General features: G+C 32.7%; 101 protein-coding genes and 2 pseudogenes (2 of these 103 only partly in view). 54 read left to right on the top strand and 49 right to left on the bottom strand.

Annotated features, from left to right (window positions below; genetic code table 11):
• Nucleotides 1-961: the 3' portion of a tetratricopeptide repeat protein gene (locus OLM54_RS01975; protein WP_264536936.1), read on the top strand. Its footprint begins 104 nt before the window's first position; 961 of the gene's 1,065 nt are visible here — the last part of the coding sequence; its start codon lies off the left edge, out of view; its stop codon occupies nt 959-961.
• A gap of 21 nt (nt 962-982) precedes the next feature.
• Here OLM54_RS01975 and OLM54_RS01980 read toward each other — a convergent pair whose 3' ends face one another.
• Entirely contained in the window at nt 983-1,639 is a 657-nt protein-coding gene (locus OLM54_RS01980; protein WP_264536937.1) for an endonuclease III domain-containing protein, read from the bottom strand.
• A 152-nt stretch (nt 1,640-1,791) separates the two neighbouring features.
• On the opposite strand from OLM54_RS01980, the gene bcp reads away from it, so the two are divergent.
• On the top strand, nt 1,792-2,244 hold the full coding sequence (gene bcp, locus OLM54_RS01985; protein WP_264536938.1) for a thioredoxin-dependent thiol peroxidase: 453 nt from the start codon (nt 1,792-1,794) through the stop codon (nt 2,242-2,244).
• Between the two features lie 123 nt (nt 2,245-2,367).
• Here the strand turns inward: bcp and OLM54_RS01990 are convergent, their stop codons facing one another.
• A complete protein-coding gene (locus OLM54_RS01990) occupies nt 2,368-3,828 on the bottom strand; it encodes a TonB-dependent receptor (protein ID WP_264536939.1) in 1,461 nt (486 codons plus the stop codon).
• Between the two features lie 91 nt (nt 3,829-3,919).
• Between OLM54_RS01990 and OLM54_RS01995 the strand changes: the two genes are divergently transcribed.
• Genes OLM54_RS01995 through OLM54_RS02005 form a run of 3 tightly spaced genes read left to right on the top strand, consistent with a single transcriptional unit; the run spans nt 3,920 to nt 5,667 of the window.
• Entirely contained in the window at nt 3,920-4,684 is a 765-nt protein-coding gene (locus OLM54_RS01995) for an MBL fold metallo-hydrolase (RefSeq protein WP_264536940.1), read from the top strand.
• A gap of 12 nt (nt 4,685-4,696) precedes the next feature.
• Nucleotides 4,697-5,200 (top strand): hypothetical protein, encoded by a 504-nt coding sequence (locus tag OLM54_RS02000; protein WP_264536941.1) that lies wholly within the window; start codon nt 4,697-4,699, stop codon nt 5,198-5,200.
• A 44-nt stretch (nt 5,201-5,244) separates the two neighbouring features.
• A complete protein-coding gene (locus OLM54_RS02005) occupies nt 5,245-5,667 on the top strand; it encodes a hypothetical protein (RefSeq protein WP_264536942.1) in 423 nt (140 codons plus the stop codon).
• 49 nt (nt 5,668-5,716) lie between these two features.
• Here OLM54_RS02005 and OLM54_RS02010 read toward each other — a convergent pair whose 3' ends face one another.
• From OLM54_RS02010 to OLM54_RS02025, 4 genes are all read right to left on the bottom strand, one after another.
• Nucleotides 5,717-6,361, bottom strand: a complete 645-nt coding sequence (locus OLM54_RS02010) for an alpha/beta hydrolase (RefSeq protein ID WP_264536943.1) — start codon at nt 6,359-6,361, stop codon at nt 5,717-5,719.
• Between the two features lie 263 nt (nt 6,362-6,624).
• Nucleotides 6,625-6,951, bottom strand: coding sequence for a hypothetical protein (locus OLM54_RS02015; RefSeq protein WP_264536944.1), 327 nt, complete (start codon nt 6,949-6,951; stop codon nt 6,625-6,627).
• Nucleotides 6,952-6,956: 5 nt separating this feature from the next.
• A complete protein-coding gene (locus OLM54_RS02020) occupies nt 6,957-8,213 on the bottom strand; it encodes a dihydroorotase (protein ID WP_264536945.1) in 1,257 nt (418 codons plus the stop codon).
• A 122-nt stretch (nt 8,214-8,335) separates the two neighbouring features.
• Nucleotides 8,336-10,264, bottom strand: a complete 1,929-nt coding sequence (locus OLM54_RS02025; protein WP_264536946.1) for a BatA domain-containing protein — start codon at nt 10,262-10,264, stop codon at nt 8,336-8,338.
• A 296-nt stretch (nt 10,265-10,560) separates the two neighbouring features.
• Here OLM54_RS02025 and OLM54_RS02030 point away from each other — a divergent pair, with 296 nt between their 5' ends.
• The gene (locus OLM54_RS02030) at nt 10,561-11,673 is read left to right on the top strand and encodes a lactonase family protein (RefSeq protein WP_264536947.1); all 1,113 of its coding nucleotides are present in this window, start codon (nt 10,561-10,563) and stop codon (nt 11,671-11,673) included.
• A 216-nt stretch (nt 11,674-11,889) separates the two neighbouring features.
• Here OLM54_RS02030 and OLM54_RS02035 read toward each other — a convergent pair whose 3' ends face one another.
• The 4 genes and pseudogenes from OLM54_RS02035 to OLM54_RS21600 form a co-directional block, all read right to left on the bottom strand.
• Entirely contained in the window at nt 11,890-13,242 is a 1,353-nt protein-coding gene (locus tag OLM54_RS02035) for a DEAD/DEAH box helicase (protein WP_264536948.1), read from the bottom strand.
• A 102-nt stretch (nt 13,243-13,344) separates the two neighbouring features.
• Nucleotides 13,345-14,109: a TIGR02757 family protein gene (locus OLM54_RS02040; protein ID WP_264536949.1), complete on the bottom strand. Its 765-nt coding sequence runs from the start codon at nt 14,107-14,109 to the stop codon at nt 13,345-13,347.
• A 3-nt stretch (nt 14,110-14,112) separates the two neighbouring features.
• A pseudogene (locus tag OLM54_RS21595) lies at nt 14,113-14,562 on the bottom strand (ABC transporter ATP-binding protein); the annotation flags it as partial.
• Nucleotides 14,563-14,775: 213 nt separating this feature from the next.
• Nucleotides 14,776-14,991 (bottom strand): annotated as a pseudogene (locus OLM54_RS21600) (ATP-binding cassette domain-containing protein); the annotation flags it as partial.
• 257 nt (nt 14,992-15,248) lie between these two features.
• Here OLM54_RS21600 and OLM54_RS02050 point away from each other — a divergent pair.
• Nucleotides 15,249-15,557, top strand: a complete 309-nt coding sequence (locus tag OLM54_RS02050; RefSeq protein WP_264536951.1) for a hypothetical protein — start codon at nt 15,249-15,251, stop codon at nt 15,555-15,557.
• Nucleotides 15,558-15,619: 62 nt separating this feature from the next.
• Here the strand turns inward: OLM54_RS02050 and OLM54_RS02055 are convergent, their stop codons facing one another.
• From OLM54_RS02055 to OLM54_RS02085, 7 genes are all read right to left on the bottom strand, one after another.
• Entirely contained in the window at nt 15,620-18,394 is a 2,775-nt protein-coding gene (locus tag OLM54_RS02055) for a T9SS type A sorting domain-containing protein (RefSeq protein ID WP_264536952.1), read from the bottom strand.
• Between the two features lie 416 nt (nt 18,395-18,810).
• Nucleotides 18,811-19,113, bottom strand: a complete 303-nt coding sequence (locus OLM54_RS02060; RefSeq protein ID WP_264536953.1) for a DUF6787 family protein — start codon at nt 19,111-19,113, stop codon at nt 18,811-18,813.
• Between the two features lie 32 nt (nt 19,114-19,145).
• Nucleotides 19,146-19,577, bottom strand: coding sequence for a DUF6146 family protein (locus OLM54_RS02065; protein WP_264536954.1), 432 nt, complete (start codon nt 19,575-19,577; stop codon nt 19,146-19,148).
• Between the two features lie 249 nt (nt 19,578-19,826).
• The gene (locus OLM54_RS02070) at nt 19,827-20,390 is read right to left on the bottom strand and encodes a hypothetical protein (protein WP_264536955.1); all 564 of its coding nucleotides are present in this window, start codon (nt 20,388-20,390) and stop codon (nt 19,827-19,829) included.
• A gap of 103 nt (nt 20,391-20,493) precedes the next feature.
• Nucleotides 20,494-21,444, bottom strand: coding sequence for a D-2-hydroxyacid dehydrogenase (locus OLM54_RS02075; protein WP_264536956.1), 951 nt, complete (start codon nt 21,442-21,444; stop codon nt 20,494-20,496).
• 139 nt (nt 21,445-21,583) lie between these two features.
• Nucleotides 21,584-22,654 (bottom strand): 3-phosphoserine/phosphohydroxythreonine transaminase, encoded by a 1,071-nt coding sequence (serC, locus tag OLM54_RS02080; protein ID WP_264536957.1) that lies wholly within the window; start codon nt 22,652-22,654, stop codon nt 21,584-21,586.
• A 93-nt stretch (nt 22,655-22,747) separates the two neighbouring features.
• Nucleotides 22,748-23,821, bottom strand: a complete 1,074-nt coding sequence (locus OLM54_RS02085) for an acyl-CoA reductase (protein ID WP_264536958.1) — start codon at nt 23,819-23,821, stop codon at nt 22,748-22,750.
• Nucleotides 23,822-23,977: 156 nt separating this feature from the next.
• Here OLM54_RS02085 and OLM54_RS02090 point away from each other — a divergent pair, with 156 nt between their 5' ends.
• Nucleotides 23,978-24,328 (top strand): 4Fe-4S dicluster domain-containing protein, encoded by a 351-nt coding sequence (locus OLM54_RS02090; protein WP_264536959.1) that lies wholly within the window; start codon nt 23,978-23,980, stop codon nt 24,326-24,328.
• 165 nt (nt 24,329-24,493) lie between these two features.
• Nucleotides 24,494-25,660: a hypothetical protein gene (locus tag OLM54_RS02095; RefSeq protein WP_264536960.1), complete on the top strand. Its 1,167-nt coding sequence runs from the start codon at nt 24,494-24,496 to the stop codon at nt 25,658-25,660.
• Nucleotides 25,661-25,711: 51 nt separating this feature from the next.
• Here the strand turns inward: OLM54_RS02095 and OLM54_RS02100 are convergent, their stop codons facing one another.
• Nucleotides 25,712-26,458, bottom strand: coding sequence for a class I SAM-dependent DNA methyltransferase (locus tag OLM54_RS02100; RefSeq protein ID WP_264536961.1), 747 nt, complete (start codon nt 26,456-26,458; stop codon nt 25,712-25,714).
• An 83-nt stretch (nt 26,459-26,541) separates the two neighbouring features.
• Nucleotides 26,542-29,259 (bottom strand): TonB-dependent receptor, encoded by a 2,718-nt coding sequence (locus OLM54_RS02105; RefSeq protein ID WP_264536962.1) that lies wholly within the window; start codon nt 29,257-29,259, stop codon nt 26,542-26,544.
• A gap of 320 nt (nt 29,260-29,579) precedes the next feature.
• Here OLM54_RS02105 and ychF point away from each other — a divergent pair, with 320 nt between their 5' ends.
• From ychF to OLM54_RS02205, 20 genes are all read left to right on the top strand, one after another.
• Nucleotides 29,580-30,674 (top strand): redox-regulated ATPase YchF, encoded by a 1,095-nt coding sequence (gene ychF / locus OLM54_RS02110; protein WP_264536963.1) that lies wholly within the window; start codon nt 29,580-29,582, stop codon nt 30,672-30,674.
• 383 nt (nt 30,675-31,057) lie between these two features.
• The gene (locus OLM54_RS02115; protein WP_264536964.1) at nt 31,058-31,735 is read left to right on the top strand and encodes a TIGR02117 family protein; all 678 of its coding nucleotides are present in this window, start codon (nt 31,058-31,060) and stop codon (nt 31,733-31,735) included.
• Nucleotides 31,736-32,029: 294 nt separating this feature from the next.
• Entirely contained in the window at nt 32,030-32,989 is a 960-nt protein-coding gene (locus OLM54_RS02120) for a YihY/virulence factor BrkB family protein (RefSeq protein ID WP_264536965.1), read from the top strand.
• Nucleotides 32,986-33,510 (top strand): NADPH-dependent FMN reductase, encoded by a 525-nt coding sequence (locus tag OLM54_RS02125; protein ID WP_264536966.1) that lies wholly within the window; start codon nt 32,986-32,988, stop codon nt 33,508-33,510. The genes OLM54_RS02120 and OLM54_RS02125 overlap by 4 nt, the downstream gene beginning before the upstream one ends.
• Nucleotides 33,511-33,514: 4 nt before the next feature.
• Nucleotides 33,515-34,492: a transglutaminase domain-containing protein gene (locus OLM54_RS02130; RefSeq protein ID WP_264536967.1), complete on the top strand. Its 978-nt coding sequence runs from the start codon at nt 33,515-33,517 to the stop codon at nt 34,490-34,492.
• A 99-nt stretch (nt 34,493-34,591) separates the two neighbouring features.
• Nucleotides 34,592-35,767 (top strand): nicotinate phosphoribosyltransferase, encoded by a 1,176-nt coding sequence (gene pncB, locus OLM54_RS02135; RefSeq protein ID WP_264536968.1) that lies wholly within the window; start codon nt 34,592-34,594, stop codon nt 35,765-35,767.
• Between the two features lie 161 nt (nt 35,768-35,928).
• Nucleotides 35,929-37,800 carry a DNA topoisomerase IV subunit B gene (locus tag OLM54_RS02140; protein WP_264536969.1) on the top strand — a complete coding sequence of 624 codons (1,872 nt, stop codon included), beginning with the start codon at nt 35,929-35,931 and terminating at the stop codon, nt 37,798-37,800.
• Between the two features lie 32 nt (nt 37,801-37,832).
• Complete coding sequence (locus OLM54_RS02145; RefSeq protein ID WP_264536970.1) at nt 37,833-40,550, top strand: DNA gyrase/topoisomerase IV subunit A; 2,718 nt, start codon at nt 37,833-37,835, stop codon at nt 40,548-40,550.
• Nucleotides 40,551-40,715: 165 nt separating this feature from the next.
• Complete coding sequence (locus OLM54_RS02150) at nt 40,716-41,480, top strand: hypothetical protein (protein ID WP_264536971.1); 765 nt, start codon at nt 40,716-40,718, stop codon at nt 41,478-41,480.
• Between the two features lie 205 nt (nt 41,481-41,685).
• Nucleotides 41,686-43,752 carry a fibronectin type III domain-containing protein gene (locus OLM54_RS02155; RefSeq protein WP_264536972.1) on the top strand — a complete coding sequence of 689 codons (2,067 nt, stop codon included), beginning with the start codon at nt 41,686-41,688 and terminating at the stop codon, nt 43,750-43,752.
• Between the two features lie 4 nt (nt 43,753-43,756).
• Nucleotides 43,757-48,835 carry a T9SS type A sorting domain-containing protein gene (locus OLM54_RS02160; RefSeq protein ID WP_264536973.1) on the top strand — a complete coding sequence of 1,693 codons (5,079 nt, stop codon included), beginning with the start codon at nt 43,757-43,759 and terminating at the stop codon, nt 48,833-48,835.
• 4 nt (nt 48,836-48,839) lie between these two features.
• Nucleotides 48,840-53,954 carry a fibronectin type III domain-containing protein gene (locus OLM54_RS02165; protein WP_264536974.1) on the top strand — a complete coding sequence of 1,705 codons (5,115 nt, stop codon included), beginning with the start codon at nt 48,840-48,842 and terminating at the stop codon, nt 53,952-53,954.
• On the top strand, nt 53,938-54,432 hold the full coding sequence (locus OLM54_RS02170; protein ID WP_264536975.1) for a hypothetical protein: 495 nt from the start codon (nt 53,938-53,940) through the stop codon (nt 54,430-54,432). The genes OLM54_RS02165 and OLM54_RS02170 overlap by 17 nt, the downstream gene beginning before the upstream one ends.
• Before the next feature lie 188 nt (nt 54,433-54,620).
• Nucleotides 54,621-55,097 (top strand): hypothetical protein, encoded by a 477-nt coding sequence (locus tag OLM54_RS02175; RefSeq protein ID WP_264536976.1) that lies wholly within the window; start codon nt 54,621-54,623, stop codon nt 55,095-55,097.
• A 374-nt stretch (nt 55,098-55,471) separates the two neighbouring features.
• Nucleotides 55,472-56,299, top strand: coding sequence for a hypothetical protein (locus OLM54_RS02180; RefSeq protein ID WP_264536977.1), 828 nt, complete (start codon nt 55,472-55,474; stop codon nt 56,297-56,299).
• A gap of 44 nt (nt 56,300-56,343) precedes the next feature.
• Nucleotides 56,344-57,384 carry a hypothetical protein gene (locus tag OLM54_RS02185; protein ID WP_264536978.1) on the top strand — a complete coding sequence of 347 codons (1,041 nt, stop codon included), beginning with the start codon at nt 56,344-56,346 and terminating at the stop codon, nt 57,382-57,384.
• 57 nt (nt 57,385-57,441) lie between these two features.
• The gene (locus OLM54_RS02190) at nt 57,442-58,785 is read left to right on the top strand and encodes a PKD domain-containing protein (RefSeq protein WP_264536979.1); all 1,344 of its coding nucleotides are present in this window, start codon (nt 57,442-57,444) and stop codon (nt 58,783-58,785) included.
• Nucleotides 58,786-58,800: 15 nt separating this feature from the next.
• Nucleotides 58,801-60,507 (top strand): hypothetical protein, encoded by a 1,707-nt coding sequence (locus OLM54_RS02195; protein ID WP_264536980.1) that lies wholly within the window; start codon nt 58,801-58,803, stop codon nt 60,505-60,507.
• Between the two features lie 68 nt (nt 60,508-60,575).
• Nucleotides 60,576-65,255 (top strand): hypothetical protein, encoded by a 4,680-nt coding sequence (locus OLM54_RS02200; protein ID WP_264536981.1) that lies wholly within the window; start codon nt 60,576-60,578, stop codon nt 65,253-65,255.
• A 42-nt stretch (nt 65,256-65,297) separates the two neighbouring features.
• Nucleotides 65,298-65,639 (top strand): hypothetical protein, encoded by a 342-nt coding sequence (locus tag OLM54_RS02205; RefSeq protein ID WP_264536982.1) that lies wholly within the window; start codon nt 65,298-65,300, stop codon nt 65,637-65,639.
• Between the two features lie 75 nt (nt 65,640-65,714).
• On the opposite strand, the gene OLM54_RS02210 is transcribed toward OLM54_RS02205, so the two are convergent.
• The 9 genes from OLM54_RS02210 to murQ all read right to left on the bottom strand — a co-directional run bounded on the left by OLM54_RS02210 (nt 65,715) and on the right by murQ (nt 71,956).
• Complete coding sequence (locus OLM54_RS02210) at nt 65,715-66,341, bottom strand: PolC-type DNA polymerase III (protein ID WP_264536983.1); 627 nt, start codon at nt 66,339-66,341, stop codon at nt 65,715-65,717.
• A 2-nt stretch (nt 66,342-66,343) separates the two neighbouring features.
• A complete protein-coding gene (locus OLM54_RS02215) occupies nt 66,344-68,263 on the bottom strand; it encodes a DUF294 nucleotidyltransferase-like domain-containing protein (protein WP_264536984.1) in 1,920 nt (639 codons plus the stop codon).
• A gap of 265 nt (nt 68,264-68,528) precedes the next feature.
• Complete coding sequence (locus OLM54_RS02220) at nt 68,529-68,900, bottom strand: DNA topoisomerase IV (protein WP_264536985.1); 372 nt, start codon at nt 68,898-68,900, stop codon at nt 68,529-68,531.
• A 115-nt stretch (nt 68,901-69,015) separates the two neighbouring features.
• Nucleotides 69,016-69,591, bottom strand: coding sequence for a DUF1572 domain-containing protein (locus OLM54_RS02225; protein ID WP_264536986.1), 576 nt, complete (start codon nt 69,589-69,591; stop codon nt 69,016-69,018).
• Nucleotides 69,592-69,627: 36 nt separating this feature from the next.
• Nucleotides 69,628-70,200: a pentapeptide repeat-containing protein gene (locus OLM54_RS02230; RefSeq protein ID WP_264536987.1), complete on the bottom strand. Its 573-nt coding sequence runs from the start codon at nt 70,198-70,200 to the stop codon at nt 69,628-69,630.
• Nucleotides 70,188-70,505 carry a type II toxin-antitoxin system RelE/ParE family toxin gene (locus OLM54_RS02235; protein WP_264536988.1) on the bottom strand — a complete coding sequence of 106 codons (318 nt, stop codon included), beginning with the start codon at nt 70,503-70,505 and terminating at the stop codon, nt 70,188-70,190. Before OLM54_RS02235 ends, OLM54_RS02230 begins: the two co-directional genes overlap by 13 nt.
• Complete coding sequence (locus OLM54_RS02240) at nt 70,490-70,720, bottom strand: hypothetical protein (RefSeq protein ID WP_264536989.1); 231 nt, start codon at nt 70,718-70,720, stop codon at nt 70,490-70,492. Before OLM54_RS02240 ends, OLM54_RS02235 begins: the two co-directional genes overlap by 16 nt.
• Nucleotides 70,721-70,747: 27 nt before the next feature.
• The gene (locus tag OLM54_RS02245; protein ID WP_073393518.1) at nt 70,748-70,969 is read right to left on the bottom strand and encodes a DUF6095 family protein; all 222 of its coding nucleotides are present in this window, start codon (nt 70,967-70,969) and stop codon (nt 70,748-70,750) included.
• Between the two features lie 174 nt (nt 70,970-71,143).
• Nucleotides 71,144-71,956, bottom strand: a complete 813-nt coding sequence (murQ, locus tag OLM54_RS02250) for an N-acetylmuramic acid 6-phosphate etherase (protein ID WP_264536990.1) — start codon at nt 71,954-71,956, stop codon at nt 71,144-71,146.
• Nucleotides 71,957-72,060: 104 nt separating this feature from the next.
• Between murQ and OLM54_RS02255 the strand changes: the two genes are divergently transcribed.
• Nucleotides 72,061-73,203, top strand: coding sequence for a helix-turn-helix domain-containing protein (locus tag OLM54_RS02255; RefSeq protein ID WP_264536991.1), 1,143 nt, complete (start codon nt 72,061-72,063; stop codon nt 73,201-73,203).
• A 154-nt stretch (nt 73,204-73,357) separates the two neighbouring features.
• Nucleotides 73,358-75,520, top strand: a complete 2,163-nt coding sequence (locus OLM54_RS02260) for an outer membrane beta-barrel family protein (protein WP_264536992.1) — start codon at nt 73,358-73,360, stop codon at nt 75,518-75,520.
• 223 nt (nt 75,521-75,743) lie between these two features.
• Here OLM54_RS02260 and OLM54_RS02265 read toward each other — a convergent pair whose 3' ends face one another.
• The gene (locus OLM54_RS02265; protein WP_264536993.1) at nt 75,744-76,412 is read right to left on the bottom strand and encodes a ZIP family metal transporter; all 669 of its coding nucleotides are present in this window, start codon (nt 76,410-76,412) and stop codon (nt 75,744-75,746) included.
• Between the two features lie 100 nt (nt 76,413-76,512).
• Nucleotides 76,513-77,277: a class I SAM-dependent methyltransferase gene (locus tag OLM54_RS02270; RefSeq protein WP_264536994.1), complete on the bottom strand. Its 765-nt coding sequence runs from the start codon at nt 77,275-77,277 to the stop codon at nt 76,513-76,515.
• 132 nt (nt 77,278-77,409) lie between these two features.
• Here OLM54_RS02270 and OLM54_RS02275 point away from each other — a divergent pair, with 132 nt between their 5' ends.
• The 3 genes from OLM54_RS02275 to OLM54_RS02285 all read left to right on the top strand — a co-directional run bounded on the left by OLM54_RS02275 (nt 77,410) and on the right by OLM54_RS02285 (nt 79,885).
• Nucleotides 77,410-78,573 carry a THUMP domain-containing class I SAM-dependent RNA methyltransferase gene (locus OLM54_RS02275; protein WP_264536995.1) on the top strand — a complete coding sequence of 388 codons (1,164 nt, stop codon included), beginning with the start codon at nt 77,410-77,412 and terminating at the stop codon, nt 78,571-78,573.
• 185 nt (nt 78,574-78,758) lie between these two features.
• Nucleotides 78,759-78,995 (top strand): hypothetical protein, encoded by a 237-nt coding sequence (locus OLM54_RS02280; RefSeq protein ID WP_264536996.1) that lies wholly within the window; start codon nt 78,759-78,761, stop codon nt 78,993-78,995.
• Between the two features lie 197 nt (nt 78,996-79,192).
• Nucleotides 79,193-79,885, top strand: coding sequence for an aspartate/glutamate racemase family protein (locus OLM54_RS02285; protein ID WP_264536997.1), 693 nt, complete (start codon nt 79,193-79,195; stop codon nt 79,883-79,885).
• Between the two features lie 82 nt (nt 79,886-79,967).
• Here the strand turns inward: OLM54_RS02285 and OLM54_RS02290 are convergent, their stop codons facing one another.
• The 3 genes from OLM54_RS02290 to rlmD are packed head-to-tail and all read right to left on the bottom strand — an operon-like array spanning nt 79,968 to nt 82,717.
• Nucleotides 79,968-80,777 (bottom strand): DUF6048 family protein, encoded by an 810-nt coding sequence (locus OLM54_RS02290; RefSeq protein WP_264536998.1) that lies wholly within the window; start codon nt 80,775-80,777, stop codon nt 79,968-79,970.
• Nucleotides 80,749-81,291, bottom strand: a complete 543-nt coding sequence (locus OLM54_RS02295) for a DUF6452 family protein (RefSeq protein ID WP_264536999.1) — start codon at nt 81,289-81,291, stop codon at nt 80,749-80,751. Before OLM54_RS02295 ends, OLM54_RS02290 begins: the two co-directional genes overlap by 29 nt.
• A gap of 13 nt (nt 81,292-81,304) precedes the next feature.
• Nucleotides 81,305-82,717, bottom strand: a complete 1,413-nt coding sequence (gene rlmD, locus OLM54_RS02300; protein WP_264537000.1) for a 23S rRNA (uracil(1939)-C(5))-methyltransferase RlmD — start codon at nt 82,715-82,717, stop codon at nt 81,305-81,307.
• Nucleotides 82,718-83,092: 375 nt separating this feature from the next.
• Between rlmD and OLM54_RS02305 the strand changes: the two genes are divergently transcribed.
• Entirely contained in the window at nt 83,093-83,923 is an 831-nt protein-coding gene (locus tag OLM54_RS02305; RefSeq protein ID WP_264537001.1) for a sensor histidine kinase, read from the top strand.
• Here the strand turns inward: OLM54_RS02305 and OLM54_RS02310 are convergent.
• From OLM54_RS02310 to epsC, 5 genes are all read right to left on the bottom strand, one after another.
• Nucleotides 83,920-84,366 (bottom strand): hypothetical protein, encoded by a 447-nt coding sequence (locus OLM54_RS02310; protein WP_264537002.1) that lies wholly within the window; start codon nt 84,364-84,366, stop codon nt 83,920-83,922. The two genes, OLM54_RS02305 and OLM54_RS02310, sit on opposite strands and share 4 nt — an antisense overlap.
• A gap of 183 nt (nt 84,367-84,549) precedes the next feature.
• Nucleotides 84,550-84,963 (bottom strand): hypothetical protein, encoded by a 414-nt coding sequence (locus OLM54_RS02315; protein WP_264537003.1) that lies wholly within the window; start codon nt 84,961-84,963, stop codon nt 84,550-84,552.
• Nucleotides 84,964-85,082: 119 nt separating this feature from the next.
• Nucleotides 85,083-86,069 carry an aldo/keto reductase gene (locus OLM54_RS02320; protein ID WP_264537004.1) on the bottom strand — a complete coding sequence of 329 codons (987 nt, stop codon included), beginning with the start codon at nt 86,067-86,069 and terminating at the stop codon, nt 85,083-85,085.
• 210 nt (nt 86,070-86,279) lie between these two features.
• Nucleotides 86,280-87,167: a cysteine synthase CysM gene (gene cysM, locus OLM54_RS02325; protein ID WP_264537005.1), complete on the bottom strand. Its 888-nt coding sequence runs from the start codon at nt 87,165-87,167 to the stop codon at nt 86,280-86,282.
• Complete coding sequence (epsC, locus tag OLM54_RS02330; RefSeq protein ID WP_264538602.1) at nt 87,167-87,958, bottom strand: serine O-acetyltransferase EpsC; 792 nt, start codon at nt 87,956-87,958, stop codon at nt 87,167-87,169. Before epsC ends, cysM begins: the two co-directional genes overlap by 1 nt.
• Before the next feature lie 192 nt (nt 87,959-88,150).
• On the opposite strand from epsC, the gene OLM54_RS02335 reads away from it, so the two are divergent.
• Nucleotides 88,151-88,852, top strand: a complete 702-nt coding sequence (locus OLM54_RS02335; RefSeq protein WP_264537006.1) for a DUF1003 domain-containing protein — start codon at nt 88,151-88,153, stop codon at nt 88,850-88,852.
• Between the two features lie 14 nt (nt 88,853-88,866).
• Here OLM54_RS02335 and OLM54_RS02340 read toward each other — a convergent pair whose 3' ends face one another.
• Nucleotides 88,867-89,151: a DUF2752 domain-containing protein gene (locus OLM54_RS02340; protein WP_264537007.1), complete on the bottom strand. Its 285-nt coding sequence runs from the start codon at nt 89,149-89,151 to the stop codon at nt 88,867-88,869.
• A gap of 105 nt (nt 89,152-89,256) precedes the next feature.
• Between OLM54_RS02340 and OLM54_RS02345 the strand changes: the two genes are divergently transcribed.
• Nucleotides 89,257-89,442: a hypothetical protein gene (locus OLM54_RS02345; RefSeq protein ID WP_055098145.1), complete on the top strand. Its 186-nt coding sequence runs from the start codon at nt 89,257-89,259 to the stop codon at nt 89,440-89,442.
• A complete protein-coding gene (locus tag OLM54_RS02350) occupies nt 89,432-89,983 on the top strand; it encodes a Smr/MutS family protein (protein ID WP_264537008.1) in 552 nt (183 codons plus the stop codon). Before OLM54_RS02345 ends, OLM54_RS02350 begins: the two co-directional genes overlap by 11 nt.
• A gap of 151 nt (nt 89,984-90,134) precedes the next feature.
• Here the strand turns inward: OLM54_RS02350 and OLM54_RS02355 are convergent, their stop codons facing one another.
• Nucleotides 90,135-91,127 (bottom strand): hypothetical protein, encoded by a 993-nt coding sequence (locus tag OLM54_RS02355; protein WP_264537009.1) that lies wholly within the window; start codon nt 91,125-91,127, stop codon nt 90,135-90,137.
• Between the two features lie 83 nt (nt 91,128-91,210).
• Between OLM54_RS02355 and OLM54_RS02360 the strand changes: the two genes are divergently transcribed.
• On the top strand, nt 91,211-92,335 hold the full coding sequence (locus OLM54_RS02360) for a cysteine desulfurase family protein (protein WP_264537010.1): 1,125 nt from the start codon (nt 91,211-91,213) through the stop codon (nt 92,333-92,335).
• Nucleotides 92,336-92,392: 57 nt separating this feature from the next.
• Here OLM54_RS02360 and OLM54_RS02365 read toward each other — a convergent pair whose 3' ends face one another.
• Both OLM54_RS02365 and OLM54_RS02370 read right to left on the bottom strand, forming a co-directional pair.
• The gene (locus tag OLM54_RS02365) at nt 92,393-92,953 is read right to left on the bottom strand and encodes an L-threonylcarbamoyladenylate synthase (RefSeq protein ID WP_264537011.1); all 561 of its coding nucleotides are present in this window, start codon (nt 92,951-92,953) and stop codon (nt 92,393-92,395) included.
• 33 nt (nt 92,954-92,986) lie between these two features.
• The gene (locus tag OLM54_RS02370) at nt 92,987-93,874 is read right to left on the bottom strand and encodes a hypothetical protein (RefSeq protein WP_264537012.1); all 888 of its coding nucleotides are present in this window, start codon (nt 93,872-93,874) and stop codon (nt 92,987-92,989) included.
• Nucleotides 93,875-93,943: 69 nt separating this feature from the next.
• On the opposite strand from OLM54_RS02370, the gene OLM54_RS02375 reads away from it, so the two are divergent.
• Together OLM54_RS02375 and OLM54_RS02380 are read left to right on the top strand one after the other, a co-directional pair.
• Entirely contained in the window at nt 93,944-95,089 is a 1,146-nt protein-coding gene (locus OLM54_RS02375; protein WP_264537013.1) for a glycosyltransferase, read from the top strand.
• Nucleotides 95,090-95,114: 25 nt separating this feature from the next.
• A complete protein-coding gene (locus OLM54_RS02380; RefSeq protein ID WP_264537014.1) occupies nt 95,115-96,329 on the top strand; it encodes a glycosyltransferase in 1,215 nt (404 codons plus the stop codon).
• A gap of 1 nt (nt 96,330) precedes the next feature.
• Here the strand turns inward: OLM54_RS02380 and OLM54_RS02385 are convergent, their stop codons facing one another.
• Entirely contained in the window at nt 96,331-97,284 is a 954-nt protein-coding gene (locus OLM54_RS02385; RefSeq protein WP_264537015.1) for a hypothetical protein, read from the bottom strand.
• 172 nt (nt 97,285-97,456) lie between these two features.
• Here OLM54_RS02385 and OLM54_RS02390 point away from each other — a divergent pair, with 172 nt between their 5' ends.
• Nucleotides 97,457-98,335: a hypothetical protein gene (locus OLM54_RS02390; RefSeq protein ID WP_264537016.1), complete on the top strand. Its 879-nt coding sequence runs from the start codon at nt 97,457-97,459 to the stop codon at nt 98,333-98,335.
• Here the strand turns inward: OLM54_RS02390 and OLM54_RS02395 are convergent.
• A complete protein-coding gene (locus OLM54_RS02395) occupies nt 98,327-99,403 on the bottom strand; it encodes a glycosyltransferase family 4 protein (RefSeq protein WP_264537017.1) in 1,077 nt (358 codons plus the stop codon). The two genes, OLM54_RS02390 and OLM54_RS02395, sit on opposite strands and share 9 nt — an antisense overlap.
• A gap of 85 nt (nt 99,404-99,488) precedes the next feature.
• Here OLM54_RS02395 and OLM54_RS02400 point away from each other — a divergent pair, with 85 nt between their 5' ends.
• The gene (locus OLM54_RS02400; RefSeq protein WP_264537018.1) at nt 99,489-100,253 is read left to right on the top strand and encodes a PhoP regulatory network YrbL family protein; all 765 of its coding nucleotides are present in this window, start codon (nt 99,489-99,491) and stop codon (nt 100,251-100,253) included.
• Here OLM54_RS02400 and OLM54_RS02405 read toward each other — a convergent pair.
• Both OLM54_RS02405 and OLM54_RS02410 read right to left on the bottom strand, forming a co-directional pair.
• Entirely contained in the window at nt 100,234-101,004 is a 771-nt protein-coding gene (locus OLM54_RS02405; RefSeq protein WP_264537019.1) for a glycosyltransferase family 2 protein, read from the bottom strand. The genes OLM54_RS02400 and OLM54_RS02405 overlap by 20 nt on opposite strands.
• A gap of 18 nt (nt 101,005-101,022) precedes the next feature.
• On the bottom strand, nt 101,023-102,090 hold the full coding sequence (locus OLM54_RS02410) for a glycosyltransferase family 9 protein (RefSeq protein WP_264537020.1): 1,068 nt from the start codon (nt 102,088-102,090) through the stop codon (nt 101,023-101,025).
• A gap of 129 nt (nt 102,091-102,219) precedes the next feature.
• On the opposite strand from OLM54_RS02410, the gene OLM54_RS02415 reads away from it, so the two are divergent.
• The gene (locus OLM54_RS02415; RefSeq protein WP_264538603.1) at nt 102,220-102,966 is read left to right on the top strand and encodes a glycosyltransferase family 2 protein; all 747 of its coding nucleotides are present in this window, start codon (nt 102,220-102,222) and stop codon (nt 102,964-102,966) included.
• A gap of 92 nt (nt 102,967-103,058) precedes the next feature.
• On the opposite strand, the gene OLM54_RS02420 is transcribed toward OLM54_RS02415, so the two are convergent.
• Entirely contained in the window at nt 103,059-103,874 is an 816-nt protein-coding gene (locus OLM54_RS02420) for a 2,3,4,5-tetrahydropyridine-2,6-dicarboxylate N-succinyltransferase (RefSeq protein ID WP_035683702.1), read from the bottom strand.
• Between the two features lie 327 nt (nt 103,875-104,201).
• On the opposite strand from OLM54_RS02420, the gene OLM54_RS02425 reads away from it, so the two are divergent.
• From OLM54_RS02425 to OLM54_RS02440, 4 genes are all read left to right on the top strand, one after another.
• Nucleotides 104,202-104,435 (top strand): hypothetical protein, encoded by a 234-nt coding sequence (locus tag OLM54_RS02425; protein WP_264537021.1) that lies wholly within the window; start codon nt 104,202-104,204, stop codon nt 104,433-104,435.
• The gene (locus OLM54_RS02430) at nt 104,425-104,706 is read left to right on the top strand and encodes a type II toxin-antitoxin system RelE/ParE family toxin (RefSeq protein ID WP_264537022.1); all 282 of its coding nucleotides are present in this window, start codon (nt 104,425-104,427) and stop codon (nt 104,704-104,706) included. Before OLM54_RS02425 ends, OLM54_RS02430 begins: the two co-directional genes overlap by 11 nt.
• 41 nt (nt 104,707-104,747) lie before the next feature.
• Nucleotides 104,748-105,164, top strand: coding sequence for a Holliday junction resolvase RuvX (gene ruvX, locus OLM54_RS02435; protein ID WP_264537023.1), 417 nt, complete (start codon nt 104,748-104,750; stop codon nt 105,162-105,164).
• A gap of 125 nt (nt 105,165-105,289) precedes the next feature.
• A complete protein-coding gene (locus tag OLM54_RS02440) occupies nt 105,290-106,786 on the top strand; it encodes a malate:quinone oxidoreductase (RefSeq protein ID WP_264537024.1) in 1,497 nt (498 codons plus the stop codon).
• Nucleotides 106,787-106,823: 37 nt separating this feature from the next.
• Here the strand turns inward: OLM54_RS02440 and OLM54_RS02445 are convergent, their stop codons facing one another.
• Complete coding sequence (locus tag OLM54_RS02445) at nt 106,824-109,046, bottom strand: FUSC family protein (RefSeq protein ID WP_264537025.1); 2,223 nt, start codon at nt 109,044-109,046, stop codon at nt 106,824-106,826.
• A gap of 197 nt (nt 109,047-109,243) precedes the next feature.
• Here OLM54_RS02445 and def point away from each other — a divergent pair, with 197 nt between their 5' ends.
• The 3 genes from def to mazG all read left to right on the top strand — a co-directional run bounded on the left by def (nt 109,244) and on the right by mazG (nt 111,248).
• Nucleotides 109,244-109,834, top strand: a complete 591-nt coding sequence (def, locus tag OLM54_RS02450) for a peptide deformylase (protein ID WP_264537026.1) — start codon at nt 109,244-109,246, stop codon at nt 109,832-109,834.
• A 58-nt stretch (nt 109,835-109,892) separates the two neighbouring features.
• Nucleotides 109,893-110,378: a DUF5606 domain-containing protein gene (locus OLM54_RS02455; RefSeq protein WP_264537027.1), complete on the top strand. Its 486-nt coding sequence runs from the start codon at nt 109,893-109,895 to the stop codon at nt 110,376-110,378.
• A gap of 99 nt (nt 110,379-110,477) precedes the next feature.
• Entirely contained in the window at nt 110,478-111,248 is a 771-nt protein-coding gene (gene mazG / locus OLM54_RS02460; protein WP_264537028.1) for a nucleoside triphosphate pyrophosphohydrolase, read from the top strand.
• On the opposite strand, the gene OLM54_RS02465 is transcribed toward mazG, so the two are convergent.
• Complete coding sequence (locus tag OLM54_RS02465; RefSeq protein ID WP_264537029.1) at nt 111,249-111,929, bottom strand: Crp/Fnr family transcriptional regulator; 681 nt, start codon at nt 111,927-111,929, stop codon at nt 111,249-111,251.
• A 201-nt stretch (nt 111,930-112,130) separates the two neighbouring features.
• Here OLM54_RS02465 and OLM54_RS02470 point away from each other — a divergent pair, with 201 nt between their 5' ends.
• The 3 genes from OLM54_RS02470 to ccoN form a co-directional block, all read left to right on the top strand.
• Nucleotides 112,131-114,524 (top strand): heavy metal translocating P-type ATPase, encoded by a 2,394-nt coding sequence (locus OLM54_RS02470; protein WP_264537030.1) that lies wholly within the window; start codon nt 112,131-112,133, stop codon nt 114,522-114,524.
• 108 nt (nt 114,525-114,632) lie between these two features.
• Nucleotides 114,633-114,824, top strand: coding sequence for a cbb3-type cytochrome oxidase assembly protein CcoS (gene ccoS, locus OLM54_RS02475; RefSeq protein WP_264537031.1), 192 nt, complete (start codon nt 114,633-114,635; stop codon nt 114,822-114,824).
• A 2-nt stretch (nt 114,825-114,826) separates the two neighbouring features.
• Nucleotides 114,827-115,343, top strand: the start of a protein-coding gene (gene ccoN, locus OLM54_RS02480) for a cytochrome-c oxidase, cbb3-type subunit I (RefSeq protein ID WP_264537032.1). It continues 1,673 nt past the right edge of the window; the window shows 517 of its 2,190 coding nt (coding positions 1-517); the start codon lies at nt 114,827-114,829; the stop codon falls past the right edge of the window.

A 115,343-nucleotide genomic window follows, 5' to 3' on the forward strand; every position in this document is an offset into this window, starting at 1 on the left:
AAAAACCGAAGAAGCTTGTGCAATTCTAAAAAAAGTAGAATATCTCGTTATAAATGCTCCTGATGAAATAAAATCGGATTTCTTTTTTACAAAAGGAAATGTCTATAAAGATTTGGCAACCAAAAATATAGATGCTGCAGCAAATTTTGCTATAGCTTCCGGTGCCTATCAGGATGTACTTTTGTATGAAAACGATTCCCGCAATTACAAATATGCATTTAAGGCAAACTTAGCGTTAAAAGAAATGAAATCTAAGCTTGTAGATGGCGCTTACAGTGATTTCAAGGCAGGGAAATTTAAAGAAAGCGCAGATAAGAGCTACGAAGTGTACCAGTTTGATAAAAAAGACACCTTAAACTTACTCAATGCTGCATCAGCCTCCTTAACAGGAAAAGATTACCCATCGGCAATAAAATATTATGAAAGGCTAAAGAAAATAAACTATAGCGGAAAAGGAATTGTTTTTTATGCTACAAACAAAAAAACAAAAGAAGAAGAAGCTTTTATTAACAGAAGTGCAAGAGAATCAAATATTATAGCCGGTTTATATGAAAAACCAAGAGATGCATCGCCACCTTCTAAAAAAGAAGAAATATTAAATTCACTGGCTTTCTCGTATATGGAAACCAAAGATTATCCTAATGCCGAAAAATATTATGATGAAGGAATACAGCTCAATCAAAATTGTATTGATTGTTACATCAACCTGGCTTATGTAAAAGTGCAATTAAAAAAAGTGTTAGTGGATCAAATGGCTTTATTAGGAAACTCTCCGGCAGAAATGAAAGAATACGATAAACTGGACGCTCAAAAAGACGAAATTGTAAAAAGTGCAATTCCTTATCTGAAAAAAGCATTGATTATCGAACCCAAAAACGAAGACGCATATAAATCACTTTTGGGAATATACAGATCGCTGGATATGACAAATGAATACAATGCGTTAAAAAGCAGTCAATAAATAGAAATATCAAAAAAGCCGCTAAACTTTCTTTTTAGCGGCTTCTTCGATTATTGATTTTTTGCCAATCGTTCTCGTAATAATATCCTTCTCTAAACTCCAGCCTCTTGCAGGCGAATATTCACGTCCGTACCAAATAATCTGCAAATGTAAATCGTTCCAGATTTCTCTGGGAAATAATCTTTTCGCATCTTTTTCAGTCTGCACCACATTTTTACCGTTCGAGAGATTCCATCTGTACATCAATCTGTGAATGTGTGTATCAACCGGAAAAGCAGGAACGCCAAAAGCCTGTGACATTACAACACTTGCCGTTTTATGACCAACAGCAGGCAGCGATTCAAGCGCCTCAAAACTCTGCGGAACTTCACCATTATATTTGTCAATCAAAATCTCAGATAAACCATGAATTCCTTTTGATTTCATTGGCGACAATCCACACGGGCGAATAATTTCCTTAATTTCTTCCACCGACATTTTCACCATATCATACGGATTATCAGCTTTTGCAAAAAGCAAAGGCGTAATCTGATTTACACGAACATCTGTACATTGCGCCGAAAGCAAAACAGCAATTAATAATGTATAAGGATCCTTATGATCTAAAGGGACAGGTATAGTAGGGTAGAGTTCTTTTAACGTATTTATAACAAATTGTACGCGGGCTTCTTTATTCATTTCCGTATTTTTATTGATGTAAAAATAGCACTATTTTGATTGTGAATTGTAAATTGTAAATGGTTAATTATTTTTAAATTATTTTCTAAAATCTAAGTAGCCCTAAAATCTAAACTAGTCTAAAAATCCAATAATCTAAAAAATATAAATAAATGATAACATTACAAAAAGGTGATAAAGCACCAAACTTTTCAGGAGTAGACCAAGACGGAAAAACACATAAACTGGCTGATTATACCGGAAAAAAATTAGTAGTTTTCTTTTATCCAAAAGCAAGTACGCCGGGTTGTACCGCCGAAGCTTGTGACTTACGAGATAATTTTGAACGTTTTAAAGCTAATAATTACGAACTATTAGGCGTAAGTGCCGATAGTCAGAAAGCACAATTAAAATTCAAAGACAAATACGAATTTCCTTTTCCATTATTAGCAGATGAAGACAAATCTGTAATCAACGCGTTTGGCGTTTGGGGACCAAAGAAATTCATGGGAAAAGAATACGATGGAATTCACAGAACAACTTTCGTAATCGATGAAAACGGAATTATCGATGAGGTAATTTCACAAGTAAAAACCAAAGAACACGCCGCACAGATTTTGAAGTAGTTTTCAGTTTTCAGTCACAGTTTTTAGTTGTCAGCCTGACAAACTGCGACTTAAAACTGTGACTGAAAACTGAAAACTAAAAAAAAATCCCCAAAAAGAAAACCTTTCTTTTTGGGGATTTTTTTATGCATTTTGCTCCAATTCCTTTTCCGGATGATAACCAAAAAGGTGGTGTTCTTTTATAATTTCCGGAATACCGGTAGGAAGCATATGTTCCCAACCCGTTTTTCCCTGATTGATCATTTTTAAAACTTCGCGAGAGAAAACCTCCAGATTATGCGGATCATAATCAGCAATATCAACCACTTTTCCGTTGAATTTAAAGAATTTGTACAATTCTTTCATTCTAGGATGTACTTTTAAGTTGCTTGAATTCATTAATACACCATTTTCATCAAGCATTGGATATAAGAAAACTTTCATATCGCGGTAAAATAGTTTTCCAAAAGCTTCCAGAATTCCGCCACTTAAATGACGGTAATATTTCTCATCAAAAATATCTACTAAATTGTTAACTCCCATTGCCAATCCCATTCTGGCTTTGGTATAATTAGCAAAATATTCAACAACCTTATAATATTCCTGAAAATTTGAAATCATAACAGTTTGTCCCAGAGAACAAAGCAATTCAGCCCTGTCCATAAAGTCGCGTTCATCAATTTCACCATCCGAACGCAAATTCGAAAGTGTAATCTCAAAAACAACAAGAGTATTGTCTTTTTCAACCTTGTTTTCTTCAAGAAACATCTTTAATGATTTCTCGTACATGTCCATATTTACTTTCGTAACCGGACGGAAACTTCCTCTTAAAGCAAGAAGATTCTTTTTGTATAAAATAGCAGCAGGCAGAATATTTTTTCCTTCAGGATTAAACATTACCGCATCCGTCATTCCGTTTTTAACCAATTGTAAACTCATCAAACGATTATCAACATCAGCAAAACGGGGTCCTGAGAAGTTAATAGTATCAATTTCAAGCTGGTCTTTGTCTAAGTGATCGTATAAATAACGAAGTAATCGTTTAGGATCGTTGTATTTGTAAAAAGCACCGTAAATTAAGTTTACACCTAAAATTCCCAGTGTTTCTTGTTGAAGTCTTGCGTCAGTTTCTTTAAAACGAATGTGCAGAATAATTTCGTTATAAGCCTCGTCAGGTTCAATTTGGTATCTGATTCCAACCCAGCCGTGACCTTTAAATTGTTTGGCAAAATCTATTGTGGCAACCGTATTGGCGTAACTAAAAAAAAGTTTATTTGGATGTTTTTCACGGCTCAAACGTTCTTCGATAAGCTCACCTTCAAAAGTCAGCATTTTTTTCAAACGGTTTTCTGTCACGTATCGGCCGTCACCTTCAATACCGTAAACGGCGTCACTAAAATCTTTATCATAGGCAGACATTGCTTTTGCAATAGTTCCCGATGAACCTCCGGATCTGAAAAAATGCCTAACTGTCTCTTGTCCAGCACCAATTTCAGCAAATGTTCCGTAAATATTCTCGTTTAAATTAATGCGTAACGCTTTGTCTTTTATAGAAGGAATCTGTTCGATGACCTTGTCACCCTTGAGTTTTATTTCTGTACCCATTTTATTTTAAATAGATTTGTTACAAAGTTAGCAAATTCGGCTTCTAATGAAAGAGAAATAATCCCTATTTTTGTAAAAAAATCAAGTTCAATTGAAGATCTATTTTTTAGGTACTGGTACTTCTCAAGGTATCCCAATTATTGGGGTCGATCATCCCGTTTGTAAAAGCACTGATGCTAAGGACAAAAGGCTCCGCGTATCCATTTGGATTACGTGGGATAATCACTCGTATGTCATAGATTGCGGACCCGATTTCAGGCAGCAAATGCTGTCTTGCGGCTGCAGGCATCTTGACGCTATTTTGTTTACACACGAGCATGCAGATCATACAGCAGGTTTAGACGATATTCGCCCGTTTAATTTCAGGCAAGGCGAAATTCCTGTTTATGCACATCAGCGTGTAATTGATAATCTAAAACGCCGTTTTGATTATGTTTTTGAAACTGTAAATAAATATCCCGGCGCACCAAGTGTAAAAACCATCGAAGTTGTAAATGACAAACCTTTTGCTGTTGGCGATAAAACAGCGATTCCTGTAAATGTTATGCATGGCGAATTACAGGTTTTTGGCTACCGAATTGATGATTTTGCATATCTCACAGATGTAAAAACCATTGAAGAAGCCGAGATTAAAAAACTGCAGAATTTGAAAGTTTTAGTCGTAAATGCATTGCGTGTAGAACCTCACGATACCCATTTTAATTTGCAGGAAGCACTCGATTTTATAAATCTAGTTAAACCGGAAGTAGCTTATTTAACCCATATTAGCCACGTTTTAGGATTTCATGAAGAAGTGCAGAAACAATTGCCGGAAAATGTCTTTCTGGCTTATGACAATTTAGAAATTACAATTTAATTATATTACAAAATGAAAAAATCCTTAATGCTTTACCTTTTTATCCTTGCGATATTAATGAATATTTTTACTTATATGTTTTACAGCCGCGAAGTAAAGTTTGGTGAAGACAGATATGAGAAAACTACAAAAAAGCTTAGAGATAGTATTAATTTGGTTTCAAACCAATTAGTCGAAGCCGATTATTTTTCTTTAGCACACAATGAAAATGCTCAAAACTACTTTGATAATAGTGCAACAGGAGGAAAAATAATTCAATATGAAAAATTGATTCCCGTTGTAACCGAAAAATTATTAGACTTAAATTCCAATCCAAACGGAAATCCTTATACAGGACAAGATAAAATTGATGACAAGAAGTTTATAATCAACAAAGTCAAAATCCTGAACCACAGATGGATTATTGTTGATTTCAGTAACGGAGAATTATGGGGTGAAGCCCTGTTAAAATACTTTGTAAATGATGATGAAAGTATCTCTTTCGAAATAAATCAATCCTTGTTATATCAAAAATAAGAAAGATTTTTCCTAGATTTGTATTTAATAAATAAATAGGAAAAATGAAAAAAATATTTTTGCTTTCAGTTATAATTGGTCTTACATTTTCATGTGCTAAAAAAGTTTCTCAGGAAAACAATATAGAAACAAAACCCGCAAAAGTTGTAGTAGGCAGCGATGTTGATACTCACGGCTGCAAAGGTTCTGCAGGTTACACTTGGTCAGCTCTTAAAAATAAATGTGTTAGATTATTTGAAGCTGGTACAAAACTGGAACATGCTAAAGACGGAAAAACGTATACCAGTGTTGCCTATGTAATTTTTGAAGGAAATAAAGCCGAGCTTTTTCTTGATACTCAAAAAGAACCAATTCTTCTCGAAAGAAAATCAGAAGGTGATTCCTGGACAAAAGGCAATTTACAATTAATTCCCTGGAAAGGTTATGTATTGAAGAAAGACGGGAAGATTATTTATACAGGAGAGTAAAGTTTACAGTCGCAGTTTTTAGTTTTGAACTGCGACTTAATACTAAATACTACTCAGCCAGCCAATTCTTAAAATCAAAGAAATTCTGCGGAGCAACTCCATGACCAACAGGATATTCTTTATAAGTAACAGGAATGTTTAATTTTTCAAGAATAGCAGGAGTTTTTCTAGCCCAATCAATTGGAATAACCTGATCTACAGTTCCGTGAGAAGCGAAGATTTTTAAGTTTTTAAAGTCGTTTTTCTCAAAACCTTCTTTAATTATTTCCTCATTAAAATAACCGCTCATTGCCACAACTCTCTGAACTTTTTCAGGATAAGTAAGTGCAACCGAATAACTTAAAATAGAACCCTGGCTAAAACCAACTAAAGTTACATTGTTGGCATCAATAGGATAATTAGAAACTAATTCATCAATGAATTTTGCAATTAGATCACGAGAAGTTTTTGCTTGTTCATTATCTGAAAATTTATTCTGATCAGCATCAAAATTAATGGCGTACCAAGCGTAAGCTCCATATTGTAAATCATAAGGCGCTCTTGCTGAAATGATATAATAATTATCAGGAAGTTCTGTTGCAAACGAAAACAAATCAGCTTCGTTACTGCCGTAACCGTGTAATAAAAGCAAAACAGGATTTTTGTCTAGTATAACTTTTGGTTCTTGTATTTTATATTCTAAAGATAGATTCATTTTTGATTGTGAATTGTAAGTTGTGAATTGTGAATTGTGCAAAGTTTCAAATTTTGATAAAGCTTGTTTAGATTATTTATTAAAAATCTGTTTTTATCTGCGTTTTTGCTTGCAAATCAGCGTCATCCGTGTTCTAAATTGATACGCTGATCAACAGATTAGCTAAAGCGAAAACGTATATTTTAACGGATTTCTTTTTTATAGTTTCGAAGTTGAAATTTTACTTCAATTGGAATTTGGAATTTCAAAAATTGGAATTAAATTTATCCAATAGATTTAAACCACTTTTGAAATAGATTTCCAACTAACGGAATTGGTCTTGTTTGCCCCTGAATAGCACTAAAAATCCCATAAGTCCATAAAATTGAAATACAAATCCACATTGGGAAAGTGATAAAAAAGCTGTCGAAATTACTAATTATGGCTCCAAAAGAAATAAAAGTCAGCGATAAACCTAAAGCCTGACGAATATGAAAAGAAGCAAAACTATTTTTGTTTTCAGAGTTCATCGACATTGCAATTAAAACCCCAATTATTAAAATATAACTGGTAATGGCAATTGATTTTCCCTCTTCGATTGTATTATTCATTGTAATTATTTTGTGATAACAAGTTGATTTTGATTTAAAATTCCGTAAACAGAACCTTTAATTTCAGTTCCTAAAAAAGCAGAATTTTTAGATTTTGAAAGAATATTTTCTTTTGTAAAAGTTGATGTTCCTTCCGGAGTAAAGAAAGTAAAGCTGGCTTTTGAACCTTCTGTAATTGTATTATTTTCAATTCCGAAAATCGCTTTTCCCAAAGTCAATTTTTCGATTACAGTTTCTAAAGGCAAAACAGTCAATAACGCTCCAAAAGCACTTTCTAAACCAATAGTTCCGTTTTTTGCAGTATCAAATTCCATTTTTTTGAATTCAATATCAATCGGATTATGATCAGAAGTAATCATGTCAATTGTTCCGTCAAGAACAGCATTTATAAGCGCTTTTCTGTCGGTTTCAGTTCTCAATGGCGGCGTAACTTTAAAACGGGTATCAAAACCTTCCAGTTTTTCATCGGTAAGAACCAAATGATGTACAGCAACGCTGCAAGTTACCTGTAAACCTTTTGCTTTTGCTTCTTTAATTAATCCTACTGATTTTGCTGTAGAAATGGTCGGAATGTGAAGTTTTCCTCCCGTATATTCTAATAAAAATAAATTTCTCGAGATTTGCAGTTCTTCGGCAAGATTCGGAATTCCTTTCAAACCTAAACTTGTAGAAACAATTCCTTCATTAGCAACACCGTTTCCTTTTATGTTTGGATCCTGAGAATACGTGATTACCAAACCATCAAAATCCTGCACATATTGCAAAGCGATTTTTAGTAAATTGGCATTGTCGATACTTTTATTATAATCTCCAAAAGCGATAGCGCCGGATTTTTTCATATCAAATAATTCTGCCATATCTTTTCCTTCGCTTGCTTTTGTCAAAGCACCAATTGGAAAAAGTTCCGTAGCAAAACCATTGGCTTTATTTTTTACAAAATTTACCTGAGATTGATTGTCGATAACAGGGAAGGAGTTGGGTTGTAATGCAACGCCTGTAAAACCGCTTTTTGCCGCAACATTAAGTCCGTTTGCAATAGTTTCTCTGTCTTCGTACCCTGGTTCTCCAAACGAAACACTGCTGTCAAACCAACCTTGAGAAAGATGTAAATTATCAAATTTTACTTCGGTTGTATCCTCAATATCAAGAATTGAAGTTCCTATTTTTTCTATTAAACCATCTGCAATTAAAAGATCAACAGTCTGGTTATGAAACGGACTTTTTGAATCGATAATTTTGGCGCTTCTGATGATTATTTTCATATGTAGATTTTTTTATTCAAACATTAAATTTTTCTTACCATTAAGAGATTAAGTCAAATTAAGCTAAAGCAAAATTTAATAAACTTAATCTCTTAATGATTCAAAAAAAGAAAACTTTAAGTTTATTTTACGAATTTGATAATCGCCATTTCTAATGCTAAAAATAACAGTGCAAAGATAACAAACCATTTCCAAATTTGGCTGTCAGTTCGCTCAGTTTGTAAAGTGTTAAAAATGGTCGAAATCGTATCGGCAGTTTTAAAATCAGAAACCACATTTGTATTGACCTGACTTAAATCGCTTTCGCTTCGTTTATAATTAAAACTTAAATTTTCGACTGATTCTTTTTTATCAAAAACGCTATAATTTCCGGCAGTATCCGGGAAATCATTGAATGTTAGTTTTACCTTATTATTTAATATCTGCTGAATCGGAATAAACGAATCATCATTTCCTTTTACTTCTAAAATGGCATCTTTGCTTAATAAAACGTCAACAAAATAAGGCTGGTTATTGCCAATTGTTAAGGCGTTTACGCCCGTTTTTTGATTGTTTTGTCCCATTTTATAAAATAAAGGAACAATTAACGGAGATTGCTGAAAGTTTGAATTTGATGTATTTATTGGTGCCGAAAATACAGTAACTCCGGAAACCGGATTTTGAATCATCGTTACAAATACACTTTGATCTTCGTATGATAAAACGGCAGGATATGGACTCGAAATATCGAATGAAGTGTTTGTTTTTGGATATTGAAAGTTTGTAATTTTATTCTCAAATACGCCTGAAAATAAGGGATGATCAAAGTTAATTTTAGTGATTAATTTGTCTTTGTTTTCAAGATTTCTGAACTGAATTTTTCCAAAATTGCCTAAAAAAGAATTTAGATTTGAAATTGAACTTTTCTCCGCAGGAATTACAACAAGATTTCCACCTTTTGATACAAATGCTTTTAAAGTGGTTTGTAATGCCTGAGGAACTTCAATTAATTCATTCAGAATAATTGTATTTTGTTTTTCGAGACTATTATAATCTAAATTGCTTATTGAATAGTTGTTATAATTAAATTCGGAGGCAGTATAAATTCTCGATAAGAAGTTGCTTTTTTCAGGTTCGCCAATGCTAATTACATTTGTTTTTTTACTTTTCGAAATACTAAAATAAAGCTTGTTGTCATACGTCAAACCATTATCTTCAATAGTTACATATCCGTGGAAAGCTTCTTTTGGAATGGTGAAATTGATTTTCTTTTTCTTCGAATCGAAATTGATTATTGTTTTGGCAATCAGTTTATTTTGATTGTATAATGCCATCGAAATGGGTTTGAAATCTTCGCCATAAGCGGATAAATTTATACCTATTTCGTAGAAGTTTTCCAAAGTCTGATTGATGAAAACGCTGTCAATAGAAACATTATTTTTTTGTTCTGCTTCGGGAATTATGTAATACGGTTTTTCTTCGGTATCAATATTTTTTACATCTTTTTCGGCTAAACCAACGGCGTCTGTAATAATAACAATATCTTTTTTATGTGCTGATTTATGCGCTTTTATCTTCGCCATTATCGACGAAAGTTCAAAAGGAGTTGCGCTGTATTTTAGATTTTGTAAAGAACTTTTGGATGATTTAATATCGGTATTCCACAAGTTTTCGGTATTCGTTAACAATGAAAATTGTGCAGTTTCGGGCGTGTTTTCAAGCAATTCCTGAACGGCGCGTTTTAATAATTCGCCTTTTTTTCCTTTTGCCTGCATACTAAACGAATTATCTAAAACAATATACATTTCGTTTGCTGCATTTTTACTGTCTTTGGCTTCAAAAAAAGGCTGTGCAAAACCTAAAATCACACAAGTTAACAATAGTAAACGTGTCGCTAATAATAATCTTTTTTTGATTTTAGAACTTTTTCGGGTTTGTACGGCAAGTTCTTTAAGGAAACGAACATTTGTGAAATAAGAGGTTTTAAAACGTCGTAATTGAAATAAATGAACCAAAATTGGAACAATCAATAAAAAGAGAAAGTATAGAATTTCGGGCTGTTTAAAGTGCATTCTGGCTTTGATTTACTTCGCTACGTTTTGTTTTTCGCAAAGATACTGGTCAAAAATACAAATTTGTTGAGAGTAAAAGCTTGCAAATGCTAACTTTTTATTTAAAAATTTATGCCACAGATTAAAAGATTATCAAAGAGTACTATTTGAATAAAAAATCTTATTAATCTGTGTAATCTGTGGTCTGGTAAAAAGATATGAAAAATGTAACTTTTGAAATTTCATTTGTAACAAAAAAGAAACTTTCTAATAAGAATATTGAGTATTTTAGCTAATTCAAAAAACAATAAAAAACTATGAAAAGATTATATATGCTGTTTTTTTCAGCTTTAGCTTTTACAACTTCACAGGCACAAAATAAATTCAATTTATTGGTTGGAACTTATACAAATACATGTCAGAGCAACGGAATTTATGTTTATGAATTTGATGCGAATTCCGGTAATTTTAAATTGAAAAATTCTTCTGAAAATGTTTTGAGTCCGAGTTATTTATCAGCTTCTGCAGATAATAAATTTATTTATGCCGTAAACGAAAACGGAACTCAAAGTACAGTAAGTGCTTTTGGATATAATTCGAAATCAGGAAAACTTAATTTTCTAAATAAAAATGTCTCTTTAGGCGCAGATCCTTGTCATTTAATTAATGATTCTCAAAACGTAATTGTAGCCAACTATTCTGGCGGAAGTATCGCTGTTTTTAAGAAAAAAGCTGACGGAAGTATTACAGAAGTACAGCAATTAGTTCAGCATGAAGGGAAAGGTCCAAATGCGGCACGTCAGGAAAAAGCACACGTACATATGGTTGTTTTTTCTCCGGATAAAAAGTTCGTTTTATCAAATGATTTAGGAATGGATAAAGTGTTTATCTACAAATACAATTCGGCTTCTAAAAATGAAATTTTGACATTAAAAGGAAGTGTTGACGTAAAAGCGGGAAGCGGTCCAAGACATTTGACTTTCAGCAAAGACGGTAAATTTGTTTATTTGGTTCAGGAATTAGACGGAACGCTGACGACTTTTAGTTATGATAAAACCGGAAGCTTAAAATTAATCGCTGAAACGAGTATTCTTGCAAAAGATTTTAAAGGCGGTACAGGCGCGGCTGCTATCAAAATTTCGCCTGATGGAAAGTTTTTATATGTAACAGATCGCGTAGATGCGAACAATATTTCGGTTTATAAAATTCTTAAAAACGGAAGTATCGAACTGGTTGAACAGCAAAGCACTTTAGGAAAAGGACCAAGAGATTTTACAATCGATCCAACAGGAAATTACCTTTTAGTAGGACATCAATATACCAATAATATAGTAGTCTTTAAAAGAGATAAACTCACAGGAAAACTTAAAGACACCGGAAAAAGAATCGAATTGTGTTCTCCGGTTGGGTTGATTTTTACGAAAATATAGGTTATAAAGGGGCAAAGGTTCAGAGGTACAAAGGTTCAAAGGTTTCTATTGTATGTAAAATAAAAAGGCTCAAAGATCTAAAGTTTCAAGTTATTAAACTTTATTCTAGATCTTTGAGTCTTTTTTATATTTTTAAACTTAGAACCTCAGCACTTAGAAACTTTAGGAGCAAACCCTTGTGTCTTTGTAGCTATGAACCTTTGTCCCTAAAAAAACTTATTTGTCCTTATCTTTTCTCTTTTTATCCCTTGTTTTCAACATATTTCTATTGACAGATCCGTGGGTTTTCTTTTTAGTTTTTGAAGGTCCGCCAAGATTGACTTTTTTATTCTTTTTATCTTTTTCATGAAAAGCACCATCACCTTTTAGTGTTTGTTTTTTCATTAAAAACTTAATCGGCTGTTTGTCTTTTTCAGGCTCGATTAATTTCGCTGAAATTTCGACTTCTTCAGGGAAATCAGCAATTTCCAGTTCCTGATTCATTAATACTTCAACTTCAACTTTAAATTCTTCTTCACGAGGAGTGATAAAACTTATTGCTGTTCCCGTTGCATCTGCACGACCAGTACGACCAATTCTGTGCATGTATAATTCAGGAAATTCAGGAAGTTCAAAGTTAATAACGTGAGAGATATTCGAAATATCCAAACCTCTCGCCATAATATCGGTTGTAATTAATCCGCGAAGATTTCCTTCCTGAAATTCAGCCATGGTGCTCAAACGATAATTTTGAGATTTATTGGAGTGAATTACACCAAATTGTCCTTCAAAATCTTCTTCAATTCGGGTATGAAGCATGTCTGAAATCTTTTTATTATTCACAAAAACCAAAACACGTTCCATGCTTTCGTTTGTCTGTAATAAATGTTTCAGCAAGTTTACTTTTGTATTGAAATTAGGAACATTATAGGTGATTTGAGTAATATTTTCAAGCGGAGTTCCAGAAGCGGCAAGTGTAACTTCTTCGGGAAAATCAAAAAAGTCATTCAAAACAGCATCAACTTCATCTGTCATTGTTGCAGAGAATAAAATGTTCTGACGTTTGGTTTTCATCATCGCCAAAAGCGCTGTTAATTGTGTACGAAAACCTAGATTCAGCATTTCGTCAAACTCATCAATAACTAATTTTTGAGTTTCATCAAAACGAATTACGGCGTCAAGTGCTAAATCCATTGTTCTACCCGGTGTTCCAACTAAAATATCAACACCTTCGTAAACAGCTTTTTTTTGTGTATTTATATTTACGCCACCAAAAATACCAAGTGTACTAACTGACATATATTTAGTTAATTTCTCGATTTCTTCTACAACCTGAACTACTAATTCTCGCGTTGGTACCAGAATTACAATTTTTGGTGTATTGGTTGGGGTAAATTTGTATAGTTTTAAAAGAGGCAATAAATATGCAAATGTTTTACCGGTACCGGTTTGTGCAATTCCCATCATATCGCGACCTGACATAATCACAGAAAAGGATTTTTCCTGAATAGGAGTTGGTGTAACAAATCCTAATTCGTCGATTGCTTTTTGTACTGATTTTGGAAGATTGAATTTTTCGAAAGTGCTCATTTACATTAAATTTTGTGCAAATGTACGTTAAATTCGTGGTTTTTTGTTAGATTTTTATTATTGAAACTCCGCTCAGCCTGAGAAATGAATATATTTAAGAGTTTAAAACCCTTCGAAAACGCCTAAACCAAATAAGGCAAAATCATATTTTACGGGATCTTTTGCATCCATTTTGCGAAGTTGTAAATCTAGTTCTGCTAATGCTTTTCCGTCGTTTTGTTTTCGCGAAAGAATTCCCAGTTTGCGGGCTACGTTGCCGGAATGAACATCAAGCGGACAAGATAATGCAGCCGGAGAAATGGCTTTCCAAATGCCTAAATCAACTCCTTTTGTGTCCTGACGTACCATCCAGCGCAAATACATGTTGATTCTTTTTGCTGCGGAATTATTTAACGGATCTGAAATATGTTTTTGTGTTCTTGGCAAATGATCGATTTCGAAAAATATTTTTTTGAATTCGCTGATGCTTTTCTGTAAACTATCTTTTTCCTGATTTTTTGCAAAAACATTTTCTAAGCCGCCATGATTTTTATAAATGTGTTGTAAACCTTTTATAAAACCGCCAAAATCTTTTCCGTTAAAGGTGCGGTGCACAAAATTTCCCAGTCTTTCCAAGTCTTCATCAGAATGTGACATGACAAAATCATAAGGTGTGTTTCCCATTAATTCCATCATTTGATGGGAGTTTTTGATAATCATTTTGCGGTTTCCCCAAGCGATTGTTGCGCTTAAAAAACCGGCAATTTCGATGTCTTCTTTTTGTGAAAATAAATGAGGAATCTGCACGGGATCACTTTCAATAAAATCCTGATTGTTATATTGAATGACTTTCTCGTCGAGAAATTCTTTGAGTTCTTTTTGGTTCATGTTCTAATTACTAATCTGACCGTCGACCATGACTAATTTTCTGTCTGCCATATTTGCCAGTTCTTCGTTGTGGGTTACAATTACAAAGGTTTGCCCGAATTCGTCGCGAAGCTGAAAAAATAATTGATGTAAATTTTCGGCAGATTGTGTGTCCAGATTTCCGGAAGGTTCATCGGCAAAAATAACATCAGGTTTGTTGATTAAAGCTCTGGCAACGGCAACACGCTGTTGTTCTCCGCCCGAAAGTTCGTTTGGTTTATGATTAATTCTGTGTGATAAACCTAAATATTCGAGAAGCTTTTTGGCTTCTTTTTCGGCTTCGGCTTTTGATTTATTGGCCATAAAAGCAGGAATACAAACGTTTTCTAAAGCTGTAAATTCAGGTAATAATTGATGAAACTGAAAGATAAAACCAAGGTTTAGGTTTCTAAAAGTAGATAATGTTTTGTCTTTTTTACTTTTCTTTTTGAAATATCTGACATAATAAATAAACATGAAAAGAATTGGCAATAACATGACACCAACCGCAACTAATCTCAAAGTATCATCGTAGATTTTGGCTCTGAAAAACAATAAAAACACAATAAAAATAATCGCATAAATACTTCCTGTCCAGGTAATAATTTTGAATGTTCTTTCTTCTTTCGAATTGTCTTTTTCGACATCCTGCAGCGTTAAAATATCTTGTCCGTTAATGGTTAATGACGAATTTGTATTTTGTTCCGGTTTATCTAAAGTTCCTAAAATTTGAAGTAAAGTGGTTTTTCCGGCTCCGGAAGCACCAACTATTGAAACAATTTCTCCTTTTTTAATATGTAAATCGACTCCCTTTAAAACTTCGAGTTTGTCGTAGAATTTATGTATGTTTTTTGCGTCTATCATTTTGAAACTGTTTCTACAAAGAAACAAAGATTATGATTAGAATCAAATTGCAAAATCAAAAATCAATTGCAAAAATCAATTGCAAAAATCAATTACAAAAATCAAATCCAAATTCAAAGAATCTATAATCTAAAATCTATAATTAAAAAACTGGCTTGAAAATTGAAGAAGTGGTAATTAAGAAAAATAATAAGAGTTAAAAATAAATCTAACTCGTGATTTATTTTTAAATTCGAATAAATCTAAATGAAATAAAAATGCAGGATTTGAATGTTACAAACGACGAAAGAATGCGAAAACTCCTTTTAGGGATTCTTTTTGATGGTATTGGTATGATTTCGTTTTCGGTTCCGCTTCTTGGTGAGTTTTCAGATGTAATCTGGGCGCCAATTGCTGCTTTTATTATGAGCAGAATGTATAAAGGGCGAGTAGGAAAGGTGGCTGGTTTTTTGACTTTTGTTGAAGAAATCATTCCGTTTACGGATATAATTCCATCCTTTACAATTACGTGGATTTATACTTATTTTTTTCAGAGACAAAAAAATGAAACTATAGATGCTGATTAAATAGCAGTATACTTTATAAAAAAATGGCAACTTATTACGGTTGCCATTTTTGTTTTTAAATCTTATTGCACGATAATCTTTTTTACATGTAAGACTTCTTTTGTGTCCGGATTTGAAAATTTCAAAATAAAAACTCCTTTTGATTGTATTTGGATATTTTCCTGTGTTTTTCCGCTAATGTTTCGTTTTGTTATTTCTTTTCCTAAAATATCATACACTTTAAGTTCTGCTTTTGGAAGATCGTTTTGCATTAAAATCGAGAAAGAACCGTTATTTGGCACGGGCCAAACTTTAAAACCCGTTTCTGATTCTTTATTTACCTGACTTATTGTTAAGTTTGGTGATCCGTTAAGAATATTGACTTTACGGGTCATTGTTCCGCCTTCATTATCGGTTACGGTAAAATTAAATGAAGCTAAACCTGCCGTTGTTGGCGTAAATTCAACAATATTTGAAGCTAAAACTGCAGTTCCGTTTACCACATTTGATATTGAATATGTAACTCCGCTGGTAAAACCTCTTGACAATTTTTGAATGTTGATGTTGATTTTAGTCCCGTTTGGAGATTCATAATGCGGAAGTGAAATCCATTGTAAATATTTATCCAGATTGGTGTAACCATCCAAATCAGCATCTGCATTTGCATCTGAAAAATCTCCGGTTCCAGAATTTGTATTTGTTCCTATAATGTTTTCCCACCAATTTGGTAATCCATCCTGATCAGTATCCCAATTTGCATCTCTGGTTACTGCAGGATATGATTCGTAACCGCCAACATCTGATTCGTTGTCCGGAAATCCGGGTTTATCAGTTACACTTCCTCTTATAGAATAAGTTCCGTTTAGTGTTTCTGTAATTATTCTGTCGTCATGATCGTCGAATACAGGTTGCGTACAGCCCACATCTGAAAGTACAATTTTATAAGCATTTTTGGCAGATTGCGTTGTTACATAAGATGGAAAAAACGGTGTGTTTACAAAATTTTCGAAAGAAACGGTAATTCCCGAAGCTTTTCTTCCAATGGTTTGATTGGTTTCATTAAAATAACCTGGCATAACATTTCCGCTAAAATAACATTGCTGCATTCCTGTTCCTGCGCCTTCATTTTGCTGATTAAAAGCGACAAATATTTTTGAACCTGCACCGGGTTTGTAATAGTTGTTTACAAAATTAACTTCTTTAGTTCCGCCATCTGTGGTTCTTGAACCCCAATTATAAACTACATTATTGGTAATATCCATTTTGCCTGCATAAGCGCCGCTTCCGTCTAATCCACCGCCAAGACTCCAGTTTCGTCCATAACAATGTGCTAAAAGATTATGGTGAAAACTTCCAATATCGCCTCCAATAGTTGCAGCGTAACCATGCTCAGTTCCGGCAGGATAATTTTGATGTCCGGCAGCATTGAGCGCTTCTGAAATTAAGGTTTTTTGTAATGTTATATTTTTTCCTGATCGGGAACTAAAAGCTTCATCTATTGTCCAGCTTATCGAGCAATGATCAATAATGCTGTTGTCAGCGCCCGTTAAACCCATTCCGTCATATGTTGCACCGCCGCCAACACGAACTCTTACGTTTTGAACTACAGCATCATTACCGGTTACACCAAAAGGGGCAGAACGAATGCAAATTCCTTTTCCGGGAGCAGTTTGCCCTGCAACTGTAACATAAGGCTGGCTTAAAACTAAACGAGAAGTAAGCTGGATGATTCCTGAAGTATTAAAAACGATAGTTCTTGGTCCGATATCATTGGTAACGGCGTCGCGAAAACTTCCCGGTCCGCTATCATTTAAATTGGTTACTGCAACGACTTTTCCGCCTCTTCCTCCGCGGGCAAATCTTCCGTATCCTTCGGCTTCAGGAAAAGCAAGTTGTGCAGGTCTGAATCGCCATACATTTCCTTTTTCGATTTCGCTATTGGCAAGAACTTCATCAATTCGCCAATAATAGGTAGCGCCTGTGTATAAACCGTTTACCTGATATGATACATTTGTTTTTATTTGATTGCCTTTATATTCTGCCGACGATGTTGTGGCAGCTTCTACAGCTGCAGGATCTGTTCCAAAATAAACATTGTGCGATACTGCATTTGTTGCTGATGTCCATTGTAATAATTTACCTCCGGAATTTAATTCAACATGTTCGTCATTGTGTTTTGGATTTGGATTTATTGCCTGAAAGAAAATATTTGGTGTATTTAATTCAAACCCGTTTAACATCACATTTTTGATATTTTCAGTTCCTGATGTTTCAGCAGCAAATACAATTACTACATCAGTATTGGCGACAGCCTGAAATTTTAAATAAGCTGATTTCGCATCTGCTGTTTTTGTGGCTCTGATACTTGGAATTACATTATCAAAAACTAAATTTCCGTTTACAGAAATATCAATTGGGCTAAACGTGTTTCCCGACGGACTATCTACTGCATTTAAAAATGCTAATAAGGTATGATTTCCGGCTGCTAATCCGCTAATTCGGAGTTCTATTTGCGCGCCAAGATTTGCAGTTGTACCTTTTACGGTTAATCCGTCAGAAATTAATCTGGCGTAATATGGAGACTGAATTCCTGTTTTGTACCAATTTGTACCAAGAGCATCACCTTTGTCTCCAATTCTTGTCATGGTAAATGTGATTCCGTTTTCTGTATAAGTACTTGAATTTCCGGAAGCAATTACCCATGTGGTATATTCGGGTTCATTTACTTCTGTTTTGGGTCTTCCAGATTGATCAAAATCAATCTTCACTACGGGGTTTTGGGCAAAAATTGTAGTGACCGAAATTGTAAGGCAGCATAATGCCATTACAAAATGTAATTTCATAGAGGTTTGTGACATTTTGAGATTTTTTTGGGTTAGTTAGGTTAAGTATTCGCTCACTTTTTTTAAAAGCAAATATTTTAAAGACATCAATAAATTGTAATTATCTTCTTTCTTTTAAATATTTAACTTTATGGTTATGAGTAGTGTAAAGATTACAAATACTTAAAATAAAACTATCCTGCACAATCCTGTAAAAATGTATTTTTGATATTATTTGTAATATAAAAATACGGTAAGTGTATTTTTTATATTAAAATTTTATCTAATTAATTTAATTAAGGTTAAAAGTAGTAGTGCGTGAAGTAGGCGGAAATGTTGAAATTTTCGTGTGAGTTGGTTCAATAAAATCAAATAAGAGATTACCGATTTAGTAAAAATTAAAGTTAAGATTTTTTTTTAGAAAAAAACAATTTTGACTAATTTGAGTAGAATTAATCTTTAAACATAAATCCTAATCCCATACTTTTAAGCATTCTTTTTTCGAAAGCCCAAAAGAAACGAAACTGTCCAAAAACAGTTCCTATAGCAACCAATAAAACCTGATAAATTGGGAAAATAATAATTAAGCGAATTAAGGTAAACCAGCCGCCAAAATCTTCTTTGGTAATACCTAACCATACACAAAATGGTTTAGACAGCCATGCAGATGCCGATCCGGTGATGGCAAAAACGATAAATATGATGACGAATTGAAAATTTGAGGTAATGCCCCAACGTTGTTTTAATTTATTCATTTTTATGCATAATGATTACAAATATAACAACATTATCTTGATGGAACATATCCCCAAAGCTTTTGTTTATAAGTATTTTGAAAATAAATCATGTAGTTGTAAATAAGGTAATTTACTTCGTAACCATACTTAATAGTTGGATTGTAATTAATGCTCATTTCATATAAGTCAGGATTGTATCGCTGTGGCTGTAAAACCCGATTATTCCATTCTGTAACATACAAATTGTTTTTGTTTTCAAGATATGATAGCGAATGATAATTTCTTGGATAAGCCCGCGATGCCAGCCAGGTACTAAATCCGTTATCGATAATAATCACTTCATACTCCAAAGAATCATTTGCAATTCGAACGGTATCATTTACAGCAACGTTTCGTTTTACTGCCGTGTCAATTGGTTTTTGAGCCGTAGAACACGCAATTACAGTAAACAAAACAATTAATATGTAAATACAATTTTTCATGAGGTTAAATTCGAACTTAAATTTACGAATTTTTTTTTAAAGTTGCTAAGATTTAAAGTTGCTGAGATTCAAAGCTACTAAGTTGCTAAGATTCTAAGTTTTTAAGTTCATAAAAAAAGCTGTTTGCTTAATGCAAACAGCTTTTTTTTTAATAGACTAAAGTTTAAAGTCTTAGAGACTTAGAGACTTAGCAACTTAGAATCTTAGGAACTTTGAGCCTTTGGACCTTTGCCTCTATGAACCTTCTTCTTATTTACTCCCAAATAATTTACCAATAAATCCTGCGATTCCGCCTTTGGTTTTAGTAACTACTAAAACATCGGCTACATCAACTTTTCCGTCTGCGTTTTGGTCTAAACCAAATTGCATTCCGTATTTAGAAATAGTGTCCATAATGCCTGAAGCCTGACCGCTGTTTCCTGCGATAGAACTGATAATATCTGAAATTTGAAAACCACTGTCATTTGGATCTTTCGCTTTATTAACTAACGAATTTAAAACCTGAGGAATCATGCTTGCTGCAACACCGGAAGAAGCGGTACTGCTTAAACCAAATTTTTCGCCAAGAGTTCCTGATAACTGTTGTGTAATTTGCTGAACAACCGGATTAGAACTGTCTATAGGTGAGTTTACATTAAATAAACCGGCTAATTGTTCTGCACCGCCTTCTGAAGCAATTTTTTGCAGTCCTGCAAATATAGAGTTGCTTGTTTCTTTTACTACGGCATCGTTTTGCTCATTTGGAATTGCGTCGTTTTTTACGATGGCATCTCCTCCGTATTGTTGTACTAATTGCGTTAATTGTTCAAACATGATTTTAAGAATTTAAATTAGACGTCAAATTTATATAAAAAGAAAGGGATTTACTACAATTTTCGCAGTAAATCCCTCTAAAGTTAATGATTTTATTTTATTACTAGCTCAACAAAGAAATAATTTGCGATGCTAATTCAGTACCAATTCTGTCTTGTGCTTCTCCTGTTGCAGCTCCAATGTGCGGAGTCAGTGAAATTTTCGGGTGCATTAAGATTGTCATTTCCGGTTTTGGTTCGCTTTCAAAAACGTCTAAACCTGCAAAAGCAACTTTTCCAGAGTCTAAAGCTTTTATTAGCGCCACTTCATCAATAACACCGCCACGAGCGCAGTTTACGATTCCAACACCATCTTTTAACAGTTCAAATTCTTTTTCACCAATGATATAACCATCCTGAGCAGGAACGTGTAAAGTAATGAAATCAGCTTCTTTAAACAATGATTCTAATGATTGAGAAACGATTGTTGTTGTGATTGACTGACCATCAAAAAATTCCACTTTAATATCTACTTTTGGAATAAAACTATCTGCAGCGATAACTTTCATACCTAAACCAAGCGCCATTTTTGCAGTAGCTTGTCCGATACGGCCGATACCAACAATACCAAGAGTTTTTCCTCTTAATTCAACACCATTTGCGTATGCTTTTTTCAAACCATCAAAGTTTGAATCTCCTTCAAGAGGCATATTTCTATTAGAATCATGCAAGAAACGAACACCAGAAAATAAGTGTGCAAACACCAATTCAGCAACAGATTCTGATGATGAAGCAGGCGTATTTATTACATGAATTCCTTTGCTTTTAGCATAATCAACATCGATATTATCCATACCAACGCCGCCACGACCAATAATTTTTAATCCCGGGCAGGCATCAATAATATCTTTACGAACTTTAGTAGCACTACGCACTAAAACTACGTCTACATTATTTTCATTTACAAAATTAGCAACTTGTTCCTGAGCTACTTTTGTCGTTATAACTTCAAATCCACCTTTTTCTAAGGCTAGAATTCCACTTTTAGAAATTCCGTCATTGGCTAATACTTTCATTTTGTGTTTATGTGTTTATCTGTTTTATCGTTTAATCGAAATTAAAGGATAAGCATAATATTATAATTTTTCTCTTTTTTGATTTTTAAAAGCAACTCAATTAAACAATAATCAAATTAACGATTAACCGAATAAACGATTAAACTTTGTTTTCAAGTGCTTTCATTACATCCACTAAAACCTGAACACTTTCGATAGGCATAGCGTTGTAAATAGAAGCTCTGTAACCGCCAACAGAACGGTGTCCTGGCAATCCTGAAATTCCTGCAGCTTTCCATAAAGCGTCAAAAGTTTCAGTATGATCAGCATTGTTTAGTAAGAAAGTCACATTCATTTTAGAACGATCTTCTACTGCGGCAGCACCTTTAAATAATGGGTTTCTGTCAATTTCAGTATAAAGTAAATCAGCTTTTGCGTCATTTAATTTTTCAACAGCAGCAACTCCGCCTTTTTCTTTAATCCATTGTAGTGTTAATAACGAAACGTAAACAGCAAAAACAGGCGGTGTATTGTACATACTTTCTCCCTTAATGTGTTTTGCGTAATCTAACATACTTGGAATTGTTCTTCCGTTTTTCTCTAAAATAGATTCTTTAACAACCACTAAAGTAGTTCCTGCTGGACCCATGTTTTTTTGAGCTCCGGCGTAGATTAAATCAAATTTTGAGAAATCTAAATTGCGTGAAAATATATCAGAACTCATATCGCAAACAACAGGTACATTTGTTGCCGGAAATTCTTTCATTTGAGTTCCAAAAATGGTATTATTACTTGTGCAGTGAAAATAATCTGCATCACTTGGTATTGTGTATCCTTTTGGAATATGGTTGTAATTTTCTTCTTTTGAAGAAGCTACAACAATAGTTTCTCCAAAATATTTAGCTTCTTTTATAGCAGCTGTTGCCCATGTTCCAGAATCTAAATAAGCGGCTTTCCCGTTTTCTTTCATTAAGTTATATGGAGCCATTAAGAATGCTGTACTTGCGCCACCTTGCAAAAATAATGCCTGATATCCTTTTCCCTGAAGTCCTAAAAGTTCTAAAGCAAGGGAACGAGCTTCTTCCATAACTGCAACGAAATCTTTGCTTCGGTGCGAAATTTCCAGAATAGAAAGTCCTGAATCATTAAAATTTAATATTGCTTTTGATGCTTTCTCAAAAACTTCTTGAGGTAAGATACTTGGTCCTGCGCTGTAGTTGTGTTTTTTCATGGTTTTTGTTAATAGTCGGAAATTTTAAAGATGCAAATTTCGGCAATAGGAGCTGAAAAAGCGATAAATTATTCGAAATAATTAAACATTTTTTTACTTTGTTGTTAACAAAAACGTTATAGTATCTACGTTATCTGCATAATCCCACAATTGCGGATTTTGCGTTTGTCCGAAGGGAATACTATTTTCGATTAAATTGTTGCTAACGATGCATTGAATTTGTTCAGAATCTGTTGTAAGACGACTTTGAAGATCTTCGATATTTTCATAAAATTCATAGAAAACACTCGAAATAGGCGAGGCATAGCTCGGATCTTCTTTTAAAGTTAAGAAACCGTTATCCAATAATTTAAAATTACTCATTAAAAAAACCGCTTTATTGTAATCGTAATTATTAGCGTATTTTTCATAATGAATTACGTCCTGATATTTAAAAATAGCCTGAAAAAAAGCGTCAAAATAATAGCCTTTTGGTACAAAAAGCTTCGAAACATTGCGGCATCCTAAACCAAAATACCTGAAAATATCTTCGCCTAAAGCTTCTAATTGTTCGTGGGTTTCTTTTCCGTTTAAAACGGCGGCCGAATTTCTGTTTTTTCGAATGATTGAAGGTTTATCTTTAAAATAATATTCAAAATATCTTGCTGTATTATTACTTCCGGTGGCAATTACGGTATCGAAATTTTCCAGTTTGCCTTCCACGAAAGTGATCTTGTTTTTTAAGCTTTCATCAACAGCAATTAAATATTTGGCTAAAAATGGTAATAAATGCTGATCGTTTGAAGAGGTTTTTATTAAGGCGCTGTTTCCTGTAATTAAAACAGATAAAAAATCATGAAATCCTACTAACGGAATATTTCCGGCTAAAATTAAAGCGACCTTTTTTTCTTTTTTATTCTCTTGCGAAAACTGTGACGAATAATCCGATAACCATTTATCAATGTTTTCTTCAGTTAAGGCGTCTGCCCATGATTTTATTGCAAAGTACACTTGCTCAGGCGTATACCAGCCATTATGAGATTGAGATAAATGTATTAGTTTTTCGAAATCATCAAAAAATAAATCGTTATGTAAAACATCCGATTTTTTAATTGTATCCTTTTCAGAAAATTGTTTTAGAAATTTTCCTAATTCAACAAAAATACTTTTTTTTGTTTCTAATGTCATAATGTTTGTTTATGAAGAGTTTTGATTGTAATTTTGCACAAAAATAAGGATAAATAAGTCGAAAGACAAAAGTCATCAGGTCAAAAGCCGAAAATGCCTTTTTTATATTTTTTTTGACTTTATAACTTTAAGACTTTTAACTTTAAGACTAAAAAAATGGCAATAATTATAACTGACGAATGCATAAACTGTGGGGCTTGTGAACCAGAGTGCCCAAATACAGCAATTTATGAAGGTGCGGATGACTGGAGATATAAAGACGGGACTACTCTTAAAGGAAAAGTAATTTTACCTGACGGAACTGAGGTTGATGCAGATGATGCTCAAACACCAATTTCTGATGAAGTATATTATATTGTTCCGGGAAAATGTACTGAATGTAAAGGTTTCCATGATGAACCGCAATGTGCCGCTGTATGTCCTGTTGATTGCTGTGTGCCAGATGATAATCACGTTGAAGACGAAGAAACCTTGCTGAACAGACAAGCGTTTTTACACGGAGAATAATATTCTATTAAAATTTATATAAAAGTCTCAGGTTTAATGCCTGAGACTTTTTTTATCACGTAAATTCTTTATTTTATTTCACTATTTTATTGGTGTTAAATGATTTATTTGTAGTTTTAGTGCGAAAATTTAACAATATGTTTGAAATAACTTAAATAATCGCTCATGAAAAGACTGTTACTTTTATTTGTTTTATTTTTTACCACCGTTGTTTTTGCACAAGATACCGAGTATTCGATTATTGTGAAAGATATTGAAACACAGCTGCCTATTGAAAATGCAACTGTTGTTATATTAAAAACCAGACAAAATTTAATAAGCAATCAGGATGGTAAAGTAACCTTTGTATTAAGCGGAGGTTCTAATGTTCAGGTCTCTGAAACTAATTATGAAAATTTGACCCTTCGTTGGGCCAGTTTAAAGGAAAATGAATTTATTGTTTATTTAAAAAGCAAAGACAATAAATTAGACGAAATTGTTTTATCTAAAGAAAATCCCCAGAAAATCCTTCAAAAAATTGTTTCGAATTCTGCCGAAAAATTAGCTGCATCATGCAGGTTAAAAGTCTATGTAAGAGAATTTTTTATGCTTGATAATAAATATTCTTATTATAATGACGGACTTGTGAATTTTCAGTTTAATGTAAATCAGAAAAAAGTAAACACTACATTATTAGTAGAGCAAAATCGATCGTACGGTTTAATTGAAGAAGATGTAAGTGCCGATTTGCGAGGTTATAATTTGAATGATATTATGGAGAATTATGTGAGCCTGAAATATTTTGATCCTCTTTTAGATTCGAAAGCAAAAAAAGAATACGATTTTATTACAAAAAGACATCCTGCCAATAATGATTATTATGTAATGAAGATTTCACCTTTGGATAAAGCTAAAAAAGCTGTTGACACTTTTGAAATTATTTATGATCCTGAAAAGAAATTAATCATAGAATTTAGTATTTTAATTACTCCCGGAACTATTGCTGAACTGGTAGAAAATAAACAGGAGGGAGCTAAAAATATCACTAAATCTATGGTAAAAGTAAATTACAAAGTAGATAATGAAGATTACTATTTATTGAGTTCGAATGAAGAAGTTGGATATGATGTTGTTTTAAAAGATAAAGGAGTAAAAAATATTCAGGTTAGAAATAATTTTATTACAACCAATTTTAGTAAAGAAAAATTCACTTATAGTGAAAGTGATGTTTTTAAGGAAAAATCATTGTTTAACAAGAAGAATAAAATTCTAACCAATTACTGGAATATCTCTGGTTTTACGGCAACAGACGAAGAAAAAACATTAATTGAAGGATTAGAATTTAAGATGTAATTTTAAAAAGAATTGTAATAAAAAATCCTGAGCTTAAAACTCAGGATTTTTTTATGTTCTCTTTTTTGCCACAATCACATAAGTATCGTAAGCATATGTTTTTCTGTCAATTGTTTTTATTATTTCGAAGTTATTCAAATATAAAAAAAGCTGAATTTCATTGAGTGTAAAAACGCGAACGGTCGAAAAATCATTTTCTATAATTTCTTTTTCGCCATTTTCAAAAGTATAATATTGTGCCGTCCATTCGAGCATGAAATTTTCGAGAGAATTGTTTGTATCCCAATGACTTTCCCTAATATAATTTACGTTTTCATATTTGGCTTCGTGTGTAATAACAGGATTTTCTTTGCTGAAAGGAATAAACCGATTCGCGTCAATAAAATCAAAAATGATAACGCCATTATCGTTTAGGTTTTTATAAATTGAATCAAAAGTTCTGTTCATGTCATCATTTGTAATAAGATAACTTGTAGATCTTCCGGTAATCAAGACAGCATCAAATAAAGTATTGAGCTTAAAATCTCGCATATCGCCTTGCGTAAAAGAGCAATTTTCATTTCTTTGTCTGGCTATTGCAATCATATCGTCGCTATAATCCAGACCTTGATAATTTTGATTGTTTTGTTTGAATCTTTTTGCCAGATTTCCGGTGCCGCTTCCAATTTCGAGAATAGTTGAAGCTTTGTTTTCCTGAATCAGATTGTTATAAAAAGCATATTCTTCATCATAATCAACAAAAGTCTGGTACATCGCATCGTAAATTGCGGCCATTTTTCCATCATATAAATTTGCCATAACTTCAGAATTTTTAATATAAAAGTATAAAAAAGGGTCGTCATAAAGACAACCCTTTTCGTATTATTTAAACAAAGTTGAACTTAGAATTTATAATTTAAAGATAAGTTAAACATCGTTCCTAACTGACTGAAATGTGAACCATCGTAAGAAGTAGTTGCATAACGGCCATTAAATGTCAATAAATTATATTGTTCTTTTTTCTGTACAGGATCTGCAAGCAAAGTTGCTCCGTCAGCATTTTTTGCTACGAATTCCCATTCAGGTAATACATTAAATATATTGTTTACATTTAAAGCAATAGTCAGTTTTTCGGTCGCATTAAAATTAACGCCTAAATCAGTTACAACTTTAGGAATAAAACGAGTATCTAAATCAGGATTATATTGAGTAGGTGGTAAAGAAGAATCAAACGTTGCTATACCATCCTGATGAAAAGATGCCTCTCCGAAATAAGTATTATTTAAAGAAAAACCAAATTTCCCAATTTCATAATTAGCACCTAATATCCATTTTGTTTTAGGTCTTGATGTAAAAGTCAATGCATCAAGAATTGGTCCAAATGAATTGTTGATTACTGGAGAAATTCTTTCATTTTGAAAAGTAATATTTCCGGATAAATTAAAGCCTAATTTACCTTCTCCGATTCCTATGTTATTATAACTTGTAACCACATCAAGACCCGAAGTTCTTGAATCAAATGAATTTGAAAACCAGGCTACTTCACCAAATTCAGTATCTTGTCTGTCTCCTAAAACAATTCTGTCCTCTACTTTAATATTGTAATAATCAACAGTTAAATTGAAATTTTTGAAAGGTTTTGCACCAATACCAACTGTTATATTGGTAGATTTTTCAGGATCTAAAGGCGGAATCCCTAATTGACGTGCCTGTGGAGAAACATTGTTGATGATTCCGCTTAACTGAATCCCTTGTCCGGCTACGAAAGAATATTGTGATTTTTGAGTATAAATTTGATGTAAAGTTGGTGCTCTGAAACCTGTTGAAACAGATCCTCTAAGTGTAATTTTATCGTCAAGGAATTTATATCTTGTACTTGCTTTCCAAACGGTTGCGCCTCCAAAATCGCTATATTCTTCATGGCGTATAGTTCCGTTTATTAAAAAGTCTTTTGTAATATCAAAAGCAACATCTAAATAAACACCAACATTATAACGGTTCCATTTTCCAGAATTTTCAGGTCTGTTTCCTGCAAAAGAGTCAGCTCCGGTTCCGTCCCAAGAAGCTTTATCTCCTTCAAGAACAGAGAAATATTCAGATCTGAACTCTGTACCAAAACCAATACTTATTTGATCGGAAAGAATTTTTGATACGTCAATATTTCCAACAACGTGATTAAAAGAAGCTCCTCCCGGTTTAAATGAAATCGGGCTGTTTTCTCTGTAAACATTAGTTACAACCGGATCACCTGTAACCGGATCAATTGTAGTTGTAGTAATGTCTGATCTGTTTACTGAATTGTTTACGGTATAGACTTGTTTGTTTCCTCCAACGGTTAAACTGGCATCAGTATTCCATCCGTTTTTAACAGTTTTAAAACCAAGTGTACCATTATAATCACTTAAATCTCCTTCAAAAGTTGGTCCATATCCATCATAAGACGGATTGGCAGGATCACCGTTTCCAAAGAAATCATTTAAATACGGATCACCGCTTAAAGGTCTCCAATAAGGTGTTCTGAAGTTGGCAAATGATTTTACTTTTTTGTACACATAAGCAGCATTATAATACAAATTAGTAGTTTCACTAATATAGTTTCCACCATTAATCAAGAATTTTGCCGCTGCCGTTTCTGGTGAACCATTAATGTTTCTTGCATCAGGATGTCTGGCAAGGAAAGCCTGAACATCAGCAATATTAGCACCAAAATCCCCAGCATCTCCTTCAGCATCAACATTTCCGGGTCTGTTAGCTAAATTTACTTTAGAAAAATCAATAGTATAATTCAAAAAGCCCTTTTCGCCAACCGTTGTTCCGCTGTTTATGCTTGCGCCCAACATTTCGCCATCACCCTCAGAAGTGATTCCGCTTCTTATTGTCAAAGATCCATCGCTGCTGTTTTTCTTTAAAATAATGTTCATAACGCCTGCAATGGCATCAGAACCGTATTGAGCAGAAGCTCCATCACGAAGAATTTCCACTCTTTCGATCGCGTCTGTTGGAATTGCAGAAATATCCGCACCCGTTTCTCCACGTCCCGGAGAAGTTTGTACATAAAGTAATGCACTTAAATTTTTACGTTTACCATTAATAAGGATTAAAGTTCTGCTTGGTCCCATATTTCTAATTTCGTAGGGATCCAGTAATGATGTAGCATCATTTACAGGAGTTTGTACTGTATTAAAAGATGGAATTTTGTATTGCAGCGCTTTATCAAAAGTAGCCTGCCCTGTAGATGTTAAATCCTTGGATGATAATACATCGATAGGCAAAGCACTCGTTGTATTACTTCTGGCGGCTGTTCTCGAACCGGTAACAACTACTTCATCAAGATTTTGTCCTCCTTCTTCAGATAAAGAAACGTCAATTGTAGGAGCATTTGCCAGCCTGGTTACGCTGTTGTAGCCCACATAAGTAAAAATTAATGAAGCGCCTTCTTTAACTGTAATTTTATACGACCCGTCAATATCGGTAGAAACACCGTTATTAGTACCCTTTTCAACAATGTTTACGCCAGGCAAAGGAGTGCCTGTATTGTCTTTTACTACACCTGTTACTTGCTGTTGTGCAAAAATGACGACGGTGTTAAATAGAAAAAATAAAATTGCAATTTTTTTCATGTTTACTCTAATTTTGGTTAAAATTTGTATGTTGGTTTGTTAAATATTGTGATAAAAATAGCGTTATTTAACAAAATATTACAAAAAAGTTTTATTTTTTTTAAGAAAAGTAGTAAAAAAACATATATCGTCATTTTTTGTACAGTTAAGCGGTATTAAATCTTATATTTGCAAAATTTTAGGGCGAAAATCTATCATTTTGTCAAAAAAATAAAAAGAAGAAAAAACGGTCAAATCAGAAGCTAAATATTTGAACTATAACCAGTAATGATAGCGTCTGAAAGCAAGAAATAAAGTAAAAAAACAAATATTATCTACATATGAAAGCAGGAATTGTAGGATTACCAAATGTTGGAAAATCAACATTATTTAATTGTTTATCTAATGCAAAAGCGCAAAGTGCGAATTTTCCGTTTTGTACAATCGAACCTAATATTGGTGTTGTAAACGTTCCGGATCCAAGAATCAATAAATTAGAAGAATTGGTAAAACCAGAACGCGTGCAAATGGCAACTGTAGATATTGTTGATATTGCAGGTTTGGTAAAAGGAGCAAGTAAAGGTGAAGGACTTGGAAATCAGTTTTTGGGAAACATCAGAGAGTGTAATGCTATTATTCACGTTTTGCGTTGTTTTGATAATGATAATATTGTACACGTTGACGGAAATGTAAACCCAATTCGTGATAAAGAAACAATTGATATTGAACTTCAATTAAAAGATTTAGAAACTGTTGAAAAACGTTTGGAAAAAGTAAATCGTGCCGCTAAAACCGGAAATAAAGAAGCGCAGACTGAAAAAGGACTTTTAGACAGAATTAGAGAGTCTTTATTACAGGCAAAATCGGCTCGTACGATTATACCTCAAGGTAATGACGAAGAAGTTTTAATGGAATCTTTTCAGTTGATTACTGCAAAACCTGTATTATATGTTTGTAATGTTGATGAAAATTCAGCCGTAAACGGAAACAAATATGTAGATCAGGTTCGTGAATTAGTAAAAGACGAAGATGCTGAAGTTATTATCCTTTCAGTAGGAGCAGAGGCTGATATTACAGAATTAGAAAGCTACGAAGAGCGTCAGGTTTTCCTTGAAGATATGGGATTAACAGAGCCGGGAGCATCAGTTTTAATTCGTGCAGCTTACAAATTATTGAAACAACAAACGTACTTTACCGCTGGTGTAAAAGAAGTTCGTGCCTGGACAATCAACATTGGAGCTACTGCGCCGCAAGCAGCCGGAGTTATCCATACTGATTTTGAAAAAGGATTTATTCGTGCCGAAGTTATTTCATATGAAGATTACGTTCAATACGGTTCAGAAGCAAAAGCAAAAGAAGCAGGAAAATTTAAAGTGGAAGGAAAAGAATATATTGTAAAAGATGGTGATGTAATGCATTTCCGTTTTAACGTTTAATTCTTAGAAAATAGAATAAAGAATAAAGAATAAAGAAGATAGAGAAAACTGCTGGAGAAATTCAGCAGTTTTTTTATGCTAAAAAAAATGTAATTATTCTTTACGTATAGTTTGTTATTTCGAGCGAAGGGAGAAATCTCACTAGAGGCTCCGTTCCTGAAGTCGCCAATCTTTGTCGAGTTCCGCGTGTGATTTCTCCCTTCGGTCGAAATGACAAAAAAAATGAGAATAAGTATCCACAAAAAAATAAACATAAAAAAAATCCGTGTAAATACACGCTTTCGCTTTAGCGAATCCGTATAATCTGCGTACCATCATTTTTTTGGCTCAAAAATTGGTTACAAAAAAAAGACCATTTCATTAACCTAAAACAACCAACCAAAATGCTAAAAAGAACCTTTAAATTTCTAGGCTGGACAATTCTGGGAATCGTTACTTTCCTTATTTTATATATAATTGTAGTTTATCTAATTTCTAAAATCACTGTAAACAGTGATGTTGCAAAAGTCGAAGAACAAGACGCAATACCTATTTATATCCTTTCAAACGGTGTTCATACAGATATTGTCGTTCCTGTTGTTAATGAAGTTAAAGACTGGCGACAAGAAATTCAGTTTAGTCAGACACAATCAAAAGATTCTCTGATGAATTTTATCGCATTCGGCTGGGGCGATAAAGGTTTTTACCTCGATACACCAGAATGGTCGGATTTGAAAGCAAGTACGGCTTTAAAAGCGGCATTTGGTGTAAGTTCGTCGGCCATGCATACTACATTTTTCAAACAATTAAAAGAAGGCGATGATTGCAAGCGTATTTTAATTTCGAAAGAAAACTATCAAAAATTAGTCACGTATATTTCAGAAAGTTTCAGTAATCCAATTCATCCACAATGGATTGAAGGTCATAGCTACGGAAAAAAGGATGCTTTTTATGAAGCAAAAGGAAGTTATAGTCTTTTTTATACCTGTAATACCTGGGCAAATTGTGCGTTAAAAGTCGCCAACCAAAAAGCCAGTTTATGGACGGTTTATGATAAAGGGATTTTTTGTCATTATAAATAGGAAATGAATTCCTGTGTGATGATGTGTAGTCCCTACGGGACAAAATATAGTGGGTGATATTATTTCTACCAATATGTAATCTCTACGAGATATATCCTAATGTTATGCTCCGTTAGGAGCTAAATGTTGGTAGAAATGTTGGTAGAAAAAAAATGAAAAATCATGTAAAATGTCCTGTAGTGACCACATAAAATAAGAATTACATGGTAAAAATGTAAAATTTGCCAAAAAAGCAACAATTAAAATCTTCAATTATTGTCTAAATTTGAGAGAATATCCAAAAAAAATCAGCAAATGAAAATTAAGAATATATTCTCCAAGACCTGGTTTCTATTAAAGAATACCTTTTTAGAATTTAACGATGATAATGCCATTAAACTTAGTGCAGCATTGGCGTATTATACCATATTTGCGTTACCGCCTTTATTAATTATTATCATTACAATTTGTGGTTTCTTTTTTGGCGAAGATGCTGTAACGGGACAATTATATGGACAAATTAATGGTTTGGTAGGAAATGGCGCCGCAATTCAAATTCAGGAAGCTATAAAAAATGTACAATTATCAGGAGATAATGTTTTTGCTACTATATTTGGAATCGCGATGTTGTTAATTGGAGCATCTGGAGTGTTTGCAGAAATACAAAGTTCTATTAATTTTATATGGGGTTTACGAGCCAAACCGGATAAAGGAATTAAGAAATTCATTCAAAATCGGTTAATGTCATTCTCAATGATTGCTTCGGTAGGTTTTTTAATGCTGGTCAGTCTTTTTATAAGTACCACATTAGATTTAGTGAGTGCACGTTTAAAAGTATATTTTCCCGAAAGTACCGTTTATTTGTTTTATGTCGTTAATATAGTTATTGTTTTGGCGAGTATTACATTGCTTTTTGCTATTATTTTCAGGACTTTACCGGATGGAAAAATAAGATGGAAAGATGCTTTTATAGGATCAACAGTAACTGCCATATTATTTATGATTGGTAAATTTGCAATCGGTTTTTATTTAGGAAGTTCTACAGTTGCGTCAGTTTATGGTGCAGCAGGTTCCGTAATAATAATTTTGGTTTGGGTCTATTATTCGGCAATAATTCTGTATTTTGGAGCAGAATTTACCAAAGTATATGCAAAATCATACGGCGGTAAAATTTATCCAAATGAATACTCGGTCGAAATACAAAAAGAGATTTATGAAATCGACAAACCTAATAAACCGGTAGCAGAGAAATTACTAAAAGAACAAAAAACATGAAAATTATAGCCTTTGGAGGAAGTAACAGTAAAAAATCGATCAATAAGCATCTGGCAACTTACGCAGCAGGTTTAATTGAAAATGGAGAAGTTGAAGTTTTAGATTTAAATGATTTCGCAATGCCTTTGTTTAGTGTTGATATTGAGAAAGAAATTGGTCAGCATGAAAAAGCAAAAGCGTTTCTCGCTAAACTGGCAAGTGCAGATATTTTAGTGGTTTCCTTGGCAGAAAATAATAATAACTATTCAACAGCATTTAAAAATATATTCGATTGGTGTTCCCGAATTACTAAGGAAGTTTTTCAGCAAAAACCAATGTTATTAATGGCAACTTCGCCAGGTACAAGAGGCGGCGCTTCGGTTTTAGAAATTGCACGCAATGCTTTACCAAGATATGGCGCTGACATTAAGGCTACTTTTTCGTTACCTGCTTTTAATGCTAATTTTGATTTAGAGAAAAATCAAATTTCGAATGCCGAATTAGACAAAGAACTAAAAGATATTATAAAAGAATGTTTCTAATTTTATGACTACAAAAAAGATTGTTTTTATACTCCTTATACATATTGTTTTCCTGTATTCTTCATTTGCACAAAAATATAATGCAGTTGATAATATCGTTTTAAAATACCCAAAAAGCTTTAGTTCAACAGAAAAATTGGCAGAAAGAATCGAAAAGGATTTTAATTCTGATTATGACAAAGCGCGCGCTATTTACAGCTGGATTGCTTTTAATGTAAAATATGATTATGCCGCATTTTTGAATCCACCGCAAACGCAGGGTTTTAGTTATCGTACCGAAGCCGAAAAGCAAAGAAAAATTCAGGCGCTGAATGATAAAATGATTGATAAAGCATTTAATTCAAAGAAAGCAGTTTGCGAGGGTTTTACACTTTTATACCAAAATATTGCTTCATTAGTTGGCATTAAATGTGAAATTATCCGTGGAGATTCTAAAACCAGATTAGTTGATATTGGGCGAAAAAACACCACTTCAAATCATGCCTGGAATATGGTTTTGATTGATAAAAAGTGGCGATTAATTGACGTTACCTGGGGTCAGGGTTATTATGACAGCAGTAAAGGACGAATGGCAAATGACTTTACGTCTGTTTATTTTGATACCGATCCCGATTACTTTTTTGCCAAACATTTTCCTGATTCTGAGAGTTATTTAGGAGACAGATTAAGTAAGGAAGATTTCTTAAACGGTCCGTTGATTTACAATAAAACAATCGAGGGTGATTATAAAATTAAATCTCCGGAGTCGGGAATAATTGAAGCCCGAAATGGAGAAAAAATCACTTTTGAAATCAAAAATATTTCAAAATCAGATCAGTTTTATTATTTAAATAAAAGAAATCAGCCCGTTAAAGTTACGAATGGAAAAGAAAGAAAAGGCGGTTTAGAATTTCAGCTGACTTTTGATAATACAATCGGTGAGTACATTACTTTTTTTGTAGATACAAATAGCATCGCATCATTTAAAGTAGTTTCAAAATAAGAATTATTTTACAAAGTTGATTTATATCATTTTCTTCTTTTATCGAATTGCCGTATATTAGCAGTTACGAATTTGAAAAAAAATATAGCAACTTGTGTTATGGAAACAACTTTTTTGAAATCAATTTTAGATAATGATTTCTATAAATTTACGATGCAGCATGCCGTAATCAGGCTTTTTCCGAAGGCAAAAGTGCGCTATGGATTTATAAATCGTGGTAAACATGTTTTTCCGCCCGGTTTTGCAGATTTACTTCGAAAATCAGTCGATGCAATGGCAGATTTACGGCTAACAAAAGAAGAAAAGCACTATCTTTCACATCATTGTCCTTATCTAGATCCTACTTATTTCGATTTTCTGCAAGGATACATTTATGACCCATCCGAAGTTAAAATTACTCAGGAAGGATCTGAAATAAAAGTTACGGTAGAAGGTTTCTGGTACCGCACTATTTTATGGGAAGTACCTTTAATGGCTTTAATCTCGGAACTTTTTTATAAAGCAAATCATTTAATCCGACTTAATGATGAGGCTATAAAAACGCTTACTAAAAATAAAATTGACAGTTATAATAAATTAGGTGTTTCGGTTTTGGAATTTGGTACAAGACGACGCCATTCTTACGATGTTCATGTTTTGGTTAACGAAACGTTACGCACTTTTGGTTCAGAAAGTTTTATTGGCACAAGCAATGTTCACTTTGCAATGTTAAATAACAAACGTCCTTTAGGAACCCATGCACACGAATGGTTTATGTTTCATGCGGCACAATATGGTTTTAAAATGGCCAATTCGATAAGTCTCGAACATTGGACGCAGGTTTATGGAGGTGACCTCGGGATTGCTTTAACGGATACTTATACAACAGAAATATTTTTTAATCAGTTTGATAAAAAATATTCTAAACTTTTCGACGGAGTGCGACATGACAGCGGCGATCCCGTTGAATTTGCTAAAAAAGTAATTGCACATTACACAAAAATGGGAATTGACCCAAGATCGAAAGCTATTGTTTTTTCGGATTCACTTAATTTTGATAAAGTAAAAACGATTGCTGATTTCTGTAGAGACAAAATCAAAATGTCATTTGGTATTGGAACCAATTTCACCAATGATGTTGGTTTGCCTTCGATGAATATGGTTATAAAATTAACCGATACAAAACCGGATAATACGCACTGGCAAGGTGTTGTGAAACTTTCTGATGAAAAAAATAAAAATACGGGAACACCCGAAATGATTGCTTTGGCAAAAGAAGTACTGGGAATCAAATAGTATTTTTTTGTTTTAGAACTGATTTTTTCTAATTTTAAAGCTTGTATTTTTTTAAAATCAATTTAAATAGAATTCAAAGCTGTTATTATTCGTAACAAAAAATAAATACGCTTTTATTTTTTACCTAGAAATGGTACATTAGCCGAAAATCCAATTCATTTATGCTAGAGCAAAATCAATATAACGAAGATAATATCCGATCACTCGATTGGAAAGAACATATTCGTATGCGTCCGGGAATGTATATCGGAAAATTGGGTGATGGATCTTCGCCGGATGATGGTATTTACATTCTTTTAAAGGAGGTTTTAGATAACTGTATCGATGAGTTTGTAATGGGCTCAGGAAAAACTATTGAAGTAACAATTAAAGATAAAACGGTTTCGGTTCGTGATTACGGACGTGGAATTCCGTTAGGAAAAGTAGTCGATGTCGTTTCTAAAATGAACACCGGAGGAAAGTACGATTCTAAAGCTTTCCAGAAATCAGTTGGTTTGAACGGTGTTGGAACAAAAGCTGTAAATGCGCTTTCGAATTATTTTAGAGTAGAATCTGTTCGTGATGAAAAACAAAAAGCGGCAGAATTTTCAGGAGGAAATTTAGTTTTAGAAGAAGATATAGTGGAAACAACAAAACGTAAAGGAACAAAAGTAACTTTTACGCCAGATGAAACTATCTTCAAAAACTATAAATTCCGTATGGAATATGTGATAAAAATGGTCAAAAACTATTGTTACTTAAACAATGGTTTAACGATTATTTTTAATGGCGAAAAATATATTTCAGAAAATGGTCTTAGAGATTTATTAGAAGAAACAATTAGCGAAGATGATTTAGAATATCCAATCATTCATTTGAAAGATCATGATATTGAAATCGCCTTAACGCATAGTAAAACACAATATAGCGAAGAATATCACTCTTTTGTAAACGGGCAAAACACCACACAAGGAGGAACGCACTTAGCGGCTTACAGGGAAGCAATTGTAAAAACGATTCGTGAGTTTTACAATAAAAACTTTGAAGCTTCCGATGTTCGAAAATCGATTGTAAGTGCAATTAGTATTAAAGTAATGGAGCCTGTTTTTGAGTCTCAGACCAAAACAAAATTAGGTTCTACAGATATGGGTTCTGATGATGGAACGCCTGCGGTTTCAGTTCGTACTTTTGTAAATGACTTTGTAAAGAACAAATTAGACAATTATTTACATAAAAATCCGCCAACTGCAGATGCATTATTGCGTAAAATTTTGCAGGCAGAACGGGAACGAAAAGAGTTGTCAGGAATTAGAAAACTAGCGACAGATCGTGCTAAAAAAGCCAATCTTCACAATAAAAAACTGAGAGATTGCCGTGCGCATCTTCCGGATACAAAAAACCCAAGAAACTTAGAAAGTACGCTTTTTATTACCGAGGGAGATTCGGCTTCCGGATCGATCACAAAATCTCGTGATGTAAATACGCAGGCGGTTTTTAGTTTGCGTGGTAAGCCTTTAAATTCATACGGAATGACGAAGAAAATCGTGTATGAAAATGAAGAATTCAATTTATTGCAAGCTGCTTTAGATATTGAAGACGGGCTTGAAAAATTGCGTTACAACAACATCGTAATCGCAACCGATGCCGATGTCGACGGAATGCACATTCGTTTGTTACTGATTACTTTCTTTTTGCAATTTTTTCCTGAATTAATAAAAGAAGGGCATTTATACATTTTGCAGACACCACTTTTTAGGGTTCGAAATAAAAAAGAAACCATCTATTGTTATTCAGAAGAAGAAAGAAGAGATGCGATCGAAAAACTAAAACCAAAACCGGAAATCACCCGATTTAAAGGTTTGGGAGAGATTTCTCCGGATGAGTTTAAGAATTTTATTGGAGAAACGATCCGACTTGACCCAATTATGATGGACAAAAACACTTCAATCGAGCAATTATTGTCTTTTTATATGGGAAAAAATACGCCTGACAGACAAGAGTTTATTATCAAGAATTTGAAGGTGGAGCTGGATGCAATTGAAGAAGAAGTTTAGAAGAAATTTAGTAGTTATACTGAACAAAATATATGAAAGACGAAGAAGACGATAACATAATTCCAGACAACGAAGAAAATAATTCTGATGAAAACCAACTTGATGAAAATCATGAAGGAGAGGATGAAATTATTGATGTAGATGCTAAACATTTTGAAGGGCAGCATTTTTACGAGAATACTGAAGAAGATGGTCAGGACACGATTACGAAAGTAACGGGAATGTACAAAGACTGGTTCTTAGATTATGCTTCGTATGTAATTTTAGAACGTGCAGTTCCGGCTATTGAAGATGGTTTTAAACCGGTTCAGCGTCGTATTATGCACTCTTTAAAAGAGTTAGATGACGGTCGTTATAATAAAGTTGCCAATGTTGTTGGGCACACCATGCAGTATCACCCACACGGAGATGCGAGTATTGGTGATGCTATGGTACAAATTGGTCAAAAAGATTTATTGATTGATTGTCAGGGAAACTGGGGAAATATTTTAACGGGCGATGGAGCTGCGGCTTCTCGTTATATTGAAGCACGTTTATCAAAATTTGCTTTGGAGGTTTTGTATTCTCCAAAAATTACCGATTGGGGTGTTTCGTATGATGGTCGTCGTGCAGAACCAAACAATCTTCCGGTAAAGTTTCCTTTGCTTTTGGCGCAAGGGGCAGAAGGTATTGCGGTTGGTCTTTCGACTAAAGTTTTGCCTCATAACTTTAATGAGTTAATTGATGCTTCGATCAAAATTTTAAAAGGAAAAGCCTTTACATTATATCCTGATTTCATGACGCAGGGTATTGCCGATGTGTCGAACTATAATGACGGACTTCGTGGCGGACGTGTGCGTGTTCGTGCTAAAATTGCGCAATTAGACAAAAATACGTTGGTGATTACGCAAATTCCGTTTTCGACCAATACCACGACTTTGATTGATAGTATTTTGAAAGCCAATGATAAAGGTAAAATCAAAATCAAAAAGATTGAAGATAATACAGCGGCCGATGTTGAAATTTTAATTCATCTTTTCCCGGGTGTTTCTCCGGATAAAACGATTGATGCTTTATTTGCTTTCACGGCCTGCGAAACTTCTGTAGCACCTTTAGGCTGCGTTATTGAAGATAATAAACCATTGTTTATTGGTGTTTCTGAAATGTTGAAAATTTCGACGCACAGAACGGTTGATTTGCTTAAACAGGAATTAGAAATTCAACTGGAAGAATTAAAAAATAAATGGCATTTCTCTACTTTAGAGAAAATCTTCATTCGTGAAGAAATGTACATTGAGTTCAAATTATATTCAGACAGAGAATCTCTTTATAAATATTTATATGACCGATTTGAGCCTTTCAAAAAATCATTTGTCAGAGAAATCAACGATGAGGATTTGCAAAGACTGACTCAAATTCCGATGATTCGTATTACCCGTTTTGACTCTGATAAGGCTGATGATTTTATCGCTAAGTTAGAAGATGAAATGAAAGAAGTACAGCATAATCTGGAGCATTTAACGGATTTTGCCATTGCTTATTTTACGAAATTAAAAGAGAAATACGGAAAAGGACGTGAACGTCAGACAGAACTTCGTGTTTTTGATAATGTTGAGGCGACAAAAGTAGTTTTAAGAAATACAAAATTATACGTAAATCGTGAAGAAGGTTTTGTTGGAACTTCTCTTAAAAAAGACGAATACGTTACTGATTGCTCTGATATCGACGATGTTATTGTGTTTTTACGAGACGGAAAAATGCTGGTGACAAAAGTAGATGCCAAAACATTTGTTGGAAAAGACATTATTCACATTGCCATTTTTGATAAGAGCGATAAACGTACAATTTACAATATGATTTATCGTGACGGAAAATCAGGTCCGTCTTATATCAAGCGCTTCAATGTTTCGGGAGTTACGCGTGATAAACCTTATGATTTAACGAATGAAACTGCTGGTTCGCAAGTGGTTTATTTTTCACATAATCCAAATGGAGAAGCAGAGGTAATTACAATTTTATTGCGTCAGGTTGGAACGATCAAGAAACTGAAATTTGATATTGATTTTGCCAATTTAGCGATTAAAGGGCGTGCATCAAAAGGAAATTTGGTAACGAAATATCCAATTAAAAAAATCGAATTAAAAGAAAAAGGAATTTCGACTTTACTACCAAGAAAAGTTTGGTTTGATGATACTGTTAAACGTTTAAATGTTGATGCAAGAGGTGAATTATTAGGAGAATTTAAACCAAGTGATAAAATCTTAATTATTAATCAATCCGGAAAACTAAAAGTTATAATTCCTGAATTATCGACTCATTTTGATGAAGATATGATTGTTTTGGAAAAATGGAAACCTAAAAAACCAATTTCGGCCATTTATTATGATGGAGAAAAAGAGCGTTATTATTTAAAACGCTTTTTGGTTGAAACCGAAAATAAAGAAGAAAGCTTTATTACAGAACATCCAAATTCGCAATTAGAGATTGTATCAACAGATTATCGTCCGTTGGCGCAATTGGTTTTTGCAAAAGTAAAAGGCGTTCAAAAAGAAGATTTGCATATAGATGTTGAAGACTTTATAGCCGTAAAAGGTTTTAAAGCTTTAGGAAATCAATTAACGACTGAAAAGTTAAAACAGGTTAATCTTTTAGAGCCACTACCTTATGAAGAACCTGTTGAGGAAGTTCCGGAAGTTCCGGAGATTTCAGATGATGATCCTGTCGAAACTGAATTAGATGATGACGGACAAATAGGTCTCGTTTTAGAATAATAACTAAAAACCGCTAAGATTTTCTTAGCGGTTTTTTTTTGCTTTTTTTTTAATTGTTAAAGTCACACTAATAATGTCCTATTCTGATACTATCGTGGCTTATTGGGGAAGAATTTGAAATTATTAATGGCATTCTTTGTAAGAATAACTTTAAAATTAAAAGCAATGAAAAAATTACTATGTTTATTAAGTGCTGTTTTAGTGACGTTTACTTCTTGTTCAAAGGATGATAATAATGATCCACCTGTTTCGGTTTCTCCAATTTTATTAAAAAACACAACTTTTATTGAAAGTGATGGAACTTCTTCTTTAGAGGAAAATGTATATAATGGAAATAAAATTGTAAGCATGACAGGAGAAGATTATGTAATAAAATATACTTATTTAGGGGATCAAATAACAAAAGAAGAAGAATTCGACAAAAATGGTAAACTTGAATACATTACAGAATATGCTTATACTAGCGGAAAATTAACTAGTCTTATTGAAAAGAACAATGAAAGTGTTGATTATTATAAAACCCAATATACTCATGGCACAGACGGAATTGTGTCTTATGACAGATTAAAGGGCAATAGTTCAACCGGTATTGAAGAGAAAAATGGAGCTAGTGGAAAATTAACATTTAAGGATGGCAATTTGATAAAGCGTGAAATTTCTGAGCCTGGTTCTGAAAGATTAGAAATATATGAATATGATAATAAAAACCATCCGTTTAAAAATATTCTAGGATTTAATCTGTTACTGAATGTTGCCTCCGTTAATAATTTAATCAAAGAAACTACTACTTCAGGATCTGGAGATAATATTCATACAAGTATAACAACATATACTTATAAATATGATGTTAACAACTATCCAACAGAAGAAGTAGCAACCTTTCCAAAAGGTAATTCAGTTTCAACTGAAACTACACAATTTGTTTACTAGTAAATTCAATAAAAAATAAGAAAAGCCAAATACTATAATTCTAAAATAATTAAAGTATTTGGTTTTTTTATATTCAAAAGGACATATTTTTTAAGCTGATTTCATAACTGTTTTTTAATTGTTATTTCTAAAAAAATATTAGTTGTCAGTTCATTTTAAAAAATTACTTTTGTTTTTTTTAATACGGAAATAATTACATAAAGGAATGTTAAAAATTAAACTTCTTTCTATCTTTCTATTGTTTGTTTTGCTGGGATTTTCGCAAACTAAAAAGGCGACTGTCATGGTTAATGCGAGGGCTCAAAAAGATAAAATTTTGATTAGATGGGCTGTTAATTCTCCAAGTGAATGGCAAAAAGCAAATAAGAAAGGATTTGTAATTACCAGAACTACAGTATTACGAGATGGAAATATCGTATCTAAACCAGAAAAAATTATCCTTACACCCAAGCCATTAATTCCTGAACCTTTGGATTCCTGGATTGATTTGGTACAAAAAGACAGTAATGCTGCAATTATTGCGCAATCGATCTATGGTGATAGTTTTGAAGTTTCAGGAGCGAAAGAGGGCGATATATCTACCATAATCAACATGGCTGACGAACTCGATCAGCGTTATACATTTGCACTTTATGCTGCCGATATGAGTTTTTCTTCTGCGGTAAAAGCAGGTTGGGGATTTGTAGATTCAGATGTCAAAAAAAATGAAGTATATGCTTATCAGGTAAAGGTTTTTGAAAGTCCACAAGTTAAAGAATCCTCTTATATGATTGGTTTGAAAGACTATAGTGTTCTGCCTGCGCCAACGGATTTTATTGCAGTACCTGATGATAAAAAAATACTGCTTTCCTGGGATTACGAAACCTTCAAAAGAATTTATACATCATTTATGGTAGAGAAATCTTCTGATGGTATCAACTTTAGTCCAATAGCCAATACACCTTTGGTAAACTTAAATGATAAAGAAGATCATCCGTCTAAAACCATGTATTATGTAGATACGCTCAGCGTAAACGATAAAATATACCATTACCGATTATATGGTATAACCTCGTTTGGAGAAAAAGGAGAACTGACAAAACCTATCACTGCAACAGGAATTGCTGCCGTGGTTACTCCGGCAAGAATAATCGATTATAAGATTATAAATTCGAACGAAGTTAATCTGGAATGGGAATATCCTGCAGCATCAGAAGGTTTTATTCAGGGTTATGAAATTAATTTAGCAGATAATGATAAAGGTCCGTATAAAGTGGTTTCTAAAATTATTCCTCCTTCTGAGAGAAAACTAAATTTTAAGGAAAATTTATATCCGTCCAATTATTTTACCATATCTGTTATTGGTAAAAATAACCAGCGATTAACATCTCAGAGTATGCTGGTTCAGCCTGTAGATTCTATACCACCGGCAAAACCAATTGGTCTTGAAGGTGTAATTGATAGTCTTGGAGTGGTACGATTGAAATGGAAACCAAATCAGGAAAAAGATTTACGTGGATATCGTATTTTAAAAGCCAATAATACCGGTGAAGAGTTTGTCGATATTTATCATAAATCTTTTGTTGGCACAAATTATAAGGACAGTGTGAGCCTGAAAATGACAAACAGCAAGGTATATTATAGAATTGCTGCAGAAGATATGCGCTTTAATATTTCAGATCCATCTGATGTTTTGGTATTAGATAAACCGGATAAAATTCCGCCGGCCGCACCAATTTTTAAAGATTATGATAATAAAGACGGTAAAGTTCATTTAAAATGGATTCGCAGTTATAGTGAAGATGTAGTAGGATATAGTTTAAGAAGGAGAGAAAAAGGACAGGAGAAATGGCTGGAGATTAAACAAATAAATGATACTATTCAGGAATTTACAGATGACAGGGTAGAGAACAAAAAAACATATCAATATGCTATTCTGGCTAAGGATAAAAGTAACCTCTGGTCGTCATTCGATCATTCTGTGGTAACAGTTCAGGTTATGGATTTTACACCCGTGAAAATAATTACGTTTTTACAAGGTCTGCCTGATCGGGAAAATAAAAAAATAACCCTGACTTGGGATTATAATAAAACCAAGGACAAGGTTTTAAGTATGAGTATTTATAAAAATTTAAAAGGAACACCGCCAACTTTATGGAAAGAAATAAATGGTGATGTTTTTACTTTAGAAGATAAAAATTTAAAAATAAACATGGAATATGAATATCATTTGATTCCAAGTTTACAGAGTAACAGTCCGGCAAAAGAAGAAGTTTTAACAGTTGTATATTAAGCCTATGAAGAAGTTTTACTTATTGATTATTTTATTGGTTTCGGGATTTGGTTTTGCACAGGTAAATTATACTATAAAAATCAGTAATCTTACTTACAGGATAAATGAAGGTGTTAAAAATAGGACCAGCTCAAATATCAGAGTAACTGTTCACTATCAAAACGGAACAAGCGCTAATGCTTATGCCAGAGATATTGATAATGAAGGTGAGAATGAAAACAACAAAAATCTGCCGGATCTATATAGTGCTTCTAAACCTATTTCGATAGAATGTTTTGCTTTTGTTAATTTTAGATCAGGTACTGATGCCAATAGTTCTAAATATGCTAATGTAGATACTTATTGTCCTACTGGGTCTTTCAATCAAGGTTATTCACCAAGAATGACAAACATTACATTTAATTATTCTATTGAAGCTAAAATAAATGTAACACCGCCAACAGATAATATTTTACCAACTCATACAAAAAAAACGATAACTGCTTCGTCGGGTTACGATGCACAATATTATAAATGGCAATATACCTTAACTCCCAACGCGACAGCGACTCAATGGTTAGATTTACCACAATATAATAACTCGCCAAGTATTAGTGTAGATGCAGTTGATATTTTAGGTGCAAATGCAGGCTTAAATATTGGAAAAGATATTTATTTTAGAATAAAACCTTGTACTGCAACACCAGGTTTAAGTGGTGTAGGGATTTATTCAATTCGTTTGTCTGCTCCAAAAGTTGATTCTTTTACAGCCGTTCAGCCTACATGTACAGATACTGAAGATGGTTCTGTTAAGCTTTTTTTCAATAGATCTTTACTGAATGGAGAACAGTTAAGTTATACACTTCTGGATGTTGACACAAATACTCCTTCTGATTATAATGGCGTGCTGGCAATTGGTACAGACAAGACTTTTAGTATTTCCGGTTTGCGTGCAGGTACTTATACTTTACAGCTAATAGGATTTAAAGATGGATTAAATACTTCTGTTGACGCAGATTTATTTGATCTTAAAACTTTTACAATTGCATCACCTCCACCTTTAGCATTCACATTGGCAAGTACAGATATACAATGCAACGGAGGTCAGGACGGTACTATAACGATTAACGCAGCCGGAGGAACTCGTACTCCATTAGGAAATGATTACTATTCATTAAATAATGGGTCTACATGGATTCCTTTCCCCAATAATAAACCTTACACAATTACTGGTCTGCCACTTGGTACATATAAAGTGAAAGTAAAAGACATGAAGGGCTGTATTGCTAAAACCCAAACAGTAGTAAATGGAAAGATTCAATTAGGTGACGAGATAATACTTGAAAAAACGATATCACAACCGCAATTGCCTTTAACGCTAAATTATACATTCAAAAAAGACCCTATTTTTTTTGGAGCTTCAAATGGAAAAATTGTTGCTGCGATAAGCGGAGGTACGATTAAGGATGATAAATCGTATGAATATGAATGGAAGAATAGTAGCGGAGTTACTCTACCAACAACTGCTCAGTATAATTCTGTTGATAAAACATATTATATTACATTAGAAAATGTTTCAAAAGGAGAATACAAATTAACTGTAAAAGACAAAAATTACAACAATGCAGTAAATAAAGCAGGTTGTTCTATTATCGAATCATCTCAAACATTAACTGAGCCTGATAAAATTGAAATTGTATTGACAGAAACACAATCTATTTCTTGTAATACAGAGAATTTGGAAACTGATGAAGTTAAATTCTCAGACGGAATTTTAAAAGCAACAGTAAGCGGCGGTATTAAATTTACCGGATCAGCAAACAATGGTTTACCATATAAATATATTTGGTCAAAATATAATACTGTAACAAACTTGTGGGAAGAATTAACAGAGTTTAAAACAGATACTGCCGAGAGTCTTTCACAAGGAAATTATTCATTAAATGTTATAGATGCAAACGGAATAGTACAGGGAACTTATAATACTACAGATTTAGTAACCGCAATACCAACAACAAAAAATATTGTAGAACCAACTAAACTTACTTTGTCATTTACCTCCGGAAATGTTTCCTGTCACGAGGGCAATAATGGCTGGGCTACCGCTACTGTTACAGGAGGTGCCGGATCTTATAAATATAAATGGTACAATACAGGCAGTGGTATTATAGATGAAAATAAAATTTCGCAATTAATTGCGGGTACCTATACCGTTGAAGTTACGGATAAAAATGGATGTTTTACAAAAGCAGATATCGTAATTACTGAACCGCTATTGCCTGTAGCAATTGAATATGAAGAGATTTTTACGCCTACTTTTTCCGGTGCAACAAACGGAAGAATTGTGGCTAAAATAACAGGTGGAACACCAAATGTTGATAAATCATATAATTATGTTTGGAAAAATGCAACAGGAGTCGTTCAAACTACAACTGCTGGATTAGAAAATGGAATTTATACTATTACGTTGAACGGGGTTCCTGCCGATGATTATTTTTTAACGATTAAAGACAAAAATTATAACGAAGCAACCAATCAAATTAGTAATTGTTCGGTATTAGAATCGAAAGTGGCATTGACGGAACCGGATCCTTTAAAAGTTGTTTTTGAAATCGTCCGTACTATTTCTTGTAATACAAGCAATGAATTCGGAAATGATACAGATACAACTCCAAATGATGGTCAGCGAGACGAATCACAAGACGGTATTTTAAAAGCTCATGTAACAGGAGGAGCTCCATTAGCATCTTCTGCAAACAATGGATTACCTTATTATTTTTATTGGAAAAAGCAGCAAGCCGATGGTACATGGTCTGCTTTATCTCATATTACAGGAGAAACAGCTTCGAATCTTTCTCATGGAAATTATGCATTGAATGTAAAAGACAGAAACGGAATTGTACTTGGAACGTATGTTAATAACCAGCTTACACAGGAAATTGACATTACCCAATTCATGCAGGAGCCTTCAAAATTAGTTGTGACAATTACGCATGGTAATGTTTTTTGTAATGGAGGAAATGATGGCTGGGCGACCGCAAATGTAGTAGGCGGAACACCTCCTTATGACTATAAATGGTCTAATGAAGTAGAAATTGATACCAATACAGTTTTAACCGCCGGAGAATATTGGGTATTTATTACCGATGCCAAAGGATGTACTACACAAGAAAGTGTTACGATTATACAACCCGCAGCTCCTCTGGCTATAAAATATACAGAAGTTTTGAATCCTGGTTTTTACAAAGCGACTAACGGAAAAATTGTTGTAGAAGTTTCCGGTGGAACTATTTTTCCTGATAACTCCTATTGGTTTGAGTGGAAAAACAGTAAAGGAATAGTGCAAACTACAACAGCCACAAATTTTAATAATGGTATTTACACAATTTCTTTAAACGGACTTCCTGAGGAAACCTATAGTTTAACGGTTCGTGATGCCAATTATAATGCAGCAACAAATAAAACAAGTTGTACAGTTTCAAATTTTGTTACAACTTTAGATGATCCGGATCCGCTTGAAGTTACATTTGAGGTGGTTCGAACTATTTCTTGTAATGTGAGTAATGAATTTGGAAATGAAACAGATGCTAATCCGCAGGATAATCAAAGAGATGAATCTCAGGATGGAATTTTAAAAGCCCATGTTAAAGGAGGAATTCAGTTACAGGCAAATCAAAATAACGGACTGCCTTATTTTTATACCTGGAAAAAACAGCAAAAAGACGGTTCCTGGACGATATGGAATGACCATGATGAAACGGCAGAAAATCTGTCTGACGGAACTTATGCTTTAAATATTGAAGACGCTAATGGTATAAAACTCGGCACCTATGTAAATAATGTTTTAACAAAAGAAACTGATGTTACGCATTTTATGCCGGAGCCTGCAAAACTAAATTTGACTTTTACAAAACTCAATGCCAGTTGTAACAGTGGAGAAGATGGATGGGCAGAAGCTCATGTAACCGGCGGAACTGCACCCTATACATACGAATGGACAAACGGTGAAACAACTGCAAAAATTGAAAATATTACAACAAACAATTACTTTGTTATCATAAGTGATGCAAAAGGATGTATTGTTCAGGGAAGTATTTTTGTTGGTGACCCGAAAGGAATATTTGCGACTGAAACAATAAAAAATCCTGTTTGTTATGCAGGTAACGACGGATCAATACAGCTAAATGTTACAGGAGGAAATTTACCGTATACGTATTTGTGGAATACGGGAGAAACTACAAAAGATGTGAGTAATCTTGCTGCAGGAAATTATGAGGTAACCATAACCTGTCCGGATTGTTGTGTCTATAAAAAGAAATTTGTTCTAAAAAATCCAAATCAAATTGTTGTTGATTTAGGAAAAGACAGAACCCTGTGTAATGATCAGGTTTTAGATTTAGACGCTACAATTGCAGATAACAAGGCACAATATAGCTGGACTTCTACAAATGGGTTTACATCAAATCAGGCAAAAGTAAGTTTGACAAAAGCCGGAACCTATCATGTAAAAGTAACGTCAGGTTTAGGTTGTATTGCCGAAGATGAAATTGTAATAAAAACAAGTCAGGCGATAATTAGTGCTGAATTTTTACTGAGTTCTCAGGCCTATTTAGACGAAGAAGTAATTCTGGTTAATACAAGTAACCCTCTGGGAGAAAGCACAGAATGGGTAATACCTGCCGGAGCACATATTGTAGAACAAAAAGAAAAATATATAACACTAAAGTTTGATGAAATTGGTACTTATATTATTGGTTTACAGCAAACACAAGGAGAATGTTATGCAACGTTTAATAAAAATATTACTGTAGAAAAACGAAGTACGCTGCCTAATGCAGCTACCGGTTCTAAATTTATTATTGATTTTATTGTAACGCCAAACCCAAGTGATGGAAACTTTAAGGCTATTGTCAATTTAGAGAACAACAGCGCTATAAACCTAAGGTTGTTTTCGTCTACAGGACAGTATACCATGATTCAGAAAAAAGATTCGGGAAAGAAAAAGTATGAAGTTGATTTTAATACTTCTCTTGAGGCCGGAATGTACATTTTAGTATTGGAAACAGAACAGCAAACGCTTGTTAAAAAAATTATCATCTACTAGGGAAATGAAGAACTTTTTCAAACATATCATACTTTTTATTATAGTAACTTTTTCGGGAACGGCAGGCGTATATGCCCAATTATTTCCCGTTCAGTTAACACCTGTTTTTAATAGTCCGTACAGCGTCAAAATAGCTGATTATGCTACAAGTATAGATACTAAAATGCAGTTGCTTATAAATCCTACTGACATTTCGATATCGCAGCGACAAGTACGTTTAAAGTTATACATTCAAGGTAACGGACTCAATATTCAAAGCAGTGATTATATGGCAGGACAGCGTCCGATTTTCATCAACGGAGGAGAATTGCAAACGCTTACCAATACTGATATTGCAGCTTTATTCAGACTCGAAAACCTGCAGGGAATTACAGCAGCACAATATGCCAACGGATTACCGGAAGGCATGTACAGTTTTTGTTTTGAGATGTATGATTTTGTTACCAATCAAAGAATATCACAAAAAAGCTGTGCAAGTTTATACCTGATTTTAAACGATCCGCCTTTATTAAATACACCACAGAAAAATGAACAGATAGCGGCAAGCGAATTCCCGAATATTATGTTTACCTGGACGCCACGCCAGATAAACGCAACCAATATTTCGTATAAGTTCGAATTAAAACAGCTTATAGATCCAAGCTTAGATCCGCAATTTGCATTTCAGATGTCTCCCATTTTATATGAGGAAACGTTATTTGGAACAGCGCTGTTGTATAATTTAAATATGCCAATTTTAACGCCTGGTATGCGTTATGCATGGCGTATAAGGGCAATTTCGACAACGGGACTTTCAGAAAATGCAGTCTTTAAAAATGATGGGTATAGCGAAATATATTCCTTTAAATATACAGGTTCCTGCGCTGCACCAACTTTTCTGTTAAGTGAAGCCCAAGGAAATAAAAGTGTAAAAATAAGCTGGCAGGGATTACCGGAACACACACGTTATCAGGTACAATATAAAAAGCAGAATGTGCCTAATGCACAATGGTTCTCGACAAATAGTTTAAATACACAAAGTTTAATCACCAATTTAGAACCTGGTGTAACGTACCAATTTAGAGTTGGTTCAAGCTGTGATCCAGTAACAGATGGCGTTCAGTCCTTTACTTATTCAGGAATCAGTACTTTTACGACACCTATTGAATCTGGTGGGGTTTCGGCTTATAATTGCGGAATTATTCCAAAAATCAATATTCAGAATCAAAAACCGCTTACGAATTTAATTCAAAGCGAAACTTTTACGGCAGGAGATTTTCCGGTTACGGTTTTAGAATTGCAGGAACAGCATAGTCCGTATTCAGGAAGAGGTTATATCATTGTGCCTTATTTGGCTGATACTAAAATTGCCGTTGAATTCAACAATATCATAATTAATACAGATTATCAGTTGATTAGCGGTGTAGTAGAAACAAGTTACAATCCGGACTGGAAAAATGTTATCGATACGGAAGACTTTACTGGAGAAGGACAGGGTGGACAAATCGAAGAAAAGGTTCCGTTTGACATAAAAAATATTGTTGTCAATGCCAATGGCGATATTGTTGTAAATGGTAAAAATGGTGAACAGGTAACAATTCCCGGCGGAAAAGATACTGTAATTACCGATAGCAGCGGAAAAGTATATACGGTAGACAGCAAAGGAAACGGAAGTAACGAAGGAGCTGCGCCTGCTCCGGGAGGAAAACCAACACCCGAAAATACCGATGGCGTTGATAAAAGCGGTCAGGCGACGGCTTTTACTGCCAAAGGAGCTACGATTGTCTTTTCAGGAAACGGAAGCAAATATGCTTTTGATGTAATGCCAAGTAACGCAACAGCCACACTTCAAAAATTATATAAAAAAGTAGGTGATGCTGCATTGCCCTATAAAGCAGTTTTAAATGGGGATACAGATACAGTTGTAGCAACAGTAACGATTACCGATACGATTGTAAAACCCGAAAAGATTGTTTTTAAAACCCAAAATGGAGCAAATGTACCCTCTACCCGAAATGATAAAACATTCGTGCTTACTGTAAAAGGAAACCAGACTTATGCCGAAGAGCAAATATTGGCTACCATACAACAAGGCGATAAATGGAAAGTGATTGGTACTTTTATGCTGGTTCATATTTCTGCTAAAGAAGTAAATGTGGCGCTGGTACCCACAGACGCTACATCGCAAAACAAACTTGAAGAAGTTATTGCAAATACTCAGGCAATTTACAATAAAGCAGGGGTGAAAGTGAATTTCACCAAGCAGCCTATTTTAGATATCAGCAAAGTAATTTCAGGAAATACAATTCAGACAGAAAAAAATACGTTAACGTCAACTTACAGTACAGAGCAGCAAAGTATAAATAGTCTGTATCAAACTACGGAATCCAGCTACGTACTTTTTGTAACAGATAAAGTTTCAAGTACCGGACAACAGGGATACATGCGACTAAACGGGCAGTTTGGATATGTATTTAAATCAGGTTTAGCAAAAACTCCTGCGCACGAATTAGGTCATGGAATTTTTAAATTAGAACATCCTTTCGAACTCTATAAAACTCCGGAATCAAGTACTGATTTATTAATGGATAATAGTAGTACAGGAAATGTTTTAAATCATCAGGACTGGAAACAGATTAATGATCCGTTGTTTAAATTGTATGCGTTTCAGAGTCAGGCGAGTGGGGAGTTTGCGAATTACGTAGTAACTCCGGATTATAGAATTGTTAATATTACTGAATCAAATATTTTAGTTTCTGATAAAACTAATATTGAAATTCCTTCGGGAACTTGTCCTGGATTTGCAACTTATGATTACGACAAACAAAGTAAAGAATTTAAAAATATTAAATATTATTATTGGAATAATCAAGAAAAACTATATAAGGAGAAAAATACTAAAGAAGTAATAAATCCAGTTAGTGTTACACCCAAAAGTGGATCTTTAATAAGGTTATTTTATAATTATTCAGATTGTCCTGCTGGTGCAATAGATCTTAAATTTAGTGAAATTGCTAGTGAATATCAAACAGCTAATGGATTGCTTTCTATTATTAAAAAAAATCAAATCAATGCTAAAGTTTTAAATTGTGTAGATTTTAATTCTAATTCAACAGAAGATCCTAAAGAAAAAGGATGGGCTATTGCGGGGTCAAAAGCACCTTTAAATTGTACCGCAGATAATATTAGAGAATTATTGAAATTCGAATTAAGTGACATTAATGGTATAACTTCAAGTTTCACCTCAGAGCAAACTAATAAAGCTTTAGAACAAGTTTATAAAGATTGTCTTTTTGAAAACATAGACATTCAGCAAAGGATTGTCATTCTTGATAATTTAATTAATAAGGCAAAAGACGATGCTGATTGGGAGTTTAGTAAAACGTTCCTTTCTGTAGGGGATAATTTCTTTTTGGATAATTTGATTCTTACAACTCCGGAAAAAGATAGATTAAAACTATTGAAAGATGGTTTTATGAAGAATAATTCTCAATGGATAAAAAATATATTTGAAAAAAGTACAGGGGGTTCACTTACTAATAACGATGCAACAATGACAGAAATTGTACCGTTATTTAGAGGTCTTTCTGCTTGGGTTTCTAAATATTATAAAGATCTTGGAGTTAAGCCTACTATGGCTACAACAGTAGATATTGGACCTGATGGATTTAGTAGCTTTGATTATCCGGTTGCGAGTATTAATCCTGTTTATTTAGGGACTGTCGATGATGGTAGCGGACCTTTTGATTTTATAGATATTATAGAAAATATAAAATACAAACCTCAAATTTTAGGAAGTAGTTCTGTAAAGATTTATGATAGCAATTTAATAAGTTTCCAGCATAGCCTGCGTAAAGTGGTAGATGGACTTTATATAAGTTCGCCAGGAAATGAACCAAAAGATATTTACGAAAGGTATGAACTAAATGTAAACCCATTTGAACCTGTAATTATGATAGCTTCTCGAAACTATCTAAATTTAGGTATTGAGAAAGGAGTTGAATATACGGTACCAGCTTTTATGGCAGCAGCATATCAACAAGCTATCATAGACGATGATACAAATCAAAGTATTCGTTCATTAGGTAACGGAGTTGCGATGGGAGCAGCAGTAATTACGGCAACATTTACCGGAGGAACTTCTTATTTAGCATATCTAACTTATGCAGGTGGAGTTGTTGCTGTAGGCGACGAATTAATCAAAAATGATAGATTAAAACTAAATCAAGATTCTGCATTTAAAGAAAAGTATGAATCGTATTATGATGCCTGGGATGTTTTCTATAACTCAGTAATGATTGCAGATGGTGTTGCAAACGTATATAGTTTAGCTAACAACTTGAGAAAAGTAAATTTAGTACGCAGCACAAAAGCATTTTATTCAAAAATGAAATCTTTTGATTTCAACGGTGGGTTGATGAATGTTTGGAAAGGATTAAAAGGAGCAATAAATACTACCACTCTAGGCATAATTGCAGAAGCAAAAGGTAATATTCCAGAATTTTATCAAGCAATTTTAAAAGTAGGATATAAAACGGAAATTGTAGGAGATATTGTTAAAGTGTATACGAAAAGTGGAACAGATGTTTTAGCTGAAATATCTCAAAATAGTATTCGTTTTAAATATAATGGCTGGGGGAAAGATATTATTACAAATTCTGATATAACCACCACTTGTATTGCGAAGTTTGATGATTTATTAGATGGACCTGGATCTAAATGGATAAAATATGATTTACCTGAAGGTGCGTTTGGTCGAGGAAAAATAAATAAAGGAGGAATCAATATCTTAGATGTTGATGATATCACTTATTCAAAATTAGAAATTGAAGCATCTGATATATTAAAAAGTAAAGGAATTGGTAGCCCAACTAAATCCCAAATTATTACAGAAGCTAATGAAATTTTTTGGAATAGATATAATTTACCATTTTTAGAAGAGGCTTTTTCTAGAGGAGACGATATTAGATTACTTACAGAACCACAGACTTTGTTCAGTGGAAGTGGTTTTTATCAAAGAGAAATAGAAGTAATTACAATAGGTTGGAAAAAACCTGACGGAACATTTATTGAACCTTTAAAGACCAAATACAATTATAAATTTAATGATGTAACAAAATCTTATGAAAAAATTAAATAGTATTAATTGGGTAGCTTTTAAAGATGATAAAGTTTATTTGGAAGATGTACCAATTACAATTGGAATTAATATAATTGATTGGTTGAAGCAATTTAGTTCTCTCAAATATTCTATTGAGCAAGCGGATTACAATGAAAGAAGAAAATATATAACATTTTCGGAATATTTAAATATTGTAATTTCTTCTTTTGACGATGTAGTTACTGATATTTCTGTTTATCCTTATCAATTTCAAAGTAGTCCCTATTATAAAGGAGACATAATTATATTCGATAAAAAATTAGAAGTTCCTTTTTTATCTAATGATATAGAAAAATATTTTCCAGATATAAAAGTTAAAAGACCTCCAAGCAAAGTAATTGATAGATTTTTGCCACGAGAAGCTCTAGAATATGTAGTTAACGATAGAGTAAAATTAGAAATATCAATGGGTAGAAGTGCAGAATTAGTAGGAAGCATAAGTTTAAAATATGTATAGGAAATAAATTATTAGAAAAAAAATCCTTACTGGCGCAAGCGTCTCGTCAGTGAATTATTTATCAAAAGATTACGAGTACTATTAAAGTGTTCAATACATAATTGATTATGAAAGTTTTTTCAAAAATGCAGTTAGAATATTAAATGAAATTGATAAAAGATCTGAAATTTAATATGAAATAATAAAATATGACTTTTATTGACGAATTTTTTATCGACTTAAATAGTAAAGATGAATTAAAAAATTATCCATCTTTACTAATACTGGATTTACCCAAAGAAACTGATATACAAAAAGGTAATTTAAGTGTACCAGATAATACAAACCAACTTTATGTATTTGCAACTACTGTAGTGGGTAATGGATATTTGGAAATTAAGACTAATACCAAATTTGATATTATTTTCCCTAGGAAAAACACTAATGAATTTAAAGAATGTAATGTTATTTTAAGATATGTGAATGTTAATCCTCGCCATCAAATTGATTATTTACCTGGCGGGTATACAGGGCTTTGTCTGTTAGAGTTTCCTAATGGTAAACCAGAACTATTCAATAGACTTAAATATTATGGCGAAAAAAAAGATTATAATAAGCATGATACACTAATACTTACACAAAGACCAGTAATGGAAAAATTATTGAATAGTACAATAAAAGTATAGATTGACTTTATAGAAATATTATAAAATGAAAACCAATGAAAATTATTAATGGAGAGGTTATTCATTATGAAAATATCTTAGAAATATTGGAACCACATCAAAAAATAGTGCAATAATGTTCTTGGCAGTTGAGAATTTTTTAATGTATTTTAAAAAAAAATTAGATGTCATGAGATGGAATTTTAATAATTTCAATAGAATAAAAGCAGATAAAATTATTTATAAAAAGTAGTATTTATCTTATTTTATGTTTTAACTTAGTGCGGTTAATATTAATCATTTTAAGTATAAAATAAAGAAAATAGCAAGCATTAAAATCATCATTAAGGAAGTAAACAACTTCCGAAAAAAATAAACGCCAAGTAAATAATAGTATGAAAAAAAATATTTTAACCGTAATAATTGTGCTAATAAGCATTTGCGGTTTTGCCCAAAAAATTAAGATTGAGAAAGGGGAGATTAAGCTGGATGAAAAAACGATTGGTTATATCGAAGGCAAAAAACCGGTTTTTAAAATTTATAGTTTAGATAAAAGCTTTTCTGTTACCGCAGAGTTAAAAAATGTTCCTAATGCACCTTCGTTAACACTTCCGTGGATAGAACTTAAAAATGAAACCACAGGAAAAACGAATGAAATAGAATTTAAGAGTAGAAAATTTAGTGCCTTTAATTATGATCGAAGTATTATTTATGAATTATTAGATAGAAAATATATAAGTGCCGACGGTTTAAATACTGAAACAATAGAAAGTTTCATTAATGCGGAATCAACCGGAATTGCTGCAAAACGTTTTGGAATTCAAAATGATATAAATAATGCGAATAGTTTGGCAGATTCTTATCAATTAACAATTGATGACAATGGTGTTATTTATAGTATAAAAGCAAAAAATCCGGACCCGAATGATAAAGTAATTGGTTATATCAAAATGACATCTCCCGCCACAAATGGAGAGTTAAAATATGAAGTTGGAGACTTAGACAATAAACTAATAGCAACCTGGTTTGCGCATCAGGGAACTTTTAGCGGTTATGAGAAATTTTTGAGTCAGGAACTTATTACCTATGATTATAAAGTTCTACAAGCAACTTTTGATAATAGAGGCAATCCAATAGGCTATAAAATGAGTAAAGATATCACAGCCATGAATATTGTACGCACACTGGTTGCCAATGGTTATACTTTGGGAAGTCAATATTAGAGAAAAAAAATAATTAATTGAATCAGAATATAAAAAGAATAACAATGAAAAAAAGAATTTTATTAGTAGCAGTGTTTCAGCTTTTTTTAGTCCTGAATGGCTGTAGTTCAGATTCAGGAAATGATGCAACTCCAGAGGAAAATAAAGGAGAAATTAAGGCAGATTATATTTCAGATGTTTATTTTGCAGATGATTTTGTCGTTGATGCAAATAATAATGTTTTTGTAACAGGACAAATTTCAGCTGAAATTGTTTCTTATCCGTTTAGAAAAATAGATGTCGATGGTAAAGTCACAACACTAAAACCGCTTGATTTTGTATATTTTAATTCCTCTAAAATATCTACGTCAAAAGATGGTCAGATTTTGCTGATAGCAAGAAATAACAATGTAGATTCGGATAAAATATTTCGTTTTGGAAATAATTTTTCAGAGTTGAATCCGTATTACACAATGAAACCGATAAGTTCTCCTTTGGCAAATAAAATTAGGCTTATTTCGATTTGTGATAATAATGACAATACTTATTTTGTGTTTGATTACAATAATCGACAAATGAAACGTTTTCTGCCTGAATTAAATACAGACGTTTTTGTTGCTGGCTCAGAGAAAAATGAAATAAAAGACGGAACAGGTTTAAATGCCGGATTTGGTTCTGTAACTAAAATCATTTCTCAGAATAATGTATTGTATTTAATTGATAATTTGAATACAGGAGCTGCTTCCACTTTTGTTAGTTCTAATATTCGCAAACTTGAGTACGTCAATAATGAATGGAAAGTATCAACTTTAATTTCAACCACAAATGAAAATGGTTATTATAGTGACATTGCATTTGATTCAAACAATGGTTTATATGTGATAGTTAAAGGCAAAGGAATTTATAAATTAAATCTTCAGGATAATACATTATCCCTTTTTAAAGATGGAGAAATCAAACTTGCAGCAGGAAACAAAGATTTAAGTGTTGATCTTCGATATGCTGAATCATTGAAAATTAAAAATAATGATCTATACCTATTGGCATCTTACAATTTAATTAAAATTTCTGATTTTCAATCTAAGTTTAATTCAGCAAGCAAATAAAAAGATTTAAAAAAGCACTATAACTTAACAAAGGTGTAGTGCTTAAAAAGATTACGAATGAAAAAAACTTTACTCTTATTATTATTTATAGTCATTTCTTCGTGCTATCAGGAAACTGCTATAGCCGTAGAAGGTGATTTTACGACTTCTTATGTAAACGAAGATGAGTCTATCCCTGTTATTGTTAAAATAGACAGTAAAATTACCGGTGCAGATACCTACGAATGGACATTTGAAGGCGGTAGTCCAAGTACTTCAACTTTAAAAAATCCGGGCGAGGTATTATACGATAAACAAGGTACTTACACCATAAAACTTCACGCCACAAATGTAGACGGAGAAACAAAAGAAATTAGTAAAACCGTAATAATAAAAGAAGGAATTAATATTCAGTTTACACATGAAATAATCAAAAGCAATTATTCTCCGGTTGAGGTAATTTTAACCAATAAAACACTTGGTGAAGGATTAACTTTTAAGTGGGAATTTCAGGAAGGAATACCTCATGATTTTACAGGAAAAACGCCGCCAAATGTTGTTTTTACAACTCTGGGAGATCATACCATAACCCTTACGGTTTCTAATGGTTTTGAATCAGAAAAGCAAATTCAGACTATCAATGTTGCGCCTTATTTAGTATCATTGTTTTCGTATGAACCAAAGTTTGAAAATGACGATTATGAAGCTCCTGTAGCCATTCATTTTACCAATAAATCAATTAGTGCTACAAATTATAAATGGACATTTCAGGGAGGAAATCCGGCAACTTCAACAGAAGAAAATCCAACAGTTGTTTTTACGACTGTAGGTACTCACGAAGTTATTTTGGAAGCCTCTAACGACAAAACAAGTCAAATTTTTAAGACAGATATTACAGTTCAGCCAGACACAAATTTGCGTATTTTGAGCAACATCAAGTTTGGAATAAACGCTGCACATAACAATAATAATATTGGTGCAATGTATTCAACAACAACCAGACAAGTATACAAAGCAAACGAAATCAATGACCAAAACAGTAGTTTAATCGATATTGTGTTTCAGGGTTTAAACGGCAATTTTACGTATAATAAATTTATATCGCCGGATCAGGTAAATAATTATGGGTTTTTAGCCTTGGAAAACGCGCAAAGTACCATTTTTGTAAACTCTCAAAATTTATGCAACTGCGGTTTAAATTTTACAGAAGCACAGTTTGATGCTATGGTAAACGATACACCAATTAAATCTTTAAACATAAATTATAGCGCGGCAGGAACACAGGAATTTGGTTTTACCTACCCAAGAATCATTTTGTTTAAAACACAAGACGGAAGAAAAGGAGCAATAAAAATTAAGGACATGGTAAAAAATGGAACCAGCTCTTATATTTTATGCGATATCAAAGTACAAAAACAATAAAAGGAAAATCAATTAATGAATATATATAATACAAATTATTGGTTTAAACTCCTCGTTGTTTTCACACTTTTGATAGCTAAAAATGGTTATTCGCAGGATGTTGATTTAGAGAATTTCTATAAACCTAATTTTAAGGTTACAGGAGGCGTAAATGCCAATATGATATTTTACAATTCAAATATGCAGGATTCACGTGAACCGTTTACCTATTTACTTTCGGGGAATTTAAATATTAACGCCTTTAGCTTTAATATTCCGATATTTTACAGCATCACCAATCAGGGAAATAATCTGGGATATACGGCTCCTTTTGATTTCAACAGATTATGTATTATGCCTAAATATAAGTGGGTAAAGGCGTATATAGGCAATGTAAGCATGACTTTTTCTCCTTATACATTAAGTGGATTTCCCTTTAAAGGAATTGGTCTGGAGCTCACACCAAGAAGTCCGTTTAAAATTAGTTTAATGGGCGGGCAATTGTATAAAGCAGTAAATGAGGACGAAGCATTAGGTGGAGTTCCTGTTTATGAGCGTTTTGGATATGGAGCAAAAGTAGGTTTCGAAAAAGAAAGTTATAAACTAGGCTGGATTGGTTTTTATGCCAAAGACAATGAAAATTCCTTATCATTTGTTGGCGAAAATACAGGAGTAACGCCAAAAGAAAACTGGGTAAACAGCTTTCTTTTCAGCACCTCTTTGGTAAAGAATTTAAATTTTAATGTAGAATATGCCTTATCTGTTTTAACAGATGATACCCGCGCAAAAAGTACCTCGGGAAGAAGTTACAGAGACCGACTTTTTTCGGCCAAAGAAAATACCAGTTATTTAAATGCTGTCAATGTAAATTTTGACTATGCCATTCAAAAAAGCAGGATTGGATTAACGTACGAACGCATTGATCCCAACTATAATACCCTGGGAGCCCTTTATTTTAATAATGATCTTGAGAATATTGCTTTACGATTTTCAAGACCTTTTTATAGAGATAATATCAATGTTTCGGCAAGTTTAGGATATCAGAGAGACGATTTGGCACAAAATAAAAAACAAGATAGTAAACGGGTTGTAGGTTCTGTGAATATGAATTATAAAATTACGGAACAGATTAATTTTACAGGAAGCTATTCTAATTTCTCAACCTATACCAATAAAAAACTCGATCAGTTTGAGTTAATAAATAATCCAAATGTAGCAGCAGCAGATACATTAGATTATAGACAATTATCTCAAAATGCAAATCTTAATTTAACCTATTCATTTGGCAAAAAGAAAAACCAGAACATGAATTTCAATTATAGTATTGCAGGTCAGGCCAATGAACAAGGGGGGATTATAAGAAAAGGACAAGCCAGTACCGTACAGAATTATAATCTGGCACATACCATAAATTTTCTGGGCATTAAAACAGCATTCAACAGTTCACTAAACTACACCAATAATCAGGTAGGTCAATTTGATAATTCGTCGTTAGGCGCTTCCGTTGGTGTTTCGAAAAAACTATTGAAAGAAAAGTTAAATGCCAATTTTGGACTCTTATACAATAACACCCAAAGCGACGCAAGTTCAAGTTCCGTTTTCGGGATAAAACTGAACAACAGTTATACAGTATTGCAAAAACACAATTTTGCATTAGGAATGATATCCATGTTTAGAAGCTCAACAAACAGACCGGCAAACAATGATATTATGCTGAATTTTAATTACGGCTACAGTTTTTAACGACAAAATACTTTAAGATAAAACAAGATTGAGGATTAGTTTTCAATTAATAATATAGATTATTTATTATGAAGAAATTTTACAAAATACATTTCTCCGCATTATTTATATTGCTTTGCATATTTAATTCTTACGGACAGGATATTGCTCCGCCGAAAGAATTAAATGCGGCTTCGGGTTCTATTCAAAAAATAGAAGCTTCGGATCGTTGGGTAGATAAATTTTCGAATCAGGATTTAGTAGAATTGCCTGTCGGAATTCGCAATACGGTAAATAATGTTCAATATTCTATTGGAATAACAAAAGCAGTATTTTCATCAGAATATACTACTCTTACCGTATTTTGCAGAGTTGATATTCCTCAAAAAACGGCAGATGGCAAACCAATGCAATTGTTTTTTGGAGCAGATAATGTAAAACTTTCCCATCAGGGCGGAATTATCGGCGAAGCTAAATTAGTCTTATTAGGAAATGTTGATATTCCGTTTAGCGATAATAAATGGCAGTTATCATTGTATGGAGGTTTTGATATGGCAACCGGAAACGTCAACGATTTAACCTATGTAAAAATTGACTGCGATGGTTTTAAAGAAATGAAAATTTCAGGAGCAGTAGAATTTTCCAGAAACCTGATATTACCAATTGATCCGCAGACAAAAACCGTAGATGAAGCAAAAACAACCGTAACCAAAACATATTATAACGGCAAAACAGCCCAGATTCCGAATAGAGTACGAGGAGTATTTAGTTTTACGGCAGGCAATTGGAATGATATTTTGGTGAATGTAAGCCTGCAGCCTTTTGTTTTGAAAGACAAAAGAAACGGAAAAGATTTTGAAGGCAATTTTCAGTTTCTGGTAAGCAATGCAGTTTTAGATTTAAGTGATTTAAAAAATGATCCCACAGTTGTTTTTCCTGAATATTATGCCAAAAACGGACTTTTAACGCCAAGTCAGGAAGCTTGGAAAGGGATATTTATTCAAACTTTTGATGTAGGACTTCCCAAAGAATTTCAAACCACAGATACCGCATCAAGTAAAGAAAGACTTCATATAGGGGCTCAAAACCTTATTATTGATAAATATGGCGTATCAGGAACTTTTTATGCAGATAATGTTTTTCCGCTTGACAGAGGTATAACAAGTCAGGAAAAATCATGGGCATATTCCCTCGATCATATTGATGTCACTATTGCAGCCAATACTTTTGTAAAAGCAAATTTAAGCGGTCAGATTCTTTTACCAATAAGTAAAGCAGCCACAAAGAAAGAAACTCCGACAGCGACAACAAATACTACAGAAAATAATCCGGCAACAGCAACTACACCTCCAAAACAGCCTGAAACCAATAGAGCAGGTTTGTTTTATAATGGATTTATATCCATGCAGGAACAGCAATTGGTCGTTGTAACAAAAGATTCTATAGCTTTTGATATCTGGAAAGCAAAAGCATTATTGTTACCAAATAGTTCTGTCGAATTAAAACTGGTTAATGGCAAGTTTTTACCCAAAGCCAATTTAAACGGATCCGTTTCTTTTGGAACGAATAAAGGAGCCACAGATGATAAAGATGTAGAAGGAAAACGTACCGTTGATTTTAAAGGAATCTCTTTTGAAAACCTGCAATTACAAACCGTTTCGCCAATAATCTCTGTTCGAAATATGGGTTACAAAGGCACCGTTGCGTTTGGTAATTTTCCCGTTTCTATTGGTAATATAAATGTTGCCATTAATGGAAATGATTCGCGAATTGATTTTGATTTAGGAATTAATTTGATGGAAAGCATTGGCGCAGGTGCAACAGCCCGAATTGGGATAAAAGGCAAAATGTATGATGATGGTTACAGGCAGCGAAGCAAGTACGATGGACTTGATTTGTCAGCCATAAATATAGATTGCCAATTTAGTGGATTAACGATTAAAGGAGGTCTTATCTTAATGGAAAAAGACCCTGTATACGGTAACGGATTTAACGCAGATCTTGAGGTTGACGTTGCAGATATTGTCAATGTAAAAGCAAAAGCTATTTTTGGGCGCACTACTTTTAGATATTGGTATTTTGATGCTGCGGTAAAATGGCCCCCAACTCCGGCGCCGTTTATGATTAGCGGTTTTGGCGGCGGAGCCTATTATAAAATGCACAGAAATTCGGATATTGCTATTGGAGATTTCTCCCCATCTGGATTGAGTTATACACCGGATGAAAAAATAAATTTAGGAGTAAAAGCTTTAATTTATTTTCATGTGGGTTCAGAAACGGTTTGTGACGGTGAAGCCGGATTCGAAATTGCTTTTAACTCAAATGGAGGAATCAACAGACTTGCTATTTTTGGAAAAGCAGGCGTTATGGCGAAAATCCCGGGACTTAAAAACGTGAGCGGACTGATGCAAAAAGTAGCGTCAAATGTTACCTCAAAGAAAAGTTTTATGGGAATAACCGAAAGTGATCTTTCCGGTTCATTTGCCAGTAAATATATTCCGGCTGCAAAAGAAGCTATTCCCGGAGATTTGTCAGCCAAAGTTGGAATTAATGTAGCTTCTGCCATTGAATTTGATTTTCAAAATCATTCATTACATGGTACAATGGACGTATATATTAACACACCCGGTAATTTCCTTTCGGGAATAGGAGATGGAGGAAGAGCAGGCTGGGCCGTTTTTCATAAAGATCCAAAAGACTGGTACATGTATATAGGTACTCCGGATGACAGATGCGGCGTGAAAATAGGAGTTGCAGGAATGTACCTAAAAACAACCAGTTATTTTATGGCTGGAACATTACTTCCGGGAAGTCCGCCGCCACCGCCCGTTGTAGCACAAATTTTAGGCGTCGATGCCAAAGAATTAGACTATATGCGCGATGAAAATTCATTAGCAAATGGAGGAGGTTTAGCCTTTGGTGCAAGCTTAGATTTTGATACCGGCGATTTAAGTTTCTTACTATTTTATGCCCGTTTTCAGGCAGGAATGGGATTCGATATTATGCTTAAAGATTATCAGGAAGCCAGATGTTCGAATACAGGTGATCAGGTGGGGATAAACGGCTGGTATGCAAACGGACAATCGTATGCGTATTTGCAGGGAGAATTAGGAATTAGAGTTAAATTATCCTTCTTAAAATTTAAAGTGCCCATTATTTCAGGAGGAGCTGCCGTTTTGTTACAGGCAAAATTGCCGAATCCGGTTTGGATGCGTGGTTATGTCGGCGGAAATATGAATATTTTGGGCGGATTAATAAAAGGGAAATTCCGATTTAAATTTGAACTTGGAGAAGAATGTCAATTTGAAAATGCATCGCCATTAGGCGGAATTAAACTTATTACTGATGTAACACCAAAACAAAGTTCGACAGATATTGATGTTTTTGCAGTACCACAAGCCGCTTTTTCAATGAAAGTAAATGAAGCTTTCATAATTCCTGAAGATACAGGAGATGTTACCTATAAAGTAATACTGGAAAAGTTTAAAGTTTTTGACGGAACAACAGAGATTCCGGGAGTTTTTGAGTGGGGTTCAATGAAAGACAGAGTCAGTTTTGTTTCAACAGATATTTTGCCTCCAAACAAAGAACTTAAAATTCAGGTAGAAGTTAGTTTTCAAAAAATGATAAACGGTGTTTTTCAGCCAATAAAAGTCGATGGAAAAGTAGCGACAGAGTATGAAGAAAGATTATTTACAACCGGAGGAGCGCCAAATTATATACCATTAACCAATGTAAAATATTCTTATCCCGTTGTAGACCAAAAGTATTTCCTGGAAGAAGAATATCCAAAAGGCTATATTCAGCTTAAACGCGGACAGGATTATTTGTTTGAAGATGGCAGTTGGGAAACCAGTATTAATGTAAATGAAGATGGAACTTCAAATATTAAAGCTACAGCATTTAATTATAATACCAGTGCAAACGAAGTTTATTATGACTTGCCGAATATCGATCAGGACAAGAAATATAATTTTTCAATAGTGAGTAATTTAAAACAAACCACGTCGAAAAACACAGCATCAACAACAAAAACAAATACCATTAATAATGATGGAAATGATATACAGATAAAAGAAAATCAGGCAGATGCGTTATCTAAAGCAGAAGGAAGTATAGAGCGATTAACCTACTCGTTTAATACCAGCAAGTATAAAACTTTTTCTTCTAAAATGAATTCAATAAATACCCAAAGTTACAATTTTGGTGTTTTGTATTCAGATGTTATTTATCTGACCAATACCGTTTCCAGTCAGGAAGCATTTGATTTGACAGAATTACAAGGATTGACTTATAGTGATAATAAACCATTGATAAATGCCCAATCTAAACTTAATGACGAATATTATACAACAGATATATTTCCGTATTTGTATAGAGAATATCCGTTAAATGGCGTTTTTGCAATTACAAACAGAGAAGTAAGCGAATTGGGCGTTGTTCCCGCAAAAGCAATTCCGCTTAATGCTTACTATATGACCAGTATCGAAAATAATGTAAACCAAGCGTGGACAAAAGGAAATTTTCCGTTTAAGTACAATATGCCTTTGCTTTACAAACAAGATTGGGTTGATTTGAATAATCAGATTATAAATGCTTATCTAAATGGAGAAACCAATTCAGAGTCGATTGCGAAACGCTTTTTAAATAGTAACTATCAATTTATGAAATACGGAAATTATGAAATAGTGATGAAATACAATTTACCGGGAGACAAACAATCGAATGAGTTTACCTATAAGTTTAAAAACAATAACAATTTTAGATAGCCAACAAGAGAATAAGCTAAATTTAAGAATGAGATGAATAAAATGAACACGAAGATTAAATTTATTTTTATTGTGCTATTGTTTTGCAGTTGTACAAAAAAAGAGTTTTTTGGTTACGTCTATGATTATGATACAGAAGAACCAATTGAAAATGTACATATAGATATAAACGGCAAAACCACTAAAACAGACAGCGTGGGATATTTTTGCATGAAAATAAAATCAAATTCACCATGTAAAATAGTGTTGAAAAAGGAAAGTTACGCAGTTAAAAAAATATATAGAAAACCAGATTCTTTAGGAGAATTTAGCAACAAAAGCTTAAAAGGAAATAAAATTTATCTCTATACAAAAGAAAGTGATTTTTCTAATAAAAGAAGATAATCAAAATTTAAAAAGAGATTTTTTTGCTTTTTAGAATAGGAAATTTAATAAAACCAGACTTATAAGTCTGGTTTTTTATTTAAACAACTGATTCAAATTTATTTCTTTTTTTTCTCTTAGTTTTTTTACTATTTTCAAAAATGCAATAGCCGTAATATAAGCATCGCCTAAAGCAGTATGTCGGTCTTTTTTTGAAATATCAAATTTATCAGCAAGATCATCAAGAGTATAATGGTCTTTTCTTTCAAACAAATGCGATTTTATTAAAGTCTTTTTATATAAATGTGCCGTGTCCAAAGATTTGTTTGGTAACTCAGGTAAACCGTTTCTAATCAATGCTTTATTAATCATTGTAACATCAAAAATAGTGTGATGTGCAATAATAACAGAATCGCCCAAATACGCTAAAAACTGTTGCAAAGCCTCAAATTCATTAGGACGTTTTAAAACAAAATCTTTCAGAATACCGTGAATCTGAGCAGTCGATTTGTCATAATGATCCTGCTGAACATACACTTCAAAACTATCCTGAACCGATATACAATTATTTTGCAATACAAGCGCGCCAATACATAATATTCGGTCATTCTCGTAATCAAAACCAGTAGTTTCAGTATCTAAAACGACAAATCTTGTTTCTTCAATACTGATATTTTCATCGAATAAATTGTCCTCTTTTTTCCAAAAATTAAATAAACCCATATTTATACAACGTTTGAAACATTAAATCTTACACTAATTAATTCCTGAAGTTCCTTGATCGTTTTAAAAGTCCTTTTAAGTTTTATTTTTTCCATTTTGGACAAAGATTCCAAAGCTATAAATTGCCCCGAATCATTATGTAAAAGTCCTTGTTTCGTTCTAAATTTCAATAAAGCTTTAAACGAGTACGAACAAGACAAATATAACTCCCTGTTGTTTGGCTCTAATTCGGCTAATTTTTCAAAACGTTCAGCCGTATTGCTGATACCTTTTACAGAATGGGATAAAATTAAAACACGTGCAGCATCCGTCAGCGGCATTAAAGCACGTCTTTTAATGTCAAAATTATCTTTGTTTGCTCCATCTTGTTCAACCAGAAATTGCCTGAAAAAACCTGTTGGAGAAGGGCTTTGCAATGCGCCGCTTACCAAATGAACATAAAAAATAGGATTCGCTTTTATATTTTCAAAAATAGATTCTGAGAGTTCATTCGTAAGTTCAGTATCACCATAAGTAACACTATAATCGAAGAAAATAAAAGAAAGTAAAACCTCATTTTTCCCGGGATTTGTAATCCAGTGTTTCACCTGACCTTTCCATTCATCAAGACTCAAACACCATTTCGTGTTCGAAGCCATCATTTCGGCAGGACAATAATCGTAGCCAATTTCAAAAAGCCCTTTGTTGACAAGAGCGGCAAATTTTAAAAAATAGACTTTAGTTTCATCCCTAAAAACATCCGAAACATTTTCATATACAATCGCATTATCCTGATCCGTATGCAGCATTTGCTCGCTTCTTCCTTGGCTTCCAAGAGCTAACCATGCAAACTTAACCGGCGGCGGACTGCTCATTTTTTCGATACAAATTTCAATTACGCGAGTGGTGCAGGCCTCATTTAACTCCGTAATAATTTTAGAAATCAATGTCATCGGAATATTTTGATCTAAATATCCCTGAAGCAATTTCATAATTCTGGCACGGATAGGCTTAATTTCTTTTGCTTTTTTAGCCCTTTTCAAAGCTTTTATTAAAACAGCAGGATTATTTCCAAGCGCCACCATTACATCATGTTTCGATAAAATACCAACCGCTTTCGTATTTACCGTTCCGTCTTTAGTAAGACATAAATAGCTGATATTGCTTTTCATCATCGCCATTTGCGCCTCAGTAACCGTCATTTTTTTAGGATACGTAATAACCGGTTTCGTCATAATAGATTCAGCAGTTGTCAGGATCGAAAAATCACCCGTAACAATTTTATTTCGTAAATCCTTATCCGTAATAATACCAATAGGCAGCATTTCGTCTACAATTAAAATTGCTCCCACCTTTTTCTTATTCATGATTTTGGCAACATCTCTCGCTGTTGTCGACGGACTGCAGGTCACAATTTTCTTCGAATATTTGATAGGCTGTAAATCGAAAGAATCTTTGTTTGAATGCAAATTGTCGTGCACCAAATCATCACCGTACAATTTATCCTTGTGAATATCTGAATACGGATTTCGCGTGTTCGAAGCATAGCTTTCAATCAGGAAATTACCAACTGTTCTGTTTTCGAGCGCATAAGGTTTAAAAACAGCAATTGGAATCGCATATAAAATACTTTCTTCATGTGCAACGGCTTCCATAATATAATTTTCCTGTGCCAAAAGCGGACGCAATCCAAAAATATCACCTTCATCACACATGTCTAACACATTGTTTTTAGAACTTTTTTTAAGCGCAATGGCGCCTTTATGAACCACATAAAAAGAGTCGTGCGTTTTATCATTTTCAGCAAAAATAACTGAATCTTTATCTTTGTAAACAATAGAAATTTGCTCAGATAGCTTTTCAAGATCTTTTTGATGCAAAAAACTAAAAGGCGGATAATCCTTTAAAAAGTCAGCAACTCGATGCGAAATCGTATTTTTCATTAGGTTAGATTAAGGTTCTAAAATACTATTTAAAATAGAAATGTAAAAGAAACACCTTTAATTATTTTTGGAAAGGGTTATATAAGGGGCAAAGGTTCATAGGTACAAAGGTTCAAAGTGACAAAGATTCAAAGGTGCAAAGTTTATTCTCATTGTCTGTCATCCCGAGGAACGACCTACGTGGCTAAAAAAACTCAAAATCTACGTGGCACAACTCATAAAAAAAGCCCCAAATCAGGGACTTTAAATATTTAGTTTTCTATAATTAATCAACTTTAAAAACTTTTCCTCGCTGTTTTTCTTCAGAACCAACCATTCCAAATTCAAACGTATACGAATCTTTAGAAGTCGTTAAAATCTTCATGCTGATTGCTTTTTCCTCTGCCATATTTTTCGGATGTTTTTTCTGCAAAACATATTCGCAATCGCTTACCCAGCGAATTGTCGATGTATCTGTTTTTCCTTCAAAAGTTTCAATTTCAATATCGTCTTTACGCTCAAAAAGGGTTGTTTTTTTAACGCCGTTTACTTCAAACTCAAACTTGAATTTTCCGGTTTTAAAATCTTTGCAGTTGTGTTCCGCGTTATAACATGAAAATAAAGTAATTAGCGGTAAAAGGAATATAGTTTTTTTCATTTTTGAGTTTATGTTTTTTAGGAGCTGTTTCCTGCTTTCCATTTCAATCTTTTTATTTTTAAAGAAAAAATAAAAAGGATTTACATTGCAATCAGGGCTAGTGACATACTTAGTGTTATTTTAATCTCTTTAACTCTTCATCGGTAAAGTTCTTAATTTCTTTTTCCTTGGCAAACTTTTCAGCATTATAATTTCCTGATTTATTTCTCGGAATTGATAAACTATCCCAACTGCTATTTTTTAATTGTTTGGCATAAAAAACAATCTGTCCAACGTGATATGGATAATGCGCCAACTGACGATTTATAGCTTCAATAACGGTATGACCTTCATTTCGAATATAAATAATGTCCGAAAGCTGTTCTGATTTTAAGCTGTTTAAAGCGTCAAGAAAACAATCCCAGCCTTTATTCCAGGCAATTAAAACTTCTTCTTTTGACCGTAAATCATTTTCAAATTCAGCATCACGATTACGCCATTCTTTTTCACCATCGGTAGTTAGAAAATCTGTCCAGCGAGACAACATATTGCCCGAAATGTGTTTAATAATAGTCGCAATACTATTGGTATCTTCATTTACAGAAACAAAAAGCTGATCCGGTTCTAATTGATCTACCGCTTTTTCGCCTAACATTTTATAATATAGAAATTGCTTTTTAACGCTTTCTAAATAAGATTCATCAGCTTTCATAAATTTCTATTTTGAGTTTTTTCGTGGCAGCCTTCTTTAAACAATTTTAATATCGTATTTATCTAAAAGTCCCACAATTCCGTCATTCGAAAATTGCGCTTTTCTCATCGGGTTAAATTCCGGATCAATTTTATAATTATAAGCCGTTTTAAAATTTACTGCAGCCAATTGCGTGTCATTAAAAATCGCACCTTCTAAATTGCAATTATCAAAAACCGAACTTGTTAAATTAGTGCCTATAAAAGTAACTTCCCTTACAGAACAATTAATAAACTTCGTTTTTGGCATTTTTTTATTCGAAAATATAGCATAATCCAAAACAGATTCTTCAAAATGAACCTGAAATAAAAAATCATCACATTCATTAAAAGCAATTCCTAAAAGCTTGCAGTTTTTAAAAGTCACATTCTTCAAACTTGTACTGAATAAACTCGTCATTGATAAATTACAATCAATGAATTCGCAGTCTAAAAAAGTATTGTAAGCAAAATTGCTATTAGAAAAATCACAGTTTTTAAAAACACAATCCTCAAACTCCCGATTGTTTATTTTTTTGTCGATGTAAACGACTTTCTCGAATGTTTTTTGAATGTGAATTAGGCTTTCCATGAATGTTTTTTTGGTTTCTGAGCATTGTGACGTACTCGAAGAATATAAATAATCTCTTCCGTTAATTGGTATGAAACAGCATAATCATAAACAGGATAAACTCTAAAACTACCATCATTGCTGGTCTTTTGTTTATCGAGTTTATAAATTTCTGGTTGCGTTTTTAGTATTTCTGTGCTGTCAAAAATAGTGTTAACTACTTTATTATCTGCAATTGTAATTGATTTACTTTCAAAGAAAATGTAAAAATGTATGTCTTCTAATTGATTAAGAGCATTGCTTGACCAAATTATTTTCTTCCCCATTTTTTTGCAATTTCTTTTACTTCATCTTCAGTATAGAAATTACCTTTTTTAATGTTTTCTAAGGCATTTTCGATATCTAAATTATAAGCTGCATCTGAATCAACGGTAGAATTGTTGATTGATTGCAAAAGATGTTTTAATTTTTCTACAAAAGAAGGATCTTTTACTTTATCAATTTCTTGATGAATCCAATTTATTTCTGCTTGTATATCCATGATGAAGAATTTTAGTAAAGATACAAATTAGTCGTTAAACAAACCTTTCATAATGATTTTCAAACCATAAAAAATCAAAAACATGGCACTTAAACACGCCACAATTCCAATTCCTAAAACCAAATAATGCCAGTTTGTATGCTGGTTCATAAAAGCATTATATATTAAGGACGGTCCAATAAATAATAACGGTAATGAACCTGATAAATATTTAACTCCTTTTCCCAGTAATTCTTTATTTGTTGCCATTTTTTTTGTTTTGAAAGTTTCAGGTTTCAGGTTTATTCTTGTCATTTCGACGTGAGGAGAAATCACACTCGTAAATCGACAAAGATTGTAAATATACATTGTGGAGTTTCTTGTGTGATTTCTCCTCACGTCGAAATGACAAACTAATCATCTCACATTTCACAAAAAATCTTTTTACTTATTATAATTATCGACAGCATTTCTCACGCTGCCATATTTTTTTAATAATTCAGAAGCTTCTTCGTATGTAACAGGAATTTCTCCCATAATCATTTTCACGCCGCGATCGACCAATTTAATATTACTCAATTGCATATCGACCATTTTGTTTCCTTTCACTTTTCCAAGCTGAATCATTGCTGCGGTCGAAATCATATTTAAAACTAATTTCTGCGCTGTTCCGGCTTTCATTCTCGAACTTCCGGTAACAAATTCAGGACCAACAACAACTTCAACAGGAAATTGAGCCGTTAAAGCCAAAGGACTTCCCGCATTATTTGTAATACAACCCGTTAAAATATTATTTTGATTGCAAGTTTCTAATCCGCCAATAACATAAGGCGTCGTTCCTGAGGCTGCAATTCCGATAACGACATCATGTTCGCCAATATTATTTGCCTGTAAATCGATCCAGGCTTGTGTTGCATTGTCTTCAGCATTTTCTACGGCACGACGAATTGCAGTGTCTCCACCGGCAATAATTCCGTTTACCAGATCAAAAGGAACACCAAAAGTAGGAGGACATTCTGAAGCATCAACAACGCCTAAACGTCCCGAAGTTCCGGCTCCGATATAAAATAATCGTCCGCCAAGTTTTAATTTCGCAACAACTTGTGCCACTAAAGCCTCGATTTGCGGCAAAGCTTTTTCAACTGCATGCGGAACAGTTTTGTCTTCATTATTGATATTGGTAAGCAATTCATGAACCGACATTTTTTCTAAATGTTCGTATTTTGAAGCTTGTTCTGTGGTTTTTGTAAACGTCATTTTTAGTATAATTGGTCTTGCCCAAAATTAATCTTTTTTATTGCAAATTTGAGAACCTTTTTGAAAGAACTAAAATATTATATTTGTTAAATATTAATACATAAATGGATAAATTAGATTTATTGCAAGGGATTGGCGGCATCTCAGTTTTTGTTTCTTTATTGCTTGCGTTTTTTTTATTAACGGTTAAAACCGAAAATAAATTAGCAAACCGATTGTTTGCATGGTTTTTCATTTTCTCTGCCGTCGATCTCAGCGGATTTTTTATTGATGCCGTAACCCGAACTCAACTTAATTGGGAAATCTTTAGATCGACAGCTTGTTTATTTGGAATGCCTTTGTTTTACCTTTTTGTATTGGCAGTCTGTTATTCTGATTTTAGATTACAGTGGAAACATGTAGTTCATTTGCTCCCTTTTATAGTGGTCAATTTAGTTTTTATTCCAAGGATATATCTTAATCTGGACTCAGATCGAGATAGTTTTCTTTCGACGCTCAATCAATTACCTGAGATTTATTTTATCCAGATTTTAATTGAATTTCAATACGCGTTTTACATCATTAGTGTATTTTTTATTTTGAAAAAGTACAGAGAAATCTATTTAGAAAATTATGCTGATTCGAGTACTGCGACTTATAAATGGCTTTTTCAGATAACATGTGTTTTTCTTATAGCACATTCAATTGTGGCATTAAAAAATTTATTGCGTTATAGCGGTTTCAGAGAAGTATTTCTTTGGGCAAATGTACTTGTAGGAAGCATCGCTTTGTTTATAACGTGCTGGTTTATAATGAAAGCGCTCAATCATCCCGAACTTTTTAGAGGAGTTAATTCTAAATTGAAACTCACAAAAGATATTTTACCGGAAGTTGAAGATAAATCTGCTTCATCAAATGTTCAAAATGAATTGATTTCCGGTCAAATTTCGACATTGAAACAATATATGGCAGAGAAAGAACCTTTTCTGGATCCGTCGCTTACCATTCAGGAACTTGCCAATCAAATTGATATTCCGGTTCGGGATTTATCGGTTTTAATAAATCATCAAATGGATCAGCATTTTTTTGATTTTGTGAACGAATATCGCATTCAAAAAGCGATGCAAATTTTAAAAGACCAGTCTAAAAGTCAGCTTACCGTTTTAGAAATATTATACGAAGTGGGTTTTAATTCAAAATCATCATTTAATACTTCGTTTAAAAAATATACAAATTTAACGCCTACAGCGTACCGAAACGCTTCATAATTAGCGATTTGTAAAAAGTCGTACTTCGAGCCTGATAAAGTCGAACCAATTTCCTAAGGAGAAATTGGTTCGACTTTTTTTTGTCGGTCGAATCCCGAAAATTTCTAAGGCAACTTTGCTTCAAATTAATCGAACAAGTTTAAAATTAGAAATCATGAAAAAAGCAAACCTTCTTATCTTTTTATTATTGCCTTTATTTTGTTTAGCACAAGCAACACCTAAATTAAAAGAGAATACAACAAATCTTAGTGAAGTTGTCATTCAATCTAAGAAAAAAACGATCGAACAAAAAACAGATCGTTTGATTTATCATCTTGAAAATAATGTAACAACGGTTGGCGGCGATGCTTTAAGCGCCATAAATACGGCACCGGGAGTTGTGGTGCAAAATAATACGATCAATATATTAGGAAAAGGGACTTCTCGTGTGATGATTGACGGACGTATGATTGAATTATCCGGTGAAGAATTAAATAATTTTTTAAAATCAATTTCGGCAAGTGATATTAAGAATATCGAAATTATAAGCAATCCGCCTGCAAAATATGAAGCAGAGGGAATTGGCGGATTGATCAATATTATAATGAAAAAAGGTGCGATTGATTCCTGGAAAAACACAACAACAGTGTCTTACGATCAAAATAAATATGGAATTTATACTTTAAGGAATAATTTCTTTTACAATAAAAATAAGTTTAGAATTTCTGCCAGCATCAACGGAAAAACGGGCTATTTAAATGCTACCGATGACTTAAAAATGTATTTTCCCGACGGACTTTCACATATGAAAAGTACAACAAAAGTAAAGAGTGAAAATCTCTCGGGAAAATTGGCTTTAGATTATGATCTTTCTGAACGTACTACAATTGGTTTTCAATATTTAAATGACAGGAACAACCCTGATTTTAAATCGGATATTATAATTAACAAATACAATACCCAAAATCAATTGGATAATATTACGCTGAATAATAGTTTTACGGACAAAGGATCTGGCAATCAAACTTATAATGCGCATTTGATAACCAAATTAGATTCTCTAAAAAGAAAACTTTCATTTGATGTTGACTATTTTGATTACAATTCAAAATTCGACAGAAATTTTATTGCCAATAATTACAGGGCAGATATGACATTTGTTGATGTAAATCAGGCGGGAAGAAATATTTCGAATCAGGATATTGATAACTGGAGTTTTAAGGCGGATATGGAACATCCGTTTCAGGCGGTAAACGTATCGTACGGCGCCAAAATTAGTTTTACAAACAGTATAAGTGATGTGTTTTATTATAATACAAGTACAGGAATTCCGGAATTGGACCCAAACCAGTCTAACCAATTTAAATACACCGAAAATAATCAGGCTGTTTATATTAATGCAGATAAAAAGTTGAATGAAAAATGGAATTTTCAAATGGGTTTACGATTGGAGAATACCAAAACAAACGGATTTTCTGAAACGATGAATCAGGAAACTGAAAATAATTATTTGAAGTTATTTCCAACATTTTATGCTTCCTATCAAAAGAATGAAAACAATACTTTTAGTTTAAATTATGGAAAAAGAATTAATAGACCCCGTTTTGACTTGCTGAATCCGTTTCGTATTTACATTAATAGTAATAGTTATTCTGAAGGAAATCCGTTTTTAAAACCTTCTTTTAGTGATAATTTTGAGTTTGCTCATTCTTATAAAGAAATTTTAAGAACCAGTGTTTTTGTAAATATTGTTACAGACGGTTACGGCGTTTTATTTACCTCAAAACCAGAAACTAATACGCAAATTGTAACGCGTGAGAATTATTTTAAAAACTTAAATTACGGTATTGGAGAAAGTTATTCGGCAAGTTTTGCAGATTGGTGGAAAAGTGAAAATTCGCTATACTTTTTAGGTGCAAAAACTGAATTTATTAAAGATATAAATGCAACGCCGGAAAATAGTCTGCAAATCGATCTTTCGACAAATAATACTTTTGCATTAGGGAAAACTACAAAATTGCAAATTGATTTTTCGTATAGTTCTCCGTTTAAAAGTGGTTTATATGAAATAGGATATACGTCGAGTTTTGATATTGGTTTTAAACAGGATTTATTAAATAAAACGATGCAGATTGCATTTCTGGCAAATGATATTTTTAATTCTTCTTATTTAAAAGATTTTACCTCTGTTGTAAACGGCGTAAAGCAGGTTTACAGTCAAACGGAAAGCAATAGATTTGTACGTTTATCAGTAGTTTATAATTTTGGAAATAAGAAAATCAATGTGAAAGAACGCGCTTTTGGAAATCAGGAGGAGAAAAAGAGAACGGGGAATTAATTAGATAATTAGGGAATTTGATAATTAGAAAATTGAAAGAAGGAGATACGAAAAGTTTTTCTGCTTCTTTCAATTTTTGCATTTTGTCATTTCGAGGAACGAGAAATCACACTTGAAACTCCGTCCAGAATGTGATCAATCTTTGTCGATTATTGGATGTGATTTCTCGTTCCTCGAAATGACAAGATTACAGAGAAAGAATTAATAAAAAGTTGCTGTTTAATTATAAAAAGAATGCCAATAAAATTCCTAATACAATCATAGAAACTTTGGCAACATTAAATTTATGTCCTTCGCTGCTTTCGAAAATAATTGTCGATGAAATATGAAATAAAATACCAATTACGATTGCTGTAATTTCGGTATAATAATCATTTAAGAAAGATAAATATTCAGATGCGATTGTTCCTAAAGGTGTCATGACTGCAAATGTGATCATGAAGGCAAAAATGGCTTTTTTATCTAAACCTGCGTTTATAAAAAACGTGGTTAAGATTACGGCAATCGGTAAATGATGAATCGCAATTCCGACGGCTAAACCATGATGATGGCTTACGGGAAAACCTTCTAAAAAGGCGTGAATGCATAAACTTATAAATAACAGCCACGGAATTTGCGACATTTGTGCATGTCCGTGAACGTGTCCGTGTTCTGCTCCTTTTGAGAAAAATTCCAAAACGATCTGGAATAAAATTCCGACCATTATAAATAACCCAATGTTATGATTGTGAGATTCGTAAACTTCGGGCAATAAATGCATTACGGTTAACGATAATAAAAATGAACCGCTAAATGCAAGTAATAATTTTAGATTGGTTTTGTTTTGAGGTTTTAAAAACAAAGCCACAATATATCCTAAAAGTACAGAAAATAAGGGTAGTAGATAATTCATTTTTGTATTGGTTTAATCGTTGATTTGTTTAATCGTTTTTAGCTGTTTAATCGTTTATTTGTTTAATCGGTTAAACAAATCAACGGTTCAACGATTAAACCTATTTAAAAATCATGATTAATCGTTCGCTTTCGGTTTTATGGAATTTTTTAAGTTTATAATCTCCAAAAATATCCAACAGAAAAATTCCGGCTTCGGCCATTAATTCTTCAAAATCTTTTAGCGTTAAAGCTTTTACTTTTTCGGTAAAATGATAATTTCTGCCTTGATCTTCAAAATCTATTTCTTTAAAAATATGTCCGTCTTCAACATATCTTTTAATTTTAAAATCGATTCCGTCAACTGTTTTTACTTCTTCAGGCACTAATGTTTCGATTACATTTGCCACATTCATAAAATCAATCACGGCAAAACCATATTCAGATAAACTTTCTTTGATGGCTTTTAAGGTTGTTAAGTTGTCATCGTCGCTTTCAAAATATCCAAAGCTGGTAAACAGATTAAAAATAGCATCAAATTTTTCTTCAAAAGGCTCACGCATATCATGCACTTTAAAATGCAGGGTTTCGTTGCTGTTTTTGCTGGCTTCGGCAATGCTGTTTTCAGATAAATCTGCTCCTAAAACATTAAATCCAAGTTGGTTTAAATAAATAGAATGACGCCCTTTTCCACAAGCTAAATCAAGCACTTTTGCTTTTTCAGGCAAATTTAAATAATGTGTCAGGTTATCCATAAAAATCTGAGCTTCGCGATAATTTCTATCCTTATAAAGAATATGATAATAGGGAGTATCAAACCATGAAGTAAACCAGTTTTCGGTATTTCGGTCCTGATTAGGTGTTGATGAGTTGGGTGCTTCAGACATTTATTCTATTTCAATTAATTCAAAGTACCGCAAATTTAGTGTATTTTTGCCGAAAAATAACTATTTCGTGACGATACCTGAATAATCAGATATGTGTTTGCGATCGGAGTTTTTTTTAATACAAAAATAAAGATGGAAGAAAATTTTAGAATGATAGCCAAATGTTTTTTTGGTTTTGAAGAAATATTAGAGAAGGAATTAAGAGATCTTGGTGCTCAGGATGTCGAAAAAGGGGTAAGAATGGTGAGCTTTAAAGGCGATAAAGGTTTTATGTATAAAGCTAATTTATCGTTGCGTACGACACTTAAAGTTTTAAAACCAATTTATTCGTTTAGAGCAAACAATGAACAGGCTTTATATAAAGGAATTTCGGGCGTAAACTGGTCGAAATTATTAAATGCAAACCAAACTTTTGTTATTGATGCAACGGTGCATTCTACTTATTTTAACCACTCTGAGTTTGTTTCTCAAAAATGTAAAGATGCTATTGTTGACCAGTTTAGAGAAAGAACGGGACAACGCCCAAGTATTGATAAAGCTTTTCCGGATTTAAGAATTAATGTTCATATTGATAAAGATCAGGTTTCCGTTGCGTTGGATACATCCGGAAATTCACTGCATCAGCGTGGTTACAGAACGGCAACGAATATTGCGCCAATCAACGAAGTTTTGGCGGCAGGAATTTTATTATTGTCAGGTTGGGAAGGTCAAAGTCACTTTTTAGATCCAATGTGCGGATCGGGAACTTTCCTTGCAGAAGCGGCGATGATCGCTTGTAATATTCCGGCGAATATTAACAGAAAAGAATTTGCTTTTGAAAAATGGAAAGACTGGGATAATGATTTATTTGATCAGATTGTAAATAGTTTAATGAAGAAAACTAAGGAATTTCATTATACTATTAAAGGTTTTGATAAAGCGCCAAGTGCTGTAAATAAAGCCAAAGACAATATTAAAAATGCGAATCTTGATGATTACGTTACGATTTCAGAAGATAACTTTTTTGATTCTGAAAAAGCGGTAGAAGGAAAACTGCACATGGTTTTTAATCCGCCTTATGATGAGCGTTTGGATATTCATATGGAAGAATTCTACAAAAATATTGGTGATACTTTAAAGAAAAGTTATCCGGGAACAAACGCGTGGTTTATCACAGCAAATCTTGAAGCCTTAAAATTCGTAGGATTAAAACCTTCAAGAAAAATCAAGCTTTTTAACGCAAGTCTTGAAGCACGTTTGGTAAAATACGAAATGTACGAAGGAAGTAAGAGAACGAAATTTCAAGTTTCTGAATAGGTACAAAGGAGCAAAGGTTCAAAGCGACAAAGGTTTCCTTAGCGGGTCTAATCTTTGTGTCTTTAAAAACTCAAAAAAAGATAAAACTACAAGTCAATATATAAAAAGTTGCAAAGATTAAAGAAGTGAAGAGAAAACCTCTGTCCCTTTGAACCTTTGCAACTTTGAATCTTAAAAAGAAAAAAATGTCAAAACTACAAATAAGAGCTTTTTTATATCAATTAGGATGTTTCGCGATTCTATTTATTTTAGGTCGTTTTTTAGTGGCAACATATACAGGTTTAACGGGACTTTGGGTTCCGATGACGGCTTTTATTATAGCTACTTTGATTTCGCCTAAATTTCAGGCGGTAAAAACTAAAGATGGGGAAAAGCTATTTATGAAATGGATTTTTATAAAAGGAATTAGAGAAATAGGATAATTTTAGCCACAGATTAAGGATTACATGGTTTTTTTTCACGCAGATTTAGCAGATTTGAGCAGATTAAAATTTAGATAATTATCTGCGTGCATTTGCTTTAATCTTTTTAAATCTGCGTGAAAAATATGTAAGACATTAGGATACATAGATTTAAAACTTTTATTAATTGTACCCAACGGGTAAAAAATGAGTTAATTATGAGGGTAATTGGACTTATAGGCGGAATTAGCTGGGTTTCTACGGCTGATTACTACAGACTTATAAATCATGGAATAAATGAAAAAATGGGAGGTTTGAACTTCTCTGAATGTTTGATTTATTCTTTTAATTATGCTGATATTAAAAAAAATAACGAAAACAACGATTGGGATTCTACTTTCAATATGCTTTTAAAAGGCTGTCAATTTCTAAAGCAAGGCGGCGCAACGGCGATCGTTTTGTGTGCAAATACGATGCATTTTATTGCAGACAGACTTGAAACTGCAATAAATTTACCGGTTATACATATTGCAACTGCAACTGCGGCTGAAATTAAAAAGCAGGGTTTAAAGAAGGTTGGTTTATTGGGAACGAAATTCACAATGGAACTGGATTTTTTTAAAGATAAACTTCTGGCTCAGGGAATTGAAGCAATTATTCCTGATAATGAAGATGATAAAGATTTTATTCACACTACAATTTTTGAGGAATTAGGAAAAGGTCTTGTAATACCTGAAACCAAGAAACGCTATCTGGAAATTGCAGCGCAATTAATAAAAGACGGAGCGGAAGGAATTATTTTGGGCTGTACAGAAATTCCATTAGTGATTTTGCCGGAAGATGTGACCGTTCCTGTTTTTGACACGGCTTTGATCCATTCAAAAGCAGCTGTTGAATTTCAATTGTCTTAAAGAATTAAGTAAAAAAATAAGCCACGAATTCACGAATTAAAACTAATAATTTGTGAATTCGTGGCTTTTATTTATTGGTAAATTATTTCTTAGGGTTGTTCTTTTTAACTTCAGGAACAATTACTTTTTTCTTGTAAATTGGAATAAAATAAGAAACGGTATAATTAAAACCAATTCCAAAATTTCCATCGTATGTTCTGTTGAAACCGGGAATGTAAAGGTTATCAAAACCGTCCGGCGTTTTATTGGCAACCAAAAGTTTTAGCTGAACACCAAAACCAACAAAAAAGTTATTAAAAACCTTCGCTTTTAAACCTGCTGCAACTTCAAGCCATCCTGCGGTAAGTCCGTCGTATTTTTGACCGGATGCAATTGACGGCTGTTCGCCCCAATATGGATTTGCATTATAAATTTTATAACTGTTTAATTGCTGACTAAAAGTACTAAAACCACCACGTAAACCAATGCTTATGATGTTTTCCATATCAAGCCAGTTTTGGTACAAATTGTAATCGAAACCACCCTTAATGTAAGTTCCTGTTGCGGTTGAATTTAATCGGTCATCATCTGTGGTTTTATCTTCAAAACCAAGTTCTGCAGCTATATAATACTTTTTTGTTAAACGGAAATCTCCAACTATTTCAATTCCTTTATAATCTTTATCATAAAAACCACGGGTTAATTTGTACAAATCAACACCTACGCGCAAACCATAACGATCTGTTTTTGGAGGAACAACAGTATCTGTTTTTGTTTGCTGAATTGCGGGTTTTGTTACCGGTTTTGTTTTCTCCTTAGCGATTTCTTTTGTTACTGTCGAGTCCTGAGCCTTAACCAGAAACATTGAAAACAATAGGCAAATACTAAAAATATACTTTAATGTGTGTTTCATTTTCGTATTCAATGTTAAGATTTATTGGATCAATATTCTGCATCCATAAACCGTCTCCGGCAGGATCTGTTTGTTCGTAAGGTTTTAGCGGATCGAGTTTAAAAATAGTTTTAAAACCACAAGCTCTGGATACATAAACGTCTTGTCTGGTATAATTAAATTTTATTTTATCAGTATTTGTTTGAGCTGGATTAACATCTCCTGAATTTAAAATAAAGCTAAAAGTAACCGTATTTGCATCTGTTTTTAAAGGTATACCAATGGAGTCACCGCTTGTTAAATATCTGGTTTCATCATCTTCAAGAGCACTTTCGTTAAAAACTATTCCTTTTGCCTGATCATCTCCAATTACTTTTAATCGGGTCACTTTTTTCTTTACGTTTGAATTATTAATGTCGTAAAACGAAATTATCAATCGGGGAGTGGTTGGCGTACCCGGATCACAAATATCATCTTTCTCGCAACTTGATAAACCAAAAGCAAAGAGTAATAAAAAAGAGATTATTTTTTTCATTTATAATTTTTTGTTATCGAAGTTCTAAAAGTACAACATTTTCAACATGGTGCGTTTGCGGAAACATATCAACCGGGCGAACACGGGTTACTTTGTATTTTTCGTCCATTATAGCTAAGTCGCGCGCTTGTGTAGCCGAGTTGCAGCTTACGTAAACTACTTTTTCAGGAGCAATTTTTAAAATCTGATCGATAACGTCTTTGTGCATTCCGTCTCTTGGCGGATCTGTAATAATAACATCCGGTTTACCGTGTTGGGCAATAAAACTTTCATTAAAAACGACTTTCATGTCACCAACAAAAAACTCGCAATTTGTAATATTATTGCGTTCTGCATTTGCTTTGGCATCTAAAATTGCTTCGGGAACACTTTCTACACCAATTACTTTTTTTGCTTTTTTCGAAACGAATTGTGCAATAGTTCCGGTTCCTGTATATAAATCATAAACAGTTTCGTTGCCTGAAAGTCCGGCAAAATCACGTGTTATTTTGTACAATTCATACGCCTGATCAGAATTGGTCTGGTAGAATGATTTAGCATTAATACTAAATTTTAAACCTTCCATTTCTTCCAGAATATAATCTCTACCTTTATATAGTTTGATATCCTGATCGTAAATAGTATCGTTTTGCTTCGAATTTACAACATATTGCAAGGAAGTAATTTGTGGAAATTTCTCGTATAAATGATCTAATATAAGTTCACGATTTTTTTTGTCATTTTCGAAAAACTGAATCAAAACCATGATTTCGCCGGTAGAAGCCGTACGAATCATAAAAGTTCTCAATAAACCGGATTGTTCTCTCGGATTAAAGAATGCCAGATTGTGTTCGTTTGCAAAATCTCTGATTTCGTTTCTAATTGCATTCGAAGGATCTTCCTGTAAGTAACATTTTTGAATATCAAGAATTTTATCCCACATTTTCGGAATATGAAATCCTAATGCATTTCTGTTTCCTAAATCTTCGGTACTTCCAATTTCTTTTTCGGTTAACCAACGAGCGTTAGAAAACGAAAATTCCATTTTATTTCTATAGAAAAATTGTTTTTCTGAACCTAAGATAGTTTCAAATTCAGGAAGTTCCACTTTTCCAATACGCTGTAAGTGATTTTTTACTTCATTTTGTTTGTAATACAACTGTTGGCTGTATTTCATATTTTGCCATTTACATCCTCCACAAACTCCAAAATGATCGCAGATTGGCTCAACGCGATGTTCTGATAATTCGTGAAATTTTACGGCTTTGCCTTCATAATAAGCCTTTCTTTTTTTGAAAGTCTGCACGTCAACCACATCTCCCGGTACAACATTCGGAATAAATATTACTTTTCCGTCTGGAGCTTTTGCTACTGATACTCCTTTTGCTCCGGCATCAAGAACCGGAATTTGATGAAAGACAACTTTGTCTGTATTTTTTCTTCCCATAGCGCAAAAATAAGGGTTTGTAAACTTTTATAAATTTAATTTTCAAAATATTTTATCAATTTTCTCAATTTATTCAGTTTAATCACGTTTAAAAGGTAACTTTGCGACGCAATAATCCCAAATACTGCATTTTTAACCTATTGTATTGTTATTTTTATGAAGTTGTACCACAATCTTTCACAAATTAGCTTTTTAAAAAAGAGTTATGCATCCAAATTCCTGTTTGTTGCATTTATTGGTATTCACATTCCCTTAATAGGCATTTTATTTTTTGTCCTTTATTATAATACTAATGTTTCTCCCACTTCTATTCTTGTTTTTTCTTTAATAATGACTTTGTTGGCTTCTTTAGTTACATCGTTGATTTTAAATCAATTGATAAAACCGATAGCGATTGCTTCAAAATCTTTGAATGATTATAGAAACGAAAGGAGATTATCTGTTTTACCAACTGAATATTCTGATGAAGCGGGTTTATTAATGTGTAATATTCAGGAATCTATTTATGAAGCCGAAAGTTTTATAAATGAAAAACAGGATTTAATTTATATGCTTTCGCACGATTTAAGGAACTTTGCTGGAAATCCTCAGGGTTTGGCAAAATTAATTATCGATGAAAATCCATCAGAATCTATAAAGGATCTGGCAGTTTTAATTTGCGAATCGACTGATTTGCAGTTTAGATATATCGAGAATTTTATTAAATTATTAAACGAACAAGATCAGGTTGTAAAGGTAAATCAGGAATTAAGAACGATCGTTTTTCCTAATATTTTACCTTTTATAAATGAACAGGTTGAACAGCGTTTACTGGATAAAAATATAAAGTTAAGTATGAGTTTGGAGTTAGAAGAAGCTCAACTTAGAATTGACGAGGGATTGCTGGTTCAGGTTTTGGTGAACCTGATTAGTAATGCGATTAAATTTTCTTATTTTGATAGTGAAATTAAAGTGAGAATGTATATTGAAGACGATCAGCTTATAATTACGGTTGCTGATAAGGGAATTGGTTTTGATAAAACCCAAATCGACGAATTGTTTAAGAAATTTACTAAAATGAGTCGTTTAGGTACGGCAAAAGAAACTTCAACGGGAATTGGTTTGTATTTATGCAAAAAAATTATCGAAAGAAATAAAGGTGAATTAACCGCTGTAAGCGAGGGAAAAAACAGAGGTGCCGAATTTAAAATTACATTTGAAGTTTAATTTTTTCTTCTTTTTATAATCTCATAGTTTAAAATTGTAAAGAAATAAAAACAAGAATCGGCAGTTATTTTTCCAAGAATAATTCCGAAGAAATAATTCCCACATAAAATTGGCATCCAATACATGCAAAACGGACGAACTACTAAAAAGTCTAAAAAAGCAGGATATCCAAATTCTAATACTAAGTTTTTTAGCAGCGAAAGTACATCTGAAAAAGTTGTTTTCTTATCGAGAACCTGATTCTGCCTTGCTAGTTTTTTATAGGAAGAAAACAGAATAACGCCGTAAAAAGCTAAATATTCTGCAATTGTAATCAAATAAGCCGTTGTTAATCCGCTGTAAATTTTACTAAAAAGTGACGTTGTAAGTGCAGCACTTGTACTAGCTAATTCAGCATATTTATAGCGATTAAACCATTCTTTGAAATTTGATTTTGTAAGCATTTTTTCAGGTAAAGTGACTATCCCGAAGCCTCGGGACTAAGCGGCTAAGTTACTAAGATTATAATTGGGAAAAACTGCGTTTTAGCATTCCAACAAAAAATCTGTAAAAAAGACCTGGAATCTTAGTTCCTAAACTTCACTTATTGCTTTTTAATAAAGAACAGGATAGATTTTATAAAAGTTCTAAAAAGGTTGAAAAACTTCGTTAAAAATAACCTTAGGTTTACCATCAGTGCATTCAATACCTATAGGAGGAGTTGTAGGAGCACAATCTGCAACTAATTGCCACTTTGAATAATATGCGCCGCGATCATGAATATAGGTTTTTACTTTAGCAAGAAATTCTGTTTTATTTATTTTTTTTGAATAGGGAATATATCCTTTAAAAGCGCCGCAATTACTGGGAGAAAGAAGAACGAATTCCCATTCATCAGGATTTGTACAAGGTTGAGAATTCATTAAAGAAAGCTCGATAATCTCGCTGTACATTGCATCGAGTTTTTGTGATTCTTCTTCCATCGTAGGACCGTTACTGTCGCTGCTGCACGAAGCTAATAGTAAACAAAAGGCAAATACAATAAAACTTAATTTTTTCATGGTTAGTGATTTTAGGTTAGTTTTATTAATAGATGCTTTGATCCAAAAATGGTTGCGTAAAGAAAGAAAGAAAAAACTCAGCAGCTCAGTAACTTAGAGCCTTATAATCTTAAAAAAAATTACCATAAATGATGTACAGAAGGTTTTACATATTGGTCATAAATTTTGTTCATAGCTTCGATTTTATCAGCAGTTAATTTTGGTAAATCATAAACTGATAAATTAGACAAAACATGACTTGTTTTTGAAGCTCCGGGAATAATACAGCTAATATCCTGAAAGCTTAAAATCCATTGTAAGGCATACGGAGCCAGATTTTCAGTTTCCGGAAACAACGCTTTTAATTCTTCGACTGCTTGTAAACCTAACGTATAATTAATTCCTGAAAAAGTTTCTCCCTTGTCGAATGCTTCACCATTTCTATTGAAATTGCGATGATCTTGTGGTTCAAAAGTTGTTTTAGCGTCAAATTTGCCCGTTAAAAGTCCGCTTGCTAAAGGAACTCTGGCAATAATTCCGATATCTTTTTTTCTGGCTTCAGAGAAAAATAATTGCGAAGGACGCTGACGAAATAAATTGAAAATAATCTGAACAGTTGTAACATTCGAATATTCAATTGCTTTTAATGCTTCTTCTACTTTTTCGACACTTACGCCCAGATTCAAAATTTTCCCCTGATCTTTCAATCGGTCAAACATTTCAAAAATCTCAGGTCGGTAATACACTTCGGTAGGCGGACAATGCAGCTGAATAAGATCGAGCGTTTCTAATCCCATTCTCTTTAAACTGTCTTCAACAAATTTCTGCAAAACTTTTGGCTGGTATCCTTCATTTATATGAGGGTTTATCTGGCGTCCGCATTTTGTGGCAACATAAATACGTTCAGATCGTGAACGAATCACACGTCCAACAGCGGTTTCGCTTAAACCATTTTCGTAAACATCGGCAGTATCGATAAAGTTAACGCCATTGTCTATTGCAGTATTCAAAAGTTCGTCTGCCGTTTTATTATCAAAAGCAGATCCCCATTTTCCTCCCACTTGCCAGGTACCAAGTGAGATTTCAGATATATTAAAATTTGTTTTTCCTAGTTTTCTGTAGTTCATTTTTTTCTTTTTAAGGTTCAAAGGTTTAAAAAAGGTTCAGAGGTGCAAAGGTTTTTTTCTTCAAAGTTACAAAGGTTCGGAGATGCAAAGGCACAAAGGTTTTTTTGAAGGAGCTAAGATTCTAAGTTTATAAGGACTAAGTTTTTGCCTTTGTACCCTTGTTACTATGAACCTATGTCCCTCTGAGCCTTTGACCCTTTGTCCCTATTTTTAATCAAATAAATCTGAAGACAAATAACGATCGCCGCGATCACAGATAACGGCAACGATTACGCCAGATTCTAATTTTTCGGCTATTTTCAGGGCTACTGCTACGGAACCACCGCTGCTCATTCCGGCAAAGACGCCTTCTTCGAGCGCTAGTCTTTTTGTCATTTCTCGGGCTTCGTCTTCGCTTACGTCAACAACGGTATCTACTTTTGAAGCATCAAAAATTTTCGGTAAATATTCTTGTGGCCATTTACGGATTCCGGGAATTTGAGATCCGTCGCTTGGCTGCGCGCCAATGATTTGAATTGCCGGATTTTTTTCTTTTAAATAAGTCGAAGTTCCAATAATAGTTCCCGTTGTTCCCATTGCAGAGACAAAATGCGTTACAGTTCCTTCCGTATCATTCCATATTTCAGGACCTGTCGTTTTATAATGCGCTTTCCAGTTGTCCTCATTCGCAAACTGATTCAACATCAAATAACCGCCTTGTGCGACTTTTTTGTCGGCATAGTCACGTGAACCAATAATTCCTTCGCTGGCAGGTGTTAAAATCACTGTAGCGCCATATGCGCGCATTGTTTGTGTACGCTCTTTTGTAGAATCTTCCGGTAAAACCAATTCTATCTCTATTTGAAACAATTGTGCAATCATCGCAAGCGCAATTCCTGTATTTCCGCTTGTTGCTTCAATTAATTTATCTCCTTTTTTAATATCGCCTCTTTCCAGAGCCGATGCAATCATATTATAAGCCGCTCTGTCTTTTACACTTCCGCCGGGATTATTTCCTTCCAGTTTCAGTAAAAGTTTTACGTTTTTATTTTTAACCAAATTGACCGTTTCCATCAATGGCGTATTTCCAATTAGGTTTAACAATTTCTGTGGACCCATTATTTTATTTCTTTTATTTTAACTTCAGTTGTAGTGGTATTCATAACGATAGAGCCTGCGGGAATAGATTTGGTAACCCAGGCATTTCCGCCAATAATACTGTTTTTTCCAATAGTAGTTTGTCCTCCCAAAATGGTAGCATTTGCATAAATGCAAACATTTTTTTCGACAGTAGGATGACGTTTTGCGTTTTTCATTTCCTTGCTCACACTCAAAGCGCCAAGCGTAACTCCCTGATAAATTTTTACATGTTTTTCGATTACAGTCGTTTCTCCAATAACGATTCCGGTAGCGTGATCAATAAAAAACGGTGAGGCAATTTGGGCACCTGCGTGAATATCGGTTCCGGTAATTCGGTGGGCATATTCACTCATTAATCTTGAAAATAACAGCAAATCAAGCTGATATAATTCGTGGCTCAATCGATAAATTGCAATGGCAAAAAAACCGGGATATCCCAAGTAAACTTCATCGATGCTGTTTGAAGCAGGATCATTTTCTAAAATATATTCGGCATCCTGATTTAATTTTTCTAAAACACCCGGAAGTTTTTCCAGAAAGCGGTCCCACATAGATCCGCATAAATTGTCCGGTTTTTTGCAGGCTAAAACAGCAATCTCTTTAAAGCATATTTCCAGTTCATCGATGCTTTCATCAAGCGGAGCATTTGAATCAAAAAGGGTATAAAAAAGCTTTTCGGTAAAATCTTCAGTTTTAGTTTTGATTCCGTAATTTATATTAGAATGGCTTTTTAAAGCTTTTATATCTTGTATGATGGTATTTTTTGACACAATTATAGAAATAGAATGAATAATTTGAAACGCTAAAAGTAAGGTGTTTTTTGTAAATAAAGGCATGAATTAACTAAAGAAATTTCGTTTTAAGAATTCTATTTGTGATAAATAAAAGAATTTTAAAGCACAATAATTTATATGATTGTTAAGAAGTTAAATGTGTAAATTAGCCAGTAAAATATATTAAAAATGAAAAACGATTCGACTTTTAAAAGTGCTATTTCTAACCTGTCTTTTCCTTCAAAGGAAAAAATTTCAGGTAAATCTATTCATGATCCCATTTTAGGGCTTATTGTTAAGGATCATCCTTCTTTTTGTGATGCTGATTTTATTGCTGTTAAAGAGTTAAATGCGTACCGCCAGAAATATGTTTCGAATTATTTATCTACAGAAATAGGAGCACTTTCTGATCTTGAAAAAAATGTTATTGAGGCTTTAAAAGAAGATAAATCTATTGTAAGTATTGTTGAAGATGAAGAAGAAACGAGAAGTTTTGGACAAAAAATAGCAGATCACGTGGCTAATTTTGGCGGAAGCTGGACTTTTATAATTTCGTTTTTACTTTTTATTGTCATTTGGATTGGGTCTAATGTTTACATTTTAGTCAATAAAGGATTTGATCCGTATCCGTTTATTTTGCTGAATTTGATTCTTTCGTGTATTGCCGCATTACAGGCTCCGGTAATTATGATGAGTCAGAATCGTCAGGAAGAAAAAGACCGGAATCGTGCCAAAAAAGATTATATGATTAACCTGAAATCTGAATTGGAAATACGAATGATTCACGATAAAATTGATCATTTAATTATGCACCAGCAACAGGAATTAATCGAAATTCAGAAAGTACAAATCGAAATGATGAATGATATTCTGAATCAGATTAAAAAGTAATTAAGTGTAAAAAATTAAAAATAGAAGTGTTTGTAGTAATATCCGCCAAGCATAAAAATACCATTTATGATGGCAGAAATCCAGACCATATTTTTATATTTTTTGGTTTTACCGAAATAAGAAAATGCTAAAAAAGCTATAAATATGAGGGTAGAATAAAGGGCGGGATACATTTTAAAAGCGGCAAAAAAATGACCCTGAAAAAGTAAGAATAAAGCACGCTGAAAACCACAGCCCAGACACTCAATTCCGAACAATGTTTTGAACAAACATGGCAGCATAAATTTCTCTAAATTCAAAGCAGTTATTTTTTACAATTTTACAAAAAAATATCCGATAAGATTTTAAGAGATAGAAGTTGTTATTTTTTAGTTTTATACTTTTGGATTCTTATACTTTAAAATATGAAAGCTTTTAAAATTTTAATAATGATACTTGCCATATCGGTTGCTTTATATGAGCAGGTTTCGGCAGAAAAAAATATCTATATCATGGTCATTGCAATTGCAGTTTTCATGTATGGAATGATGCAGCTAAGTGCAAAAACGCCAAGTAAAAATCAAGAAAAAGAGGAGCAGGATGTTGACTAAAGGAGATAAGGTTTCTGTTTTAGACGAAGCCATAAACGGAACGGTTGTTTCGGTTAAAGATAAGGAAGTTTTGATCGAAACCGAAGACGGATTCATGATGACATTTTTTGTCAATGAGCTGCTTAAAATTCAGGAATCCAGTAATTTAATGAATTCTATTAAAAGAATTAATTTAGAAGAAATTTCGAAAGAAAAAACAGAGCCAAAACCAAGAAGTTTTGTAAAAGAAAAGAAGGATAAGCGCGAAATTGCGGCTCCGGAATTTGATTTGCATATTGAAAAACTGGTTCCAAATAAACGTGGAATGTCAAATTATGACATTCTGACTCTGCAAACAGAAACAGCAAAAAGACATATTGAATTTGCTATTCGAAATCGCATCCCGAAAATTGTTTTTATTCACGGAGTTGGCGAAGGAATTTTAAAAGCAGAACTTGATTTTTTATTGGGCCGTTATGACGGAATTGATTTTCAGGATGCCAATTATCAAAAATATGGTCTTGGTGCAACTGAAGTTTATTTTCGACAAAACAATAAATAAGATGTATTTGCTGGATTAAAAAAGCTCAAAATAAGGCATAAAAAAACATCCGTTTTACAGTTAAGTTTCAATACGAAAATAGCTGTAAAACGGATGTTTTTTTGTAGGAATAAATTATAATTTTTAAAGCTGTTTTAAGAGCTGAAAATTATTATGGTTGTTGCGTGATTAATTCTCCTAATATGAAACTGTCTCCTAATTTGAAATTGTTATTTACTCCTTTTTCAAGAGTTACTTTTTTAAGTACGATGGTGTGTTTAAATGTCGTTGCTGTCAGGGTAGTGGTTGTCACTTCAATGATACCGCTTTCATTTGCAACTCCATTAACCCCCGTCCATGTTTCTTTTAATGCCGGAGTTGTTGGAGTAGTTGTGTTACAGAAAAAACTACTTGTAATAACGCCGCCAGTATAAACGCGATACGAAAGTTTGTTTGTAGTAGTACCTACTAATCCTGTTCTTGGCGCATTAAGCGGTGTAACAGAATTTACTATTAAGGAAGGATCTATATTGTCAATTGTTATTGTTGCACCTGCATTATAATTATAAACCTGACCTGTTAAACCATTACATTGTCCGGCTGGATTTGTAAAATTTAAGTTTAGTTGGTCTTCGCTTGCTATTTTTGTTGCAAAATCACCAAAATTTATTTCGGGTACAGTTACATCAACACCGGAAACTGAATAGGTAACATTTCTAAAAATAATGTTATGATTGTATGATGTAATTCTGGTACTATTATCAGTAGTATTAGGTGTAGCAACTGCTCTGGTTTCAATTTCTATTACTCCGGATTTAGCGAACCATTCATCGATAACTTTAGGTGAAACCGGCGGAATTAAACTGCAAATATAAGTTCCTGTTATTGTTCCGTCATATCCTCTGTAAACGAGCCTGTAATTAGTATTGTCGATATTAAATGTATCTGGATCATTATCTGGTGTTGGTACATTTTCGAAGGTATTTTCTGCAACTTGCAGTAATAATGATTCCTGGTTTTTAAGTTTATAAACCAGCAAATTTTCATCGGTACAATTTGTGGCTGTTCCGTCCTTAAAGTCAATATTGTCAACAGTTATATCACCATCATCGCAACCGTTTAATAAAAGCGCGAATAATAGTAGGCTTGCATATTTTCTCATCATAATTTTATTTGGGTCAAAAATAGTGAAAAATTTCGCAAATGATATTTAAGAATTCACAATTGATATTTGTTAACTTTGCACCAATGAAAAAAGTATACCTCGATAACGCCTCAACTACAGCCATGCGACCTGAAGTTATTCAGGAAATGACAAAAGTTATGACTGAAGATTTTGGTAATCCGTCTTCTACGCATAGTTTTGGACGAAATGGAAAAACTATTTTAGAACTTTCCAGAAAAAGCATTGCCAAACAATTAAATTGTTCTGCTCAGGAAATTATTTTTACTTCCGGAGGTACAGAAGCCGATAACTGGATTCTTCGTTCGGCAGTTGAAGATTTGAAAGTGACTCGTATTATAACGTCTAAAATTGAACATCACGCTGTTTTATATGCAACTTTGGCTTTGCAGTCTGATTATAATATTCAGGTTGATTATGTAAATATTAACCATGACGGAAGTATTGATTTAACACATTTATCAAGTTTATTATCTGAGGATAAAAAAACGATCGTTAGTTTAATGCATGTAAATAACGAAACCGGAACTATTTTAGATCTTGACCGGGTTAGTGTTATTTGCAAACAATATAATGTCTTATTTCATTCAGATACAGTTCAGTCTGTTGGTAAAACCGAAATTGATTTACAAAAAACGCCGCTTGATTTTATTGTGGCAAGCGCACATAAATTTCATGGTCCAAAAGGAATAGGTTTTGCCTTTATCCGAAAAAATACGGGTTTGCAGCCATTAATTTTTGGCGGAGAACAGGAAAAAGGGTTACGCGCCGGAACTGAAGCGGTGCATCAAATTGCCGGAATGGCAAAAGCGTTGTCTCTTTCGTATGAAAATTTAGAAGTGGAAAGAAAATATATTTCGGACTTAAAATCATATCTTATAGAACAATTAGAAGTTCATTTTCCGGGTTTTAGAATCAACGGAAAAAAAGAGGATTTTTATAATATCATCAATATTATTTTACCTTTTTCTGAAGATAAAACTTCGATGCTGCTGTTTAGTCTGGATATGAAAGGAATTGCAGTTTCAAGAGGAAGTGCCTGCCAGTCCGGAAGTATAAAACCTTCGCATGTTTTAAAAGAAATGCTTTCGGAGACGGATTTAAAATTACCAAATCTCCGAATTTCATTTAGTCATTATAATAAAAAAGAAGATATCGATTGGTTGATTGAGAGTCTTAAAGTTGTTTAAAGTTTCAGGTTTCAGGTTTTGAACAGAACTTGAAACCTGAAACTTGAAGCAAAAAAATTATTTTCGTATTACTTTTACCTGTGCATCATTTGTCAGCTTTATAATTGTTGAAGGTTTTCCGGCAACTTTATCCTGATTTAATTTTACGACGTAATCGACACCTTTAATAATTTCCGGATTAATATCTTTAAAAGCAATTGGGGTTGGCTGTCCTGAAATATTTGCAGAAGTCGAAACCAGAGGTTTTTTCATTCTTTCTAATAATTTAAAGCAAAAAGGTTCTTTTACGATACGAACTCCAAGTGAATTATCTGCTGCAATAATATTTGGCGCTACATTTCTTGGTTCATCTAAAATTAAAGTGGTTGGTTTTTCAGATAAATCCAGAATTTGCCAGGCGACTTCGGGAATTTTTTTAAAAACATTATACATCATTTTCTCGCCATTCATTAAAACAATCATACTTTGAGTTTCGGCGCGTTGTTTCAATTTATATATTTTTGCAACCGCTTCAGGATTAGTTGCATCACAACCAATTCCCCAAACAGTATCAGTAGGATAAAGTATGATTCCGCCTTCTTTAATAACTTCGTAAGCGTTTATTATTTCTTCGTTCATGTTTCTTTTTATTGAAATTAACTTTTATAGTTTTTATTTTGAAGGTACTAAAACACCTTTAATCTTCGAGAAAATAAGTTTTACTTTTCTTGTTTTCCTTTTTAAATATTTAATTATAACACTCTTATTGTCCCAATTGCTTTGAAAAATAACACCAAGATATACTTTTTTTAGTTTTTCAATATTATAGAATTTTTTTTCCAGTAAAAATTGCTTTTTAAAATGATATACTTTGAAAAAACCTTCTATCGGATAAATCGGAATAAGGTTGGTTTTTAAAAGATATTCTCCATAAATAACAGTTTCTGATGGAGGAGTTTCAAGATCAATTTCATTCATAAAATCTTCAAATGTCATATTTTTTGAAGCCAGAAAGTTTTCATTAAAATCTTTCCATACTAAACAAGACCATAAATACGGAGACGGTCCATAATCCCAAACTTTGGTGTGTTTATTACCAATTAATTTTCTGGTTGTTTGTAATGCATTTTTAAAAAATACAGTATCTGAGTCTAATTCGATTTGATTTGTCATTTCTAAAAAAGACTTCGATTCATGTATAATTGTATAAGGCGTATCTGAGTCAAATAGAAAATCACTTTTTTTAAATGGCGCAATAAATTCGCTGTCAGAATCGATACAAAGATAGTTTTTGCAAATATTTAATCTGTAAAATTTACTTTTTATAACTTGCTGATATCTCCAGGGATCTTTTATAGAGCAATTGTAAATGTCAGAATCTTTTAAAAGAATTAAACTTTTATTTTGATTGTTAGCTTCAAAATAGTCGAAATCTTCATCGTCAATTGCAACATAAACAGGTATGTTATCGACGTTGAATGTATTAATGGAATTTATTAGTTTTATATATTTTGAATAATCATTTTTGTACGTTTTTATTAAAATGGCAATATCTAACATATTATTTTGAAAGTTTTTTTTGAAACGTCAAAAATAGTCTATTTTTGGAGTTTAAAATATTTCCTACGAATGAAAATTTTATATTTCTACCCAGAAAACCCTTTATCTTTTAGTCAGGGAAATAATTCGAGAGCTTTATCGCTGCTGCATTATTTTAAAAATCGCAGCATTTATATCGATCTTGTCGGAGAGAAATCTAGTGAGTTTGGTGAAGATGCTATTGATGATTTGAAAAACGAAGGTTTAATCAAAAATGGTTATCTTTTAAAGAAGGAAAAGAAAAGCAGTAATATCATTAAATATTATCTTAATTATTCTTTTCCAAGAAAAATCAACAGTAAGTTCAAGGATTTTGACAGAACAAAATTTGGGTATAAAGAACAATTTGCCAAGATTGTAAAAAATACGGAATACGATATTATACTAATTTCATATGTATATTGGTCGTCACTTTTAGATAATGTAACCAAAGGTAGCAACACAAAATGGATTGTGGATACGCATGATTTTTTAACTTCTCAATTTCAGACTAATAAAAAGTTTGCTTTGGACAGGTATTTTAAAAGAGAAATCAATTTGATGAAAAAATTTGATAATGTATGGGTAATATCCAATGAAGAAAATTATCTTTTTTCTCAGTTTATCAACAATCCCGTAAGTTTAATTACGCATGGTTTGCCTAATAATATTGAAACTTCATCAAAAACAGAAAAAACAATTGATGTAGTCTATGTTGCGAGCGAGAATTTTCATAACATAAAAGCAGCAAATTGGTTTTTTAAAGAAGTATATCCTTTGCTGTCACCAGATATAAAAATTACGGTAGTTGGAAAAATCGGGAATCATATTCCGAAATTTGAGAATGTTGAAAATTTGATTCTTGTCAAAGATTTAAACGAGGTTTACAAAAAATCTAAAGTCACAATTTGTCCAATGTTATCCGGTACAGGCGTAAAAATAAAAGTAATCGAATCGTTGTCGCACGGAATACCGGTTGTTTGTAATGAAAGAGGTGTTGATGGTTTGGTAAATAAAACGAATAACGGATGTTTGACTACAAATGATTCTTTTTTGTTTTCAGATTATATTAGTAAGCTTTTAAACGATGCTGAATTTTATAACCAGAATCATTTAGAAGCCAAAAGGTTTTTTGAAGACAATTTCGATAGTAAAAAAACATACAAAATACTTGATTCTATTTTTAAAGTAAATTAAAATAATAAAACATAATCCATTTCAAATGTTCAAATCAATTAAACTGTATTTTAGGCTAAAATCATTGGCTAAAAAACTGAAAAAACAAAATAAGGAAGTTGATTTTATCGGTAATTTAAAATATGCGAAAAACGTTATTATAATAGATACTAAAGTTCCGGAATATAATAAAGATTCGGGTTCCAGACGATTGACAGAAATTGTAAAATTGCTTATTAAAAATAATGTAGGCGTTTTTTTAATGGCAGATTTTAAAGAATACCGTTTTACAACCGATTATGTACAGTATTTTAAAGATTTAGGTGCAGTGGTTTATGAGCCGGGCATAGATAAATCCGGAAATTTAATTGCGAAAAATGATTTTATAAAGCAGGTTCTTCCTTTTGCAGATTTTGTATGGCTGCACAGACCTGAAATTTTTGCAAAATATTATCCACTTATCAGAAAATTTAAACCTACTACAAAGGTGTTTTTTGATATGGTTGATTTTCATTATCTAAGATTTAAAAGAGAATCAGAGCTGACCGGAAATACTGATATCTTGAAAAAAGCCGATAAATACCTGCAATTAGAATTGGACAATTGTAAAAAAGCTGATAAAATTATTGTAATTTCTGATGTTGAAAAAGAAAGTATAAAAGAATTCTACAATGAAGATTCTAAAATAATCAGCATTGGAAATATTCATCAATTTATCGAAAATGAAAACCCGGTTTCTTTTGAAAACCGTAAAGATTTATTGTTTATTGGCGGTTTTGATCATAAACCAAATGTAGACGCTGTAAATTATCTGGCAGAAGAAATCATGCCTTTATTATGGAAATCAAATCCGGAAATTTCGATTTCTATTATAGGAAGTAATCCTCCGGAAGCAATAGAAAAACTGAATTCAGAAAAATTCAGGGTTGTAGGTTATGCCGAAGATGTTTCTCCTTATTTTTTAAACTCCCGAATTTTTGTAGCACCGCTTCGTTATGGCGCCGGGATTAAAGGGAAAATTGGACAAAGTTTAGAATTTGGACTTCCGCTGGTTACTACAAATGTTGGAGCTGAAGGCTTTAATTTTCAGGAAAACAGAAACATGATGGTTGGTAACACGAGCCGGGAAATTGTTGATAATATAATCTCATTATACCAAAATGCAGCACTTTGGCAAAAAATAAGTTCTGACTCAAAGAAAGTAATCGAACCTTTTTCGAATTATGCTATCGAACAGAAAATAATAAGCCTGATTAAATAATTTATTCCAGTTTAAATACTGTTTTTACCCAGTTTTGAATCGTGTATTTGTGATACATTTCGTCGCTTAATGGTTCGTAAGGCGTTGTGAAAAAATCAGGGTTTATATTTATTTCTTCATCTTCATTTAGAACTAAAATATTATTTGGGTTGTAAAAGTCGTAGCCTTTTATAGAAGCGTTAGTTGTAATGATCTTTTTTTGCATGGCTAAAGCTTCAAATATTCTAAAGCTTAAACCGTTGTGACCGTGTCTTATAAGGTCTAAAAAGATTTTAGAATTTTCTAAATCAGTTTGCAAATCTTCAAAGAAAATATGTTTTTTAGAATAGATAATATTTTCATTAATGTTTTTAGGTTTTCTTTTACCAATAAGCATAAACTTAAACGGAATATTTTTTCCCGATAAATGATTGGCAAGATTGTTTAAAAATGAAAGACGCTCATCGACAGAAATAATTATAAAAACATTTTGGTTTTGTTCTTTTATTTCTTTTTTATCAAAATAAATATAATTGGTAATAAAATTAAAGCCAAACTTTTGACAATCATCTAAATCAAATGAATAGATTTCGTCAAATACACCATCGCCATCAAGTAAATAATCTATAGGAAAGCGGGTGCAGCTGTCATAGAGGTAAGAAATGTATTTATTGGTATGTTTTTTGATTTCTAAATGAGTCTGCTTTGTGAAACAATCCGGACGTATTACCAAAATTGTATCGTATTGTTTTTGTTTTAAATGGTTAAGGACATCCTTTTCCATTTCTATTTTTTTGATGCTTTTTTTGAAAATTAATTTGTTGAAAAAATTGGTGATTCGGTCAAAAACAGAGGAATATTTATACCTGAATTGTGAAATATCAATATGGTCAACCTGAATATTTCTTCTTTTTAATTCTAAAACAATATTTTGATCAAAATTGAAAAAATCAAAGCTGATGATGCAAATTTTCATAATTATTGAAGTTTTACTATAATATTTTAATGAAAAAGTTAGTTTTCATTAGTGTGATTTATGTAGAATGGAAAAAGAAAAGAATAGAATTTTGAATAATATAATTCTTTTTAACATTTAACAAAAATAGATATTAATTACTAACTTGCAACAAGTTTTATAATCAATCTTAATGAGAGGAAAAATACAAATAGGCTATTTAGTTTCATATGATTATGAATTATTAAAGAATTCCATACCGACAATTTATAGTGAGGCCGATGCAATTTTTTTAGCAATAGATAAAAACAGACAAACATGGAAAGGTGAATCTATTTTCATAGATAATTCTTTTTTTGAATGGATTAAAGAGTTTGATGTTGACAAGAAAATAACTATTTATGAAGATGTTTTTTATGTTCCAAATTTAACAACAATGGAATGTGAAATTAGAGAAAGAAAAATGCTTGCTCTAAAAATGGGAATCGGAAATTGGCTTATACAAATTGACAGCGATGAATATTTTGTTGATTTTAAAAAATTTGTATCTAATTTAAGGAAATACGATTCTTATCTTATTAATCCTGAAAAAAGACCAATACAAATTTGTGCTTTTTGGGTTATGCTATATAAATATACCGAAAATGGAATTTTATATGTAGACAAACCTTTAAAGGCAATTTTTGCTACAAACTATCCAAATTATAAAAACGGAAGAAGAATTAGAGGTCGCCAGATTTATACCGATAATATTGTTTTGCACGAATCTTTGTCAAGAACTGAAGAAGAATTGCGTTTTAAGTTTGAAAACTGGGGACATAATACGGATGTAAATAAAGACTTTTTGAGTAAATGGCTGGCTGTTAACGAAAATAATTATAAAGAGTATAAAGATTTTTATTATTTACAGCCTAAACGCTGGAAAAAACTAGCGTTTTTCCCAACCAAAAACATTTTTGAAATAAAAGATATTATTCAGAAAGAAAGTAAATTGAATGTATCGAATCCTGTACTTTCTGTAAAAAACTTTGGACACTGGTTTAAGTTTTTATTAAAAAAGAAACTAGAATAATATATTCTTATAGATTTTAAGATATTCAGCAGCCGCAATTTTCCAGTCGAAAATTGCGGCTCTCTTTTTTAATAATAATTCGTTTTCATTTCTATTGTTTTCGAAGCTGTTTAATCCGTCAAAAAGCCCGTTTTTCATGTATTCAGGATCAAAATTTGTCCAATAATAAGCTTCATTTCCACCAATTTCCGGTAAAGAAGTTTTATCAGATAAAAATACAGGTTTGCCAAAACTCATTGCTTCAATAGGTGGTAAACCAAATCCTTCTCTTATAGATGGAAAAAGAAAAGCAGTACAGTTTTTCATGAAAAATTGTTTGCCTTCATCAGTTACCTTTCCGGTTAAAAAAACCTGATTGGAGAGTCCGTTATTGACAATTAGCTTTTTTATTTCTTCACCGTATTTCTTGTCATTATTACCGGAAATAATTAAATTATAGTCTTTAATCAATTTCATCATATTGATAATCGAACCATAATTTTTTCTTTCGATAAAATCACCTATCGTATAGAAAAATGGTTTGTCAACCGGCACATTCGGAATATAAGAAGAAGTGTCGACCAATTTTGTAATAGGATTTCCGTTATGAATTACATATTCAGGAACATTTGGTACGTTGAAATATTGATGTGTCTGTTTTTTTGAAAATTCTGAAATATAAGTAATTGCTGTAGCCTGATTTAATTTTTCTAAAAAAAGTTTATTTCGCTTATGATTTGTGTCTGCAGAAACTTCTTCTGTAAAATTTACGTCATGTATGGTGAGCAGATATTTTTGACATTTATGAGGTTCAACTTTTGTATTTTGATTTACAGAATGCCATAAATCGTATTTTTTACGTGTTCTAAAAAATTTTAATCTGGATAAGCTGGTATATTTATGATAGTTGAATTTTTTGCCAAATTCATTCTCAAGTGCTTGTATGTCTGTTGCATTTAATGTTAGTTTCATCTCATCAAAATTCAATTCGGACAGACCTTTAATTAATTCGTAATTAAAAGTTCCTAAACCGCCAGCTCTGTTATTGATATTGTGAGTTTCTAGAAAAACACTTTTTTGATTTGACATTGATCCAATTTTTTTCACGAAAATACAATATTAATTTGAAGTGTTAAATTGTATATGTATTTTTGTTGATCATAAAAATATCCTAATGAATTTTAAAGTAAATCCAATTTTTACTAAAGAGACCACATCAATACTTGATACCATTAATTCATTTAGTAATAAAGGAATTCTTTTTGGCAACGGACAACGCAATATTATAAAGTTATTTGATTTAAATGATAAAACGATTAATATCAAATCATTTAAAATTCCTAATCTGATTAACAAAATTGCCTATAAATATTTTAGAAAATCAAAAGCCAGACGTTCTTTTGAATATGCAACAATTTTGTTAGAAAAAGGTATTGGAACGCCTCAGCCGCTTGCTTTTCTTGAAAATTTTAATTGGCTGGGTTTACGCGATAGTTATTATGTAAGTGAACATTTGGTTACTGAACTTACGTATCGTGAACTTGTAGAAGTTCCTGATTATCCGGATCGTGAAAATATATTGCGACAGTTTACACGATTTAGTTTTGAATTGCACGAAAAAGGAATTGAGTTTTTAGATCATTCGCCTGGAAATACGCTAATAAAAAAGATCTCAGAAGGAAAATACGATTTTTTTCTCGTTGATTTAAACAGAATGGAATTTCATGATCAAATGACGTTTGAAATGAGAATGAAAAACCTGTGCCGTTTAACTCCTCTTAAAGAAATGGTTGCCGTGATGAGTAATGAATATGCAAAATTATACCACGAACCTGAGCAAAAAATATTTGATACTTTATGGAAATATACGGCTGATTTTCAGGAGAAATTCTACAGAAAAAAACGTTTAAAAAAGAAACTTAAATTCTGGAAGAAGTAAGTCGGTGCAGTTCTTTATATCGTATAAAAATACTATAAGCGTTTAGGTAACATATTATAATGCCTTTTGCGCCATCTAAAAAGCCTAAACGAATTAAAAACTGATATAAAAAAGTATAAAGAGGATGGAAGATTGTCATGAAAAGTGATGATTTCTGTCCTTTTTTTAATTTTTCATTTGCTTTTAAAACACCATAATTATACATTTTGGTCTTATAATCTTTATAATTGGTATATGAAAAGTGAATTAGTTTGCTTTTTAATGTAGCGACAGGTCCATTTACAATTAATTTTTCATGAACCATTCGGTCTTCCGTATATCTACAGTTTGTTCTTTTAAAAAGTCTGAAAATTTTATCAGTTTGCCAGCCGCTAAAATGCAGTTTTAATTTTTTGAACATAAAAGTTCTGTAAATTAAATAAGCACTTGCCTTATTATTATTTATTACATAAAGTATTTCGGCTTTTAAATCCGGTGTTAAGCGTTCGTCGGCATCAATAAATAATACCCAATCGTTTTTAGCCTGATCTAAGGCAAAATTTCGCTGTAAAGTGTAATTAATAAAATGATTCTGAATCAATTGAACATTTTTAAAAGATTCAATTATTTGAATCGTCTGATCTGTACTAAATGAGTCTACTACAATTATTTCATCGGCAAAATCGATATCCTGAAGCAATGATTTTATATGAAGTTCTTCGTTAAATGTAATTATCAAAACAGATAACTTTTGCTTTTCATTAGTATTCATCAGATCGTTTTACTTTTTTCAGTTTTTGTATTCTTGAAAATAAGTATCTAATTTTTCAAGCATTAGAGGTAAAGGATATTCATTATAATATTCAAAAGTATGGTCTTTTATATATTGCTCTGTATGCTGTTCGTATATTTCAGGTTTTAAATCTTTTAAATGAATTGAAGCGTTTTTGGCTTCATTCTCAAATAATTGCCATGTTTCTTTTCTTACAGAAGGTGTAAATATCGAGAAAGTTGGAACCTCAAGTGCTTTTGCCATATTTACTGCTCCGCCTTCATTACCAATAAGCATTTCGCATTGTGATAAAAGCGCTAAAAACGATCGTAATTCTGTACAATAAAGATCAAAAACAATGTGTTTTTTTGTTTCTTCTGTACAATAATTATATACTTCTAAGGCAAGATCTTTTTGGTCAGGAACGTAATTAAAAATAATTGTTGCATTGGTTTTAGCAACAGTAAAATCTATAATTTTTGCCATTCCTTCTAATGGATAGGTTTTATAAACCTCGCTTCCTAAAATTCCAAACATAATCAACGGCTTTTCTGCCGTATTGATATTATAGCTTTTTAAAAGATTTTTTGCTTCATTGATTTCAGATTCTTTCAAAAATATCTTTGGTTTTACATCTGTAATTTTTTCAGGAATAAAAGGTTTAAGCAGTAATAATCTGTTTTCAATTGCTAATCCGTGTTCAGATTCTACAGCATCAAAACGCTCATAAGTATAGTTGTAGATTATTTTTGTATATGATTTATAATACGAAACCTTATATTTTGCACCTGAAAATAAAGTAATCAGGTTGGTTTCTAATTTGCTGTAAACATCAATTACGGCATCGTATTTTTTTCGGCGAATTTGAAAAATAAATTTAAATAAAGAAGGAATTGATTTTCTTACTTTATTGGTTAATGGAATAATATTGTCAATATTGGGATTTTCTTTCAGTACATCAACAGAATTAGGATAGCACATATAATCTATTACTGAATCCGGAAACTTCGTTTTTAAGTTGTTGCAAATTATGGTACTTGTTAAAACGTCTCCAATTCTTTTTTGCTGAATGACTAATATTCTCATTTATTTTAAAGTTCAATTTTCAAGGCTAAATTACAAACTATTTTATGAAGTGCGCAACCGTATGATGATATTAAGGTTAAACTAAATTAAAAAAGTTATATTTTTGTGGCTAATAAATTAAAATTTACAATGGAAATTAGTGGTTTGGTTATTACTTTCAATGAAGAAAAAAACATAGGAAAATGTATTGATGCATTACTAAAAGTATGTAATGAAGTCATTATTGTAGATTCATTCAGCAAAGACCGAACTATTGAAATTGCCAAAGAAAAAGGAGCAATTGTTATTCAGCAAGCTTTTTTAGGAGACGGACCACAGCGTACGCACGGATTGCCATATTGTAAAAATGACTGGATTTTAAATCTGGATGCTGACGAATTTCTGGATAAAGATGCCGAAGAATATATTTTGAACAAAAAATATTTAGAAGGCAATTACGATGCTTTTAGTTTTAGGGTAAAAAACTTTCTGGGCAATAAATTAATTGACTTTTCAGGGTGGTATCCGGATCATAAAGTTCGTTTTTTTAATAAACAAACGGCTCATCCTTCTGACTCGATTGTACATCAAAAAATAATTACTCAAAACGAGAAAAAAGTAGCCGTACATATATTGCATTACGGTTGGGATTCTTTAGATCAGATAATTGCAAAAAAGAACCAATATTCTGGCTGGCATGCGCAACAATTATACGATCAGGGAAAAAGAATCAATGCTTTTAAACCTGTTCTTAATGGTACGGTAGCTTTTATTCGCTGTTATTTTTTTAAGAAGGGAATCTTCAATGGAATCGACGGATTATCGATTGCCATGATTCAGAGTTTTTTCTCTTATATGAAATATGCCAAGCTTTTAAAACTTCAGAAAAAACAATAAACTATAAAAATTTCAAATAAATAAAAATTCCAAATTCTAAATCTGTTACGATTGGAATTTGGAATTTTTTATTTGAAATTTCTTTTTAAAATTTATACTGCAACGTCGTATTCACGAAGTGCATTATTTAAAGAAGTTTTTAAATCTGTAGATGGTTTACGAGTACCAATAATCAACGCACATGGAACCTGAAATTCTCCGGCAGCGAATTTTTTAGTATAACTTCCTGGAATTACAACTGAACGTGCAGGAACAAAACCTTTCATTTCAACAGGCTCATCACCAGTAACATCGATAATTTTTGTTGAAGCAGTTAAACAAACATTAGCACCAAGAACTGCTTCTTTACCAACGTGAACACCTTCTACAACAATACAGCGAGAACCAATAAAAGCACCGTCTTCAATAATTACAGGAGCAGCTTGAAGAGGTTCTAAAACTCCGCCAATACCAACACCACCGCTTAAATGCACATTTTTACCAATTTGAGCACAACTACCAACAGTTGCCCAGGTATCAACCATTGTACCTTCGTCTACATAAGCGCCAATGTTTACATAACTTGGCATCAAAATTACACCGCTTGAAATATAAGCTCCGTAACGTGCAACGGCATTTGGTACAACACGAATTCCTTTTTCAGCATAACCTCTTTTTAGCAACATTTTATCGTGATATTCGAAAATACCAGATTCCCATGTTTCCATTTTTTGAATTGGGAAATACATAACAACAGCTTTTTTCACCCATTCGTTTACCTGCCACTTGTCACCAACCGGTTCTGCACAACGTAGTTTTCCTGCATCAACCAATTCGATAACTTCTCTAATAGCATCAGTTGTTGCTGTTTCTTGTAATAGAGCTCTGTTTTCCCAAGCTTGTTCAATTATAGTCTGTAAAGAATTCATAAGTTTTAATTTTTTGCAAAGATAACGTATTTGGCTAAAAACGAAAAAGTAAAACCATTTGAAAATGTTACAGATGTAACTTTTTGTTTTGAATTTGATAAATAATTAATAATCACGTAATCGCAAACCGAATTAAAAACAACCCTTAAAAGCTTTTTTAATATCATAATATGACAAAAGTTAGGTCTTGTGATTTTACTTCCCATTAATTTCGCAGCATGATTCCTAAAGAAGAAATTAAGTTAATCTGAAAACTGATTTAGGTTTTTTAAATCTATAAATTAACGGCTGAAAAAGTTTATATTTGTATTTGTAAATGAAACTACTATGGAAGCGATCAGATTAGAATTTCAGCCGGAGATTAAAGAAAAAGTATTAAAGCTATTAAGTACATTTTCTTCAGATGAATTGAGAATAATTGAGGAAGATTCCAGTTTTGAAGAGGATAAGAGAAAAGTACATGCTGCGTATGATAAATTAAAAAGCGGTAAAGAAAAGTTGTATTCCATAGAGGAAGCTGATGCATTTTTAGATAATATATTTTCTGAATATGATAGTTAATATAACTAATACATTTCTAGAAACATTAGCAGAGCAAGTTCAATATATTTATAAGGATAAACCAAAAGCAGCATTAAAATTCAGAAAAGAAATACTTAAAAGTATCAAAAAAGATTTAAAAAATCCATTTCATTTTAAAACATCCAAATATTTTGATAGTGAAAATATTAGAGATTATGTTTTTAAAGGCTATGCATGCATTTATGAAGTTGATTTAAATCAAAAGATAGTACATGTTTTTGGTTTCATAAAATATAAAGACTCCTTTTAAACTTTTAAAATTCCCTCCATATCTTCTCAAAAAAATAAATAATGCCAAGAATTCTCTCCATAGATTACGGACAAAAGCGCACAGGAATTGCTGTTACAGACGAAATGCAAATTATTGCTTCGGGTTTAACAACGGTTCCAACAAATACTTTAATTGACTTTTTAAAAGATTATTTTGCTAAAGAAAAAGTCGAAGCCGTTTTAATTGGCGAACCAAAACAAATGAACGGACAGCCATCAGAAAGTGCTTCGGTTATTAAAGGTTTTGTAACACATTTCTCCAATATTTTTCCGGATATGAAAGTGGTTCGAGTTGATGAGCGTTTTACTTCAAAAATGGCTTTTCAAACGATGATTGATAGTGGTTTAAGTAAAAAGAAACGTCAGGATAAAGGATTAATTGATGAAATTTCTGCTACAATAATGCTTCAGGATTATCTTTCGTCAAAACGTTTTTAATTTTACTCCCTTTCATATTTTCTTAGTCTATTATTTTTAGTAAAAACATAACTTTTATCATGTAATTTTAGTTTTTTTTTGCAATTATAAAAAGTACCTTTGCACTTTAAAAACAAATTACTGTTATGCCTGACAATACAATACGTTCCAATAGTGAAGTAGTGCTTATTGGAGCTGGAATTATGAGCGCAACTCTTGGATTAATCTTAAAAGAGCTGCAACCGGATTTAAAAATTGAAATTTACGAAAGATTAGATGTTGCTGCAGCCGAAAGCTCTGATGCATGGAATAATGCAGGAACAGGACATTCTGCCTTTTGTGAGCTAAATTATACTCCCGAAAAGGCTGACGGAAGTATTGATCCTAAAAAAGCGATAAGTATAGCAGAATCATTTGAGGTTTCGCGCCAGTTCTGGTCTTATTTAGTACAGCAAAATAAAATTCCGTCTCCTGATAATTTTATAAAAAGTGTGCCTCATATGAGTTTTGTCTGGGGCGATAAAAATGTAGAATATCTTAAAAAGAGATTCGAAGCTTTACAAAGCAATCCTATTTTTTCTCAAATGACTTTTAGTACCGATTTTGAGCAATTAAAACAATGGATGCCGCTTGTAATGGAAGGCAGAGAAGCGAATGAAAAATTGGCTGCAACACATATGGCTATTGGTACCGATGTTAATTTTGGTGCATTAACCAGAAGCATGTTCAATTATTTAGAAAAACTGGACGGTGTTTCTTTGCATTTTAATCACGAAGTTAAAAAGTTAAGACAACGCGAAGATAAATCATGGAGAATTAAAATTACTGATTTGTCAACCGGCGATACAAGAAAAGCATACACAAAATTTGTTTTTATCGGAGCAGGTGGAGGTTCATTACCATTGCTGGAAAAAGCAAATGTTCCAGAAGGAAACGGTTATGGTGGTTTCCCGGTAAGCGGGCAATGGCTAAAATGTACAAATCCCGAAGTTATTGCCAAACATGCTGCAAAAGTATACGGAAAAGCCAGCGTTGGAGCTCCTCCAATGTCTGTTCCACATATTGATACACGTGTAATTGATGGTGAAAAAGCACTTCTTTTTGGGCCTTTTGCAGGATTTTCGACTCGTTTCTTAAAAAACGGATCGTATCTTGATTTACCATTGTCTATAAAAGCAAACAATTTAATTCCGATGTTATCAGCGGGATTTCATAATATACCTTTAACCAAATATTTAATCGAACAGGTTCGTCAGTCGCCAAAAGACAGAATGAATGCATTGCGTGAATATTTACCAACAGCACGTTCTAAAGACTGGAAACTGGAAAGAGCGGGACAACGTGTTCAGGTTATTAAAAAAGATGAAAAAGAAGGTGGAGTTTTAGAGTTTGGTACAGAAGTAATTAATACGCATGATGGAACTTTGGCAGTTTTACTTGGAGCTTCTCCGGGAGCATCAACAGCGGTTTCGATTATGATTGACTTAATAAGCAGATGTTTTACCAATCAAATTAAGACACCGGAATGGGAGTCTAAAATGAAAAATATGATTCCTTCTTACGGAAAAACTTTAAATGATAAACCAGAGCTTTTACAAGAAATCAGAAAGCATACATCTGAAGTTTTAAAATTGAATAACTAATTAGATTAAAATCTATATAACAGCAAATCCAGATGAATTAATCTGGATTTATTGCTTTAAGGTCTTTTGTGTTCTGTAAAATCTTTTCAGATAGATTACTCATCCAGATTAGTTGTTCAATAACCATTTGGGCTTCCTGCATTTTTGCCTGACGTGTTTCTTTATCAAGTTCGTCATCCGTTGCCAAACGATTAAAATTGATACGTTTAAGTTCTTCAAATTGCAAAGTCACATCTTCTTTTTCGAAAAAAGTATCAGTGACAATAGTTTCGTTTCTTAAAATGGAAATAGCCTGATCCAGATTCGACAGTATAGTTTTTATAATATAATTAAATGATTCTGAGGCAGATGTTGTTTGATGCGCCTGAATATAAGTGGATAAAGAAGCTAATGCGGAAAGTAAGGAATGGTTTAAAACAACCAATTTATTAACCAATGGTAACGTTTTTTGCTTTGATTTTGGCTCTTGCATCATACGCTGAAAAGAGGTCATTAAATTTCCAATTTCTACAAATGCATGTTTTCTTGCCAATCGGTATGAAGTAGGAACTTCACCTTTCTTGTTATAAAAATCGGCAATTTGTTTAAGATAGTTTCTGTTAGAACGAACCGAATTTTCAATATGTATAGGCGTATTTATAAACTCCCATGCCGGCCATAAAAACTGATTGGCTAAAAAGGCTAAAACTGCTCCCGCAATTGAATCTAATATTCTAAATTGAATTACTTCGACAACATTTGGTGTTAGAATTCCGTAAATAAAAACGACATACATCGTTACAAAAGTGGCACTTATTTTATAGTTGATTTGTGTAAACGAAATTCCGAGTAACATACAAACAATAGAAAAAATACTCAGTAAGACGTGATTTTGAACTAATGAAACAATCCCAAAAGCAATTAATCCTCCTAAAATAGTTCCGAAGATTCTGTTATAAGATCTTTCCTTTGTTAAACCATAACCAGGACGCATAATGACAACGATGGTCAATAAAATCCAATATACATTTTGAAAAGGCAGAATTTTTCCAATAATAAAACCTATTAAAATAGTGATCGTCAATCGCAATGAATGTCTAAAAATAGAAGAGGAGAAACTCATATTTTCTGTCAGCGTGCGCAAAGGATAATATTGAGGAGTGAGGAATTTTTCCAACTCTTTATCTTTGTCTTTTAGTTTATAAGACTGCATGGCAAGTGAAAAAGCCCTTTGGATAATTTTTATTTTTCCAACTTGGTTTTTAGCATATTTCAACATATTGGTTAACATCAAAACACCTTCGGCAGCTTCATCTTTACCTAAAGTTTTTTCATAATCAAAAATGGCAAATTCAAGTGCATCAAGTTCATTTTTTAAATCATGTTTATCCACATAAACCGCAATATGATGTACATTTTTAGAAAGTTTTTTTAAGGTCGAAGCCAATTTGTAAGCCACATTTTGATACGTTCTTAAAACTTCCGGATGTCGGTCAAACTTTTCATGAAGTTTACTATGATCAAATGAAGTATATAAGGCAAGTTCCTGTATTTCAACAAGAGTAATAAAAACAAGCAGCATTTTTCTGTTCTGGCTGTTGGCTGCAGAGGTGTTTTGATTTCCAATAAGTACTTTACGTAAATCTTCATTAATTAAATTTAATTCAACCTGAAGCGCCAGTTGTTTTTCGATAATGGCAGTTCGTTTGGCTTCCGGACTCCATAAATCGCCTCTTAATTTTAAATATTTTGCCGTTAATTTTATGCCTTCAGCAATTTGTAATTCAACATATTTATAAGGGTGTACAAAATGAAACACCATAGATACGATTAAATATAAAATTCCTCCGATAAATATAAATCCTGAATATTGAAACGCTTCCCAGCCTTGGTGTAAATGCCCAAATGATAACGAAATAGAAAGTAATGCCGAAAATGAAACCAAAGTTGCTCGCTGTCCGTAAACAGAGATCATGGAGCATAGAAAAAGCAATAAGCCTAAAAACGGATAAAATAAAAATGGAAAAGGATAGGCTAAATTGACAAGGAAATTAACTCCCGAAACAATAAATGAAGCAACAATAAGACCTTTTATTTTATGTTTTAATGTACTGGGAATATCACTTGGATACGTAAAAAAAGCGCCAAGCGCAATGGTAAAACCAATTTCAAAATAGCCCAGAAAATTCAAAATTAAAACAGGAACAACAGAAGCAATAGTTACTTTTGAAGCGTTAAAAAAAGAAGTACTGTTTGTGAATTTTGTGATACGTTCGTACATAAAATGAGGTTTACTAGCAAAGGTAAGAATTGTACGAGTTAATTTGGCATAATTATGGATGAGATTTTAATAAGCAGTGAAAAATGCGATTAATGTGTGTTTAGAATTATTCATTGACTATTTTTTACTATTTTTGCCAGCTGAATTATGAGAGCAAATTTCAATGTTTTCAGCACATAATACTTAAATTAATACGAATGATTTTACCAATTGTAGGATATGGCGATCCTGTTTTAAGAAAAGTGGGCGAGGCAATTACGCCGGATTATCCCAACTTAAAAGAAACAATAGCAAACATGTATGAGACCATGTACAATGCTTACGGCGTAGGATTGGCTGCACCGCAGGTTGGTATGGCGATTCGTTTGTTTATTATCGATACAACACCTTTTAGTGATGATGAAGATGTATCGACAAAAGAGCAAAACGATTTAAAAGGCTTTAAAAAAACTTTTATCAATGCTAAAATTGTAAAAGAAGAAGGTGAGGAGTGGAGTTTTAACGAAGGTTGTCTGAGTATTCCGGATGTTCGTGAAGATGTTTATAGAAAACCAACTGTTACAATTGAATATTGTGAAGAGGATTTTGTAATGAAAACGGAGGTTTTTGACGGATTGATTGCAAGAGTTATTCAGCATGAATACGATCATATCGAAGGGATTTTATTTACGGATAAAATATCTTCTTTGAAAAAACGTTTGATTCAAAAGAAATTGAAAAATATTACCGAAGGAAAAACTTTTCAGGAATACAGAATGAAATTTGCTGCTGCAAAAAAAGGGAGATAAATGATGTTCTGAGAAAAGGACATACAAAAAGAAATTCTTAATACTAATTTTAATAAACATGAATTTAGAGAAAATTTTAGCCATTTCTGGGAAACCAGGTTTATATGTATTGAAAGTGCAAACTCGTACAGGTTTTGTGGCAGAATCATTATTAGACGGAAAAAAAATCACAGTAAACTTAAAAAGTAATGTAAGTTTATTATCTGAAATTTCAATCTACACTTACGATGGAGAAAAACCTTTAACGGAAGTAATGCAGCTTATTGCTAAAAAAGAAAAGAACGGTCAGGCAATTTCTCATAAAGAAGATAACGCTACATTAACAAGTTATTTTAAAGAAATTTTACCTGATTTTGATGAAGAAAGGGTTTATCCTTCAGATATTAAAAAAGTATTAAACTGGTATAACACGCTTGAGACAAAAGGATTGGTTACAGATTTGGCACCAGCGGTTACAGAAACTCCGGAAAAAACTCCGGTTGCTGAAGAAAAACCAAAAAAAGCTCCGACGGCTAAAAAACCAAAAGCTAAAAAAGAAGAATAGTAATTAATCTTCCATTAATATATTATCCTGTTAAGATATTTTCTTGACAGGATTTTTTACTTTTACACCATTAGGTTACAATCCAAAAAAACTTCAAAAATGAGTAAAGAACTTCAACTTCAGGCATTCGAAAGATTATTAATTATTATGGATGAACTGCGTGAACAATGTCCGTGGGATAAAAAGCAGACTTTGCAAACGCTTAGACATCTTACCATTGAAGAAACGTATGAATTGGGAGATGCAATTTTGGATAATGATTTAAACGAAGTAAAAAAAGAATTAGGAGATTTATTGCTGCATATTGTTTTTTATGCAAAAATAGGCTCAGAAACCAATGATTTTGATATTGCTGATGTTTGTAACGAAATTTGCGAAAAACTAATTCATCGTCATCCTCACATTTATAGCGATACAGTTGTAAAAGATGAAGAAGAAGTCAAACAAAATTGGGAAAAATTAAAACTTAAAGAAGGAAAAAAATCTGTTTTAGAAGGAGTTCCAAGAAGTTTACCGGCATTAGTTAAAGCAAGCCGAATTCAGGATAAAGTAAAAGGTGTTGGTTTTGATTGGGAAGAACCGCATCAGGTTTGGGATAAAGTGCAGGAAGAATTGCAAGAACTGCAAGTAGAAGTGACGGCTGGAGATCAGGATAAAATTGAGGCAGAATTTGGAGACGTATTATTTTCCATGATTAATTATGCCCGATTTTTAAATGTAAATCCGGAAGATGCTTTGGAGCGAACCAATAAAAAGTTTATTAAACGTTTTCAATATCTTGAAAGTAAAGCAGGTGAATTAGGAAAACCTTTAATGGATATGACACTTGCAGAAATGGATGTTTTTTGGAATGAGGCGAAAAAGCTCTGATTATTCGGCTAGCTTTTTTAATGCTTTTACATCTTTAAGAACAATTTTTTTACCAACTAATTCTATAAAATCTAATTTATTAAAATCAGAAAGCAAACGGATGCAGCTTTCGGTTGCCGTTCCTATCATTCCGGCTAATTCTTCTCTGGTTAGTTGTACTTTTAGGGTTTTATCATCGTTTATTCCAAAAAAGTCATGTAAATAAAGCAATGTTTCTGCTAATCTTTGTTTTACGGTTTTTTGAACTAATGCAATTTTATCATTCTCAGATTCTTTTAAATCCTCACAAACAGATTGCATTAATTTCATCGAAAACTGATTGTTAGTATTAAAAAAACCAATAATCTCAGATTTTGGAATAAAACAAACTTCCATATCAGCTATAGCTTTTGCACTCAGATTGGCAGGTTCGTTACTAATCATAGAACGCTGTCCTAAAAGCTCACCTGATTTTACTAATTTTACAATCTGATCTTTTCCGTTGGCACTAAGTTTTGAAAGTTTTCCAACTCCGTCTTTCACACAAAAAACGCCATTCGTGACTTCACCTTCTTCAAAAATTGACTCTCCTTTTTTAATTGTGTAAGTAGTTTTGCTGTTTGCAAGTTTTATAACTTCATCTTTATTTAAGGCTTGTAAAGAAGTTAACTGCCGTACGATACATTGGTCACATTTATTCATGACAAAAATTTTATGCGAAATTAACCAATATTCAGGTTTAAAAGCAGAATAATTAGAGAAAAAAACAATAAAAAAAGTTCAATCGTAATTTGCCCTTTTTATTTTAGTAAATTAGAATCATAATTTATTAAAGTATGATAAATATCATATTTATAGTCTTTTGCAATTTGTAAACTTTGCACAAGTTAAAAAAAACAAATTATGAGTGAGCAAAGTTGTTTTCATTGTGGGCTAACCATTACTAAAAATGAAGAAATCAATTTTGATGAAAAAAAGTTCTGTTGTAATGGGTGCAAAACAGTTTACGAAATTTTCAGTCTTCATGATTTAACTTGCTATTACGATTTTGAAAAATCACCAGGTGCAACTCCACAAGATATTCAGGGAAAATATGATTTTCTTGATAACGAAACAATCTTATCAAAAATTTTAGAATTTCAGGAAGGAAACACCGCTATAGTTTCACTCAATATTCCCCATATTCATTGTAGTTCCTGTATTTGGATTCTTGAAAATCTAAACAGATTACAACCCGGAATCAGCATTTCTCAGGTTAATTTTCCGGAAAAAAAAGTTCGAATTACTTATAATCTAGATATTGTTTCCCTAAAAACAATTGTTTATTTACTTAGTTCAATAGGTTATGAACCTTATATTAGTTTAGAAAACTACGAAACAGGCAAAAGTAATGTAGACCGAACGCTTACTTATAAACTTGGAGTTGCATTTTTTTGTTTCGGAAACATTATGTTGCTTTCGTTTCCCGAATATTTTGAAATAAAAGAGTTTTGGCTCGACAATTACAAACCATTCTTTCGGGCTTTAATTTTTATCCTTTCATTGCCCAGTTTTTTATACTCAGCAAGTGGTTATTATGTTTCGGCCTATAAAAGCATTAAATCCAAGATGTTAAATATTGATATTCCTATAGCGTTAGGAATTATTGTCATGTTTATACGAAGCACTTTTGATATGATTATGGATTATGGTCCTGGTTTTTTTGACAGTTTAACGGGTTTGGTTTTCTTTATGCTGCTAGGAAAAATGTTTCAAATTAAAACCTATAGTTTTTTGAGCTTTGAAAGAGATTTTAAATCTTATTTTCCTATTGCGGTTACAAGAATTAATCTGGATACAACCGAAGAAAGTTTACCTATATATGATATCGTAAAAGGAAATCGATTATTAATTAGAAATCAGGAATTAATTCCCGTTGACGGAATCTTAATTAGTGAAAAAGCTGAAATCGATTATAGTTTTGTAACCGGTGAAGCAGTTCCAATTACTAAAAAATCAGGCGATAAAATCTTTGCCGGAGGTAAACAAATTGGTAAAATTATCGAAATGGAAGTTTTACATTCCGTTTCGCAAAGTTATCTGACACAACTGTGGAGTAATGAAATCTTTCAAAAAAATGTCGATCAAAAACACAAAACAATTACCGATGCCATTAGTAGATATTTTACTCCAATATTATTATTAATTGCCTTTGCAGGTTTTGGTTACTGGATATTTATTGATGCCAATATAGCTTTTAATGTTTTTACAGCTGTGCTAATTGTTGCATGCCCGTGTGCATTGGCACTTACGGCACCGTTTACTTTTGGCAATATTCTTAGAATTCTGGGCAAACAAAAAATGTATCTTAAAAATGCTCTCGTTATTGAGCAATTAGCAAAAGTTGATACTTTAGTATTTGATAAAACAGGAACAATCACAACAAATAAAAAAGCGAATATTACCTATGAAGGAAATTTAATTTCAGAGGAAAATAATATTCTTATCAAAAATGTGCTTCGCGCTTCAAATCATCCTTTAAGCCGAATGTTATATGATTTTTTACCTGAAATAAAAAAGATTAAAATAGATGACTTTCAGGAAATAACAGGAAAAGGAATTCAGGCTATTATTGATAATAGGCAAATTCAAATAGGTTCTGCCGAGTTTGTCAAGAACTCCGTTTCGGATTCGTCAGAAATAGAAAAAACGTCGCTGCACATTAAAATTGATCATGTCTATTACGGCAGGTTTGTATTTAAAAATCAATATAGAGAAGGTTTACAGGAGCTATTTTTAAAACTTAGTAAAACCTTTCAAATCAAAGTATTGTCTGGTGATAATGATGGAGAAAGAGAAAGTCTCGAAGCTATTTTGCCAAAAAATACTGAATTAATTTTTAATCAAAAACCAGAGCAAAAACTGGAGTTTATAAAGAAACTTCAGGAAAAAGGGCAGAATGTAATGATGATTGGTGATGGTTTAAATGACGCTGGTGCTTTGGCGCAAAGTAATGTTGGCATTTCTATCTCAGAAAATGTTAACGTGTTTTCTCCTGCCTGCGATGCAATTTTAGATGCTGGCGAATTTTCACGACTCGATTATTTTATAAAAATATCTCATAAATCAATTTCAATTATCAAGATGAGTTTTTGCTTGTCGCTGCTTTACAATATTGTTGGTTTATCCTTTGCTGTTACAGGCAATTTACTTCCATTAGTTGCGGCTATTATTATGCCGTTAAGTACAATTACGATTGTAAGTTTTGTTACTTTAATGTCTAATTATTTCAGTAACAGTAGTTTAAAACGATTATAAATAATTGTTGTTATTATTTTTCCTACATTTAGCATTCTATTCAAATATGACAATTATCATATTTTACCTGCCTATTACCTATTAATTTTGTTAACATAAATTTAGGGTATGAGTGTCATTTATCTATTAATTTCAGTAAGTATTTTTGTCGCAATCTGTTTCTTCATTGCTTTTATTGTTGCTGTAAAATCAGGACAATATGATGATGATTATACGCCCTCTGTCAGAATGCTTTTTGATGACGAAACCAAAGTTATTTCAAAAAACAATATTTCACCAACCGAAGAAAAACAAGTATAATTATGGAAATGGAACAGTTTTATTACGACAACAAAATTGTAAAAAAATTCATTTACGCCACAATCCTTTTTGGAGTTGTAGGTATGTTAGTAGGCTTAACCTTAGCGGTTATGTACCTTTTTCCCAATATAACAGATGGGATTTCCTGGCTTAGTTACGGACGTTTAAGACCTTTGCATACCAATGCAGTTATTTTTGCATTTGTTGGAAATGCTTTCTTCGCGGGTATGTATTACTCGTTGCAGCGATTGCTGAAAGCCAGAATGTTTAGTGATTTTTTAAGTAATCTGCATTTTTGGGGCTGGCAGTTAATTATTGTTGCCGCAGCTATTACATTACCCCTGGGTTATACTTCATCAAAAGAATATGCCGAGTTAGAATGGCCAATTGATATTGCTATAGCGTTAATTTGGGTCGTGATGGGAATTAACATGATTGGTACTATGTTGCGTCGTAGAGAACGTCATTTATATGTTGCGATTTGGTTTTACCTTGCAACATTTGTAACGGTTGCCGTAT

The organism is Flavobacterium sp. N1736, assembly GCF_025947065.1.
Taxonomy (GTDB): domain Bacteria; phylum Bacteroidota; class Bacteroidia; order Flavobacteriales; family Flavobacteriaceae; genus Flavobacterium.

Excerpts from the sequence above, each read along its gene's own strand:
- OLM54_RS02405 (WP_264537019.1), bottom strand. The coding sequence starts at position 101,004 with ATGAATACTAATGAAAAGCAAAAGTTATCTGTTTTGATAATTACATTT.
- OLM54_RS02390 (WP_264537016.1), top strand. The coding sequence starts at position 97,457 with ATGAGAGGAAAAATACAAATAGGCTATTTAGTTTCATATGATTATGAA.
- OLM54_RS02120 (WP_264536965.1), top strand. The coding sequence starts at position 32,030 with ATGAAAATTAAGAATATATTCTCCAAGACCTGGTTTCTATTAAAGAAT.
- OLM54_RS02285 (WP_264536997.1), top strand. The coding sequence starts at position 79,193 with ATGAGGGTAATTGGACTTATAGGCGGAATTAGCTGGGTTTCTACGGCT.
- OLM54_RS02030 (WP_264536947.1), top strand. The coding sequence starts at position 10,561 with ATGAAAAGATTATATATGCTGTTTTTTTCAGCTTTAGCTTTTACAACT.
- OLM54_RS02365 (WP_264537011.1), bottom strand. The coding sequence starts at position 92,953 with ATGAACGAAGAAATAATAAACGCTTACGAAGTTATTAAAGAAGGCGGA.
- OLM54_RS02100 (WP_264536961.1), bottom strand. The coding sequence starts at position 26,458 with ATGGCAAATTTATATGATGGAAAAATGGCCGCAATTTACGATGCGATG.
- OLM54_RS02060 (WP_264536953.1), bottom strand. The coding sequence starts at position 19,113 with ATGAATAAATTAAAACAACGTTGGGGCATTACCTCAAATTTTCAATTC.
- OLM54_RS02210 (WP_264536983.1), bottom strand. The coding sequence starts at position 66,341 with ATGGGTTTATTTAATTTTTGGAAAAAAGAGGACAATTTATTCGATGAA.
- OLM54_RS02000 (WP_264536941.1), top strand. The coding sequence starts at position 4,697 with ATGAAAAAATCCTTAATGCTTTACCTTTTTATCCTTGCGATATTAATG.
- pncB (WP_264536968.1), top strand. The coding sequence starts at position 34,592 with ATGGAAACAACTTTTTTGAAATCAATTTTAGATAATGATTTCTATAAA.
- OLM54_RS02205 (WP_264536982.1), top strand. The coding sequence starts at position 65,298 with ATGAACACGAAGATTAAATTTATTTTTATTGTGCTATTGTTTTGCAGT.
- OLM54_RS02415 (WP_264538603.1), top strand. The coding sequence starts at position 102,220 with ATGGAAATTAGTGGTTTGGTTATTACTTTCAATGAAGAAAAAAACATA.
- def (WP_264537026.1), top strand. The coding sequence starts at position 109,244 with ATGATTTTACCAATTGTAGGATATGGCGATCCTGTTTTAAGAAAAGTG.
- OLM54_RS02070 (WP_264536955.1), bottom strand. The coding sequence starts at position 20,390 with ATGTTTGAACAATTAACGCAATTAGTACAACAATACGGAGGAGATGCC.
- rlmD (WP_264537000.1), bottom strand. The coding sequence starts at position 82,717 with ATGGGAAGAAAAAATACAGACAAAGTTGTCTTTCATCAAATTCCGGTT.
- OLM54_RS02200 (WP_264536981.1), top strand. The coding sequence starts at position 60,576 with ATGAAGAAATTTTACAAAATACATTTCTCCGCATTATTTATATTGCTT.
- OLM54_RS02350 (WP_264537008.1), top strand. The coding sequence starts at position 89,432 with ATGTTGACTAAAGGAGATAAGGTTTCTGTTTTAGACGAAGCCATAAAC.
- OLM54_RS02265 (WP_264536993.1), bottom strand. The coding sequence starts at position 76,412 with ATGAATTATCTACTACCCTTATTTTCTGTACTTTTAGGATATATTGTG.
- OLM54_RS02270 (WP_264536994.1), bottom strand. The coding sequence starts at position 77,277 with ATGTCTGAAGCACCCAACTCATCAACACCTAATCAGGACCGAAATACC.
- OLM54_RS02375 (WP_264537013.1), top strand. The coding sequence starts at position 93,944 with ATGAAAATTTTATATTTCTACCCAGAAAACCCTTTATCTTTTAGTCAG.
- OLM54_RS02235 (WP_264536988.1), bottom strand. The coding sequence starts at position 70,505 with ATGGGGAAGAAAATAATTTGGTCAAGCAATGCTCTTAATCAATTAGAA.
- ruvX (WP_264537023.1), top strand. The coding sequence starts at position 104,748 with ATGCCAAGAATTCTCTCCATAGATTACGGACAAAAGCGCACAGGAATT.
- OLM54_RS02195 (WP_264536980.1), top strand. The coding sequence starts at position 58,801 with ATGAATATATATAATACAAATTATTGGTTTAAACTCCTCGTTGTTTTC.
- serC (WP_264536957.1), bottom strand. The coding sequence starts at position 22,654 with ATGAAAAAACACAACTACAGCGCAGGACCAAGTATCTTACCTCAAGAA.
- OLM54_RS02105 (WP_264536962.1), bottom strand. The coding sequence starts at position 29,259 with ATGAAAAAAATTGCAATTTTATTTTTTCTATTTAACACCGTCGTCATT.
- OLM54_RS02440 (WP_264537024.1), top strand. The coding sequence starts at position 105,290 with ATGCCTGACAATACAATACGTTCCAATAGTGAAGTAGTGCTTATTGGA.
- OLM54_RS02040 (WP_264536949.1), bottom strand. The coding sequence starts at position 14,109 with ATGAACCAAAAAGAACTCAAAGAATTTCTCGACGAGAAAGTCATTCAA.
- OLM54_RS02255 (WP_264536991.1), top strand. The coding sequence starts at position 72,061 with ATGGATAAATTAGATTTATTGCAAGGGATTGGCGGCATCTCAGTTTTT.
- OLM54_RS02075 (WP_264536956.1), bottom strand. The coding sequence starts at position 21,444 with ATGAAAGTATTAGCCAATGACGGAATTTCTAAAAGTGGAATTCTAGCC.
- OLM54_RS02315 (WP_264537003.1), bottom strand. The coding sequence starts at position 84,963 with ATGAAAAAATTAAGTTTTATTGTATTTGCCTTTTGTTTACTATTAGCT.
- OLM54_RS02145 (WP_264536970.1), top strand. The coding sequence starts at position 37,833 with ATGAAAGACGAAGAAGACGATAACATAATTCCAGACAACGAAGAAAAT.
- ccoS (WP_264537031.1), top strand. The coding sequence starts at position 114,633 with ATGAGTGTCATTTATCTATTAATTTCAGTAAGTATTTTTGTCGCAATC.
- OLM54_RS02010 (WP_264536943.1), bottom strand. The coding sequence starts at position 6,361 with ATGAATCTATCTTTAGAATATAAAATACAAGAACCAAAAGTTATACTA.
- OLM54_RS02170 (WP_264536975.1), top strand. The coding sequence starts at position 53,938 with ATGAAAAAATTAAATAGTATTAATTGGGTAGCTTTTAAAGATGATAAA.
- OLM54_RS02425 (WP_264537021.1), top strand. The coding sequence starts at position 104,202 with ATGGAAGCGATCAGATTAGAATTTCAGCCGGAGATTAAAGAAAAAGTA.
- OLM54_RS02190 (WP_264536979.1), top strand. The coding sequence starts at position 57,442 with ATGAAAAAAACTTTACTCTTATTATTATTTATAGTCATTTCTTCGTGC.
- OLM54_RS02220 (WP_264536985.1), bottom strand. The coding sequence starts at position 68,900 with ATGAAAAAAACTATATTCCTTTTACCGCTAATTACTTTATTTTCATGT.
- OLM54_RS02295 (WP_264536999.1), bottom strand. The coding sequence starts at position 81,291 with ATGAAAAAAATAATCTCTTTTTTATTACTCTTTGCTTTTGGTTTATCA.
- OLM54_RS02470 (WP_264537030.1), top strand. The coding sequence starts at position 112,131 with ATGAGTGAGCAAAGTTGTTTTCATTGTGGGCTAACCATTACTAAAAAT.
- ychF (WP_264536963.1), top strand. The coding sequence starts at position 29,580 with ATGAAAGCAGGAATTGTAGGATTACCAAATGTTGGAAAATCAACATTA.
- bcp (WP_264536938.1), top strand. The coding sequence starts at position 1,792 with ATGATAACATTACAAAAAGGTGATAAAGCACCAAACTTTTCAGGAGTA.
- mazG (WP_264537028.1), top strand. The coding sequence starts at position 110,478 with ATGAGTAAAGAACTTCAACTTCAGGCATTCGAAAGATTATTAATTATT.
- OLM54_RS02280 (WP_264536996.1), top strand. The coding sequence starts at position 78,759 with ATGTCAAAACTACAAATAAGAGCTTTTTTATATCAATTAGGATGTTTC.
- OLM54_RS02370 (WP_264537012.1), bottom strand. The coding sequence starts at position 93,874 with ATGTTAGATATTGCCATTTTAATAAAAACGTACAAAAATGATTATTCA.
- OLM54_RS02005 (WP_264536942.1), top strand. The coding sequence starts at position 5,245 with ATGAAAAAAATATTTTTGCTTTCAGTTATAATTGGTCTTACATTTTCA.
- OLM54_RS02020 (WP_264536945.1), bottom strand. The coding sequence starts at position 8,213 with ATGAAAATAATCATCAGAAGCGCCAAAATTATCGATTCAAAAAGTCCG.
- OLM54_RS02455 (WP_264537027.1), top strand. The coding sequence starts at position 109,893 with ATGAATTTAGAGAAAATTTTAGCCATTTCTGGGAAACCAGGTTTATAT.
- OLM54_RS02130 (WP_264536967.1), top strand. The coding sequence starts at position 33,515 with ATGACTACAAAAAAGATTGTTTTTATACTCCTTATACATATTGTTTTC.
- OLM54_RS02400 (WP_264537018.1), top strand. The coding sequence starts at position 99,489 with ATGAATTTTAAAGTAAATCCAATTTTTACTAAAGAGACCACATCAATA.
- OLM54_RS02055 (WP_264536952.1), bottom strand. The coding sequence starts at position 18,394 with ATGTCACAAACCTCTATGAAATTACATTTTGTAATGGCATTATGCTGC.
- OLM54_RS02150 (WP_264536971.1), top strand. The coding sequence starts at position 40,716 with ATGAAAAAATTACTATGTTTATTAAGTGCTGTTTTAGTGACGTTTACT.
- OLM54_RS02140 (WP_264536969.1), top strand. The coding sequence starts at position 35,929 with ATGCTAGAGCAAAATCAATATAACGAAGATAATATCCGATCACTCGAT.
- OLM54_RS02260 (WP_264536992.1), top strand. The coding sequence starts at position 73,358 with ATGAAAAAAGCAAACCTTCTTATCTTTTTATTATTGCCTTTATTTTGT.
- OLM54_RS02345 (WP_055098145.1), top strand. The coding sequence starts at position 89,257 with ATGAAAGCTTTTAAAATTTTAATAATGATACTTGCCATATCGGTTGCT.
- OLM54_RS02175 (WP_264536976.1), top strand. The coding sequence starts at position 54,621 with ATGACTTTTATTGACGAATTTTTTATCGACTTAAATAGTAAAGATGAA.
- OLM54_RS02085 (WP_264536958.1), bottom strand. The coding sequence starts at position 23,821 with ATGACATTAGAAACAAAAAAAAGTATTTTTGTTGAATTAGGAAAATTT.
- OLM54_RS02420 (WP_035683702.1), bottom strand. The coding sequence starts at position 103,874 with ATGAATTCTTTACAGACTATAATTGAACAAGCTTGGGAAAACAGAGCT.
- OLM54_RS02185 (WP_264536978.1), top strand. The coding sequence starts at position 56,344 with ATGAAAAAAAGAATTTTATTAGTAGCAGTGTTTCAGCTTTTTTTAGTC.
- OLM54_RS02025 (WP_264536946.1), bottom strand. The coding sequence starts at position 10,264 with ATGCACTTTAAACAGCCCGAAATTCTATACTTTCTCTTTTTATTGATT.
- OLM54_RS02155 (WP_264536972.1), top strand. The coding sequence starts at position 41,686 with ATGTTAAAAATTAAACTTCTTTCTATCTTTCTATTGTTTGTTTTGCTG.
- OLM54_RS02380 (WP_264537014.1), top strand. The coding sequence starts at position 95,115 with ATGTTCAAATCAATTAAACTGTATTTTAGGCTAAAATCATTGGCTAAA.
- OLM54_RS02015 (WP_264536944.1), bottom strand. The coding sequence starts at position 6,951 with ATGAATAATACAATCGAAGAGGGAAAATCAATTGCCATTACCAGTTAT.
- OLM54_RS01990 (WP_264536939.1), bottom strand. The coding sequence starts at position 3,828 with ATGGGTACAGAAATAAAACTCAAGGGTGACAAGGTCATCGAACAGATT.
- OLM54_RS02395 (WP_264537017.1), bottom strand. The coding sequence starts at position 99,403 with ATGTCAAATCAAAAAAGTGTTTTTCTAGAAACTCACAATATCAATAAC.
- OLM54_RS02090 (WP_264536959.1), top strand. The coding sequence starts at position 23,978 with ATGGCAATAATTATAACTGACGAATGCATAAACTGTGGGGCTTGTGAA.
- OLM54_RS02430 (WP_264537022.1), top strand. The coding sequence starts at position 104,425 with ATGATAGTTAATATAACTAATACATTTCTAGAAACATTAGCAGAGCAA.
- OLM54_RS02360 (WP_264537010.1), top strand. The coding sequence starts at position 91,211 with ATGAAAAAAGTATACCTCGATAACGCCTCAACTACAGCCATGCGACCT.
- OLM54_RS02355 (WP_264537009.1), bottom strand. The coding sequence starts at position 91,127 with ATGATGAGAAAATATGCAAGCCTACTATTATTCGCGCTTTTATTAAAC.
- OLM54_RS02245 (WP_073393518.1), bottom strand. The coding sequence starts at position 70,969 with ATGGCAACAAATAAAGAATTACTGGGAAAAGGAGTTAAATATTTATCA.
- OLM54_RS02335 (WP_264537006.1), top strand. The coding sequence starts at position 88,151 with ATGAAAAACGATTCGACTTTTAAAAGTGCTATTTCTAACCTGTCTTTT.
- OLM54_RS02465 (WP_264537029.1), bottom strand. The coding sequence starts at position 111,929 with ATGAATAAATGTGACCAATGTATCGTACGGCAGTTAACTTCTTTACAA.
- OLM54_RS02215 (WP_264536984.1), bottom strand. The coding sequence starts at position 68,263 with ATGAAAAATACGATTTCGCATCGAGTTGCTGACTTTTTAAAGGATTAT.
- OLM54_RS02180 (WP_264536977.1), top strand. The coding sequence starts at position 55,472 with ATGAAAAAAAATATTTTAACCGTAATAATTGTGCTAATAAGCATTTGC.
- OLM54_RS02165 (WP_264536974.1), top strand. The coding sequence starts at position 48,840 with ATGAAGAACTTTTTCAAACATATCATACTTTTTATTATAGTAACTTTT.
- OLM54_RS02035 (WP_264536948.1), bottom strand. The coding sequence starts at position 13,242 with ATGAGCACTTTCGAAAAATTCAATCTTCCAAAATCAGTACAAAAAGCA.
- cysM (WP_264537005.1), bottom strand. The coding sequence starts at position 87,167 with ATGGGTCCACAGAAATTGTTAAACCTAATTGGAAATACGCCATTGATG.
- OLM54_RS02445 (WP_264537025.1), bottom strand. The coding sequence starts at position 109,046 with ATGTACGAACGTATCACAAAATTCACAAACAGTACTTCTTTTTTTAAC.
- OLM54_RS02410 (WP_264537020.1), bottom strand. The coding sequence starts at position 102,090 with ATGAGAATATTAGTCATTCAGCAAAAAAGAATTGGAGACGTTTTAACA.
- OLM54_RS02065 (WP_264536954.1), bottom strand. The coding sequence starts at position 19,577 with ATGAAAAATTGTATTTACATATTAATTGTTTTGTTTACTGTAATTGCG.
- OLM54_RS02240 (WP_264536989.1), bottom strand. The coding sequence starts at position 70,720 with ATGGATATACAAGCAGAAATAAATTGGATTCATCAAGAAATTGATAAA.
- OLM54_RS02310 (WP_264537002.1), bottom strand. The coding sequence starts at position 84,366 with ATGCTTACAAAATCAAATTTCAAAGAATGGTTTAATCGCTATAAATAT.
- OLM54_RS02275 (WP_264536995.1), top strand. The coding sequence starts at position 77,410 with ATGGAAGAAAATTTTAGAATGATAGCCAAATGTTTTTTTGGTTTTGAA.
- OLM54_RS02160 (WP_264536973.1), top strand. The coding sequence starts at position 43,757 with ATGAAGAAGTTTTACTTATTGATTATTTTATTGGTTTCGGGATTTGGT.
- OLM54_RS02320 (WP_264537004.1), bottom strand. The coding sequence starts at position 86,069 with ATGAACTACAGAAAACTAGGAAAAACAAATTTTAATATATCTGAAATC.
- OLM54_RS02050 (WP_264536951.1), top strand. The coding sequence starts at position 15,249 with ATGCAGGATTTGAATGTTACAAACGACGAAAGAATGCGAAAACTCCTT.
- OLM54_RS02385 (WP_264537015.1), bottom strand. The coding sequence starts at position 97,284 with ATGAAAATTTGCATCATCAGCTTTGATTTTTTCAATTTTGATCAAAAT.
- OLM54_RS02230 (WP_264536987.1), bottom strand. The coding sequence starts at position 70,200 with ATGGAAAGCCTAATTCACATTCAAAAAACATTCGAGAAAGTCGTTTAC.
- OLM54_RS02290 (WP_264536998.1), bottom strand. The coding sequence starts at position 80,777 with ATGAAACACACATTAAAGTATATTTTTAGTATTTGCCTATTGTTTTCA.
- OLM54_RS02095 (WP_264536960.1), top strand. The coding sequence starts at position 24,494 with ATGAAAAGACTGTTACTTTTATTTGTTTTATTTTTTACCACCGTTGTT.
- murQ (WP_264536990.1), bottom strand. The coding sequence starts at position 71,956 with ATGACGTTTACAAAAACCACAGAACAAGCTTCAAAATACGAACATTTA.
- OLM54_RS01980 (WP_264536937.1), bottom strand. The coding sequence starts at position 1,639 with ATGAATAAAGAAGCCCGCGTACAATTTGTTATAAATACGTTAAAAGAA.
- OLM54_RS02225 (WP_264536986.1), bottom strand. The coding sequence starts at position 69,591 with ATGAAAGCTGATGAATCTTATTTAGAAAGCGTTAAAAAGCAATTTCTA.
- OLM54_RS02115 (WP_264536964.1), top strand. The coding sequence starts at position 31,058 with ATGCTAAAAAGAACCTTTAAATTTCTAGGCTGGACAATTCTGGGAATC.
- OLM54_RS02125 (WP_264536966.1), top strand. The coding sequence starts at position 32,986 with ATGAAAATTATAGCCTTTGGAGGAAGTAACAGTAAAAAATCGATCAAT.